The following is a 112,809-nucleotide window of genomic DNA, read 5'->3' as shown; positions in this document are numbered from 1 at the left end:
CGAGTACGCGGTCGCCGTCGAGCGCTACCTGACGGCCTCCGGGCTCGGCGCGGCGTCGCTCCGCGTCTACCGGATCGCCCTGCGCACCTGGGCCTGGGCCCTCGCCGACCGCCCCGCACCCACCGGCCCCGAACGGCGCCGCGCCCGCCCGCCCGTCCTGCCGCTCGCCCTGCTCGACCACCCGGACGCCGCCGCCCGCCTCCTGGCCGCCGCCACCCGCCGCGCCGACGGCACCGATCCGCGCACCCTCAACCGCGAGCTGTCCACCCTGCGGGCCGCCGTCGCCTGGTGGCGCGCCCAGGGCTGGATCAGCACCGACCCCACCGTCGGCCTGCGCCCGCACGCCGTCCCCGCCACCGCCCCGGACCCGCTCACCCCCGAACAGCTCCAGGCGCTCTTCGCCCTCCGCGCGCCGCTCCGCGAGCAGGCCCTCTGGCGCCTGCTGCACGAGAGCGGCGCCCCCGTCGAGACCGTCCTCGCCCTCGACGTCGACGGCCTCGACCTCCCCGGCCGCCGCACCCGGCCCCCGGCCCCGCCGCTGCGCTGGCAGGCCGGCACCGCCCGCCTGCTGCCGCTGCTGCTCGCCGGCCGCGCCGCCGGTCCGCTGTTCCTCACCGACCGGCGCGCCCCCGCCGCCACCCCGGTCGCCGACCGCTGCCCCCACACCGGCCGCGCCCGCCTCTCCTACCGGCGCGCCGCCGAACTCTTCACCGCCCGCACCGCTCCGCTGGCGCCCGGCGGCTGGACCCTCCGCCGGCTCCGCCCGGCCGCCCGAACGCGCTCCACCCGAACGCCCTCCGCCTGAACGCCCTCCGTCGGAGCCCTCCGCCTGAACCCTCCGGTGCCGCCGGCCACCCGCGGGCCCGGCCGGAGCGGGCCGGGAAACGCGACGGCCGGCCGCCGCACTCGCGTGCAGCGGCCGGCCGTCCCGGGGTCACGCCTGGGCGAACCCCCGGCGCAGCTCGGCGTCGGTGACGACACCGCTGTGGTGGTCGAGCTCCAGCCGGGCGATGCCCGCCAGGTGCGCGACCTGCCGGTCGCCGAGCAGCCCGGCCGCCGACTCACTGCGCTCGAACGCCCCGACCGCCTCGACCAGGTGGGAGGGAACGCGCGCCGCCCCGGTGTCCAGGTAGGCGTCGCCGTCGCTGGCCGGCGGCACCTTGAGGCCGTTCTCGACACCGTGCCGCACGCCGGCGACCACGGCCGCGAGCGCCGCGTACGGGTTGGCGTCGGCGCCCGGCAGCCGGACCTCCAGGTGGAGGCCGGCACCGTGGCCGACCACCCGGACCGCGCAGGCCCGGTTGTCCCGCCCCCAGTTGAAACGGGTCGGGGCGAACGAGTGGTCGCGGAAGCGGTGGTAGGAGTTCACGTACGGCGCGTAGAGCGGGGCGGTGACCGGCAGCACCTCCAGCAGCCCCGCCACGGCCTGCCCGCCCAGCTCAGACAGCCCGGCGCCGCCCGGCCCCGTCCCCCGCAGCACCGGCCCGTCCGCCCCGTACAGGGAGACGTGCAGGTGCATCCCGCTGCCGACGCCGGTGGCCGGGGAGGCCATGAACGTCGGCGCCAGGCCGTGCCGGTCGGCGACCGCCCGGACGGCGTGCTTGAACAGCACGTGCTGCAGGCAGGCGAGCCGCGGGTCACCGTACGGGAAGGTCACCTCGACCTGCCCGGGGGCGCCCTCCAGCTTCACGGCCTCCACGGGCAGTCCGGCGCCCGCCAGGGCCTGGCGCAGGCTCCGGGTGAAGGCGGCGACCTCCCGGGGCTGGTCGAGGGCGTAGTCCCGGTTGTCCCACGTCACCGGGCGCAGCCCGCGGAAGTCCCGCCCGGCGGCGTCCCGGACGCTCCCCCCGTAGAGGACGAACTCCGTCTCCACGCCGACCTGCACGCTCAGCCCGTGCCCGGCCAGCAGGGCCAGCTGGTCCTCCAGCAGCGTGTCCGGCGCCACCGGCAGCGGGCCGCCGTCGGCCACCGGGCGGCAGTGCACCAGCGCCGTTCCGGGCAGCCACGGCAGCAGCCGCGCGGCCGAGAGGTCCGCCGCCAGGGCCACGTCGGAGAACCCGGCGCCCCACGAGCCGAGCGCACCGGTCCCCTCCGCGGACATGCCCAGGTCCGTGTCGAACACGTACCCGCACATCTCCGGCGTGAGCTTCCCGGACCCGAGCCGCTCCAGCAGCACGCCGGCGTCGAACTCCTTGCCCTTGAGCCGGCCCTGCCAGTCCACCGCCGCCAGCAGCACGGTGTCGACGCCGCCGCGCACCAGTGCCCGCAGCGGCCCAGTGGCGGGGGTCTCGCCCGGAACCGCCGCGGAGGAGGCGGCCGCCCGTCGACGGCGGGCGGCCGGTCCGGCAGGCATCAGATCACGCTCCCGGTCAGCTCGGTCAGCTCGGCGCTCTGCTGCACCGGCGGGTTGTAGGACCGGCCGGCCTTCAGCCACCACAGGCCCGCGCCCAGCAGCGCCACCAGCAGCGCGACGGGGGCGTAGTTGAACGTGTCCGAGGTGACCGGGTGCGCCTGCGGGAGGCAGAACAGCACGGTGACCACGGCCACCCAGCAGACCGCCACGATCCCGATCGGCCGACTCCACCGGCCCAGGGTCCACGGCCCGGCCTGGAACGCCTTGCCCTTGCGCAGCCGCAGGTAGATCGGGATGGCGTAGGCCGGGGTCATCCCCAGCACGTTGATCGCCGTCACCGCCCCGTACGCCACCGGGCTGTACAGCGAGGGCAGGGCCAGCACCAGCGCCGCGCCGACCGCCAGCCAGACGCCGGCCACCGGGGTGCCGGTGCGCGGCGAGACCCGGCTCCAGAGGGCCGAGCCCGGCAGTGCCCCGTCCCGCGAGAACGCGAAGACCATCCGGCTGGCCGCCGCGGTCTCGGCGTTGCCGCAGAAGAGCTGCGCGACGATCACCACGGCGAGCAGGGCCTTGGCGCCGTTCGGGCCCAGGGCGTCGAGGAAGATCTGCGCCGGCGGCACCCCGGTGGCCGAGCCGATGGTGCCGGCGTAGTCCTGGATCGCGAACAGCATGCCGGCCAGCAGGACGAATCCGGCCACCCAACTGACCCAGATCGCCCGGACGATGCCGCGCGCGGCCGCGACCGACGCCCGGGTGGTCTCCTCCGACATGTGCGCCGAGGCGTCGTAGCCGGAGAAGGTGTACTGCGCCAGCAGCAGGCCCAGGCAGGAGACGTAGATCGGGTTGGTCCAGCCGGTGTTGTTCACGAAGTGCGTGAACACCCAGGTGGTGTCCTGGTGCTGGGACGGCACGATCATCAGCGCGCCGACGATCACCACGACGCCGCCCAGGTGCCACCAGACCGAGATGCTGTTGAGCACCGACACCAGTCGCACGCCGCGCAGGTTCAGCCCGGCGTGGACCACCAGGATCACCATGAAGATCAGGAACAGCTTGCCCGGGGTCGGCTCGAAGCCCCACTGGAGGTTGGCCAGCGCGCCGACGAACGACGCGGCCCCGTAGTCGATCCCGGCTATGCCGCCGACCAGGCCGAGCAGGTTCAGCCAGCCGGTGGCCCAGCCCCAGCGCGGCCCGCCGAGGCGGTGGGCCATGAAGTAGAGCGCGCCGCTGGTCGGGTAGGCGCTGGTGACCTCGGCGAGCGCCATGCCCACCAGGATCACCATCAGCCCGACCCCGGCCCAGCCCCACAGCATGACGGCCGGACCGCCGGTGTTCAGGCCGAAGCCGAACAGGGTCATGCAGCCGCTGAGGATCGAGATCACCGAGAAGCTGATCGCGAAGTTCCCGAACTCACCCATTCTGCGGTTGAGTTTCGGTTCGTAGCCGAGGCGACGGAGCTGGGTGTCGTCGCTGTTGGGAGTTGCGTGGGCGGGCGGCATCGCCGGACCTCCGGGGGGACGGATTCATGCGGACGGGGAAGCGGCAGCACGAGCGGGGTCAGTTCTGGGCGCTCGAACTGCCCACGTAGGCCTGGTGCCTGGCGGTGAGCAGGAGGCTCTCCGCGAGTTCCGGGGAGTCGGCGACGTGGACCCACGGCGCCTGGGACGCGAACGACCCCAGCGCGCCGAAGACCTCGACGGCCTCCCTCATCCGGACACCGGCCCACAGCGCGTGGGCGAGATGGCTCAGGTCGACGACCGGCCACTGGTCGGGCTGTTCCGTCGCGGCCCAGCTCTCGAACGCGGCCATGGCACGGTCGCGGTGAGGCTCCCTCAGCCACTGGCGGCGCGCGATGTCCCTGCGCCGGTCGGTGCGGTACTGCTCGACGGACAGGTACAGCGGCAGGACGAACAGCGGTGAGCCGTACGGCGCGTTCGGCATCACGAAGTTGACGAAGTCGGTCGCCGACCAGCGGCGCACGGTCAGCCAGTACCGCAGCATCCGGACGTGCGCCTCGCGGTTGAACGGATCGCGCCGGTTCGCCTCGAAGAACAGGCCCCAGGGGCCGGGGGGGAGCATCATGTCCGGCCCCGGGTCGCGGTGTTCGGCCCGCCGCTGCTCCGGGTCCAGGGCGGCCAGGGTGAGCAGACAGAGCCAGGGCACCGGGTCGGCGGGGTGCTCCTCCACCGCCCGCCAGCTCGACCGCCGTGCCTTCTGCTCCAGTTCCACGGCGTCCCGGCGGCCGGCGGCATGGGCGGCCACCGCCCGCTCGACCTCCACCCGGAGCCGCAGGATCGCGAGGTCGGGGCTCCCGGGCTCCTCGTCCGCCCAGTGCTCCAGCGCGTCGGAGCGGGGCGCCACCACGCCCAGCACCTGGGTCCTCGCCGATCTCCGGCTCCAGTCGCGTCCGGTCGTGTCCAGCAGGGACCGGGTGGAAAGCCACCGTCCGACGCAGAGGTCGTCCACCGCCGCCCTCAACTCGGCATCGTGGCCGGCGGGGTGATACACGAGCCGCGCCGGCTCCCGGCCGGGCATCGCGTCCATCTGCCGTTCCTTCCTCGGGGCTCGATCCGTACGCGGGCAGCCTCACCACCCCGGTCAGCACGGGGAGACCGCTGCCGGGGAAGGGGCCGGCACCGCGCACGTCCTTCTCAGCGCGGGCCTGACGCGACGTCAGGATAGTCATGGAACACGCACGTTAGGTGACCGGGCCGTGACAAAATCGGTGGCGAACAGGTCTCACACGATCCCCACTGCGCCGATCCGGCACCGTGCACCCCGGGGCCGGCAGGCCGCCCCTCGCGCACCTCCGGCCCCCTGAACTGTGCTTCTCGGGGAATCGTCCGGTTTCCCGGGAACCCCTCGGGGCCGCACCGGGGACCCGTCCGCCCCGGACGACGGGCGCGGGGCGGGGAGAAAAAAAATCGGGCGCACGAACCGGGGGCGGGCCGGTCGGCCGGCCCCCCGGCCCGATGCGAACGGCCCCGGGCGGATCGCCCGGGGCCGTCGGCGGAGCCCCCTCGGTCCGGAGCCGTGGCCCGGCCGGGGTGGCGCGCTGAGCCCCCTGTCGGGTTCGAACCGACGACCCCCGCTTTACAAGAGCGGTGCTCTGGCCAGCTGAGCTAAGGAGGCACGGTGACCGTCCGCGACATGGCCACGGCGGCACCGGGGGCAGTCTACCGGGCGCGAACGGGCCGGTGGGGGGATATCCGGAGGTTGGGCGGCAGCGGGGCCCCGCGGGGCGGGCGTGATGGAACCGATGCCGAAATCCGGTCGGCCGGGGGCTGACAAGCGGCGGAAGCGCAGGTAGCGTCGCCGGGAGCCGGTTCCGGCAGTGGTTCAGACCACTGCCGGAGGGACCGGCGGACGCAGCACCCCGAAACCTTTACTCGGATCGTCCGGCACGTTCCTGCCGGTGAAGGAGAGCACAGCCATGGCTTCTGTGACGTACGACCAGGCGACCCGCGTCTACCCCGGGGCGGACAAGCCCTCCGTGGACGCGCTGGACCTGGAGATCGCGGACGGTGAGTTCCTCGTCCTGGTCGGCCCCTCCGGCTGCGGCAAGTCGACCAGCCTCCGCATGCTGGCCGGCCTGGAGGACGTCAACAGCGGCGCCATCCGGATCGGCGACCGCGACGTGACCCACCTGCCGCCGAAGGACCGGGACATCGCGATGGTGTTCCAGAACTACGCGCTGTACCCGCACATGACCGTCGCGGAGAACATGGGCTTCGCGCTCAAGATCGCCGGCGTCAACAAGACCGAGATCCGCACCAAGGTCGAAGAGGCCGCGAAGATCCTCGACCTCACCGAGTACCTGGACCGCAAGCCGAAGGCGCTCTCCGGCGGTCAGCGCCAGCGTGTCGCGATGGGCCGCGCGATCGTCCGCGAGCCGCAGGTCTTCCTGATGGACGAGCCGCTGTCCAACCTGGACGCCAAGCTCCGCGTCTCGACCCGCACCCAGATCGCCGGTCTGCAGCGCCGCCTGGGCATCACCACGGTGTACGTCACCCACGACCAGACCGAGGCGCTCACCATGGGCGACCGGGTCGCGGTGCTCAAGGGCGGCGTGCTGCAGCAGGTCGACACCCCGCGCAACATGTACGACCGGCCGGCCAACCTCTTCGTCGCCGGCTTCATCGGCTCCCCGGCGATGAACCTGGTCGAGGTGCCGCTGGTCGACGGCGGCGTGAAGTTCGGCGGCTCGGTCGTCAACATCTCCCGCGAGGACCTGTCCGGCGCCGCCACCGACAAGACCGTGACCGTCGGCATCCGCCCGGAGCACTTCGAGATCGTCCCCTCGGGCGGCATCGAGGGCGTCGCCGTCACCGTCAACGTGGTCGAGGAGCTCGGCTCGGACGGCTTCGTGTACGGCACCACCCAGATCGGCGGCGTGGACAAGGACCTGGTCGTCCGCGTGCACGGCCGCCAGATCCCGGCCCGCGGCGAGACCATCCACGTCGTGCCGATCGCCAACGAGACCCACGTGTTCTCCACCAGCAGCGGCGCCCGCCTCTCCAGCTGAGGCAGGCCCCGGGCCTGCCCGCCCGGCCGCGCCCCGCAGCACCGCGCCGAGCCCCGTCGGACCGTCACCGGTCCGGCGGGGCTCCGCCGCGTCCCGCCACCCCAACGGGTGGCAACGTCAACACGATGCAGGGACGAACCGGGACACCCTGTCACCCGATGGTGTAACGGAGGGCGATGCGGCGCCCACCCACCGCTACGCTCCTGAGCGTGAAGCAGCTAGTTCGCCGAATCGGCCAGACCGTCGCCCTCGCCCTGCCCGTCGTCCTGGTGACCACCGGCACCCTCGCCGTGACCCGGGTGCCGTGGGCCCCGCCGACCGCGCTGGACCAGCAGGTCGTGGCGGCGTCCAGCGGGGACGGCGCCGGGATCGGCCGGACGGCGACCACCGGCCGGGCACCCGACGGGCTCGCCCCGCAGGACGCGCTGCGCGTCGCGCTGCTGGACGAGCTGCGGGCGCACAACCCGGGCAGCGCGCTGGACCTGCTGGAGCGCTCCATGCGCGAGCAGCCCGCGCTGACGCCGTACTGCACCTCGCTCGCCACCGAACTGGGCAAGGCCGCGGTGCGCAAGTACCAGGGCGACGTCCAGCGGGCCCGCTCCTTCGCCCGCGCGGTCTGCGACGGCTCCTTCGCCTCCGGCGCCTCCGCCTGACCGGCGCCTCCGCCCGACCGCAGCGCGTCCCCCGGCGGCCGGCCGCGTCCCCGCCCCCGGGAAAGGGCGCCGTGGGGCCCGCGGGCCCGGCCCCACGCCTATTGTTCAGCCATGACCGCTGACTCCGGCCCCACCGCCGCCCAAGCAGCCCACCAGCCCCCGCCCGGACCGGTGCCCGTCACCCAGGCCGTCATCCTGGCCGGGGGCCAGGGTTCGCGGCTGCGCCCCTACACGGACGACCGCCCCAAGCCGCTGGTCGAGATCCCCGGCACCGGCATCCCGATCCTCGGCCACCAGCTGGCCTGGCTCGCCTCCGAGGGGGTCACCGACGCGGTCGTCTCCTGCGGCCACCTGGCCGACGTGCTGGAGGAGTGGCTCGACAAGGCCGACCTGCCGCTGAAGGTCCGCACGGTGATCGAGGCCGAACCGCTCGGCCGCGGCGGCGGCCTCAAGTACGCCGCCAAGGCGCTGCCCCGCCCCGACGAGCCCTGGTACGCCACCAACGGCGACATCTGGACCCGGTTCAGCCTGCGCGACATGGCCGCCTTCCACCACGAGCGGGACGCCGTCGCGACGCTCGCACTGGCCCGCCCGAGGATCCCGTGGGGCGCGGTCGAGACCGACCAGTTCGGCAACGTGCTCGACTTCATCGAGGCCCCGCCCTCGCCGTTCCTCATCAACGCCGGGCTCTACGTCTTCAGCCCGGAGTTCGCCGAGCTGCTGCCGGACGTCGGCGACCACGAGCGGACCACCTTCCCGCAGCTGGCCCGCGGCAAGCGGCTGGCCGGCTACCAGCTGCCGCAGGGCGTCTACTGGCGGGCCATCGACACCGCCAAGGACCTCACCGAGGCCGCCAAGGAGCTGGCCGCCGGAGCCGGCCGCGCCCCGCAGTAGCCCCCGCGGCGCCACCCGCGCCCGCGCCCCGAGCGCGCGGACACCGCATCACGGCGACCGGCCGGGTGCTCCCCCACGGAGCACCCGGCCGGTCGTCGTGGCGGCCGGACCGTCAGGTGGCCGTCGGCACCCCCGGACGGGAGTTCCGCGCACCGCCGCCGGACAGCTCGGACAGCGGCCCGCTGCCGAGCACACCACCCAGCAGGCCCGAGCCCGAACCCGAGCCGGCGCCCGTACCCGAGCCCGAGCCGGTCGGGGCGCTGCCGGCGCCGCTGCTCGGGCTCGGCTTCGGCGCCGCCCCCGAGCCGCTGCCCGACGCCGGCGTGCTGCGCTGTGCGGGCGCCGAACCGGCCGGCGCCGGGGCGGCGGGCGGTGCCGAGGCGGCCGGCGCGGTCGGGCTGGCCGCACCGCTCTCCGGCTTGGCCGACTTCGCCTTGCCGCTGGGCGTGGCCGTCGCCGCCTTCGGCGAGGCCGGGGCGCTGGACGGCGGGGCCGACGGCGCCGGGGCGGACGGCGAGGCGGGACGGGACGCGGCGGGCGAGGGCGGCGTGGACGCACCCTTCCCGCCGGGCGTGACGGACGGCCCGCCGCTCGGCCAGACCGGGGTGCCGTAGTCGGTGGCCGGCCGGGACGGCGCCGGCGCCGGACGGGCACCGGTACGGACCGCCGCACCCAGCATCGAGCCGACCAGCAGGGTCAGGCCGACCACCACCGCGGTGACCACCGCGCCGCGCCGCAGCACCCGGCGGCGGAGCGCCGCGGGGGCCTCGGTCCCGTACCGCCGCCAGGCCTCCAGGTTGAGCCGCCCGTCCAGCGAACCGAACGGCGCCCCGGCGATCAGCAGCGGGCTCCAGGCCGCCAGGAAGATCAGGTCGGGGGTGTCGTAGACCGGGACGGCCCGCCAGCTGACCGTGAACAGCAGCGCGGCGGAGAGCAGCATCGCCGCGCCGGCCGCGAGCCGCTGCCAGAGGCCGAGGACGGTCAGCACGCCGACCACGATCTCGGTGAACGACACCACCAGGCCGGAGCCGACCGGGTGCGCCATGGCGAAGGCCAGCAGCGGCTCGGCGACCTTCCACGGGTGCAGCGAGCCGAGCCAGCGCATCATCGAGCCGCGTTCGCCGCCGTCGAAGTACACCGGGTCGCAGAGCTTGCTGAACCCGGCGTAGACGGAGAGCGCGCCGAGCACCGCGCGCAGCGGCAGCAGCACCAGGCCGAGGTCGACCCGGCGGCCGGGGTACCAGGGCTGCCTGCCCTCCGCACCGGCGGCGGAGACCTCGGGCAGCTCGCCGCTGGGCGTCCAGCCCTGGGGCGCGCCGACCGGGCCGACGCCCGCCTCGGTGGCGCTGCCGGCCCCCTCCCGCGGCTGGCGCGGGACGGTCCGGGAGCCGCCGTACGGCGGGATCAGCCGGGTGTCGTCGTCGGCCGGGGAACCGCCCCGTCCGCCGACCCCGGCCGGCGCCGGGACGCCGCCCAGCCGGACGGCCTCCAGCAGCTGGGTGGCCGCGACGTCGCCCGGCCGTGCCTCGCCGGTCCAGGTGACCGGGGTGACCCGGCCCTTGCGGCGCGGCCCGCCGGCGCCGCCGGTGAGCGCCGACACGGCGGAGGCGGGCACGACGACCTGCGGGGTGACCAGCGGACGGCGGATCAGCCCCTGGGTGGCGTAGGGGTCGCCGAACGCGGCGCCGGTGGACAGCAGTCCGGCCGGGGCCTCGATCAGTGGCGCCACCGGGGTGCCGAGATTGAGCCGGAAGCTCGCCTGGGTGCTGCTGAGGCGCGCCGGGTCGGACGGCACCTTGACGGTGGTGAAGCCGGGGCCGGCCTCTATCCCGGTGCTGCCGCCGCCCAGGAGGGGGCGCCGAGGTGTTCTGGTGTCCACACCCGTCTAACCGGGTGACGCCCGGTTAGGACACTCTCCCGGGTGGATATCGGGAGTCCCCTTGAAGTGATCATGAGAAAAGCGATCGGGCCCGGTCGGGCCCGATCGCTTTCACTCGTCTTGCGGACGGAGGGCGGGGAATTCCGGAGAACGCCGGCGCCGGAGGCCCCGTCCCTGCTCGGTCTCCGGTCAGCCGACCTTGGACCGCAGCCGCGCCGCCTCGTACAGCACGACGCTCGCCGCGACACCGGCGTTCAGCGACTCGGTGAGGCCCGACATCGGGATCCGCACCAGCAGGTCGCAGGTCTCCGAGACCAGCCGGGAGAGGCCCTTGCCCTCGCTGCCCGCGACGATCACGACGGGGCCGGTCAGCGCCTCCAGGTCGCCGATCTCGGCCTCGCCGTCGGCGGCCAGGCCGACCACCAGCAGGCCCGCCTTCTGGTACGCCTCCAGCGCCCGGGTCAGGTTGGTGGCACGGGCGACGGGCAGCCGGGCGGCCGCGCCCGAGGAGGTCTTCCAGGCACCGGCGGTCATACCGGCCGCCCGGCGCTCGGGGATGACCACGCCGTGCGCGCCGAAGGCGGCGGCGGAGCGGACCACGGCGCCCAGGTTGCGGGAGTCGGTGACCCCGTCCAGGGCCACGATCAGCGCGTCCTGGCCGGCGTCCGCGGCCTCGCCCAGCAGGTCGTCGGGGTGCGCGTACTCGTACGGCGGGACCTGGAGGACCAGGCCCTGGTGGTTCAGGCCGCCGGTCATCTGGTCCAGCTGCGGGCGCGGGGCCTCCATCAGCGGGATGCCGCGGTCGTTGGCGGCCTGGAAGGCGTCGCGGACCCGGTCGTCGGTGTCGATGAACTGCATGACGTACAGCGCGGTGGCCGGCACGCCGCCCTGCAGGGCCTCGGCCACCGAGTTGCGGCCGACCACCAGCTCCGCGGCACCGGCGCCGCCACGGCCGCCGCGACCGCCGCCGCCGGCGCGGCGCATGCCGGCCCGGGCCTTGGCGTCACGCTCGCGCTTGACCGCGGCGTTGGCGGCCCGCTGCTTGGGGTGACCCTTGCGCTCCTCGCCCCGCGGGGTCGGGCCCTTGCCCTGGAGCGCCTTCCGGCTGTGGCCGCCGGTACCGACACTCGCGCCCTTCTTCGACCCGGGGTTGCGGCGGTTCCTGCGCTGGCTGTTGCCGGCCATGGCTGTACTTCCTGTCTGTCTGTCCGGCATGGCCGGCCGCCTCCGGTGGAAGCCGGTGGCGGCCGACGGCATGCGCTCCGTCATGCGGGAGGGCCGCACCGGTCCGGTACGGCCCCACCTCACCCCTCGGTCGCCCGGGGGTTACTGGCTGTTGATCGTCCAGCGCGGGCCGGACGGGGTGTCCTCGATGGCCAGTCCGGCCTGGCCGAGCTGGTCGCGGATGGCGTCCGCGGTGGCGAAGTCCTTGCGGGCCCGGGCCGCCTGCCGCTGCTCCAGGACCAGGTGGACCAGCGAGTCGACGACGCCGTGCAGGTCCTCCCCCCGCTCCGCCCCGGCCCACTGCGGGTCGAGCGGGTCGAGTCCCAGTACTCCGAGCATCGCACGGACCTCGGCCAATCGCGCCACCGCGTTCTCCTTGTCGTCCGCGGTGAGGGCGCTGTTGCCCTGGCGGACGGCGGTGTGCACGATGGCCAGCGCCTGGGGCACGCCCAGGTCGTCGTCCATCGCCTCGGCGAAGGCCGGCGGCACCTCGGGCGCCGCGTCGACCTTGCCGCAGCGCTCGACGGTCCGCTGGATGAAGCCCTCGATGCGGCCGAACCCGGCCTCGGCCTCGCGCAGCGACTCGTCGCTGTACTCGATCATCGAGCGGTAGTGCGGGGCGGCCAGGTAGTAGCGGAGCACGATCGGCCGCCAGCGCTGGACCATCTCGGAGACCAGCACCGAGTTGCCGAGCGACTTGCTCATCTTCTCGCCGCGCATGGTGACCCACGCGTTGTGCACCCAGAAGTTGGCGAAGTCGTCGCCGAACGCCTTGGACTGGGCGATCTCGTTCTCGTGGTGCGGGAAGATCAGGTCGAGCCCGCCGCCGTGGATGTCGAAGGCCCGGCCCAGGTACTTGTGGGCCATCGCCGAGCACTCCAGGTGCCAGCCCGGGCGGCCGCGGCCCCACGGGGTGTCCCAGCTGGGCTCGCCGGGCCTGGCCGACTTCCACATGGCGAAGTCGCGCTGGTCCCGCTTGCCGGTCTCGCCCTCCCCCTCGGGCTGCAGCAGGTTCTCCAGCTTCTGGTTGGAGAGCGCGAGGTACCCGGGGTAGGACTTCACGTCGAAGTAGACGTTGCCCTCGGCCACGTAGGCGTGTCCGCGGGCGATGAGCCCCTGCATCATCTCGATCATCTCGGGGACGTGCCCGGTGGCCCGCGGCTCGACGGTCGGCGGCAGGCAGCCCAGCGCGGTGTAACCGTCGTTGAAGGCCCGCTCGTTGGCGTAGGCGATCTGCCACCAGGGCGTGCCGAGCTCGCGCTCCTTGGCGATCACCTTGTCGTCGATGTCGGTGACGTTGCGGGCGAACGTCACCTGGTAGCCGCGGTAGGCGAACCACCGCTGCATGATGTCGAAGTTGAGGCCGGACCGGATGTGCCCGATGTGTGGCGCCGACTGGACGGTAGCGCCGCACAGGTAGATCGAGACACAACCCGGTACAAGCGGGACGAAGTCGCGTACCTGGCGGGTGCTGGTGTCGTACAGGCGAATGCTCACAGCGTCAAGCGTAGTGGGCAGCGGGGGGTGCCCCGCGACATTCCGGAATGTCAATACCGCGGCAGAGCCGTTTCCACTCCGTGACGTAGAGGAGGCACCCCTTCCGCTCCGGGCCGGTCAGATCGAGCCGACCACCTTGCGCGGGCTCAGCCGGACGACCACCCGCACGTCGTCCGGGCCGTCGTACGTGTACTTCTGCTCGCCGCGGTACTTCAGCGCCAGCTCGTCGATCAGGTCCTGGCCGCCCTCGCGGGTCAGCGTGACGTCGCCGCGCACCTCCAGGTAGGTGTACGGGCTCTCCGGCGGGTTGACCACCAGGGAGACGCGCGGGTCCTTCACCAGATTGAGGTGCTTGCGGCGCCCCTCGACGGTGGAGAACAGGATGTCGTCGCCGTCCCGCTTCACCCAGACCACGGAGGACTGCGGGCTGCCGTCCGGCTGGACGGTGGAGATCACGGCGAAGCTCTTGCCGTCGATCAGGGACTTGGCCTGGTCGGAGAGGTGTGCGGCCATCGGGACCTCGTTCTTCTCGTCGAGCGGCGGTGGACAGGTCGCCCGGTGGGCGGGGCCGGGCCCGGCTGGGGCCCGCACCGAACGGTAGCGACTCGGGCCCCAGGCAGCAGTCCTGAACACCCGTCACCCGTCACTTATTCCCGGGCAGGCCACCCGATCCGGTGACGCTACCGCCGGGCTCCGCCGCCCGGAAGACCCCCGGCAGAGCCTCCGGAGGGACCGGGCGGCAGGCCGCCGGAAACGTCAACGGCGCTCGTACACCAGGGCGGTGGCGATCGCGGCCAGCCCCTCGGCCCGGCCGGTGAGGCCGAGCCCGTCGGTGGTCGTGCCGGAGACCGAGACCGGCGCACCGACCGCCGCGGCGAGCGCGGCCTGCGCCTCCTCACGGCGCTTGCCGATCTTCGGCCGAATACCGACCACCTGGATCGCGACGTTGCCGATCTCGAAACCGGCCGCGCGGACCAGCCGCGCCGCCTCGCCGAGCAGCGTCACCCCGGACGCCCCGGCCCACTCCGGCCGGTCGGTGCCGAAGTGCGCGCCCAGGTCGCCGATCCCGGCGGCGGAGAACAGCGCGTCGCACGCGGCGTGCGCGGCCACGTCGGCGTCCGAGTGCCCGGCCAGGCCGTACTCGGAGTCCGGCCACTCCAGGCCGGCGACCCGGAGCGGGCGGCCGGCCTCGAAGGCGTGCACGTCGGTGCCGATGCCGACCCGGGGGATCACCGGGACGGCGCCGGCGGTCGGCTCAGTAGGCATCGGAGGCCCTCCTGCGGGCGAGTACGGCCTCGGCGAGCACGAGGTCCAGCGGACGGGTCACCTTGAACGCCTCCTCGTGGCCGGGCACCACCACGACCCGGCCGCCGAACCGCTCGACCAGGCCGGCGTCGTCGGTGACCGGCGGCAGCGCGCCCCCGGCCTCCTCGGTCAGCGCCTTGGCGTGCACCTCGGCCAGCGTCTCCCGGCGGAAGCCCTGCGGGGTCTGCACGGCGCGCAGGGTGGACCGGTCGGGCGTGTCGAGCACCGGCTCGGGCCCGCCCTGGACGGGCTCGACCCGCTTGACGGTGTCGGCCAGCGGAACCGCCGGAACGACCGCCTCGGCCCCGGCCCGGACGGCGGCCGCGACCGCGTCGACGACCTCGACCGGGACGAGCGGCCGGGCCGCGTCGTGCACCAGGACGATCCCGACCTCGGCCGGGATGGCGGCCAGGCCCAGCCGGACGGACTCCTGGCGGGTCTCCCCGCCGGCCACCACCCGGATGTCCTTGCCCTCCAGCCCGTGGCCGTCGAGCAGGGCGACCACCTCGGCCACCCCGTCGGCGGGTGCGGCGACCACGACCAGGCCGACCGCGCGGCTGCGGGTCAGCGCCCGGACGGCGTGCACCAGGAGCGGCACGCCGCCCAGGTCACGCAGGGCCTTGGGGGCACCGGGCCCCAGCCGCTCGCCGCGTCCGGCGGCGGGCACCACTGCTGCTGCGACTGCTGCTGTGGCGTTCAGGTTTCACTCCTTCGGAGAAGTGGGTATGGCCATGGCGTGCACGACGGGCGCGGACCCCTTCCGAAGCACCACCGTCCTCCGCCCGCGGACTCAGCAGAAACGGTCATGCAGACCCGGGGCCGACCGGGCCGACCGGGTGCGGGGGCGTCGTCCGGACACGCCTCAGCGCCCGAAGTGCCACTGCACCACCCACCGGCCATCGGTCCGGTGAGCGGCGCGCCGGCATCGGGCGCTGTGAGCGTTGTGGAGCGGACGGCCGCTACGAGGCGAGCACCTCGTCGAGCAGCGTCTCCGCCTTGTCCTCATTGGTGTTCTCCGCCAGCGCGAGCTCGCTGACGAGGATCTGGCGCGCCTTGGCGAGCATGCGCTTCTCTCCGGCCGAGAGACCGCGCTCACGCTCGCGGCGCCAGAGGTCGCGCACAACCTCGGCGACCTTGATAACGTCACCCGAGGCGAGCTTCTCCAGGTTCGCCTTGTAGCGACGGGACCAGTTGGTCGGCTCTTCGGTGTACGGTGCGCGAAGCACCTCGAAGACCCGGTCCAGACCCTCCTGGCCGACCACATCGCGAACGCCGACGAACTCCGCGTTCTCGGCGGGCACGCGGAGCGTCAGGTCTCCCTGCTGCACCTTGAGCACCAGGTAGGTCTTGTCCACACCTTTGATCTGGCGAATTTCGATGGCCTCGATCAGCGCAGCCCCGTGATGGGGGTAGACCACCGTGTCGCCAACCTTGAACGTCATGTGACAGGACCCCTTCCGTGGCTTTCCAGAATAACACGCTTTTCAGCGCACCCGAAGGGCGTTTTCGCAGGTCAGGGCCGGTCTCGGGGCTTGACAAGCACCCCCATGACGTGCTGCGACCGGTGTTCGACGCGGGCTTCCCGCAGGTCGGAGGCGGTTCCGGTGCCCACCGAAACCTGCCGCAACACTCCCGAAACCGTGATTGGATCTTGAGTTTTCACCGTTTATCGGGCCGTTTCCCGATCGTGATCCGATCTTGGTCGGTTGTTGACCTGAACACGCGGACGTGGGGCCGTACGGACGCCCCTCGACCTTCCGGGGCGCGACACGGGGACCACCCCGTGAGGACGGCATAAGCGAGGTCGATAATCTGAGACCTGATCCACCGACCGAGACCTGATCCACCGACACGTGACCTAGGGAGAAGCCGCCGCCGTGAGCCGCAGCCTTCGACGCGGCAGCATCGCCGCAATCGCCGCCCTCGCCATCGCCTCGCTGTCCTCCTGTGCCGCCGGCAACACGCCGGAGACCCTGGAGATCAAGCCCGACAACGCGTCGGCGACCCTGGGCACCGACATCCGCCTGAACAACATCGTCGTGGTCACCGGGGAGGAGTCCTCCGGTGAGCACACCGGCCCCGCCAACGTGACGGTGAACATCAGCAACACGGGAGCCGAGCCGGTCGAGCTGCAGTCCATCACCGTCGGGAACGGTGCCACCGCCACCTTCGCCGACGACAAGGGCGCCCCGCTGACCGGCGTCATCGTCCCGGCCGGCGGCGCGGTGCTGCTCGGCGGCCAGGGCAACCCGTCCGCCAAGCTGGCCTCCACCACCCTCAGCGTGGGCGGCTTCGTGAACACCTCGTTCGCGTTCCGGAACCACGAGAAGGTCGAGACCGAGGCCGCGGTCTACCCGAACAAGGGCATCTACAAGGGCTTCGGCCCGGCCGCCGCCCCCGGGGCCGCGCCCTCCAAGGCCGCCACCCCGGCCGCCGGCGCCTCGGCCACGCCGTCCGCCGCCGCCCACTGAGGCGCGGCACCCGGCGGTAGCCCCGGCAGGAACGGGGAACGCCCCTCCGGCTGATGCCGGAGGGGCGTTCCCCGTGTCCCCGCTCGTCCTGCTCGCTCCGCCGGCCCGCGTCCGCCCGAACGCCGGCCGCGCGCTTCACGGTGCGGCGTCCGGTACGGGCTGCGGTGCGAGCTGCGGTGCGGGCCGTGCTGCGGACCGCGTGCGGGTCGCGCGCGGGTCGCGGACTCGGGCCGCGGTGCGGTTTACGGCTCGAACTTGTAGCCCAGGCCACGGACCGTGACCAGGTAGCGCGGCGCCCCCGGGTCCGGCTCGATCTTCGCCCGGAGCCGCTTGACGTGGACGTCCAGCGTCTTGGTGTCGCCGACGTAGTCCGCGCCCCAGACCCGGTCGATCAGCTGCATCCGGGTGAGCACCCGGCCGGCGTTGCGGAGCAGCATCTCCAGCAGGTCGAACTCCTTGAGCGGCAGGTCGACCTTGGCGCCGTCCACCGTCACCACGTGGCGGTCGACGTCCATCCGGACCGGTCCCGCCTCCAGCGCGCCGGGGCCGCCGCCGTCGCCCGGGCCCTCGCTCTCGCCGCGGCGGCGCAGCACTGCGCGGATCCGGGCGACCAGCTCACGGGTGGAGTAGGGCTTGGTGACGTAGTCGTCCGCACCTATCTCCAGGCCGACGACCTTGTCGATCTCGCTGTCCTTGGCGGTGACCATGATCACCGGCACGTTGGAGCGCACCCGGAGCTGGCGGCAGACCTCGGTACCGGGCAGCCCCGGCAGCATCAGGTCGAGCAGGACGAGGTCGGCGCCGTTCCGTTCGAACTGCTCCAGCGCGTCGGGGCCGGTGGCGGCGATGGCCACCTCGAAGCCCTCCTTGCGAAGCATGTACGAGAGGGCGTCGCTGAACGACTCCTCGTCCTCGACCACCAGTACTCGGGTCACGATCAGGCCTCCGGGGCAAGCTGGGGGGTTGTTTCTGACAGGGGTTCCGCGGACGTCCCCGCACGGGGACGCTGTTCCACGGGTGCCTGCCCGGCGGGCAGGCGGAGGGTGAAGGTGGAGCCCTGGCCCTCGACGCTCCACACCGAGACGGTGCCGCCGTGCGAGGCGGCCACGTGCTTGACGATGGAGAGGCCGAGGCCGGTGCCGCCGGTCTGCCGGGAGCGCGCGGGGTCGACCCGGTAGAACCGTTCGAAGACCCGCTCGCGGTCCTTCTCCGAGATGCCGATGCCCTGGTCGGTCACCGAGATCTCGATCAGTTCCCCGTCGGCCTCGCCGAGGGCGGCCGCGCTGGAGATCCGGCGGGTGGCGATCGCGACCCTGGTCCGGGGCGGACTGTAGTTGACGGCGTTCTCGACCAGGTTGCCGAGCGCCGCGGCGAGCTGGCCGCGGTTGCCGTGCAGGTAGAGGCCGGCGATGCCGCCGGCCGCGATCAGGATCTGCTTGGCGGCGGCCTGCTGGCGGCAGCGGTCGATCGCCTCGGCGATCAGCTCGTCCACCGCGACCGGCTCCGGGTCGACCATCAGCCGGTCGTCCTGGACCCGGGACAGGTCGATGATCTCCTGGACCAGGCTGGCCAGCCTGGTGGCCTCGATCTGCATCCGGCCGGCGAAGCGCTGCACCGCCTCCGGGTCGTCGGACGCGTCCGCGACCGCCTCGGAGAGCAGCGAGAGCGCGCCGACCGGGGTCTTGAGCTCGTGGCTGACGTTGGCGACGAAGTCGCGGCGGACGGCCTCGACGCGGCGCCGGTCGGTCTGGTCCTCGACCAGCACCAGGACCAGCCGGGAGCCCAGCGGGGCGACCCGGACCGAGACCGCGAGCGGTTCGGCGGCGCGGGCCGCGCCCGGGCGGGGCAGCTCCAGCTCGACCTGGCGGATCTCGCCGTCCCGGCGGGTGGCGCGGGCCAGCGAGAGCAGCTGGTCCACGGCGACCGCGCCACCGCGCACCAGGCCCATCGCGTACGCCGCCGAGCTGGCCTTGACCACCTCGTCGCCCTCGCCGAGCACGATCGCGCAGGAGCGCAGCACGGAGAGGACGGTGTCGACCCCCGGGGGCAGCGGGGGTTCCTGGGCGGGGCTCAGCCCCTGGTTCCGGTTGGTGCCGCCGTACTTGCCCCTGGCCTGCTCGCGCTCGCTCCAACGGAATGCGATCGAGGCCGTGAGGCCGACGCCGAGCCCGGCTATGGCGCAGGCAGCGGCGGCGGCCACGTTCACGTCCATGCCGCCAGCCTAAGCGCACGGTGCGGGCGCTCCCCAAGGGTCGGATCAAGGGATCGGCCGCACGTTGCCGAGAATTCACCTTCAGGTAGCTGCCGGTTCACCGGGCGGGTCGTGCGTGGTCGCCCGGACGGCCCAGAGTTGGCCGGGCAGCCCGTGTGGGGAGGGTGACGGAGCCGAACGGTCGTCCGTCACCCGAGGTGCGCGCGTACGATTCGCGCCACCAGCAGCGGTCACCCGTGCGCCGTACGGCGGTCGTACCGGATGACCGGTCGGCACCGCCACCGACACAGCTACTGAGGAGAGAGCATGCGCGACGCGTACCACGAGGAACTCGACTCGATCGGCGACAGCCTGGTCGAGATGGCCAGGTTGGTCGGTTCGGCCCTCGGCCGGGCCACCACCGCGCTCCTCGACGCGGACCTGGAACTGGCGGAGAGCGTGATCGCCGCCGACGAGAAGGTCAACGACCTGCACCACGAGCTGGAGAACCGGGCGATCGACCTGCTCGCCCGCCAGCAGCCGGTCGCCACCGACCTGCGGATCGTCGTCACCTCGCTGCGGATGAGCGCCGACCTGGAGCGCTGCGGCGACCTCGCCCGGCACGTCGCCAAGGTCGCGCGGCTGCGCTACCCGGCGTCGGCGGTACCGAGCGACCTGCACTCGACGGTGCTGGAGATGGGCCAGCTCGCCCAGCGGCTGGTGGCCAAGGCCGGCCTGGTGATCGCCACCAAGAACGTCGACAAGGCCCTGGAGCTGGAGCAGGACGACGACGCGATCGACGCGCTGCACCGCGAGCTTTTCGCGCACCTGATCGACGAGCGCTGGCACCACGGGATCGAGACCGCGGTGGACGTCACCCTGGTCGGCCGCTACTACGAGCGGTTCGCCGACCACGCGGTCTCGGTGGCCAAGCGCGTCGTCTACCTGGTGACCGGTGAGCACGTGGACGAGTTCGTCGCCGCCTCGGAGGCGGCCGCCGGGCTGGAGTGATCCGACCCCGGACGCCCCCGCCCCGGTCGCGCTCACCCCGGCGGGTGAGTAAACCCGGAGCAGGGGTGGTGGGGAAGCACGCACGCGTGGACTCCCCACCACTGCGCGCCCGTTGACGCTCCCTCCGGTCGGCGGTTTCACTCGATGCCGTAGGCACCGAAGTGTGCCCGTCAGAAGGAGGGGTAGCGCGATGAAGGCAAACCCGACCCGACCGGCACCCGCACCCGACAGCGTCGAAGCGCCCGCACCGCGGCTGCTGCCCGTCCTCGCGGCCGGCTGCGGCTGCAGTGCGGGGTGCGGCTGTGGCTGCCAGTCCGGCGGACCCTGCCAGTGCGGCGGGGTCGACGGCGGCTGCTGCGGCCACTGAGGCGCACCCACCGCTGCGGAGCTCCGGGGTGCACGGCTGCCGTGGGAGACGGCCGTGCACCCCGGCCTCCTCACCGCCGGGGCGCCGGCGGGACCTGTCGACCGTCCGGGGAGGTCCGCGCCCCCCGGGCGGTCAGAACTTCACGTCGGTGCAGGAGTAGAACGCGTTCCCGGTGTCCGCGATCTCCCAGACCGCGACGACCACGTGGTGGCCGGTCCGGCCGCTCGGCAGGGTCGCGGTGTGGCTGACCGTGCCCGGCACCTGGGCGCCGTTGTACGGGACGGTCAGGAACGGCGTCAGGTCCAGGTTGGCCCGGGTGACCTTCTGCGTCGCGTCGTAGCCCGCCTTGGTCAGGTAGTACTTGAAGTCGGTCGTCGCGTGCCGGGCGGTGAACTTCCAGGTGAAGGTCCGCTGCTGCCCCGCCGACACGGCCGTGGCCGGCCAGCCGCCGCCGCGCGGGTCGTCCAGCTCGGCGAACCGGCTGTTGCCGCCGGCGCAGATGGCACCGTCGGCCGGGCCTCTGGTCGGGAACCCCTTCGTCCCCTCGACGCTCTGCGGCTCCCACTGGATCTCGCCGCAGTTCTTGACCGTGCCCGCCCCGCAGAGCGCGGCGCGGCTGGGCGGGGTGGTGATGTAGCCGTGCGACTGCGCCGGCAGCGCGACCGCGACCGGTACCGCCAGTGCGGCGATCACGGCTCCGACGACATGACGTGTGCGCATGGTGCTCCTCCGTGGGGGTGGATGGAGAGTGCGCCGGGCGCAGACGCGCGCGCGTGGGGGTGCGGCTGCCTACGGGTGAGCCCTTGGCATGCCTGCGCCGGGCCGGTGCTCACACGGTAGGAGCAGCCACTAGGGTCGTCAATGGTCTGAACCACTTTCGGAACACCCAACAACCAGCTGTGACAGGGGAGTTGGATGAGCCCTGCGCTCCTACGCCCATCGCCGAACGGGCGGAGCCGGAACGACGAGGGCCCCGCCCCCGAGTCCGGGGAGCGGGGCCCTCTGGGGCCGTTTCGGCAAGTGGCTTACTTCTTGCCCTGGGTTTGGACTGTCGATTTGCCGGGCCTGATCAAGGGGCTCTGACCTGGGGCTGAGCCGTCGATAGTCGTCATCGTTGGCCGCCCTTGATCGGCACCGGACGGCCCACAGACGGCCCGGGCCGGCAACTACCTGCGGTGCACCTGAGAAGCACGCTTGCCACCCAAGAGCAGCACAGCAATAGCAGCAACGTCGACGAGCGCTTGATGTAGATGCCCCGCCGGCACCGCGAGTACCACGACAACAACGATGACGGCGACAGCCCAGGGCGCGGGATCGACAGTTGACAGGGGACGCGGGGCAGGAGTCAGACTCATAGGGATACCTCCACGGTGTCAGCAGCCCGCGCCCATTGCTCTTGGCTTGGACCCCCTGAGCAACGTGCGCGGGCTTCTTCCTCGAAGCCCCATGATGCTCAGTCAGCGCCCCGCCAACGCAAACCGCCCAACGTCCTGACAGGGCACCCCTTCGGCCAGCGGATTCACCTCGGCCGGAGTCATGCACCACGCCACCGAATACGCACCTGACCTGGAGCGATACCGCCCTACCACATATCCGAAAGCAACCCACCCTGACAAGACAAAGAGTACCGTGAAAAATGCATCGAGAACGTCGGAATGCCCTATTTTGAAGTTAAATATCCGGTGGTGCAACTCACACAAAAACTACGACTCGTGCTTCATTTCGGTTGACCTTCCGTGACCTACGACCCGCTCAAAGAGTGCGCCCGACTGCCGGTGGGACAAATCCACGGTCCGCACCAGGACGAAGCCCTGCCCCAGGTAGTACCGGTGCAACCCAGGGTTCGTCTTCCACGCATCGAGCCGAAGGCTGGACTTGCCCGCAGCCGCCGCACGGGCCGCCGCCCAGCGCAGCATCTGCGCGCCTACGGCCTGGCCGGCCACCGCGCGAGCAATGGCCATCCGGTGCACGTACAGCGCCGCCCCCGGCTCGTCGTCGGCCTGCCAGAACTCCGGATCCGCCTCCTCGTCGACGGTCAGCGTTCCAACCGGCTCGCCGTCGCGGAAGGCGAGGAAGCACTCCCCCCGACTCATCGAGTCAAGCAACCGTTCCCGGCGCGGGGGAAACTGCCACTGGTCGCTCCCGAGCAACGCCAGCCATGCGCCCGCGCCGGTCAGCAGCCCCTCAACCAGGGGAAGTTCGTCCGGCATTGCTGCTCGCATCTCCAGCTCGGTCATTCGGCACCATCCTGCGGCTGCTCCCACTGCCGCTCGTACGAGATGACATGCCGGTCCCCTGGCAGCACAGTCACCGCGACGCGCACCGGTCGGCCGTCGGCCGTGAATCCGGTGCAGACGTGGTACGCCACGGGACTTCCCGGCCCCAGCTCAAGGCGGTGCGCTTCCTCGGGAGTCGGCATCCGCACGTACAGTTCGTCGAGCGCCTGCACCTGGCGGTAGCCCAGCTCGGCGAGCACCTCGTTCGCGCCGCGCGTGATGTCCTCCGGCCGCATGATTTCGGAGTCGCGGACGATGTCCAGCGGGAAGTAGCTGTCGTTCACGTTGAACGGCTCGTCGTCGAGCCAGCGGATACGCCGACGCACCGCAGCTAGCTCTCCGGCCTCCAGATTCAGGCGCTTCGCGATGTCCGGCGCAGGCTCCACGATGGCCACCTCGATGAGCTGGCGCGGCTTCCGCCCCTCCGCCGAGTGCTCCGTGACGAAGGCGTCCATCTCGGCCGAGTAGGGGCGCTTGCGGAATTCGGCCTGCGGTCGGAACACCATGGGCCGGCGCTCCTTCACGAAGTAGCCCCGGGGCCTCATCGGCACGACCAAGCCTTCGTTGACCAGCGCGCCGAGCGCCTGCCGCACAGTGCCTCGCCCGACGCCGAACTGCGCGATCAGGTCGGCCTCGGTCGGCAACTGCGCGCCGGCCGGGAGCGTCCCATCCGCGATCTTCTGCCTCAGCGCGTCGGAGATCTGCTGGTACATGGGCGCTCGCCCAGATCGCATCGCTGACATGCAGACCATGAAACAGCAGCTCACGACGCATTGTCTAGTCAATGCGAACGATGCGCTTGACCTTCGGTCGCCGAGCGTGCCAATCTCTTCACCGGCAGCATTGTTCGGACAATGCAGACCATGCCAGGACTTTGCCATGGAGCGGCGCTCAAACCGCCAAGTCAGCACGCCGCTCCATGCCCCAGTGAAGGGAGTTCCATCATGCACGCTTCGCTCGCCACCCAGCCACTGACCGTCGGCCCGATCCGCTCCCAGGTGGGCGTGTTCGGCGACCCGGACGACAGCGAGAGCGCCCCGCGCGTGGCGGTGCAGATGACCCTGCACCTGTCGTTCGCCGAGATCCTCGGCCGCCTGCTGTTCACTCCGAGCGCGCTGCTGATGCGCGAGGACCTGGAGCCCGGCAACGAGTCCAAGGTCATCGAGTGCCTGTGGTTCGCCATGGCGCAGACCGCCGTGGACGTGGCCGAGGACTACGCCGAGATGGCCATGGACATCTACACCGGCCGCCACGCCTCCGCCCTCCACGACTTCGCGGTGCGCCTCGGCACCGTCATCACCCACATCTTCGGCGTCACCGCCCCCGAACCGGCCGCCCCCCGGATCGCGCCCACCGACTGAACACCCCGACCCGGGCGAGCGCTCACCGGCGCCCACGGGCGCTCACCACCCGCTCACCTGGACCAGTCGGCCGACCGCGTTCCGCCCCTGGTCGGCCGACTCCCCGGCGGCCGACCGGCCCGGTGAACACCCGACCGCTCACCGCCGCTCACGGGACCGTTCCCGGCGTTCCCGCCGACCGTTCCCGCATTCCCGGAAGCACTTCCCGCCCTTTACGGAACTGCATCGGTCGCCCACTGACCAGCAGCAACAACCCGACCGACAGCCGACCCGCTCACGGGCGAACACCCCGACTACAAGCCCAACTCCCGACCCATGAGCGGGGCCGACTTCCGGTCCCTGGAACCGCCGCCCCCGGCCCCCGGGACCGGCGCCCACGTGAGCGGTGGACACGGGCGTCGTGAGCGCCCGTGAGCGTCGGTGAGCATCCGGCCCGACCGCATTCCCGACCCGCCACCCGACTGAGGAGACCCTCATGAACACCCCGCCGATGACTGCCGACCCAGCGCCGCTCACGGACCCGGACCCGACGGACTACCTGACGGTGCCCCAGGTCGCCTACGCCCTGCGACTGTCGCAGGAGACCGTCTGGCGCATGGCCCGCAGCGGGCGCCTGGACGCCTACCGGGTCGGCAACGGCCGGGGCCAGGTCCGCATCCCCCGCGACGCCTTCCGCGCCTACCTGGCCGCCACCGGACTGCCCGCAGGCCTGTCCGCCGTCGCCGCCGCAGCCCCGTCCAGCAGCCGGGAGCGCTCCCCCTGGACCACGCCCCGAAGCTGACCCGCCCCACCGCCCGCTCCGAAGCGGCCGCCGTGTCCAGAAAACTGGACGCCCGGCGCCGGCGGACAAGCAAGAAGAGCACCGGTCGCGCCCGGCGCCAGGTGCTCCTCTTGCTGTTCGGCGAAGCCGCCGAAGGTCGTGCCGCGCAGCGGCTCCTCATCACGCCCTGAGGATCACGCTCACTACAAGAACAGCCCCTCCCTTTTTCCTAAGAAGGGAAGCTCTGCGTCACCGCGTCACCCAGAGCCGAAAAACCGCCTCTGACCTGCGACAACACGGGTGACGCAGACGGCATCCTCTGCGTCACCCCTGCGTCACCGCGTCACCCGCAGACCCAGATCTGCGTCACCACACCCCAACTACAACAGCCCCTCCTCTTTTCCTAAGTAGGAGAACGCTGCGACATGTGCGTCATGCGAGCCGGAAAACAGCCCCTGACCTGCACCAATGACCATGACGCAGACACCAACGGCTGCGTCATCCTGCGACATGTGCGACATGCCATGACGCAGCCCATGACGCACCGATGACGCAGCCCCCGGCCGCTTCGTCATGCAAAAGCCCAGGTCACAGGCCCGCATGTCGAAGATGACGCAATGACGCAGAAATCCGCACCTCGGACAACTCCCGGGCACCGCTCGATCCCCCGTGTCATGCGGTGACGCAGCCGGTGACGCACGGGTGACGCAGGCCCCCGCCGCTACGTCACCCAAAACCCCAGGTCACAGGGCCCGGGTGTCGCAGGTGACGCGGTGACGCAGAAATCCCCACCTGGGACAACACGACGGCCGCCAGAAGCCCCGCCCGCTCCCCCCTCCGCGCCCCGCCGGACCCCGGAACCGGCACCCGGACCCAGCGTCCACCCTCGCTAGACCTAGCAACCCCGCTACCAAGCAAACCAGCCCCTGACCAGCCACCTAGCGATCAAGGGCGCCCCACCGCGACACCCCGAAAGCCGCCCCCAGCACACCCCCCGACACCCCCGCCAGCCGCTAGTGCTAGGCACCGCGCCCGGCACCACCCCGGCCGCCGCCAGCCGCTCTGACACCCCCTGACACCTGACACCCGCTGACACCCAAACCCCTAGGCAAACGCGGTGTCAGACGGCCGCTGACGGCCCCTGACACCTGATCCTGACGCCCGCCGCAACCGCCCCGAGGAGAGGCCCGTGGCCAACCGCAGCACCCCCGCCGACACCCGGCCCGCCGTGACCGCCCTCCCTGCCCGCTTCCTCACTCCCGAGGACATCGCCTCCCTCTTCGGCGTCCCCCTGGAGACCGTCTACCAGTGGCGCCGCAAGCGCACCGGCCCGCCCGCCTTCCGCGTCGGCCGCCACCTCCGCTACCACCCCGACGCCGTCGCCCAATGGGTCACCGACCGGACCCGCGACGCCGCCTGAACCGCCAGGGAGCCGCCAGGGAGGCAGGGAGAACTCCCTCCCCGCCTCCCTGACCACCGAACAGTCCCTGATCAGCAGCGACACCGCCACAGGGAGGCAGGGAAGCGCCCACGCACCCTCCCGAACACCCCGGATCCACCACCCATCACCGCCCCGGACGCCTCCCTCCCTGCCCCACCACACCCACCCCCCGACCTCGAGGAGCGGCCCCATGGCCGGCCACATCCAAGACCGCTGGTACAAGACCGAGACCGGCCCCGACGGCAAGCCCCACCGCGTCCGCACCGACCGCTACGGCACCGGCAAGCGCTACCGCGCCCGCTACATCGGGCCCGACGGCACCGAGAAGAGCAAGAGCTTCCCCGACCGCCAGAAGCGGCTGGCCGAGGACTGGCTGACCCGGATCGAGGCTGACATGTCGCGCGGGCAGTACCTCGACCCGATGGCCGCGAAGACCACGTTCCAGGAGTTCGCCGAACACTGGCTGAGGAGTCAGACCAGCGACCCCAACACGCAGGCGTCGATGCGCTCGCAGCTCCGGCGGCACGCCTTCCCGCGGATCGGGGCCCGGCCGCTCGGGTCGTTCCAGCCGGGGCACATCCGGGAGTTCGTGGCGCAGTTGGAGACGTCGGGCATCTCCGGCTCGTACGCCCGGGTCATCTTCTCCAACGTCCGTGCCGTGCTGAGCGCGGCCGTGGACGACGGTCATCTGCCCAGGAACCCGTGCGCCGCGCAGACGGTCAAGCCGCCGGTCGTCGGGTCGAAGCGGGTCGTCCCGTGGCAGCCGGACCGGGTGTTCGCCGTCCGGGCCGCGATGACCGAGCGGTACCGGGCGACGGTCGACGTGGGCGCCGGCTGCGGGCTTCGGCAGGGCGAGATCCTGGGGCTGGCCATGGACGCGCTGGACTTCGTGGCGGGCACGATGCACGTCACCCAGCAGCTGAAGCTCAGCCTCAGCAAGCCGGTGTTCGCCCCGCCGAAGGGCGGGACGCTGCGGAGCGTGCCGCTCCCGGGCCCGGTGGCGGACGCGCTCCGGGCCCACATCGAGCGCTTCCCTCCGGTGGAGATCACCCTGCCGTGGATGAAGACCGGCGGGCCACCGGTCACCAAGCAACTGATCTTCACAAGCCTGTCGGACTCGATCGTCTGGCGCGGCATGCTCAACGAGGACTACTGGAAGCCCGCGCTGGCCTCCGCCGGGGTGATCCCGCCCCGGGCCAAGGGGGAGTCCCACGCCGCCGCTCGGGAGCACGGCATGCACGCGCTGCGGCACTTCTACGCCTCGGTGCTGCTGGACGCCGGGGAGAGCATCAAGGTCGTCAGCGAGTACCTGGGGCACGCCGATCCGGGGCTGACGCTGCGGGTGTACGCGCACCTGCTGCCGGACAGCCGGGACCGCGCCCGGAAGGCGATCGAAGGGGTCTTCGGGGTTCAAGATCACGAAGGCTGACGGCCCACAGACGGCCCGGAAATGAAGACGGCCCCTCACCAGCGCTGAATGCGCAGGTGGGGGGCCGTTTCGCCAGGTGGGTTACTTCTTGCCCTGGTTCTTGACCGCCTCGATGGCGGCCGCGGCGGCGTCCGCGTCGAGGTAGCGGCCGCCCTTGACGACCGGCTTGAAGTCGGCGTCCAGCTCGTAGACCAGCGGGATGCCGGTCGGGATGTTCAGGCCGGCGATGTCCTCGTCGGAGATGCCGTCGAGGTGCTTGACCAGTGCGCGCAGGCTGTTGCCGTGGGCGGTGACCAGGACGGTCTTGCCGGCGGCGAGGTCCGGGACGATCGCGTCGTACCAGTACGGGAGCATCCGCTCGACGACGTCCTTCAGGCACTCGGTGCGCGGACGCAGCTCGCTCGGGATGTCGGCGTAGCGGGCGTCACCGGCCTGCGAGTACTCGGCGTCGTCGGCCAGCACCGGCGGCGGGGTGTCGTACGAGCGGCGCCAGAGCTGGAACTGCTCCTCGCCGAACTCGGCCAGGGTCTGGGCCTTGTCCTTGCCCTGGAGGGCACCGTAGTGCCGCTCGTTCAGGCGCCAGCTGCGGCTGACCGGGATCCAGTGGCGGTCGGCCTTGTCCAGGGCGATCTGGGAGGTGCGGATCGCGCGGCGCAGCAGCGAGGTGTGCAGCACGTCCGGGAGGTAGCCCTCGGCGGAGAGGAGCTCGCCGCCGCGCGCGGCCTCCTTCTCGCCCTTCTCGTTGAGGTCGACGTCGACCCAACCGGTGAACAGGTTCTTCTGGTTCCACTGGCTCTCGCCGTGACGGAGCAGGATAAGTCGGTACGTCGTGTCAGCCATGGCCTCCAGCTTAGTGGAGCACCGGAAACCCCCTGGTGGGGGCCTCGCCGGATGAGTAATGTGTGCACAGCGTTAGTGACACTTACTTGCGAGCTGAGCGGTCCTGCCCTTCCCGCTCAGCGGACATCCGCCTGCCCGGGAGCCCCCACATGCCCGACCTGTCCTTGTCCGCCCGCGCCGGCAGAGCCGTGACCGAGGCCCTGAGCGGGCTCCCCCGCCAGTTCTGGTGGCTCTGGACGTCCACGCTCATCAACAAGCTCGGCGCGTTCGTCGTCACCTTCCTCGCCCTCTACCTGACCACCGAGCGGGGCTACTCGGCCTCCTACGCGGGGCTCGTCGCCTCGCTCTTCGGCCTCGGCTCGGCCGTCGCGTCGGTCGGCGCCGGGGTGCTCACCGACCGGATCGGGCGGCGGCCGACCCTGGTCGCCGCGCAGCTCGGGACGGCGCTGTTCACGGCCGTGCTCGGCTTCACCGACGGCCAGGTGGCCATCGCGGTGGTCGCCTTCCTGGTCGGCCTCTGCAACAACGCCACCCGGCCCGCCACCTCCGCGATCATCGCGGACATCGTGCCCGCCGAGGACCGCGTCCGCGCCTACGCGCTGAACTACTGGGCGATCAACATCGGCTTCGGCCTCTCGGCCGCCGCCGCCGGCCTGATCGCCACCCACGGCTACCTCACGCTCTTCCTGCTGGACGCGTTCTCCACGCTGGTCTGCGCGGTGGTCATCTTCGTCCGGATACCCGAGACCAGGCCGGACACCCCGGCCGCGAAGCCGGGCACGCCCGCCATCGGCCTCGGCACGGTGTTCCGGGACGGCCGCTTCATGGCGGTGGTCGCGCTCAACCTGCTGCTCGCCCTGGTCGCGCAGCAGGGCTCCACCACGCTCGCCGTGGACATGGGGCGGGCCGGCATCACCGCCACCCAGTACGGGCTGGTGATCGGCCTCAACGGGCTGCTCATCGTGGTGCTCCAGATCCCGCTCACCCGGTGGATGGAGGGGCGCGACCGGACCGCCCTGCTGGTCGCCAGCGCGCTGTTCATCGGCTGGGGCTTCGGGCTGACCGCGCTCGCCGGGTCCTCGGCGTGGTTCTACGCCTTCACCGTGGCGGTCTGGACGATCGGGGAGATCCTGAACGCCCCGACCATGATGGGCCTGGTCGCCGAGCTCTCGCCGACCGAGGCGCGCGGCCGCTACCAGGGCGTCTACTCGCTCTCCTGGTCGCTCGCCTCCTTCCTCGGACCGGCGGTCGGCGGGGTGCTGCTGGAGCGGGCCGGCAGCGCGGTGATGTGGGGTGCCTGCGCGGCCTGCGGGACGGTCGCGGCGGCCGGGTACGTGCTGCTCGGGCGGCGGCCGGGCGCGGCGCTGGCGGCGGTCGTGACCGGGCCTCCGGCGACGACCGCCGCGGCCGGGCCCGCGCCGGTGCCGGCGGCGCCCGGGGCGGCGACGCCCAAGGTGCTCCGGAAGGCGGACGCCGAGCCGGAGCGGGCCTCGACGGGCGGCTGAGCCGGGCCGTCGAGCCGGGCCGCTACTCGGCGCCGGTGCCCTCGGTACCGGCGGACGGCGTCGCGCCGGTGCCGGCCGGGCCGGCGAGGTGGGCGAATGCCACCAGGTTGCGGGTGGACTCCCCCCGCTTGGTGCGCCACTCCCACTCACGGCGGATCGCGGTGGCGAAGCCCAGCTCCAGCAGCGTGTTGAACGGCTCGTCGGCGTTCTCCAGCACGGTGCCGAGCAGCCGGTCCACGGTGTCCGGGGTCAGCGCCTCCAACGGCAGCCGGCCCGCCAGGTAGACGTCCCCGAGCGCGTCGACGGCGTAGGCGACGCCGTACAGCCGGGTGTTCCGCTCCAGCAGCCAGCGGTAGACCGCCTCGTGGTTCTCGTCGGGGCGCCGGACCACGAAGGCGTTCACCGAGAGGGTGTGGTCGCCGACCCGCAGGGCGCAGGTGGTGCTGAGCTTCCGGTTGCCCGGGAGGGTCGCCACCAGCGTGTACGGGTCGGTGGGGGCCGGCTCCCAGGCCACCCCGGCCTCGTCCAGGGCGGCGCGCAGGAGGGTCAGGGCCTCGTCCTTGGTGCGGATTGCCATGGGGGTGACGTTACTCGGCGGTACGGCGCCGGCGCAGCAGCACACCGGCCGGACACCCCCGCCGTTCCCCCTCCCGCGGCGGGCCCGCGCGGGAGGGCCCCCGGGGTCGGGCCCGCCGCGGGAGGGCCCGTGCGGTCGCCGCCGCCGGCGGACCGGCCGCCGGTGTGGACCGCCCGCCGGTGTGGACCGCCCGCCGGTGTGGGGCGGCCGCAGCCGTCAGACCAGCCGCAGCCGGGAGCCGGCGAGCCGCCCGGCCGGGCGGGCCAGGCTGCCGGCGTACACCTCGGCCGTGGTCGCGGCGGCACTGTCCCAGCCGAACCCGGCCGCGTGCCGGGCCGCCGCGTCGCCCTGCCGGGCCACCAGGCCCGGGTCGGTGACGTACGGTTCCAGCGCGCGCGACCAGGCCAGCGGGTCGTGCCCGTGGACCAGGGTGCCCGTCACACCGTCCCGCACCGCGACCGGCAGACCGCCCACCGCGGCCGCCACCACCGGCGTGCCGCAGGCCTGCGCCTCCAGCGCGACCAGCCCGAACGACTCGCTGTACGAGGGCATCACCAGCGCCGTCGCCGCCCGGTACCACTCGGCGAGCAGTGTCTGGCCCACCGGCGGGTGGAACCTCACCACGTCGCCGATGCCCAGCTGCGCGGCGAGCTTGTGCAGGCTCTCCGGCTTGGCCAGGCCGGTGCCGGACGGGCCGCCGACCACCGGCACCACCAGCCGCTCCCGCAGCTCCGGCCGCCGCTCCAGCAGCTCGGCGACCGCGCGCAGCAGCACGTCGGGGGCCTTCAGCGGCTGGATCCGGCCGGCGAAGAGCAGCACGGCGGCGTCCGGCGGCAGGCCGAGCCGGGCCCGGGCCGCACGACGGGCCGCCGCGGCGGCCCGCGCGCTCGACGCGGGCGAGGCGCTCAGGAGGCCGGCGGGGTTCGAGCCCCCCGGGCCGCCCGGGCGGAAGACGTCCAGGTTGACGCCGGGGTGGACCACGGCCAGCTGGTCCGGGCGGGCCGCGTAGAAGCGGGCCAGCTCGGCGGCCTCCTCGGTGGTGTTGGCGATCAGCCGGTCGGCCGCCTCCACCACCTGGGTCTCGCCGATCACCCGGGCGGCCGGCTCGGGGGTGTCCCCCTCGGCCAGCGCGGCGTTCTTCACCTTGGCCATGGTGTGCATGGTGTGCACCAGCGGCACGCCCCAGCGCTGCGCGGCCAGCCAGCCGACCTGGCCGGAGAGCCAGTAGTGCGAGTGCACCAGGTCGTAGTGGCCGGGGCGGTGCCCGGCCTCGGTGCGGAGCACGCCGTGGGTGAAGGCGCACAGCTGGGCCGGCAGGTCCTCCTTCACCAGGCCCTCGTACGGACCGGCCGTGACGTGCCGGACCAGCACCCCGGGGGCCAGCTCGACGGTGGGCGCGTCGTCCGAGCAGATCGCCCGGGTGAAGACCTCGACCTCGATGTCGAGCTCGGCGAGGCGCTTGGCCAGCTCCACGATGTAGACGTTCATGCCGCCCGCGTCCCCGGTGCCGGGCTGGTGCAGCGGTGACGTGTGGACGCTGAGCATGGCTATCCGGCGCGGGCGGCGCTGACGGCCCTGGACGAGCGACTGGAGCCGGCCGCGCGCGGGCGGGGCCGGCTGGGCACGGCGAACCGAACGGACGGGGTGCTGGATCACCTGGCTGAAGCCTCCTCTGTGCTGCCCGTCTCTGCAGCCTGCTTGCCTGCTGCGTGCTGTCGGTGTGCGCGATTCCGCCCACGCCGCACCGCCGCGACACCTGCTGCGCCACGGCGGCGTGCCGCCCCGTCCGGGCACGCGTCACCACCAGTGTGCCAACCACGTGGTCACCGACCGGCATTCCCGTCTCGCTGCATGAGATGGCGGACGGGACGGCGGATCCGCCGGGTACCCCGTGCGCGGGGGCCGCGCGCCCGGGCCGCCCGGGGCCCCCGGAGCCGCGCCGGGCGCCCGGACGGGCCACGTACGCTGTGGGGCATGGCCGCCTCCTTCGACTCCCCGTCCGCGCCCGTCCGCGCGCGGACGGGACGGCCGGTGGGCACCGTGACGCGCGGCACCACCAACACCAACCGGCTGCGGCGGATGGACCGCTGGATCGCGCACGCGCTCGGGCCCGCGCTGCGCTCCGCCGGCCGCCCGCCGGTCGCCGTGGACCTCGGGTACGGCGCGGCGCCCTGGACGGCGGTCGAGCTGTCCGGACGGCTGCGCGCCGTGCGGCCGGACGTCCGGGTGGTCGGGATCGAGATCGAACCGGCCCGGGTGGCCGCCGCCCTGCCGTACGCGGTGCCGCCGCTGCTGACCTTCCGGCGCGGCGGCTTCGAGGTGCCGCTGGACGGGGGCGCACCGGCCCAGCTGATCCGGGCCGCGAACGTGCTGCGCCAGTACGACGAGTCGGCGGTGGCCGGGGTGTGGGAGCGGCTGTGCGCCCGGCTGGCTCCGGACGGGCTGCTGGTCGAGGGCACCTGCGACGAGGTCGGCCGTCGGCACGTGTGGGTGGCGCTCGGCCCGGAGGGGCCCCGGACGGTGACCTTCGCGGCCCGGCTGGGCGGCCTCGGCCAGCCGTCCGACCTGGCCGAACGGCTGCCCAAGGCGCTCATCCACCACAACGTGCCGGGCCGACCGGTGCACGCCTTCCTCCGCGACTTCGACCGCGCCTGGGCGGCGGCCGCGCCGTACGGGGCGTTCGGCGCCCGGCAGCGCTGGGTCGCCGCCTGCGCCTCGCTGGCGGGCGACTGGCCGTTGGTGGACGCGCGGGGGCGGTGGCGGCAGGGCGAGGCCACCCTGCCCTGGGCGGCGCTGGCGCCGTAGCGGCCCCCGTGCCCGGGGTTCCCGCGCCCGGGATGCCCGCACCCGAGGTGCCCGGAAGGGCCCGTCGCGGACGTCCGGAGGGGCCCGCCGCCCGTGTCCGGTCGGGCCGGGTTCCGGGACCGGTCCGCCGACCGCGTCCGGACGCCCCCGAAGGTCCGCCGACGCCCGGGAGCCGGTGAGCGAGTCTGCGGATTCACTCGAACGAGTTATCGAATATCTATGGCGTGTTGACGCCCCGCCACGCCACCATGGGGGCACCCGGGCAGGGCCTCACTCCTGCCCCGCCAGACCGAGTTCCCGCCCCACACCCGCGAACACCTCGTACATCCCGCTCCCGAACAGCACGAACCGCACCTCCTCCAGTCCACCGCCGAACCCCGGCTCCGCCGTCACCTCCGCGACGGTTCCGAGCGCGATCCTGGCCGCATCCGCCGGCGGCCACCCGTACACCCCGGCCGACACCGCCGGGAAGGCCACCGTGCGCGCGCCCAGCTCCGCCGCCACCCGGAGCGACTCGCGGTAGCAGGAGGCCAGTAGCTCCGCCCGCTCGTCGTACTCGTCCTCAAGATGAACCGGCCCCACGGTGTGCACCACCCAGCGCGCCGACAGGTCGCCGGCCGTGGTCGCCACCGCCTGTCCGGTGGGCAGGCCCCGGCCGTACCGCGAGGCCCGCAGTCCGCGGCACTCCTCCAGGATCCGCGGGCCGCCCTTGCGGTGGATCGCACCGTCCACGCCACCGCCGCCCAGCAGAGAGGAGTTGGCGGCGTTCACCACCACGTCCACCTGCTGCGCCGTGATGTCACCCTCGACCAGGGTGATCCGCACCACCATGCCGTCCCCTTCCTCCGGCCCGTCCGCACGCCCGTCGGCACGGGCCTCCGCCGATGTCCCCGCTCCCATCCAACACACCGCCACCGGCGTGGCGATAGCCACAACGGCGCCGGTCGGCCAGAGAAATCCCCGGAGATCACGTTATGGTCGCGAGAAGTTCCCCGCCGCGGGGTGCCAAGCGGGCACTGCGGACGGACGCCGGCCGTTACGCATTCGGGGAAGAGGAGGATCAACCGATGCCCGCAACGGGAGACGGGCGGGCGCCTGGTGCCGCGGACCTGCCCGGTGCCGTGGACAGCACCCACGCCAGGTGTGCCCGCGACCGATCCGCCCAGGCCCACGCCGAGCAACCGGCCGCACCCCGCACGGCGACCGCGCCGATACCTCACCCCCGGTCGGACACCGGCGCCTCCAACGCGAGGGCCGGAGCCGCCACCGGAGCCCCCACCGCCGCGGCCGACGGCAGGAGCGCCGGGAGGCCCACCGCCCCGGTCCGCTCCCCCTCCGCACCGGCCACCGCCCCGCTCAAGCTGCTGGTCATCGAGGACGACGCCTCCGACGCCCAACTGCTCAAGGCGGCGGTCGCCGACAGCGGCGCCCCCATCGAGATCCACTGGGCCCGCGGCCTGGACCAGGCCGCCGACATGCTCGCCCCCACCCCGTCCGGCACCCGGCGCGGCCGGTCCCGCGGCAACGACTTCAGCTGCGTCCTGCTCGACCTCGACGCCCCCGCCGACCTGCCCCACCCCTCGGACCCGTCCGACGGCCTGGAGGGCCTGCACGAGCTGCTCCGCCGGGCGCCGCACACCGCCGTCGTGGTGCTCACCGACGCCGCCGGCGCCGAACTGGGCGCGGCGGCCGTGGCCGCAGGCGCCCAGGACTTCCTGATCAAGAACGAGACCGACGGCCCGCTGCTGGCCCGGGCCCTGCGGTACGCGGTCGAACGCAAGCGCGCCGACGAGTCGCAGCGCCGCCTGGTCGAGGCCGAACTGCGCGGCCAGGAGAACGCCCGTCTGCAGCGCCACCTGCTGCCCACCCCGCTGCTGGACGGCGCCGACCTCTCCTTCACCCGGCGCTACCGCCCCGGTCGCCGCCGCGCGCTGCTCGGCGGCGACTTCTACGACGCCGTGCGCACCGACGACGGCACCGTCCACGTGGTGATCGGCGACGTCTGCGGCCACGGCCCCGACGAGGCCGCCCTCGGGGTGGCGCTCCGGATAGCGTGGCGCACCCTGGTCTTCGCCGGCCTCACCGGCGAGGCCCTGCTCAGCACCCTCCAGCACGTGCTGGAGCACGAGCGCCGGAGCGACGAGATCTTCGCGACGCTCTGCATGCTGGTCATCGAACCGGGCGACCCCGGGACCCCGGGCGGCGCCGAGGGGGCCCGGCTCTACCTCGCCGGCCACCCCGCGCCGCTGCTGCTCGGCGCGGACCACGCACCCGTCACCCTGCCGTCCGAGCACGCCGGCCCCGCTCTCGGCCTCCTCCCCTGCGACGACGGCCAGGCGGTCTGGCCGTCGCACCGGTTCGAACTCCGCCCCGGCTGGCGGCTGATGCTGTACACGGACGGACTGATCGAGGGCCGGGTCGGCGCCGGGTCCCGCCGCCTCGGCCAGGACGGGCTGGCGGACCTGGTCGGCGACCACCAGTCCGCCGGACTGACCAGGGGGCGGCTGGTCGACAGCGCGATCGCCGAGGTCGAGGAGCTGAACGGCGGTGCGCTGACGGACGACGTCGCGGTGCTGCTGCTGGAGCGCAACCCCGTGCAGCTGATCCTGGGCTGAGGCCGCCCCGGGCCGTCCAGACCGTCCCGGCCGTCCCGTCCTGCACGGACGGAACGGTCAGGACGGCGGTCGGCAGGGCGGCGGTCGGCAGGACGGCGGTCGGCAGGACGGCGGTCGGCCGGACTGCCGCGGGAAGGTGACGGGCGGCTGCGGGCAGCGGGCGGGCAGCGAAGAGCCCCGGCCCCCGCAGGACGGACCTGCGGAGACCGGGGCTCGGAGTTCCCTCCGCCGCCTGCCCCTACCAGGGCCCGTACGGCCCCATGTTGCGCCGGTCACCCCGGCCGCCCCGGTCGGTCAGCGCCCGGATCGCCGGGCGGACGTCCACCACGTAGACGATCGCCGCGACCAGGCCCGCCAGGGTGAGGAAGCTGGTCAGGAAGTCCGCCCCGAAGAGCAGGTCCAGCCCGAACGCGATACCGAGGACCGCCAGCCAGAACCCCTTGGTCTTCTTGTCCGCCGCCCGGTAGGCGTCCTCCGGCCGGGTGACCGCGTCGATCAGCGCGTAGAGCTTGTAGCCCAGGATGGCAACGGCCAGCCACCAGAACGGATTCAGGTAGTCCAAGACCAGGATCTGGCCCACTCCGGCCATCACGGCCTCCTCTGCGTCTCGACTGCGGCCCCCTGCCGCCCATCCTGGCACGGTGAGCCGCCCGCCAGGGTGTCAACGTCCCGGCGGCGCCGGTGGTGCCCCGGTCCGCCCCGCGGCGCTCGGCCCGGCTCCCGCGTGGCTCCCACCGGACGTCTGCCCGGCTCCTACTCGGCGGACTTGCGGGTGCGGCCGCCCTTCCTGGGGGCGGGCGCGTCCTCCTCGACCAGCTCCGCCTCGATCGGCTCGGCACCCGCCGGCTCGGGCTCGACCGCGTCACCGTCGGCGTCGACCCGGCCCCGGTCGACCACGACCTTGCCGCGCTCGGCCAGCTCGTCGTACGTCTCCTTGGCCTTCACCGCCAACTCGACCGCACGGCCGACCTGCTGGAGCGCGAAGCTCTGCGCCTTCTCCTGCAGCACCTTGAGGTCGGTCGGCAGGGTGGTGACCGACTCGGCGACCTTCGCCTGCGCCTCGACCAGCCTGGCCTGGGCCTCGGCCAGCCGGGCGGCGGCCTTCTCCTGGGTGCCCTTGCGGTCCGCCGCGAGCGCCTCCACCTTGCCCGGGACCTCGCGCAGCTTCTCGTAGGCGATGTCCCCGGCGCCCGCGAGGGCGTAGAGCGGGGTCGGGTCGGTCAGGGTCTTCTTGATGTCGTCCGTGATCGGCATGGCCGGTCCTCCCGTGGTGTTTAGGGTGCCTTGCCCTCGTCCTCGTCCGTGCGCTCGCCCGCGCCGGGCTTCCCGTCGGTGGCGTTCTCCTTGAGGAAGGCGTCGTAGACCGCGAGCAGCGCCTGCTTCTGCTGCTCGTTGATCAGTGGATCGGCGAGGATCGAGGCCCGCAGTTCCAGGCCCTCACCGCGCCGCTCCTCCAGGATCCCGGCCTGGACGTAGAGCGTCTCCGCCGAGATCCGCAGCGCCTTGGCGATCTGCTGCAGGATCTCCGCGCTCGGCTTGCGCAACCCTCGCTCGATCTGGCTGAGGTACGGATTGGACACGCCGGCGGCCTCCGCCAACTGCCGCAGCGAGTACTGCGCGTTCCGACGCTGCTCGCGGATGTACTCGCCCAGCGAGCCGACGTTCAGTGAGGCCATGCGACCACCCTGCCCCACGCTGCTTGCAAATGCAAGCAGGCCGCTAGCGCCAGCAAACGCCCGGCCGGCGGCAGCGGTCCTTAGGTCAGGACCGGGCGGTTGGCCGAGGTGTACTCATCCGCGACGTTGAACACGCAGGCACAGCTGGGACACTCCGCATCGCCGAACAGGTGGGCGATCCCCTCGGAGAGCGCGTCTTCCCCGTCGCGGGCGGCGATCCCGTGCATCCACCGGCCGACGCCGGAGAGAGCCGCCGGGGACACCGGCCGCAGGTCACGTCGGTTCACGTCTCCCAGGTGCCAGTCCCGGACCGTCGAGTAACGCCCGTGGTCACCGATGGCGATCGTCACCTCCACGGCACAGTGGGGGCAGTCCACGCGGTAGAAGTCGTCCGTGAAGTCCCCCAGGACGGCCGCCCAGTGGAACTGCCCCTCGGTTGCGAGCAGTGCGCGGAAGGCTGCGAGGTGGTCGGCCGGCCGCGACCGCAGGTGCCTGTCCAGCAGCTCCCGGAACTCCGAGACCGCGTCCGCGCAGTCTGCGAGCAGATCGTCGCAGCCGTGGTGTCCCGCCGCGCGTTCGAGGATCTCGCCGGCCAGACGACGCGCCGACGCGCTGCCGGACGCGAGGCGCACGAGGCGCGGCAGCGCCACGAAGCCGGCGGGCGACACCAAGTCGTGTTCGAGGACCAGCCGGTACCCCAGCTCCTTCCACGCATCGGCGTCGTCCCCGCCCTCCACGCGCTCCAGGAGCTCGGGGACGCGATCGGTGTCGAAGCGACAGTCGTACACCTCTGCCCAGTTCGCCACCCAGGCATTGAATCGCACCGCCGAACGCGGGACCCAGGGCCCTCGGGTGTCGGATCGGGCGGGACGACGACCGATGCCGCGTCCCACCCCCTGGGCGCGGAGGTCGGGTCGGGGCGGGTCGGCGGGTCGGGCGGGTCGGCGGCTCAGGCCGGGAGGCGGACGGGCATCAGGATCGAGAACGTCCCGGGGTGGCCGGGGGTGCGGATGGCGAGCGGGGCGACGGGGCCGCCGAGTTCGAGGACGAGCTGCCCGGGCGCGTCGGCCGGGAGGGCCTCCAGCAGGAAGTCGCGGTTGACCGCCACCCGGACGGCCTCGGGGGCGGGGTCGGCGTCGGGGGCGGCGACGGTCAGCCGGCCGTCGGCGTCGAGGGTGAGGACGGTGACCTCGCAGTCGGCGCCGTGCGGGCCGGACGGCAGGCTGCCGGTGGCGGCGGACCGGACGGCGTCGCGGAGTTCGGCCGCGGACAGGCCCACCCGGCGGACGGGGTCGAGCCGGACCAGCGCGCGGTAGTCGGGGTAGTCGTGATCGAGGGCCGCGCCCTCGACGCGGTGGCCGCCGGTCTCGACCCGGACGACCCCGGCGCCGAGGGTCAGCTCCGCCCGCTCGGCGCCCGAGCCGAGCAGTGCCCGGACGGCGTCGGCCAGGGCGGTCGGCACGATGGCGGCGACTGACGCGGTGGCGGCGACGGACGCGGTGGCGCCGGGACCGTCGGAGCCACCGGAGCCGTCGGAGCCGCCGGCCACCGGGTCGGCGGTCACGGGCAGTTCGGCGAGCGCCATCCGGTAGCGGTCGGTGGCGACCAGCCGCAGCAGGCCGCCGTCCAGGTCGAACAGCACACCCGACAGGACCGGCAGCTCGGGGTCGCTGCCGACGGCGAAGCGGACGGCGTCCAGGGCGTCGGCCAACTCCCGGGCGGGGACGGCGAAGCGGTGCTCGGTGGCGGTGGTGGTCACGGGGCTCTCCCTCTGGTCGATCAGCCTGCGGATCAGGGAGAGCTCGCGGCGGGCATCGGCGAGGCCGTCCTCCAGCCGGCGCAGGTGCGCGTCGACGACCCGGTGGGCGGTGCCGGTGCCGGGGGCCGCGCCGAGCACGGCGCGGATGTCGGCCAGCGGCAGGCCCACCCGCCGGAGCCGGGCCAGCAGCCGGGCGTCGGCGAGCTGCCCCGGCGCGTACCAGCGGTAGCCGGTCTGCGGATCGACCCAGGCGGGGGCGAGCACGTCGGCGCCGTCGTAGAAGCGCAGCGCGCTCACGCTCAGGCCGCTGTCGCGGGCCAGCTCACCGATGCTGCGCAGGTCGCTCTCCATACCGGGGACTCTGGGGGCTCGACCAGGTCGAGGGTCAAGGCGCGGGGGCGGGCCGCGCGGCCGGGCCCGCTCGGAAGCCGGGCGCCGGAGGTCCGACGATACCGATGCGGCGGTTCGCGGACGACCTCGGAAGCGCGGCACGACGAGGACAGAATCTGACCTACTCGGCCGATACCTTCGGTACTACCGAAGCGGGAACACCCCATCGACGAGAGGCCTGCCGACCGTGCCCACCCTGGTGAACGCCGAGACCGACGAGCGCAACGCCCTCCTCTCCTTCATCGCCGCCCAGCGCGGCGGCCTGCGCCGGGCCGTCCTCGGTCTGACCGAGGAGCAGGCGGCCGCGCGGCCGAGCGCCAGCGCGCTCTCGCTGGCCGAGCTGGTCAAGCACGCGGCGATCTGCGAGCGCGAATGGGTCGTCGGCATCCTGCTGGGCCGCCCGGAGGGCCGGCACGACCACCAGGAGAGCTCCTTCGCGCTGGCCGAGGGCGAGACCCTGGCGGGCTGGCTGAAGCAGTACGAGGAGGTCGCGGCGGAGACCGAGCGGATCATCGGGGAGCTGCCGGACCTGGAGGTCGACGCGCCGCTGCCGGAGGCTCCGTGGTTCCCGGCCGGCTCGCGGCGCACCGCACGCTGGGTGCTGCTGCACCTGATCGAGGAGGCGGCCCGGCACGCCGGGCACGCCGACATCATCCGCGAGTCGCTGGACGGGCGGACCGCGTTCGAGCTGGTCGACGAGGAGCTGACGCAGGCCGGCTGACGGGCCGCGCCCCGGCCACGACGGCACCCCCCCCCACCGCAACGGCGCCCCGCGACGGCCCCGGCCCGGACATTCCGGGCCGGGGCCGTCGCCTCATTGGTTGAACTTTGAACGAAGTGGGTCTATGGTGGAGCCATCAAGTTGAAGCCTAAACAAATGGCTTCGAACCCGAGGAGGAGCCATGGGCCTGTTCAACCGCACCAAGACCACCGCCGCGACCGCCGTCATCGACACTCCGGCAGGCCCCGACCTCGGCCACCTCACCGGCGACTGGACGATCGACACCACCCACAGCGAGATCGGCTTCTCGGTCCGTCATGCGATGGTCACCAACGTCAAGGGCCGCTTCACCGAGTACGACGGCAGGCTCCACCTGGACGGCACCACCCCGACCGAGTCCAGCGCCGAACTGGTGATCAAGGTCGCGAGCATCGACACCAACCAGGCCCAGCGCGACGAGCACCTCCGCACCGGCGACTTCTTCGCCGCCGAGACCTACCCCGAGATGCGCTTCCGCAGCACCTCCGCCGAGCAGGTGCGCGGCGACTCCTACCGGATGACCGGCGAGCTGACGATCAAGGACACCACCCGCCCGATCGTCCTGGACCTCGACTTCACCGGCAGTGCCACCGACGCCTACGGCGCGGTGCGGGTCGGCTTCGAGGGCTCGGCCGTCCTCGACCGCACCGACTGGGGCCTGACCTACAACGCCGCGCTGGAGACCGGCGGCGTGCTGATCGGCGAGAAGGTCAAGCTCAGCTTCGACATCTCCGCCGTGCAGGCGGCCTGACCCGGCCGACCCCGACCACGGGCCCTGCGCCCCCGCGGACCGCGGGCGCGCCCGCCGGCTCCCCCGGCCGACCGCGCGCCCGCACCCACCTCGCCCCTGCCGACCCCCGAGCGGCAGGGGCGAGGTGGTATCCGTCCACAACATCCGTCGTTCGCACGGTGATTCCTGCCGCGCACCCGGTTCGCACACGGATCTGACGGCCGCCCCCGCACCTCGCCGGGCGGCGGCTCATCGCACCGCCCGGGACTCCCTTCGACGCACCGCCCGGGACTCCCTTCGACGCGCCGCCCGGGTCGCCCGGACCGTCCGGACTCGCCCCAACCCGCCCTGCCCGCCCGGCCAACCCGCCCGGCGCATCGCTCAGGGCGCGAGCAGCGCGGCGTCCGGCGCCGGCAGCCAACTGTCCGCCGGTCGGCGCAACCACCCCTCGCGCGCACCGAGTTCGGCGGCCGCCGCCCGCAGCGCCGCGAGCCCGGGGTGGCGCAGGTCCGGGCGGTGCACCAGGCTCACCAGGCTGAGCGGCACCGGCTCGACCAGCGGCACGTTCACCGCCCCCGGGATCAGCGGGCCGCCGACGGTGGTCAGCATCGGGTCGCCGTGCCGGGTGAGGTAGCGGCCGGTCTCGTCCACCCCGACCGGTGGGACGTACGGCGCGGCCGGGGTCAGCCCGTGCTCACGCAGCAGCCGGACCCCGAGATCGGCCCACTCGGTGGTGGCGGGGTTGCCGGCGCACACGTCGACCGGGTGGCCGGCCAGGTCGGCCAGCCGCAGCACCGGCCGGTCCGCGAGCGGGTGCGCAACCGTCATCATCACCGATATCCGGTCCAACCGGACCGGCACCTGGGCGAGTTGGGCCCGCACGCCGGCCGGGAGACCGGCGAAGCGGCCGAACGAGACGTCCAGCCGGTGGGCGAGCAGCTCGGCCGCGGCCGCCGCGAGACCCCCGTGGAAGCGGGCCAGGAGTTCGCCCTCCGGCCAGGCGGCACGGGCCCGTTCGAGCACCCGGTCGCCGGTGAGGTCCGGTCCGGTGACGTCGCTGTTGAGGTCGAGCAGCAGCGGGCGGTGGGCGGCGCCGGTGAGGATCTCGTCGTGCAGGGCCAGCAACCGGCGGGCCTGGGGCAGCAGTCCGAGCCCGGCCGGGGTGAGTTCGACGCTGCGCGTGGTCCGGGTGAACAGCGCGTCGCCGAGCAGTCGCTCCAGCGCGCGCACGTCCCGGCTGAGCGCCTGCTGGGCCACGTGCAGGCGCTCGGCGGCACGGCCGAAGTGCAGCGTCTCGGCGGTCGCGACGAAGCCTCGGAGGAGGCGGGGGTGCAGGTCACGGGACATGGCGGCAGGCTAGCAACGAGGTCGGGGCCGGTCCGATTGACAGCGTTCTGTTGTCAGTGCGGCGCAACAGGTGTTGGACCGCGGCCGACCGGCGGATCGAGACTGAGGGCCTTCCCCCCCTCTCTCTCCTCGGAGTCCCATGCTCGCCTCGTACCGACGGCTGTTCGGCCGGCCCGGCGCCACCGCCTTCACCCTCGCCGGGCTGCTCGGCCGGGTCTCGATGTCGATGACCGGTGTCTCGCTGGTGGTGCTGCTCGCCGAACGGCGCGGCTCGTACGCACTGGCGGGCACCGTCGCGGCGGCCGGGCTCGCCGCGGGAGCGGTCGGCATGCCACTCATCGGACGCCTCGTCGACCGGTACGGGCAGGCGCGGGTGACCGTGCCCGCGGCCCTGTACAACGCCCTGCCGTTCACCGGTCTGCTGCTCTGCGTCCGGTTCGAGGCGCCCGACTGGACGCTGTACGCCTGCTGGGCGGCCTGCGCGGCCGCACCCAACCTGGGCGGCATGGCGCGGGCCCGCTGGGCGCACCTCTACCGGGACGACCCGGAGGCCCGGCACCTGGCCAACTCCTTCGAGCAGTCGCTGGACGAGCTCTGCTTCATGGCCGGGCCCGTGCTCGGCATGCTGCTCTGCACCACGGTGGCCCCGGAAGCCGGGATGCTCGGCGCCGGGGTGCTCGGCACCGGCGGCGCCCTGCTCTTCGCGGCCCAGCGGCGCACCGAGCCGCCGCTCGCGGAGCGGTCGGCGGGCGAGCGGCACGGATCACCGCTGCGGGTGCCCGGGCTGCGGGTGCTGGTGCTGACCTTCCTCGCCACCGGGGTGCTATTCGGCTCGCTGGAGCTGACCACCGTCGCGTACGCCGACGCGCTCGGCCGGCGGCCGGTGGCCGGCGGGCTGCTAGCGCTGGTGGCAGGCGGGTCCTGCGTGGCCGGGCTGGTGTTCGGGATGCTCCGGCCGCGCCGCGCGCCGGGTGTCCGCTTCCTGCGGGGCGTCACGGCGATGGCCGGGCTGCTGCTCCTGCCGCTGGCCGCCGGACTGGGCGGGGCCGGGCTCGCGCTGCTCGGGGTGGCGCTGTTCGTCGCCGGGACGGGGACCGCTCCGACCATGGTCACCGGCATGACGCTGGTCCAGGAGCTGCTGCCGCCACGGCAGTTGAACGAGGGGATGGCGGTCGCGGTGTCCGGGATCGTGATCGGGATCTCGACCGGGTCCTCGCTGGCCGGCGTGGTCGCCGAGCACGCCGGCCCCGCGGCCGGTTACTGGCTGCCGGCCGGTGCCGCCGCGCTCGCCCTGCTGATCGCCGTGGCCGGCCGGCGGCACCTGGGCGCGGGGGCGGCGGCGGAACCCCCTGCGGGAACGGTCGCGCGGACGGCGTCGGGGACGGCCGTGGAAGCCGCCTCGGGAACGGTCGTGGAGACCGTTTCGGGAACGGTCACCGGAAGGACGGCCACCACGGCCCCGGAAACTCCCGCGCGGACTGTCAGTGGGGCGCACTAGCGTTCGACGCATGACGACGGAGACGGCCGTTCCGGCCCTTCGGTACCTCCGTGGTGACGCCACGGCGCCCCAGGGCCGGGGAGTGAAGGTGATCGCACACGTCTGCAACGACCTCGGCGGGTGGGGGAAGGGGTTCGTGCTGGCGCTGTCGCGCAGGTGGCCGGAGCCGGAGCGGGCGTTCCGCCGCTGGCACCGGGAGCGGGCGGGGAACGACTTCGGCCTGGGCGCGGTGCAGTTGGTCCAGGTCGAGCCGTACCTCTGGGTGGCGAACATGGTCGGGCAGCGCGGCATCCGGACGGCCGGTTCGACCGGGCCGCCGCCGGTGCGGTACGAGGCGATCGACACCGCGCTGGCCTCGCTCGGCGGGCACGCGGCCGGGCTGGGCGCGTCCGTCCACATGCCGAGGATCGGATGCGGACTGGCCGGCGGCCGGTGGGAGCCGGTGGAACCGCTGGTGACTTCCCGCCTGGTGGACCGGGGGGTGGCGGTGACGGTCTACGACCGCGACTGACCGGCGGTGACCTCCCCCGCCCGGCGCTCCTCGGCCGGCCAGGTGTACTCGCGCTCGGGCAGTCGGAAGCCGCCGGGGAAGACTCCCTCGCCGGCCGCCGTGAGCCGGCCGCCGGCGCGCTCGTAGAACGCGATCGCCCGGGTGTTGGCGCTCAGCACCTCCAGGTAGAGGTCGGCGTCGGGGTGGTGGGCGGCGACGTGGGCGAGTGCGGCGTCCAGCAGTTCGCGGCCGATGCCGCCCCCGGTGAGGCCCGGACGGACGTGCAGGTTGTCGAGCAGCACCCGGCCGTCGGGCTGGGGGACGAGGTAGGCGAACCCGACGACGGTGCCCGCCCGTTCGGCGACCAGCAGCTCGGGGGTGACCTCCGGCGCGCCGTAGTCCACGGTCAGCCGCAGGGCCCAGATCTCGTGCCGCTGGGCGGCCAGCCCGTCGCCGAGGGCCTGCGCGGGGACGATGCCGGCGTAGGCGGTCCGCCAGCTGTCGGCGTGCAGCCCGGCCACGGCCTCGGCGTCCCCCGCGATGCCCCGCCGGATAGTAGTGATCATGTGACGAGCTTGCCACACCTCCGGAGTTGAACATGTTCAACCCCGACCGCTAGAGTCGCCCCGTGCTTTTGAACGCGTTCGAAAGGCATCAGGGCGGCGCGGCGGCACCGGACGCGGAGGGGACGTCCGGTGCCGTCCGCACCGGCACCGGACGGGACCGGCCGATCGGGCTAGGCTCGGGCGCGTGGACGACGTGGCAGCGACGAACGGTACGAACGGGACCAGCGGCAGCAGCGGGACGGACAGCGCCGACGGCGCCGGACCGAACCCCGCGGCGCCGCCGGCCGAGGCACGCGGCAGCCGCGCCCAGCCCAAGACCGACAAGAGCGAGCAGACCCGGGCCCTGATCCTGGAAACGGCCATGCGGCTGTTCCAGGAACGCGGTTACGAGAAGACGACCATGCGGGCGATCGCCACCGAGGCGGGCGTCTCGGTCGGCAACGCGTACTACTACTTCTCGGCGAAGGAATTCCTGATCCAGGGGTTCTACGACCGGATGACGTACGACCACGCGGCGGACGCCAGGAACCGCATGGCCCACACGCGGGAGTTCTCGGAGCGGCTGGAGATCGCGCTCGTCTCGTGGCTCGACACGGCCGCCCCGTACCACGAGTTCGCGGCACAGTTCTTCCGCACCGCCGCCGACCCGACCAGCTCGCTGAGCCCGTTCTCCAACGAGTCCCACCCGGCCCGGGCCACCGCCGTGGCGCTGTTCCGCGAAGTGCTGGAGGGCTCCGACCTGGCCCCCAAGCTGGACACCGAGCTGGTGGAACTGCTGCCCGACGTCCTGTGGCTGCACCTGATGGTCGTGGTCCTGTACTGGGTCTTCGACCGGACCGAGGACACCGAGCGGACCCGGGAGTTCGTCCGGCGCTCGACGCCCATGGCCGCGCGCGTCATCAACCTCTCGCGCTACCGGGTGTTCCGCCCGATCGTCCGCGACGCCAAGGGCCTGATCCAGGACTTCATCCTGCCCACCATCGGCAAGACGGCGGTCAAGTAACCCCGGCGGGCCCGCCACGGGCCCGGGGATCGGCCCGGTCCGCGCGAGGCGGGCCGGCCGGTCCGGTCCGGTCCCCATCCGATCCGGTCCGACGGATCAGAAGCCGTCGATGTTCCAGGCCAGCAGCGGCGTGCGGAGCAACAGGTCGGCGTCGGCCACGGCGCCCCGGCGCAGCTCGGTGACCAGGCCGGCCGCGGCCAGCCGGGGCACGGTCTCGCCGCTCAGGTAGATCGATCCCAGCACCGAGGCGTCCAGTGCCAGATCGGCCTCGTCCGTGGTCCGGGTGCAGCGGCCGGTGCCGTCCGCGGCGGCCTCGATCGCCCAGCGCCCGGCCGCGTGGCCCTCACGGTCCTCGACCTCCAGCACCAGCCGGCCCGGCACGCCGTACGTCCGGGCGTTGAAGGCCGCCTCGACGTCCAGCACCCGCAGCCACATGAAGTCCGCGTTGTCCGCGTACGGGGTCGCCGCGCGCGGGTCGTTCAGCAGGAGCGGCAGCGGGTCGTCCGGGCCGATGTTCTCCACCACGACCTTGCGCACCCAGTCGACCGAGAGGACGAGCCGCCACAGCTCGGCGGCGGCGCCCCGGTCGAGGGCGATGAGGTCGAGCACGGTGAGGGTGCAGTCGGGGTAGGAGCCGTCCCAGTTGTCGTCGACCTTGTAGACGGCCAGGCCGGTGACGGTGCCCTCGGCGTCCCGGTGGACGGCCGCGAAGGGCTCCTTCCAGTCGAAGCCCGGCACCTCGATCTCGCCGGTGTAGCGCTGCCACATCACCTCGTCGCGGGCGATCGCGCCGGGCTGGGTGAGCCGCCAGCGGTCGTGCAGTTCCGGGCCGAGCTTTCGGAGCTCCGCCATGGTGGCGAAGTCGATCCGGCCGCCGGGCACGGTGGGCAGGCCGGCCCGCAGGCCGCCCGCGCGGTGCAGGTCGATGTTCCAGCCGTGGCCGCGGGTGGCCGGGCCGAAGCCGAAGCGGCCGTAGATGTTGTACTCGGCGGCGATCAGGACGGCGACCGCCGCACCGCGCTCACGGGCGGCCGCGAGGTCCCGGGTCATCATGCCGCGGAGCAGGCCGCGCCGGCGGTGGGTGGCGGTCACGGTGACGGCGGTCAGCGCGTTCGCCGTGACGACCGCGCCACCGGGGACGGTCAGCTCGGTGTCGAAGCTGCGGAAGGTGGCGACGAACCTGCCCTGGTCCACGGCCGTGAGCATCCGGCCCGGCTCCCACTGCCGGCGCCGGTAGTCGGCCGCGCTGCCGACGTGGGAGCGCAGGAAGCCGACGGCGAGCGCCCGGTCCCACGCCTCGATCTCGTCCTCGGCGATCGCCCGGATCTCGATCCCGCCGGTGGTGTCGGTCTGCTCCGTCGGTCGGCCGCTGCCCGGATCACGGGTCGTGCCGCGTGCTTCGTTGCCCATTCGCCCACCGTACGGCGGGATTTCGGCAGCGGCATCCGATTTATTCCCCGTGCGACGGGGGCCTCGGAGGGCGGGTGGCCGGCATCGGGAGGGCGGGTGGCCGGGCTCGGGGAGCGGGTGGCCAGGCTGCTGCTCGGGGGCCGGACGTCCCTGTGGAACCACGCCGCCCGCGGCACGGCCGTGGCGGCTGCCGGTGGAAGCGGGGCCGGCGGGATCCGCCGCGCACCGGGCACCGGGCACCGGGCACCGGGTCAGCAGGTGGCGGCCCCGACCTCCCGCGCGGCGGCGAGGTAGGCGAGAACCAGCGGCCGTTCGTCGTCGCGGCGGGCGGCCACCGCCAGTCGGGACGGCGAGACGCCCCGGACCGGCACGGCGACCACCCCGTCCCGGACGACCAGCGGGGCGTTGCCGGTGGCCAGCAGCGCCACCCCCTGGCCGCCGGCGACCGCCTCGTGGGTCTCCTCGGCGCTGGCCACCACCCCGCCGATCCGCGGCCGGCGGCCGTCCCGGGCGTCCAGGGCGAGCCAGTGGTCCCGCAGCGGGCCGGCCTCCGGGGGGAGGGCGAGGAAGGGCTCGTCCAGCAGGTCGGCGAAGTCCACCGTTCCCCCGGGGTCGGACGTGGCCCGCGCCACCAGCGGGTGTCCGTCCGGGAGCGCGACCAGCCGGGGCTCGCGGGCCACCACCGCGTACCGGTAGCGGTCGTCGTCCGGCAGCGGCAGCCAGACGAAGGCGACGTCGCTCGATCCGTCCGCCAACCCGGCACTCGGATCAGCCCAGTTGACCTGGCGCAGGACGGGCCTCGCGTCCGGATGCCGGGAGACGAGGCGGGTCCGCAGGGCGGGCAGCAGCCCGCGGCCCGGGCTGGTGGACATGCCGATCACCAGGGTGCACCGCTCGGCGGTCCTCGCCTCCTCCACCGCCGCCTCCGCGGCCTGCCAGGCGGCCAGCACCGCGCGGGCGTGCGGTAACAGGGCCTCCCCCACCGCGGTCAACCGCACTGTCCTCCGGTCCCGTTCGAACAGGACCGCGCCCAGTTGCTTCTCCAGCATCCGGATCTGCTTGCTCAGGGCGGGTTGGGAGACGAACAGCCGCTCGGCGGCCCGGGTGAAGCTCAATTCCTCGGCGACCGAGGCGAAGTAGGCGAGGTCGCGCCCGTGGACGTTCATAACTCATGGCTATCACAACCGGACTTGGACGCCGCCCCGGTACCTGGCGAAGGATGGGACCTGTCGACGGGGCGGCCCCGCACGGCAGTTGACGAGGGAGACGAAGATGAGCGAGAACGCCAAGGTCTGGCTGGTCACCGGCGCGAGCAGCGGATTCGGGCGGGCCGTCACGGAGGCCGCGCTCGCCGCCGGCGACACGGTGATCGGCACGGCCCGGCGGACCGAGGCGCTGGACGACCTGGTCGCCGCGCACCCGGACCGCGTGGAGGCGATCAGCCTGGACGTCACCGACGGCGAGCGGATCGACGCGGTGGCCGCCGACGTCCTGGCCCGCTACGGCAGGGTGGACGTGCTGGTGAACAACGCCGGCCGGACCCAGGTCGGGGCGTTCGAGGAGACCACCGACCGGGAGCTGCGCGACCTGTTCGAGCTGCACGTGTTCGGCCCGGCGCGGCTGACCCGGGCGCTGCTGCCGCAGATGCGGGAGCGGGGCAGCGGGTCGGTCGTGAACATCAGCAGCTTCGGCGGGCAGCTGTCCTTCGCGGGGTTCTCCGCGTACAGCGCGACCAAGGCGGCGCTGGAGCAGCTGTCGGAGGGCTTGGCCGACGAGGTGGCGCCGTTCGGCATCAAGGTGCTGATCGTGGAGCCCGGCTCGTTCCGCACCAACCTGTTCGGCAAGGGCGCGGCGTACTTCTCCGAGGAGAACCCCGCGTACGCGGAGAAGGTCGGCGCGACCCGGCAGCTGGTGCAGGGCGGCGACGGCGGCCAGCCCGGCGACCCGGCGAAGGCCGCGGCGGCGATCCTGCTGGCCCTGGACTCCGGGAGGACCCCGCTCCGCCTCGCCCTCGGCGGCGACGCCGTCGACTTCCTGACCGCGCACCTGGACTCCGTGCGGGCCGAGCTCACCGAGTGGGAGGAGGTCTCCCGGGGGACGGACTTCGACACGGAGTGACGCGACCGGCCGGGGTGACGACCGGCCGGAGCGGCGGCTCGGGGACGGCGGCTCAAGGGCGGCGGCTCAGGGGCGGGCGTAGAAGTCGGGGGTGCCCATGATCCAGAGGCTGGCCTGCTTGATCCGCGTGCCCGGGCGGGGGGCTTCGATCATCTGGTCGTTGCCGATGTAGAGGCCGACGTGGTGGATGTCGGCAGCGCGGCCGCTGGAGCTCCAGAAGACCAGGTCGCCCGGGCGGAGCTGACGGTAGGTGATCGGCGTGGACTGCGCGTACTGGTCGGCGGCGAAGTGGTTGAGCGGTTTGCCGCCCTGGCGCCAGGCCATCATGGTCAGCCCCGAGCAGTCGTAGCCGGCCGGGCCCTCGCCGCCCCACACGTAGGGCAGGCCGATCCTGGACCGGGCGAAGGCCACCGCGGCGGCCGCGCCCTCGGCGGACCAGGACCGGGCGGGCGGCGGCGCGAGGGGCCCGGCGGCGGGGGCCTTCGCAGCCGCCGCGGCCTTCTCGGCGGCTGCCTTGTCGGCGGCGCTCCGCTCCGCCGCGGCCCGCTCGGCGGCGGCCCGTTCCGCCGCCGCCCGCTCGGCCGCCGCCTGCTCCGCCGCCGCCCGCTCGGCCGCCGCCTGCTCCGCCGCCGCCCGCTCGGCCGCCGCCCGCTCCGCCGCCGCCCGCTCGGCCGCCGCCCGCTCGGCCGCCTCGCGTTCGGCCGCGGCCTTCTCGGCGGCCGCACGGGCCGCGGCCTCGGCCTCCCGGGCGGCGATCTCCTCCAGCGCCTCGCGCCGCTGCCGCTCCAGTTCGACGGTGGTGTGGCGGGCGGCGGCCAGGTCGGCGAGCAGCTGCTCCCGGCGCCGACCGACCGCGACGACCTGCTCCTGCTGGGCCGTCAGCCGCGCCTCGGCACGCTCCCGGGCCGCGCCGACCTCGGTGGCGGCCCGGGCGGCGGCCTCGGTCGCGGCCCGCGCGGCGGCGGACGCCCGGCTCGCGGCGGCGGCGGTCGAGACGGCGGTGTCCAGGATCTGCCGGGTGCGGTCGCTGGCGACGCCGACCACGGCCGCCCGGTCCCCGGCCTCGCGCGGTCCGCGGGCGCCGAGCAGGGCGTTGATGGCGGAGAGTTCGGCACTGGTGCCCTGCCGGTACGTTTCGGCGGCCAGCTGGGCGGCGCACTCGGCGGCCTCGGCCCGGTCGGCCTCGGCGGCCGCGGCCCGGTCACCGGCTGCGGACTCCTCGGCGCGGGCCCGGGTGAGGGCCAGCTGTGCGCCGTTGTAGGCCTCCACGGCCTGCTCGGCGGTCCGGCCGGCCTGGTCCAGTTCGGCCCTGGCCGCGGTGAGGCCGGCCTCGATGGCGGCGACCGAGCCGGCCCGGCGCTCGGCCTCGGCCCGGGACTCGTCGATCTCCTCGGCGGACGGGTAGGCCTCCTCCCCCGGGCCGGGGGCGGGCGCGGGGGCGGCCGCGCCCGGTTCGGCGGGAGCACCCGAGCCGGGTCCGGCGGGGGCCGGCCCCGGTTCGGTGGGGGCGGCGGTGGCGGCGGGGATCAGCCCGAGCACGGCGGAGAGGGCAATCAGGAGGGTCGGCAGGAGCCTGCGCGCCACGGGTCACCCCTTCGAACGGTCACGAGGGAGGGCCGGCCGGCCGCGCCCGACCTCGGCGACGCCGGTGCCGGTGCCGGGTCGGCGCCGGGTCGGCGCCGGGTCGGCGAAGGCAGGAGGCCCGACCGGTGCCCCGGCCCCGACGCCCGACCGGTGACGGCCCGACGAGGGCCCGACGACGGCCCGGTGGCCCGACCCGGTGGCCCGACGACCCGGAGGCCTGGTGGCCCCGCTCACCGGCAGCCCGGCGAAACATCCCATTGCGTGACAAGACGGTCACTGACCGCCATGTTCTCAAGCCGGGCGGCTTTCACACCTCACGCCCGCACCCGCCAGCCGGGTGACTATCAGATGATCCGACTGACACTCAGCCCCAACCCCCGAGAAATACGCCGAACCTCCCCCGGCGCAAGGTACACGAACTACCGGCGGATCCGCGGCGTGCGGGTCCGCAGTCGGCGCTGTCGGTCGGGCCTGGGCTCCAGCCCGGTCGGACGGACCGCGTACGTCCGGCTGCGGCCGGCCCGGACGGTCCGCCGGCGCTGCCGCGCACTGCCCTCCCGGCCCGGCGGGTCCGCCGGAGCGCCGTACCCGCCCGGACCGAACCCGCGGGTGCCGTGGCCCCCCGTGCCCGGCTCCGCCGCGCCCGCCGCCGAGCGGCGGTCGGCCAGCCGCGCGGACCGGCGGGCCAGCGCCCGGGCGGTGTGCGCGTCGAGGTGGGCGCTGGCCCGGGCGGCCATCCGCTCGGCCACCCGGTGGGCGGCGGGGTGGTTGGCCGGAACCTTGTCGGGGGCGCCCGCGATCAGGTCGAAAAGCCAGGTACGGGCGATGTCCGCACGCCGGTGCAGTCGGCGCTCACGCCGGAGCGCACGTGCCCGCCGACGGGGGCGCTTGGTGTAGCGCCAGCGCGCCCATGGGCTGCTCGGCCGGCCCAGCCGGATCGCGCCGATCCAGGAGAGGCCGGGCACCATGATGCCGAGCAGACCCGTCCACACCTTGCCCTTGAGCAGCGTGACGATCGAGGCCAGCGCGTTGATCGAGATCACGGTGACCAGCCCCCACCTGGTCTCCTCGCTGGGCACCACACCGAGCGGCACGTACCCGATGAGCAGCAGGCCGGTGAAGAGGATCCCGAAGATCACCGCGTCCACCGACTTGCGGCCCTGCTCGCTCCAGTAGACGTCGTCCAGGTGCAGGATCAGTGCGAACTCGTCCAGCACCAGGCCGCAGCCGATGCCGAAGAGCAGGCCGAAGACGTCGATCCACGGGTGCCCGCCGTAGGTGGCGAACACCCCGATGCCGCCGACCAGGAGGAAGCCCAGGCCGAAGACCATGTGGTGGATGTGGAGCCCGCCGGGGGTCACGTTGCCGGGCCACCAGCGCACCTGGGCCCTGATCATCCGCACGCTGAACCGGATGAAGACGAAGGAGGTGATGAACCCGACCAGCAGCAGGAGCAGCGGTTGCTTGTGCGCGGCGAGGATGTGCTCGCGGTAGCCGTCCAGCAGTGTGGTCATGCGTCTTACCTTCGTTCCTGGTACTGCGTCCTGCCTGACGCGACATGGCCCGGGGGCCAACGGTGTCCGAACCCGTGCTCCGGGCCGGCCCGGCACCACCGCAACGAGCGTCAGAAGCCCCGGGTGCGCTTGGCCGCCCGCCGGGGGACGACCGGGGCGAGCGACGGCCGCTCGACACCGACCGGCAGCTTCATGAAGAGACGGGCGATCTCGCCCCCCAGGTTCACCCCGATCGCGAGCGCCAGGGCGATCGCGGCGGCCCGGGTGACCTGCACCAGGCCCGCGCTCGCGTGGCTCTGGGTGAACGAGAGCATGCCGAGGTAGAGCGCCGAACCCGGCATCAGCGGCCCGATCGCGGCGGTCACGTACGGCAGCGCGGAGCCGTTGCGGTAGCGGGCCATCAGCTGGCCGAAGAGGCCGACCAGGCCGGCCGCCACCCCGGTCGCGACGATCGGCGAGACGTCGGCGTTGTAGACCAGCACGCCGTAGCTGGCCCAGCCGACGCCGCTGTTCAGGGTGACCAGGGCGAGCGAGCGGCGGTCGGTCTGCAGCAGCATCGCGAAGGCCAGGGTCAGCACCAGCGCGGCGATCATCTGCACCGGCGGGTAGTTGACCCCGACCAGCGACTCGTCCGGCCGGAGCTTGGCGTCGAAGCCGACCCCGAGGTAGAGGATCAGCATCACGCCGATGACGATGCCCGCCACCAGGTAGATGACCTCCAGCAGCCGGGCCGCGGCGGTGATGTAGAAGCCGGTCAGACCGTCCTGGACGGCGGCGACCAGCGCCCGCCCGGGCAGCAGGGCGAACAGCCCGCCGGTGATCACCACGGAGCCCCGCAGGCCCAGGTCGTTGAAGGAGAGGATGATGCCCGAGGCGGCCGCCGGCATCGCGGCCAGCACGAACTGGTAGAACTCCGGCAGCCCGCGGCGGGCGATCAGCGAGGCCAGCCGGTCGCCGAGCACGGCGGCGACGAAGGCGCTGGCGAACACCAGCCAGGCCTTGTCGTCGATCCGCCCGCCGACCAGGAAGGTCGCCGCGCCGGCCAGCAGTCCGGTGTTCAGCGCGAGCAGCCAGGCCGGGTACGGGTGCCGGTTGCGGCGGATCAGCGCGAGCCGGCGGTACGCGTCGTTGACGCTCACCTTCTCCGCGGTGATGTCGGCGACCAGCTCGTACACCGCGTTGAGCCGGGTGTAGTCGGAGGTGCGGCGGCGGACCACGCGGTCGGCGGTGATCGGCGGTTCGACCAGCGAGGGCTGGTGCGAGATGCCGATCAGGGTGAAGGTGACCTGCGGCTCGCAGCGGTCCAGCCGGTAGGCGTGCGCGATGCCGAGCATGGCCGCCTCGACGTCCTCGGCGGCCTCGCCGCTGGCGAGCAGCAGCTCGCCGATACGGAGCGTCAGGTCGAGGATGCGCGGGACGTTGCGGCCGGCGGAGGGGTGCAGCTCGCGTGCGGTCCGCTCGAAGGACGGGCGCTCGGACATCGGGGTGCGCAGCAGGGTGCGCATCCGGTCCGGCCAGGGCGCCTCGCCGGGCGCTCCGGGCATGAGTGCGGGGACGGCGATGCCGGTGGGCGGGGTGTAGCCGGCGGCGCGCCACTCCTCGGGGGTGAGGGTGTCCTCGGCGCCCGGGCGGCGGCGGTACACCGGGGACGGCGGCTGCTCCTCGGGAGCGGGCCCCGGTTCGGGCTCCGGCTCGGGCGCGAGCAGACCCTTGGTCTCGGGGGCCGGCAGGACGAGCGGGACCGTCACGGTGGGTTCGGCGACGGGGGCGGGGTGCCCGAGCAGGCCTTCGGTGGGCGGTGCGTCGGAGGGGTGGACCGGCCCTGCCCCGGGTGCCGGGCGGGTCTGCCGCTGGGGCCGGCCCCCTCGGCCTCCCCTGGCCTTCTTGCCGCCGCCCGACCGGCCCCGCTTAGGCACTTCCGCTCCTTGCCGCCCCTGGCGGGCGCCGGGCCGTCCCGGGCCGCCGTTCGATCTCGGGATACACCTTGCCTGATCGAACTGCCGGACGCACATGTACGCGACGGCGGGCGCGGCCCAGCGCGGGTGCCTCCCCGGCGGGGTCGCCGTGCGGCGCGGGGCCTACCCGGCGCGGTGCCGGCCGCCGGACGACACCGGCGGGACGTGCGTGGCGGACCCACCGGACCCACCGGACCCACCGGACTCGACGGGCCCACCGGACTCGACGGGCCCACCGGACTCGACGGCGGCTCCCGCCGGCCGGGCGGACCGGGCGGACGCCCCGGACCGGCGGGCGCGGAGCAGTTCGACGGCCACCGGGATCACCGAGAGCAGCACGATGCCGACCAGGATCGCCTCGATGTTCTCCCGGACGAACGGGATCTGCCCGAGGAAGTACCCGAGCACGGTGACGCCGCCGCCCCAGAGCACGCCGCCGATGACGTTGAAGAGGACGAAGGTGCGGTAGTTCATCCTGCTCACCCCGGCGATGATCGGGGTGAAGGTGCGGACGATCGGCACGAAGCGGGCGAGCACGATCGCCTTGGGTCCGTGCCGGTCGAAGAAGGCGGCCGCCTTCTCCACGTTCTCCTGCTTGAACAGCCGGGAGTCGGGGCGCCGGAACAGGCTCGGTCCGACCTTCCGCCCGAACAGGTAGCCGACCTGGTCCCCGATCACGGCGGCGAGCACGATCAGGGCGCAGACCAGCCAGAGCGGCTGGTGCAGGTAGGTGCCGTCGGCCACCAGCAGGCCGGTGGTGAAGAGCAGCGAGTCGCCGGGGAGGAAGAAGCCGATAAGCAGGCCGGACTCGGCGAAGACGATGGCCAGGATGCCGACCAGGTTGAACGTGGAGATCAGGTAGGTCGGATCGAGCCAGGACGGGCCGAGGGCGAGGCTGGTCACGGGGCGGACTCCTGAAAGGTCGACTCTTGGCAATGAAACAGTAAAGCATTCACCAAGAACTCCCCGAACCGGCAGGTCCGCCCCGTGGCCCGCGAGGGCTCCGGAGGAGCGCCTACAGCCCGTACCGCTCGATCACCTCCCGGTGCCGGTCGGTGTCGGCGCCCGCCTCCCCGGCCAGCTCCAGCCAGGACAGCGGATGGGGCCAGGAGGCGGTGAGGCGGTGGAGCAGCGCGTCGGCGTCGGCCGCACGCGCCGCCGGCGGCACCGCGAGGGCGGCGTAGATCCCGGGCAGCTCGGCGTCCTCGTCGGCCGGGTCGGTGACGAGGTAGTGGTCGCCGCTGTAGGCCCAGACCGCGTAGCCCTCGCCCCGCAGGCGCTCGCGCAGCTCGGCCCAGGCCTCGTCGCCCGGCCAGGCGCCGTCCACCCAGTAGGTGGTGTAGCCGGCCGGGTCGAGCAGGGTGAGCAGCTCGAACACCGGGCGCCAGCTCCGCCGCTCCTCCTCCGGGGCGGAGTCGGCGGGCGGCCCCTCCAGCAGCGCGGGGGCGAAGACCACCACGTCGCCGTGGTTGAGCGGCACCTCGTCGCCGAGCACCGGGAGGATCCGGGCGGTGGCCGGGCCGGTGCGGACGGCGGGCAGGTCGGCGGTGGAGCCGTCCCGCCGGGTGGCCCGGACGGTGACGAGCTGCCACTCCTCGTCCACCGGGCCCTCGGGCTCGTCGAACCCGATGTCGAGCAGGGCGCCCGTGGAGCGGACCACCGCCCAGTCCCGGTTGGCGGTGGCAGCGGTGATCAGGTGCCAGAGGTCGGCCGGCCCGACCGCCCGGTGCCGCTCGTCCTCGGACGTCGCGTCGGCGGGCAGCGCGTGGACCAGGAGGTCCTGGTAGTAGCGCTGCGCGGCGGCGTGGTCGCCCAGCTCGGTGGCCGCGCCGGCGGCCAGCCGGCGGGTGTTGATCCGGTCCGGCTGCACGGCCAGGATCGCCTCGCACTGCTCGACCACCTCGGCCCAGCGGCCCTCGGCGGCGGCCCAGCGGGCCCGGACCCAGTGGCCGTCGGCCGGGCTGGTCTCGGCCAGCCGGTCGGCGAGCCGGCGCACCCCGTCGGCGTCGCCCGCTTCGATCAGGGCGGCGCCCAGCGCGGCGGGCAGCTCCTCCCCGGCCGGGTCGGCGTCCAGCTGCCGCCAGAGCAGGTCGGCGGCGGCCCGGGGGTGGCCGAGGCCGCCGAGCACCCTGGCCAGCAGGAGCGCCAGCGGGGTGGCGCCGGCCCGCTCGCCCCGGTACCGGTCCAGGGCGACGGAGAGCAGGTCGGCACCGGCCTCGTAGGGCACCTCGGCCTCGGTCAGGTACCCGGCCAGCTCCTCCGGCGGAACCGGCAGGTCCGGGCGGGGCAGCGCCTCGGCGGCCGCGCGGAGCTCCGCGACCCGCTCGGCGACGCCGTCCCGCTTGCGCAGCCGGTCCAGCTTGCGCTCACCGGTGGCGGCCAGGGTGAGCGCGACCGTCCGGGCGCCGCGGGCCAGGGCCAGCCGCCCGGCGGCGAGCAGCAGGTCCACGCAGGGGCGGTGCGAGCCGGTGCCGTCGAGGTAGCCGACCCAGCCGGCCAGCACGGCGCCCAGCGCGGCGTCGTTCTCCCGGGCGCCGGCGGCGACCAGCAGCTCGACGGTGGTGGTCCAGGCCGGCCGGAGGTCCGCGTGCCGCTCGGCGTCCTCCTGGTCGGGCAGGAGGGCGGTCGCCTCGTCGGTGCGGCCGAGCGAGGCGAGGGCCCGGGCCCGCAGCAGGTCGCCCCAGCGGCGGTCGCTCTCGTCGATCTCCCGGCCGCGGGCGCGCTCGGCCTGTTCGGCGGTGTCGAGCAGGGTGAGCACCTCCTCGTGCCGGCCGAGCAGGTGCAGGCTGCCGGCCCGGGAGTGCTGGAAGTGGAGGGACAGCTGCTGGCCGCCCGCCAGCATCCGGCCCGCCGCGGCGTCCAGGTAGGTGAGCGCCTCGGCCGGGCGGCCGTCGTCCTCCAGGGCGTCCGAGTACTCCCGGGAGAGGCAGTCGAAGCAGGCCCGGGCCGGTTCGATCCGCTCCAGCGTCTCGCTCAGCACGGCGAGCCGCTCGGGCACGTAGCCGGGGCCGTCGACCCGGGCGTGGCAGATCGCGAAGTCCTGGACCACGCAGACGGACTGCGGGCAGTCGGCGGTCTGCTCGCGGTGCGCGAACTCCAGCAGGTCGACCGCCTCGGGGAGCGCCTGCTCGCCCTGGTGGCGCTTGTTCAGCAGGTTCTGCATCCGCCAGTGCCGCAGGTAGACCTCGACCCAGGGCAGGTCGAGGCTGCGGGCGGCGGCGACCGCCTCGGGGTAGACGGCGTCGAGCTGCTCGTTGCGGCCCTCGTTGGCGTGGCCGGGGAGTTCGTAGATGGCGTCGGCCAGCCGGCGGTGGCCGGCCTCGGTCAGCTGACGGTGGGTGTCGTGGACCCAGGCCCAGATGTCGGTGCTCATACCGCTTCCGTCTCCCCCTGCGGGTCGTGCGCTGTACTGGTGGGCAGTGTGGCAGGCGCCACTGACAAGTCGTTCGCCGACGGTGCTTCCGCCGTCGGGGCGGCGTCGGGCACCGCGGCGTCGGGTACCGCGGCGGGCGCGGCGGCGGCCGGCGGCCGTCCCGCCGGCGCCCCGGTGTGAAGGGCCACCGGTCACCCCTCCCCGGCGAGGCCGCCGGGGGTGTCCGGGACGGCGGGCAGACCGGGCGGGACGGCCGCGGTCAGCGCGGAGACGGCGGTGCCGATCCCGCCGAGCGCGGCGGTGAGGTCCCCGGCCGTGCCGCCGGCGGCCCCGCCGGCCGAGGCGGCGGCCATGATCACCTTGAGCGAGCGGAGCAGCCCCGCGGCCGTGGCGCTGCCGGTGTGGCCGGCCCGGTAGGCGGCCAGGAGGTCCCGGACGGCCGGGCAGGCCAGGTTGAGGTAGAGCCGGGCCTTGACCTCGCCGTCGGTGCGGGCGGTGAACGCCCGGGCCAGCCGGAGCGCCGCGGACGGGATCCGGGCGTCCGCCTGGTCGTCCTCGATCCGGGCCTTGAGCTCGGCCTCCCGGTCCGGCACCAGCACGAGCGGCAGTCCGGCCGGGTCGAACCGGGCCGGGACGAGCTGCTCGCCCGGATCGGTGAGGGCGGCGGCCAGCCAGGCGCTCTCGTCGGCCGGCAGCGGGCGCTCCGGGTCGCGGAACAGCTCGCGGTTGCCGCTCTCGCTGCCGAGCTCGACCAGCCGGCAGTCCCGCAGCGCGGCGTAGCGGCGCAGGAACGGCAGCACCGCGTACCGGTCGCCCCGTGCGATCGGCACCTGCATGGCCCGGTAGAGCATCTCCTCGAAGCCGCCGCCGGAACCGAGCGCGACGTGCACCGCGCCCCCGCCGGCCGCCCGCAGCGCGCCGGCGGTGAGGTCCCCCTGGGAGGTGGGCACCGGGACGTCGTCGGCGAGCAGGGTGAACAGCCGGTCGTCGCAGAGCGCGGCGCCGAGCAGGTCCTGGCCGTGCCGGGCGAGGATCCGGCGCCAGACGGCGGGCCGCAGCCGGGCGGTCTCGTAGAGCCCGTCCACCACCGCGTCGGCGAGCGCCCGCTGGAGGGCGCGGTAGTGGTCGTCGCGCTGGAGGTCCTCGCGGCTGGCGGTCGGGGTGAGCCGGCTGGACTCGACCACGCCGCCGATGAACCCGGCCCAGCTGGGCAGCAGGTCGCGGGCGTCCTCGGCGAGCAGCATGCCGCGCAGGTAGACGGCGAGGTCGCGGTTGTCGCTGCTGCCGTAGGTGCCGCCGTCCTGCACCCAGAGCAGGCCGACCGCGTCCGTGCCGGCCCCGGCCGGGCCGTCCTCGGCGGGGCGGACCGGGAAGGCGGTGAGCGGTTCGAAGCGGCGGCCGAAGGCGGTGGCGAAGCGCATCCGGGCGGCGTACGCGTCACCGCCGGCGGGCCGGTCGCCGGCCGCGGCGCGGTCACCGGAACTCCCGCCGTCACCGGCCGGTCCGGCCTCGCCGGCGGGCTGCCGCCAGGGGACCGGGACGCTGTTCACCGGCTGCTCGTCGTCGCCGACGTGGACCGGGACGGGCAGCAGCACGCAGTACCGGCCGAGCACCTCGCGGAGCACGGACTCGTCGGCGAGGTGGGCGTGTTCGGTCTTCAGCGCGAGCTCGACCAGGGTGCCGGGGAGCGGCCGGGCGGGCACCGGCTCGACGCTGTACTGCTCGCCGCCCCGGCTGCGGTAGCGGTGGCCGAGCCACGGCTCCCGGTGCGAGGTGGTGGTGACGGTAACCTCCTCGGCCACCGAGAAGGCGGAGAGGAAGCCGAGTCCGAAGGCGCCGATCAGCTCCTGGCTGCCGGTGAGTTCGCGCAGCATCCGGGTGTAGCCGGTGCCGACCGTGGCCAGGTAGGCGTGGATCTCCGGCTCGGTGAGCCCGGCCCCGGTGTCCTCGATGCCGACGGTGCGGCGGCCGGCGTCGGCACGCACCCGGATCAGCGAGCGGTGGGCGCCGTCCGGGTCCTCCAGCCTGCGCCGGGTGTGCGAGTCGTGGGCGTTCTGGACGAGTTCGCGCAGGGCGACCAGCGGGGTGGAGTAGAGGTGGGTGGCGAGGACGTTCACCAGTCCGCCGAGATCGACCTCGGTCGTACGCAGATCCTCGGCGGGGGCATGGTCGGGCGGGAGACCTTCAGACATGGGTCCCCAGTGTGCCAGTGCGACTATCCGGCGACCATTTCTTTCCTGTGACAGGGATTCGGTCAACCTGGAGTTGACAGCCGGGCGGCGCCGGAACACTCCGATACGACTCCAACTCCCGGCCATACCAAGGCTTTTGACAGCTCACCCACAAGTGGGGGCCGCTTCGGCGGGAACCGCGCAAAAGCCCTTCCGATGACACCATCGGGCGAATTGCCACCCATTCGGTGGAGTTCGTCCGCGGCGCTGGTGAATGCTGGTCGTGCGACGTCAGGCAACGGCGCTTCGGGGCGGCCACTCCGGAACGCGCCACCATTCGCACTCCACCCCCAGGAGACCACCGTGTCCCGTATCCGCGCAGCCGCCGCCGTCACCGCCCTCGGGGCCTTCCTCCTCGCCGGCATCGGCACCGCCCACGCCGACAACGGCGCCGGCGCGGACCACCACTCCAACAGCAGCGTGGTGAGCAACACCGGCTCCAACAACATCATCGGCAACGTCCACGGCAACGTGGTCACCACCCAGCAGACGGCCACCGGCTCCGGTGCCAGCAACCAGAACAACGGGCTCGCCGTGGCCGGCAACTCCGGCAACGTCGGCGCGCTGCAGGGCAACGGCAACCTCGCCGCCCTGATCGCCCCGCACTTCGGCGGCTGAGCGGCGCTCCGCCCCTGAGCGCACCCGCCGATCCCCGGCCGGGTGCCCGTCCCGCCGACGCGGGGCGGGCACCCGGCCGCGGCCGTCGCGGCTCGGGCCCCCCGGAACCGCCCCGGCCGCGGCCCCGATCAGGGGCCGACCCCCAGGACGGCCCGGCCGAGCCTCAGCAGGCAGTCGCCGAGATCCGGACGGGCACCGTGCGGGCTGTTCCGCACCCCGTCGTTGACCAGCGAGAACAGTGCGTGCACCCGGATCCGCGCGGCCACCGCGTCCTCCTCCGGGCGGACCAGGCAGAGCAGGTCGACCCAGGTCCGCAGGAAGTCCCGCCGGAAGTCCACGGCCGCCCGCCGGTCCGGCGGCGCCAGCCGCTCGGTCTCGCTCAGCACCACACCCAGGTAGTCGCCGTTCTCCAGGGCGAACCCCACGTACGCGGCCAGCCCCGCCGCCAGCGCCGCCTCCGGACCGCCCGGCGCCGCCGCGACCGCACCCCCGACCTCGTGCCAGAGCCGCTCCCGGCTGCGCACCAGCGCCGCCGCCAGCAACTGCGCCTTGCTGTCGAAGTGCCGGTACACGCTGGGGCCGGAGATGCCCACGGCGGCGCCGAGCCGGTCGGTGCTGACGTTGTCGAACCCGCGCCGGTGGAACAGCCGGACGGCCGCCTCCAGCAGCTCCTCCCGACGCGGCTGCGGCCTCGGCCCGGCGGCGGCCCGGGCCGGCCGGGCATCCGCCGGCCCGCGATCGGGCACGGTTCCGTCCAGCCGGACCGCCAGCACCGCCGCGAGCAGCTCACGGAGCAGCCGCTCGGCCCGGCGCGGCTGCGGGGCGGCCGACAGGTAGGACAGCCCGGCCCCGGCCGACAGCGCCGACCAGCAGATCAACTCGGCGTCACCTGCCGTGAGTTCCGGCCGCTCGGCACGGAGCACGGCGGCCATCAGCGCCACGTCGGCCCGGAGTTCACGGCGGAGCGCCGCCCGCCGGTCCGGCGGCAGCAGCCGGGCGTCCCGCTGCACCAGCGTGCCCAGCGGCCGGTGCCCGACCGCGACGGCGGCCAGCGCGGCGGCGAGGGCGGCCGTCGACTCCGCGGCGCGCACCGCGTCGGCCAGCGCGTCGAGGCCCACCCGGACGGTGCGGTCGAGCAGTTCGGGCTTGCCGCGGAAGTGCCGGTAGAGCGCGGGTGCGGTGATGCCGACCCCGGCGGCGACCTCGGTCATCGAGACCCGGTGGTAGCCGTCGCGGTGGAAGCGCTCGGCGGCCACGGCCAGGATCTGCGCCCGCCTGGCCCGTGCGGGTGGTCGTCGCACCACCATGACGCCTGGTCCTCCCCTCACCGCGCCCCGGTTCGCGTCCCGGTTCGCGTCCCGGTTCGCGTCCCGGCGGGCCGCCGCGGTCCACCGGCCCGACGCACTGCCCCGACGTACTGACCCCGCCGCCGGGACGTACCGCCCCGGGGTCGCCGTCCGACCTCGACCGGCGAGGCTAGCAGGGATTCACTTCGCCGCCGTACGAAGCCCGCGCCGGCGGCTCCGGCAGCGGGACGGACGCCGGTCCTCCGGCCCCGCTCCGACCCTGGACAGTCGAAGCTACCCGGGATTAACTTGTGGGGCGATCACCCGGCCGGCCGACCACCGGCGTCCGGCCCACCGCGTCCGGCCCACCGAAGGGAGCGCCGTCGTGCGCCGCACCGTGTTCACCGAGGACCACGAGGCCTTCCGGGAGACCATCCGGGACTTCATCGCCAACGAGGTCGTCCCCGTCTACGAGAGCTGGGAGACCGAGGGACACCCGCCGCGCGACTTCTACCGCAAGCTCGGCGACCTCGGCGTCTACGGCATCGAGGTGCCCGAGGAGTACGGCGGCGCGGGCGAGAGCGGCTTCAAGTACCAGGCGGTGATCGCCGAGGAGACCGCCCGGGCGGGCGTGAGCTTCGGCTCCTCCGGCGTGCACACCGGCCTGGTCCTCCCCTACCTGCTGGAGTACGCGACCGAGGAGCAGAAGGGCCGCTGGCTGCCCGGCTTCGTCTCCGGCGACATCATGACCGCCATCGCGATGACCGAACCGGGCGCCGGTTCCGACCTCGCCGGGATCACCACCACCGCCCGGCTCTCCGAGGACGGCACCCACTACGTCCTCAACGGCGCCAAGACCTTCATCACCGGCGGCGTCCTCGCCGACCTCGTCCTGGTGGTCTGCCGCACCTCGCCGTACGACCCGGAGAACCGCCGGGCCGGCCTCTCCATCCTCTGCGTCGACACCACCTCCCCCGGCTACAGCGTCGGCCGCAAGCTGCAGAAGATCGGCCTGCGCACCTCGGACACCGCCGAGCTCGCGTTCGGCGACGTCAAGGTGCCGGTGGAGAACCTGCTCGGCGAGGAGGGGCGGGCGTTCGCCTACCTGACCCACAACCTGGTCCAGGAGCGGCTGGCGATCGCGGTCGGCGCGTACGCGGCCGCCGCCGCGGCGGTGCGCTTCGCCGTGCAGTACGTCAAGGACCGGAAGGTGTTCGGCAAGGCGGTCGCCGAGTTCCAGAACACCAAGTTCACGCTGGCCGACTGCGAGGCGCAGGTGGTCGCGCAGCAGTCGATGGTCGACCGTGCGCTGGAGCTTTACCAGAACGGCGAGCTGACCGTCGCGGACGCGGCGGCGGCCAAGCTGTTCTGCACCGAGTCGGCGTCCGGCGTGATCGACAAGTGCCTTCAGCTGCACGGCGGTTACGGGTACATCCTGGAGTACCCGATCGCGCGGCTCTACACCGACAACCGGGTCTTCCGGATCTACGGCGGCACCAGCGAGGTCATGCGCAGCATCGTCGCCAAGTCGCTCGGGCTGTAGCCGGGCCGGGCCCTGTCCCCGGCCCGGCGTCCGCGCGGGGACGGCCGGTCCAGGGGGTCGTCGGCCCGAGGGTCGTCGACCCGGGGGGCACGGGTGACCCGGGGGTCACGGGTGGGCCGGGCACCGCCCCCCCCGGCCGCTCCGCCGCACGGGTGAACGCGGGCGGGGGCCGTCCGGGCTCACCGGGCCCGGACGGCCCGCCGGGTGCGCCGGACCCGCCCCGCTCAGTTGGGCGAGTGGTGCTCGGTGCGCCACGCCTCCCAGCCGGCCGCCGAGGCCACCTTGGCCTCGCGCAGCGCCCGTTGGGCCAGCGCGGTCGGCGGGGTTTCGAGGCCCCGTACCCAGGTGCGGCCGGCCGTGGCCAGCGCCGCACACACCATCACCGCTCCGGCTGCCCCGAGCAGCGCGCCGATGCCCGTGAGCACCGCGCCGCCGGCCAGCAGCGAGCGGTTGACCTGGAATCCGCTGAGAAAACGCTCGTTGGTCGCCATGGCTCCACCATGGGTGCAGCCGGCCGCCTCCGCACGCCGAGTGGTCCCGTCCGGTGACGGGCGGGCGCGGCGCCCGGACCCGCGCGGCGCTCCGGGTGCGGGTGCGCGGCGCGTCCGCGACGCTGGGCCGGAGGAGACGGCCCCGGCCGGATCCCCGGCACGCCCGCCGGACCCCGGCACGCCCGCCGCAGGAGGACGCGTGATGGTCGATCTCGAACAACTCGTCGCGGAGCACGCGGCGAAGGCCGCCGAGAGCCCGCACGGCCGCAGCGCCCACCTGGTGCTGCACGACGGCGTCCTGCGGCAGACCGTGATCGCGCTGACCGCCGGCACCTCGCTGGACGAACACAACGCGCCGACCGCCGCCAGCCTCCAGGTGCTCCGCGGCCGCGTCTCACTGACCATCACCGGGCGGCGGGTGGAGCTGTCGGCGGGCCAGCTGCACCCGGTGCCGCAGGAACGGCACGGCCTGCTGGCCCACGTCGACTCGGTGGTGCTGCTGACGGCGGTCACCGTCTGAGCGCCGGGCCGGCCGTCAGCCGGTCGCCTGGCCGGCCGCCCCGAACGCAGGGCCGTCCGTCAGCCGGCGGGTCCGGGCCGGTCCGCGGCGGGGCCGTGCCAGTCCGCCCCCGCGCCGCCCTTCAGCACCGAGCCGCCGACCAGTTCCAGTCCGCGCAGGAAGTCCCGGCCGCTGGGCGCGAGGTCGGGAGTGGCCAGCCACTGCCCGGCCATGCCCACCAGCAGGGCCTGGTAGAAGATGCCGCGGGACATCTCGTCCTCGGTGTCCGGCACCTCGGCCAGCCCCTGGAACAGCGCGGCCAGTCCGAGCCGCCCGCTCCGCTGCGCCTCGGTGAGCGCGGTCCGCAGCTCCGGCACCCGGTCCACCTGCACCATCGCCTCGAACTGCGCCGCCCAGAGGCCGCGGTGCTCGGCGATGGTCTCCTTCACGCCGTCCCAGACGGCGACGAACCGCTCCTCCGGGTCACCCGAGACCTTGTCGGCCTGCGCCACCACGGCGGCCACCCGGGCGCCCCACTCCTCCGTCGCCTCGACCAGCGCCGCGTTGAGCAGCGCCTCCTTGGAGCCGAAGTGGTAGCCGATGGCCGCCAGGCTGACGCCGGAGGCGGTGGCGATGTCCCGGGCGGTGCTGCGCCCGTAGCCCTTCTCGTACAGGCAGCGCTTGGCGCCGGCCATCAGGTCCTCGCGATTTCCCATGCTCCGAATGCTACGTCGCTCCTGGACGAATGTCTTGCACGAATGTCTGGCTCGAATGTCTCACACGGGTGATTAAGACGTACGTACTAGACAAGCGTCTGACGCATCCGTACTGTCATCCCCATGACCGCAACCACCGGCCGCGCAGGCCGCCGCGAATGGATCGGACTCGTCGTCCTCCTGCTCCCGACCCTCGTCCTCACCATGGACATGGGCGTGCTCTTCTTCGCCGTCCCCTACATCTCCACCACGCTGGCGCCGAGCGGCACCGAGCAGCTGTGGATCATGGACATGTACTCGTTCCTGCTCGCCGGGCTGCTCATCACGATGGGCGCGCTGGGCGACCGGATCGGCCGCCGCCGGCTGCTGATGATCGGCGCCACGGGCTTCATCGGCGCTTCGCTGCTCGCCGCCTACGCGGACGGCGCCGGCCAGTTGATCGCCGCCCGCGCCCTGCTCGGCGTCGCCGGCGCCACGGTGATGCCGTCGACCCTCGCGCTGATCCGGAACATGTTCCACGACCCCAAGCAGCGCCAGATCGCCCTCGGGGCCTGGGGCGGCATCCTCACCACCGGCGCCACCCTCGGCCCGGTCGCCGGCGGCCTGCTGCTGGACCACTTCTGGTGGGGCTCGGCCTTCCTGCTCGCCGTCCCGGTGATGGCCCTCGTCCTGCTCGCCGCCCCCGCCCTGCTGCCCGAGTACCGCTCCCCTCAGCGCGGCCGCTTCGACCTGTCGGGCGCGGTCCTCTCGCTCGCCGCCGTCCTCCCGCTGGTCTACGGCGTCAAGACCCTCGCGGTGGACGGCTGGAGCCTGCTCCCCGCCCTCGCCGTCCCCGCCGGCCTGCTCCTCACCGGCGCCTTCTACTGGCGCCAGCGCACCGCCGCCCACCCGCTGCTCGACCTGAGCCTCTTCCGGATCCGCGCCTTCAGCGGGGCCATCAGCGTCAACACCGTCGCGATGTTCGCGATGATGGGCTTCACCCTCTTCACCTCGCAGTACCTGCAGCTGGTCAAGGGCATGAGCCCGCTGACCGCCTCGCTCTGGTCGCTCGTCCCCAGCGTGGGCGTGGGTGCGGCCGTCGGCGTGAGCTCGGCGCTCGCCGGGAAGGTCCGCCCGGCGGTCCTGATGGCCGGCGGCTTCCTGGTCGGCGCGGCCGGCTTCGGGATGATGACGCAGGTCGGCGCGGACTCACCGCTCGCACTCGTCCTCACCGCGGCGGGCGTGCTGGCCGCCGGCACCGTCGGCACCATGACCCTCACCGCCGAGATGGTGGTCTCCGCCGCACCCGTCGAGCAGGCCGGGGCCGCCTCCGCCACCTCCGAGACCGCGGTCGAGCTCGGCAGCTCGCTCGGCATCGCACTGCTCGGCGCGGCCGGCGCCGCCGTCTACCGCTCCCGGCTGGACGGCGCCCTCCCCGACGGCCTGGACGGCGCGGCCGCCCACACCGCGCAGGACACCCTGGGCGGCGCGGTCACCGTCGCCGCCCACCTCCCCGGCCGGATCGGCAGCGACCTCCTCGACACCGCCCGCGCCGCCTTCACCGACGGCCTGCACGTCGCCGCCGTGGTCGGCCTGGTCTTCGCGGTCGGCGCCGCCCTGCTCGCCTACCGACTGATGCGTCACCTCCCGGCCCGCACCGCCGCCTGAGCCCGCCGCAGGCCCCGATCCCCGCACGCGCGTCATCAGGAGCCCCCGCCCGGTCACCCGGGACGGGGGCTCTCGCCTTCCCCGCGCCCGTCACCGCCACCGTCACCGTCACCGCCGCCACCACCACCACCACCACCACGGTTGGCTCCGGCTCCGGTACGCCGGTTATCCGGGTGCACCGGACCGAACGGACGTGCCAGGCTGCCCGCATGTCGGACGAGGTGAACCACGGTCGGGTGCGGGCGAGTTACGACGTCGTCGCGGAGGAGTACCGGGAGCGGATCGGAGACGAGCTCGCGTACAAGGTGGTGGACCGGGCACTGCTGGGAGCGGTGGTCGAGGAGGCCGCGGGCGGCGCGGTGGCGGACCTGGGGTGCGGCCCCGGGCACGTGGCCGGATGGCTGGCCGGGCAAGGGGTGACGGCGGTGGGGGTGGACCTCTCGCCGGCCATGGTGACGGTCGCGCGGCGGGACCACCCGGAGGTGGAGTTCCGGGTCGGGGACCTGTTGCGGCTGCCGGCCGCCGACGGCGAGTTCGCCGCCGGGGTGGCGCTCTACTCCGTGATCCACCTGGAGGCGGACGAGCTGCGGCCCGCCTTCGAGGAGATGCGGCGGGTGCTGCGGCCGTCCGGCGTGCTGCTGGTCGCGTTCCACCTGGGCAGCGAGGTGCGGCGGCTGGACGAGTGGTGGGGGCACCCGGTCGACGTGGACTTCCACTTCCTGGAGCTGGAGGCGGTCGCCGGGCTGCTGCAGGAGGCCGGCTTCACGGTGACGGCCCGGCTGGAACGCGGTCCCTACCCGCAGGAGGCGGAGACCCGCCGGGGCTACCTGCTGGCCCGCCGCGACTGACCGGCCGCCGGGGCCGACCGGGCCGGGACCGGGACCGGGACCGGCCGTCGCCCGAGCTGCGACGGAGCGGGCCCCGTCCTAGGGTCGGCGGGGAGCGCCCGCCACGGTCCCGCACGGTCCGGAACCGGCCAAAGTACGGCGCCGAACGGAGGCCCGATGCCGCAGCCGGAGGAGCCGCCGGCCCGACCTGCGGACGAGCCCGACAGCCCGGACAGGCCGGACGGGCCCAGCGGGCCGGCCGTCCCGGACGCCCCGGACGCCCCGGACGACGAGGGCGACGAGGGCGACGGAACCGCGGGCACCCCGGAGACCGACTACCGGTTCACGCTGGCCAACGAGCGGACCTTCCTGGCCTGGATCCGCACCGCGCTCGCCCTGCTGGCCGGCGGCATCGCCGTCGACCAGCTCACCCCCGGCATCGCGCCCGCGCAACTGCGGATCGCGCTGTCCGTGGTCTGCGCGCTCGGCGGGGCGGTGCTCGGGGTGACCGCGTACCGGAGGTGGACGAAGGTCGAGACGGCGATGCGGACCGGGGCCCCGCTGCCCAGGACGCCGACGCTGTTCGTACTCTCGGTCGGGGTGGCCCTGGTCGCCGCGGTGTTCTGCGGGCTGATCATCGGCTACTCGGGCTGACGACGGCCGGGCCCGCCCGTCCGGCCCCGACGACTGCCCCTCGGCCGTTCCTGCAACATCTGGTTTTTGACCAGCGTTTCCCGGCCGGTGTATACGTTCGCCGCTACGGACAGGCATACTGGCCAGGTCGGGCGCTTTGCCCAACTGTGACGTACGCCTCTAGACAAGAAGGGACCGGTGGCCAGGGATGCTGCGGAACGGTCTTGAGCCCTGGCACGTGCTCGTGGTGCTGGCTGTCGTAATCCTGCTGTTCGGATCGAAGAAGCTGCCGGAGATGGCCCGCGGCCTCGGCAAGTCGATGCGGATCCTCAAGGCGGAGACGAAGGCGATGCGCGAGGACGACACCCCCGCCACCGCCGCCGACGCCGCCCCGGGCACCGCGCAGAGCACCGCGCAGAGCACCGCCGCCCCGGCCCAGCCGGCGGCCCAGCCCGCGCAGCCGGCCGCCGAGCAGGCGCGCCCCGCCGTCACGCCGACCAACGTGACCAAGGCGACCGAGCAGCCCCGGTCCACCACCACCGCCTGAGACCGGCCCCGCACGGGGCCGTCCGAGCGCCGTCCGAAGCCCCCGCCACCACGGCGGGGGCTTCGTCGTGTCCGGGGCTCCCCCGACCGCGTCGTCCGCCGGACCCGGGCGCCCAGGCCCCCAGGGAAGGCCACCCGGGGCCGACCAGGCCGACCGCCCGGGGCGACCGGGCCCCCGGGCCGGCCGGGCCACCCCCGGCCGGCCAGCGACGCCGGGCGCCGGGCGCCGGAGCCCCCTCCGCCTCCGGCCTGAGTGGCCGTCCCGACTGGCCGTCCCACTTGATCCGTTATCTCCTGATATGTACCAACCGGAGGAACGGAGTTGAGGCATGCCGACGAACGAGCCGGCCGACCGCCCCGGCGACCAGCCCGACCAGCCGCCGCCCGCCCGACAGCCCGTCGGCCCGCCCACCCCGCCCCCCGGTGACCGGCCCTCCGACGAGCTGGCCGAGCTACGCGCCCGCCTCAGCGCCGTCGAGGACCACGACGCACGGCTGACGGCCCAGCTGAAGGCCCAGGCCGCCCACCGGCACCACCGCGTCCGTTCCTCCTTCGCCGTCCTCCTGGTGCTGCTGGCCTGCGTCCTGACGCCGCTGAGCCTGGCCGCCGCCTGGACCAAGTCCCAGATCACCGACACCGACCGGTACGTCGCCACGATGGCGCCGCTCGCCCAGGACCCGGCGATCCAGGCGGCGGTGACCAACCGGGCCACCACCGAGATCATGAAGCACATCCCGATCGAGTCCCTGCTGGAGTCGGTCGCCCCCGACGACCGCCCCCGGCTGGACGCGCTGATCGGCCCCCTCAGCCAGGCGCTCACCAGCGGGCTCACCGGTTTCGTCCACGACCGGGTCGAGCAACTGGTGCAGAGCGACGCCTTCGCCACCGTCTGGACCGAGGTCAACCGGAACGCGCACGCGGCCATCGAGAAGATGCTGACCGGGCACGGCGGCGGGGCCATCGAGATCAAGAACGACACCGTGGTGCTCGACCTCGCGCCGCTGATCGACCGGGCGAAGACCCGTCTGATCGCCGACGGCCTGTCGGTCGCCTCCAAGATCCCCGAGGTGCACACCGACTTCACCCTGGTCCAGTCGGACGCCATCCCCAAGGTCCGGACCGCCTTCCGACTGCTGGACCTGGCCGGGTTCTGGCTGCCGGTGCTGACCGTGGCCTGCGCGGTCGGCGGCGTGCTGCTGGCCGTCCGGCGCCGCCGGGCCGCCGTCACCGCCGCGCTGCTCGTGGCCGGCGGCGCGCTGGTGCTGGGGATCGGGCTCACCGTCTTCCGGGCCGTCTACCTCGACAAGCTGCCGGCCGGCGTCGACCAGGCGGCCGCCGGGGCGGTGTACGACACGCTGGTGCGGTACCTGCGCTCGGCCGTCCGGGTGGTGATCGCGCTGGGCCTGCTGGTCGCCCTGGGCGCCTGGCTCAGCGGCGCCGGCCGGTGGGCCGTCGCCGCCCGGGGCATGTGGGGGTCCGGGCTGGGCGCCGTCCGGCACAGCGCCGAGCGGGCCGGGCTGCGGTTCGGGCCGGTCGGCCGGTTCGTGCACCGGTGGAAGGCGTGGCTCGGCTGGGCCGCGGTGGCCGGCGCGGTGCTGGCGTTCGTCCTCTGGAGCTACCCGACCGCCCTGGTGACGCTCTGCCTGGCGCTCGGACTGCTGGCGGTGCTGGCGGTGCTGGAGTTCCTGGACGAGCCGGGCGGCGGCGCGGGGCACCCGGCCTGAACGGCCGCGGCCGGAGGCAGGCCGCCGGGGCCCGCCCGCCCCGGCGGCCTGCCCCGGCCTGAAGGAGGAGGGGCGGGATCGGCCTGAGGGACGATCAGTCCGGCCCCCCGCCGTCCTACGCTCGACAACGTGTGGGGAACGCGAGGGATCGGGATCAGACTGCTGCGGCCCGCGCTGGTGCTGTCCGGACTCGGCTACCTGCTGCTGGCGGACGGACCGGGCGGCCCGGGCCGGCTGGGCGCCGCCGACTGGGCGGTGGGCGCGGGCGCGCTGGTGCTGGCGGCCGTGGGCGGGCGGTGGCCGTTCGCCGTGGCGCTCGGCCAGTGCGCGCTGGCGGTGCCGCTGGTCGCGCACACCGTCCAGGTCGAGGTGAAGGTCGGTACCGCGGCGGCCTTCTTCGACCTCGCCGTCCGACGCTGGGGCCCGCAGGTCCGGTGGGCGGTCGCGGCCCTGCTCGCCGTCCAGCTCGCGCACGCCTCCACGGGCCTGCCCGGCAGCCTGGCGGGTGCGCTCTACCGGGCGGCGGTGGTCGGCGGCGTCCCGGTACTGCTGGCCGGCTACATCCGCTCCGCCCAGCAGGCCACCCGGACGGCCCAGGCCCGGGCCCGCGAGGCCGAACGGAACCGGGACCTCGCCGAGTGGGGCGCCCGGATGGGCGAACGCGCCGCCATCGCGCGCGAACTGCACGACATGGTGGCCCACCACCTGGCCTCGACGGTGCTGCGGGTCGGGGTCGCCCGACACGTCCTGCCGACCGCCGACCCCCGGCTGACCGCCGTCCTGGACGACGTGCACGCCTCCGCCACCACCGCGCTGGCCGACCTGCGGCGGCTGCTCACCGCGCTGCGCGAGCCCGACGCCGTCCAGCTGGCCCCGCTGCTCGCCGACACCGCCGACCTGCCGGCCACCGTGCACGGCGTCGTCGAACGGTCCCGGCAGGCCGGGCTGCGGATCGACGCGGACATCGGCGGGCGACTCGCGGAGCTGGACGCGCTCGGCGGCCTGACGGTGCTGCGGCTGGTGCAGGAGGGCCTGGCGAACGTCACCAAGCACGCCGGACCCGCCGCCCGGGTACGGCTGCGGGCCACCACGGAGGACGCCCGGGTACGGCTGGAGCTGGAGAACGAACTGCCGGACGGCACGGCGGAAGAGGAGCGGACGGACATGGACGGCGGGCACGGACTGCTCGGGATGCGCGAACGGGTGGCCCTGGTGGGCGGGACGATCGAAGCCGGCCCGGTGCCGGGCGGCTGGCGGCTGGCCGCCTCCTGGCCCTTCCCCCAGGGCCCCCGGCCGGCGGCGCCGACGGCACCCGTGCCGTCGCCCGCGTCGCCCCCTCGGGTGCTCGGCGGTGCCGCATGACCGTCACCCCGATCGCCGGCGGCCCGGTCGGCGGAGCCCCGACCGGCGGAGCCACGGCCGGCAGCACCCCGCCCGTCAGCGTCCTGATCGTCGACGACCAGCAACTCGTCCGGGCCGGCGTCCGGATGCTCTGCGAGTCCGCCCCCGACCTCACCGTGGCCGGGGAGGCCGCCGACGGCGCCCGAGCCGTCGACCTGGCCCTGCGGCTCCGCCCGGACGTGGTGCTGATGGACCTGCACATGCCCGGCACCGACGGCATCACCGCCACCCGCGAACTCCACCGCCTGCTGCCCGCCACCCGGACCGTCGTCCTCACCACCTTCGACGACGACGACCGCCTCTACCCGGCGCTCGCCGCGGGTGCCTGCGGCTTCCTCGCCAAGGACGTCGAACCGGCCGGCGTCCTGGACGCCGTCCGGCGGGCCGCGGCCGGGGAGAGCCCGTACAGCCCCGAGGTGCTCCGCAGGGTGGTGGCCCGGGCCGCCTCGGACTGGACCGGCGAGGACGGCCGGCGGCAGCCGGTGGCCAGGTTCACCGGGCGCGAGCACGAAGTGCTGCGGCACATCGCGGACGGACTGTCGAACATCGAGATCGCCGAACGGATGCACCTCGGGGTGACCACGGTGAAGACGCACGTGTCCAACCTGATGGCCAAGACCGGCAGCCCGAACCGGGTCCGGCTGGCGGTCCTGGCGATCCGGCACGGCCTGGCGGGCTGAACCCGGCCCGCGCCCCGGACGGAGCAACCCGGCGCGCGGCCACCGGGCGGCGTGCCACAGGCTGGCGGGGATGTCCGCCGACCAGCAGCCGCCACCGCAGCCGCCCCGGGAACTGCCCGGGGACGCGTCCGGGGAACCGCCCGAGCTGCCGCCCCGGGACCGCGTCGACCTGCGGGCCTGGGGCCTGCTGCTGGGCTCGTTCACACTGCTGATGCTCGGCTACTTCAACCTGCCGCTGCGCACCCTCGGCGACGACCGCCCGGTGCTCAGCTGGCTGGTCTTCGCGGCCGCGCTCGTCCTGCTCTCCGCCCTCCTGCTCGCCCGGATCGCCGACATGCTGCGCGGCACCGGCCACCACCCGGGCGTCTGGCTGGTGTTCCTGATCTGCCTCGCGATGACCGTCTTCGCCGGCAGCTACTACGTCCTCGCCGCCCATCCCGGCGAGTTCGACGGCCTGGAGACCCGCCTCGACGCGCTCTACTTCACGATCGTCACCATGGCGACGGTCGGGTACGGGGACATCACCGCGGAGGGCCAGGGGCCGCGCCTGGTGGTGATCCTGCAGATCGTCTACAACTTCGTCTTCCTGGCCGCCGCCGCCGGGGTGCTGAGCCGACAGGTCCGCACCGGCGTCGAACAGCGGGTGCGGCGGCACGGCCCGGGCTGACCCCCGCCCGGGCCCGGGCTCACCGGCTCGTGTCGATGACGCAGAACCTGTTGCCGTCGGGGTCCGCCAGCACCACGAAGTCCGGGTCCTCCGGGTAGAGGTCCCAGTCGACCCGCTGCGCGCCGAGCCCCACCAGCCGCTCGACCTCGGCCGCCTGGTCCGCCGCGTCGACGGCGTACAGGTCCAGGTGGACCCGGGGGTGCTCCTGGACGGGCGACCCGCTGCGTCCGAGCGCCACCTGGACCCCGACCCCGCCGGGCGGCGGGCCCAGCACCACCCAGCGGTCCCCGACCTCCTCGCCGTCCCGCGGCACGTACCCCAGGGCGCCGCCCCAGAACGCCGCCGCCCGCCGTACGTCCGCCACTCCGAGCACCACCGAACCGATCTTCAGCATGCGCGTGATTTTGCCAAACGGTCGACCACCCGGGGGCCGTACCCGGCTAGCGTCGGGGCATCCACCGAAACGAAGCGCGAGCTTCCAGCGGAAAGAGGCATGCCATGAACCCGGTCGACCTGTTCAGCACGGCCGACGCACTCCCGCAGGCCTGGGATTCGCGCGCACTGGGCGACGTGGGGACGGCCCGCGTCAAGGTGCTGCGGATGGACGGGACGCCGGTCCCGGAGGAGGCGCACGAGGGCGCCGAGGCACTGCTGGTCCTCGACGGCCTGCTGGAGCTGACCGTGGAGGGCACGGACCTGTCCGTGCGGGCGGGCGAGCTGTACCTGGTACCGGCGGGTGCCCGCCACACCGTCCGGGAGGGCAGCCGGGGCACGCTCCTCATCGTGGAGCCGGCGGAGGACGACGGCGGGCCCGCCGGGGTGCAGGACCGGCCTCACGTCCGCCCGGCCCAGGCCCGTCCGGCCGAGGGTCCGGTCCTCCTCCGCGTCAGCCGCTAGTCCTCCTCCGTGTCCGCCGCGGCGTTGAGGGAGGTGATCAGGGAGGACAGCCGGGAGTTCCAGTTCTGGTAGGTCTGGCCGTCGATGGCGTGCTTGCGGGCGAGGTCGCGGACGGTCTTCTGCGCGCCCTTCAACTCGCGGACGGCGGCGTCGGTCTGGCCCTCGTTGAGACGGGCGGTCGCGTCGTCCAGCGTGTGGAGCAGGTCGACCTGGCGGCCGCGGTCCTTCTCCACCTGGGTCTGGGCGATGCTCTGGCGCAGCGCGTTGATCTGGACCAGCGGGGCCGGGTCGTGCGGCGCGGGAGTGGTGGGGCGGGCGCTGGTGGGCGTGGCCGTGGGCGTCGCGGTCGGGGTCGGCGTCGCCGTCGGGGAGGACGCGCTCGGCGTCGGCGTGGCGGTGGCGGACGCGCTGGTGGTGGGCTTGGCGGCCGCGGCCGGGGCGCCCGGGTCGTCGAAGGCCGTGAGCCCGATCATCGCGGCGCCGGCGATGCCCACCAGGCCGAGGGCGCCGAAGACCAGCGGCTTGCGCCGGTCCTCCCGGACGGGCTCGGGCATCGGCCGGGGCGCCGGTACGGGCGCCATCACCGAGGTCGCGGCGGGCGGGCGGGGCTGCGGCGGCAGGAGGGTGGTGTGCTGCTGGTCGGCGCCCGGGAAAGCCGGCGGCAGGGGCACCGCCGCGAGGAGTTCGGTGGTCGGGTCGGCGACCACCAGGCCCGGTATGCAGGACAGCAGTTCGGCGCGCGCGGCGGCGGCGTCGGCCGGGCGGTCGGCCGGGTTCTTGGCGAGCAGGCGCAGCACGGCGGCGTCCAGTGCGGGCGGCAGGCCGGGGCGCCGGGCCGAGGGCGGCAGCGGCAGTTCGCCGACGTGCCGGTAGGCGATCGCGACCGGGGTCTCGGCGGTGAACGGCGGTGCGCCGGTGAGCATTTCGGTCAGCACGCAGCCGACCGCGTACAGGTCGGTGCGGCCGTCCAGCGGGCCGGCGGTGGCCTGTTCCGGCGAGAGGTAGGCGGCGGTGCCGAGCACGGACGCGGTCTGGGTGAGGTTGTGGGAGGACCCGGCCCGGGCGATGCCGAAGTCGACGACCTTCACCCCGCCGTCGTCCGTGATCATGATGTTGCCGGGCTTGATGTCCCGGTGCACCAGGCCCGCGCCGTGGGCGACCGCCAGGCCCTCGCAGACCGCGGCCGCGATCCCGACCGCCTGCTCGACCGGCAGCCCGGGCCGCTGGGCCAGCAGTGCGGCCAGCGAGCGGCCCTGCACCAGCTCCATGACGATGTACGGCGAGCCCTGGTCGACGCCCGAGTCGAAGACCATGACGATCCTCGGGTGGACCAGCATGGCGGCGTGCTGCGCCTCGCGGCCGAACCGCTCGGCGAACCGCGGGTCGTCGGCGAGGCCCCCGTTGAGCACCTTGACGGCCACCTGGCGGCCCAGCACGTGGTCCACCCCGCGCCAGACGGTGGCCATGCCGCCGACGCCGAGTACCTCGACGAGTTCGTAACGCCCGTTCAGCGCCCGTCCGATCACCTGGAACTCCCCTCACGTGCCCTGTCCGGGGCCCCGGACCGCCTCGTGCACGTGTGCACGATAGCCCCCGGTGGTGGCTCGCCCGGGCGGCGGCAGCGGCGGGAGGAGTCCGTGGGCACCGGGGCGGCGGTGGTCCCGGCGGGCCGCCGCAAGGGGGAGACGGCCGGGGAACCGGGCAGCGGATCCCCGGCCGCCGGCTCGTGGTCGTACCAGGTGACGGTCACGGTCGGGTCCAGGTGTGGAGCGGTGGAGCGGTGGAGCGGGTCGTGCGCGGGGGTGCCGGCCCGCCCTGGCTGCGGGCTGGGCGGGCCGGCGGGTTCCGGCCCGGCCGGGCCGGCGGCGCGTCCGGGATGTGCGCCTGCCGGTCCGGCCGGGGCCGGCCGGGTGGACGGTGGGCACGGGGGAGCCGACCGGCCACCCGGAGTCTTCGGGTGGAACTGGGTACTGCGGTGGTGCCGGGTGGTGCCGGGTACTGCGGTGGAACCGGGTCGTGCGGGTCGTGCCGGGTGGGACGGTCCGGATGGGCGGCGAGCCCGGGGGGATTCGCTCACCGCCCACCCGGAGTTCTGGGTCACCTCCGGGGCGAGGCGTTGTCGGGCCAGCCGTCGCGGTCGGGTGTCGGTCGGGGGGAGGCCGACGCGCCGGGTGGCGCGGTCACCGTCACGGTCGCGGACGGGCCGCTCGGTCCGTCCGCGGTCGGTGGGACCGGCGCGGTCACGGACGGGGTGGCCGCACTCGTGCTCGTCCTGCCGTCGTCCGTCCCACCGCTGCCGCTGCCGGCGCCGCGGCCGTCTCCGGAACCGCCCGAGGTGGCCGAGGTGCCCGAGGTGCCGGAAACGCTCGAACCGGCGGATCCGCCGGAACCACCCGAGCTGCCCGAGCTGCCCGAGTCACCGGATCCGTCGCGCCGGTCGCGGTCACCGAGGTCGTCCCCGGACCCCTTGCCGGATCCGCTCCCGCCCGGCCGCGGCCGGGCCGAGGAGCCGGCCCGGCGGTCGTCGTCCGACTTGCGGAGCACGTCAGCGCAGTAGCCCTCCACCTTCTCCGGGCCACCGGCCGCCGCGACCAGGGCGCCGAACTGCGGCTCCTTGACCAGCAGGCGCGGCCGCTCCCCCTTGCCGGCCCGTTCCGTGAACGCCTTGCAGAGGGCGGCCGACACCCCGGCCCCGGACAGGCCCCGGCCCTCCCCGAAGGGCGGGGCCGTCAGGCCCGGCTCCTGCGGGCGGTCGGCCCCGGTGGGCGGGCCGGAGGCGGCAGGGCCGTCGGCCGGACCGCCGGACGGGCTGCCGGACGACCCGGTGGACGCCCCTCCGGAGGGGGCCGCGGACGCGCCGCCGGACGGAGCGGCGGACGGCGCGGCCGTCGACGCACCGGTCGGTGCTCCGGGCCGCACCGCCGGAGCGGACGAGGGGCTCGACGCGACCGGTACGACCGGACTGCGGTGCGGCTCGTCCGAACCGCCGCCCAGCGCGGACGGCAGGTTGCCCGTCCCGGCCGCGACCGCGACCCCGCCGAGCGCCGTGGCGCCGAGCACGACGGCGACGGCCTTCGTACTGAAGGCCCTCGTCAGCGCGGCGGTCGCCATCGTTCGTCTCCGGACGGGTGCGGGTACGGCAGGTGCGGCGGGTACTGCTGGGACAGGTGCGAGACGGGCCTCCCGGAACGCGGCCAGGGCCGCTTCCTCCCCGGCCAGTTCGCCCTGCTCCGCCGGAGCCGCCGCGGCGGCCAGTACCCGGGCGACCCGCCCCGCGTGCCCGGCCTCGGGCGGCCGGGGCCCGGGGTGCACGGTGCTGCCGTCCGGTCCGGTGAGCGAGGCGCCCTGCCCGGCCGACGGGCCTCCCACGGCACCGGCGAGCAGCTGCTCGGCGGTGTCACGGTCGATCCGACGGGGTCGGTTGGTGCTCATCTCATGTCCTTCAGCGTCGCGGCCCGGCGTTCTGTCACACCCTGCGGAGAATTTTTTTCGACCGGCTTCCCGACGCCCTCCCGGACGGGCCTGCCGACGGCCCCGCCCGCCCGCGCGGTGGGGATCCCCGGCCCGGCCGCGCCCGGCGCGAAGGGCTGCTCCAGCAGCTTGGCGAGCCGGCGCAGCCCCCGGTGCGCGGCCATCCGGACGCTGCCCGACCGCTTGCCCAGCACCTGGGCGGCGCTCTCGGCGTCCAGTTCCATCACCACCCGGAGCAGCACGGCCTCGGCCTGGTCCCGGGGCAGCCGGGAGATCAGCGCCAGCGCGTCCGAGGTGCCGACCGCGGTGAGCGCCGCGCCCGCGGTGTCGTCCCCCGCGGCCAGCTCGGCCAGGTACTCGAACGGCAGGTCGGCGACCGGCCTGCGGCGCCGGGCCCGCAGGTGGTCCAGCGCCCGGTTGCGCGCGATGGTGGCGGCCCAGCCCCGGAAGCCGTCCCCGTCCCCGGTGAAGGAGCGCAGGTCACGGGCGATCTGCAGCCAGGCCTCGGAGGCGATGTCCTCGGCGTCCTGAACGCCCTCGGGCCGGCCGCCGACCAGCACCCTCAGGTAGCGGAGCAGGCCCGGTTGAACGCTCCGGAACAGCAGCCGGTAGGCCTCCTCGTCCCCGTCCTGCGCGGCCCGCACGGCTGCGGTCAGGTCGACGGGGGCGGTGGCCGCGCCTGCGGGCGGGCCGAGCGGCGGGCCTGACGTCGTCACCGGTACGGACCGGCCGACGGGGCTGTCGGTGCCCGCTCCGGGGCGTTCTGCACTCTGCACCCGCCACATCATGCGCCATCCGGGCCAACAGCCCGCCCCGACGAAGTCGGACCGTTACGCGCGGCCACGAACGGGCGGTCCCGGGTGCCCCGACCGGTCCCCGGTGGCGGCCGGGGACACCGATGCGGCCGGACCAAGGGCGACCCGCCTTCGGGTCGAAGGTCCTGCCGCCTGCTGGCCTTCGCCCGCTGCCCCGGAGGCGCCTTCCTGCCTACGTTGTAGGTGGACGATCCATCCGGGTGCGCCGTCTCGCCGCGACCGCCGCCGTCCGCTCCCGGCTCGCCGCGCCGCCCTCTGCCCGCCGCAGTCCGCCGCCCGGCCGCGGGCGCGGTCACGGCCCCCGCCGGCCCGTCTCCACCCGCCACCCGCCACCCGCCACGACCGTTCAGGACCCGCCATGACGACCGCCCACGATCTCTACGAGCGCGGCCTGCGCGACCACCTCGCACCCGCCCTCCGCCTCCTGGGCCTCACCGGACGGCGCCGGACCTTCCACCTCCCCGACGAGACCCACTGGGCACTGCTCGGCCTGGTCGAGCACCACACCGAGGACCGGGTCCGCTACACCTTCGACCTCAGCCTGGTCCGCCGGAACGACTGGGCCGAGGCCGCCTTCCCCGGCCCGCGCCCGGACCCGCGCGCCGTCTACGGCATCGAGTCCTGGCGGGCCCGGATCGGCGAACTGCTGCCGGTCGGCGAGGACGTCTGGTGGGAGGTGCTGCCCGGACCGCGCTGGCGGGTGGCGCTGGACGACTCGGTCGCCGCCGTCCGCCACTACGGCCTGCCCGAACTGCGGCGCCGGGCCGAGCGCGACCGGGGCGGCGGGAGCGGCGGGACCTACCTCTCCCCCACCGAACTCGAAGAGGTCAACGCGACGCTGTCGGCGGTCGCGGTGGCCCGGATCCAGCGCGCCGAGCTGGTGGACAAGGCACTCGTCCTCACCGGCGCCTGGACCAGGGCCGACGCGACCGCGCGGACCGTCCTGCGCGGAGTCGCCCGGGGCTTCCTCTCGGCGGAGGACGAGCGCTTCCGCACCGTCCGCTGCCTGGACTCGCTCGGACGCCCGCTCTGGGACTTCGACGACTCCGGCCACGACACCGACCGGGGCCCCGGCCCCGACACCGGCCGCCCGGAACGGTGAGCCCCGACCCGGTGAGCCCCGACCCGGCGAGCCCCGACCCGGCGAGCCGCCGCCCGGCCGATGGAGAAGCTCGTCCGCGCCGAGGCCGCCGTCCGGCCCCCCGCGCGACCAGGCCCCCCGCCACTCCTCCCGTCGATCGGCACTCATCTGACGTTCCATCAGCTATACGATCGCCTGAACATCGATCATCGGACCATCGGAGGAACCATCCGGATCCCCCGGGAGTCCATATAACGAGGGGGTAACGGACCTCCGATCAGGAAACGGGGAGCCAATGAGCCGGGCACACGCGCAGACCACCACCGAGGACCGCACCCTGGTCTGGGACGGCTGCCTCAACGTCCGTGACCTGGGCGGACTCCGCACCGCCACCGGCGCGCACACCACCCGCCGCTCGATCGCCCGGGCCGACAACCTGGACCGGCTCACCGCCGAAGGATGGGACGCCCTCCTCGACCACGGCGTCCGCACCGTCGTCGACCTGCGCAACATCGAGGAGTACAAGCCGCTCCTCCCCCTCCCGGACGACATCGAGCTGATCCGCGTACCGCTGGACGAACTCGCCGGCCCCGCCTGGTGGAAGGCCTACGGACACCTCGACGGCACCCCCCTGGCGCTCCGCCCCTACCTGGACCACTGTCCGCACGCCGCAGCCGAGTTGATCACAACGATCGCCGGCGCCCGCCCCGGCGGCCTGGTCGTGCACTGCGGCGCCGGCCGCGACCGGACCGGCCTGGCCGCCCTGCTGCTGCTCGCCCTGGCCGGCGTCGAGCCCACCGAGATCGTCGCCGACTACCTGCTGAGCGCGCCCAACGTCCGCCCGCTGTACGGCATGCTCGGCCTGCCGGACCAGTACCGCCGGATCGACGCGGTCCTCACCGAGGCCGGCACCACCGCCGAGGAAGCCCTCCACGCCGCCCTCGACGGCTTCGAGCCGACCGGCTACCTGCTGGCCGCCGGCGTCGACCCGGCCGACCTCGCGGCGACCAGGACCCGCCTGGTCACTGCCTGACGTCACGTCACATCGACTGCTCCTACCAGAGCTTGTCGATCCCTCCCGGGTACAGGGCGATCCGGGCCCCGGTGAAATGCGCGCGGTGCCGCCGGGCGGAGCCGGTCAGGAACGCGGCCATGGTCAGCTTGTCGAACCCGTCCTGGTCGCTCGGGAACGGCTGCTCGACCGTCCCGCCGATCAGCACCGCACCCGGCAGCAGCTCCCAGCCCGCGCTCTCGTAGAAGCCCCGGAGCTCCCGGTCGCAGGTGAAGAGCCCGAGGTCCGCGCCGCCCTCCCCGATCGCGGCGCGGGCCGCCGACACCAGTCGGCGCCCGTGGCCGCGGCCGCGCCGCGCGCGGTCGGTGACCACCGCGCTCAGCCCGCTCGCCGCATAGGTCCGCCCGGCGTGGGCCAGCGACTTGGAGAGCACGTCGAGCGCGGCCACCACCCGGTCGCCGTCCAGCAGGAGCATCGAGAGCGGGCGCAGCGCCGGGTCGTGCACCGGATCGGCCGACGGCCCGGGCGGGCCCGGCCAGACCTGCTCCTGCAACTCGGCCACCTGGAGCTTGAGTTCCGGAGGCACCTCGGCCTCCGGAAGGGTGAGTATCCGCATCGCCGCTCCTCCGACCGACCGGCCCGGCCGCCGACCTGGCAGACTCCGGGCGTGATTCTCCGCACCGCGACCCCTCAGGACCTGCCCGCCGTCATCGCCCTCCTCACCGACGAGACCGGCGTGACCGATCCTGCCGACGTCCGGGTCGACGAAGCCTACGCCCGCGCCTTCGCGGACGTGGACGCCGACGCCCGCAACGAGATGCTGGTCCTCGACGGGGGTGGCGGCCCGGTGATCGGCTACCTCCAGCTGACCTACATCCCGGGCCTCGGCCGGGGCGGCGCGGAACGCGCGCTGATCGAGGGCGTCCGGGTCCGCGCCGACCGCCGGGGCGAGGGCCTCGGGCGCGAGCTGCTGACCCGGGCGGTCGAGCGGGCCCGCGCACGCGGCTGCACGCTCGTCCAGCTGACCAGCGACAAGCGCCGCACCGAGGCCCACCGGTTCTACGCCTCGCTCGGCTTCGAGCGCAGCCACGACGGGTTCAAGCTGGCACTCTGACGGAGGGTCGGCAGCGCGCGCCCGCCCTCGCCCGCACCGGCCCCGGCCCGTCCCCGACGCACGCCGGCCCGCTCCGCCACGACCCACGCCGCCCCGCACCGGCCTACTCCGACCCGATCCGACCCGCTCCCGATAATCGTTCGCGGCCGACCGTCGGCGCGCACGATACTTCCCGTCATGGTGCACTTCTCCGACTTCGACACCCGCAACTACCCGACCGTGGACGTCAGGACCGGCTACGCCCAGTGGGTGGCCACGTACGAGCAGACCGTCGAGGACGCGATGGACCTCGCCGTGCTCGACCGGCTCACCGTGCCCACCTGGCCGGAGGTCGGCCGCGCGGCCGACCTCGGCTGCGGCACCGGCCGGACGGGCGCCTGGCTGCGCGGCCGGGCCGCCGAGGGCCTGGTGCTCGACGGGGTGGACCTCACCCCCGAGATGCTCGCCGCGGCCGAGGCGCGGGGCGCCCACGACAGCCTGACCGAGGGCGACGTCGCCTCCACCGGGCTGGCCTCCGGAGCGTACGACCTGGTCATCTCCTCGCTGATCGACGAGCACCTCGCCGACCTCGGCCCGTACTACCGCGAGGCCCGGCGACTGGCCCGCCCGGGCGGGCGCTTCGTCCTGGTCGGCCTGCACCCGTACTTCATCATGGCGGCCGGCATGCCGACCCACTTCACCGGTGAGGGCGGCGCCGACATCGCCATCACCACCCACATCCACCTGGTCTCGGACCACCTGACCGCCGGACTGGCGGCCGGCTGGACGCTGGTCGAGATGGCGGAGGCGGTCGTGGACGACGAGTGGATCGCACTCAAGCCGAAGTGGGAGAAGTACCGCAGCCACCCCGTGTCGGCGGCGTACGTGTGGGAGAACCGGGGCTGAACCCCGGCCCGGGGCAGGCGGAACGGGCGCGCGGACGGAGCCGGACGCAACCCGGCTCCGGGCCCGTCGGGGTCGGTCGGAGGACACAACTCCCCGGATCGTCAACCGATGGTTGACGATCCGGGGTCGACAACCTACGGTTGACGACATGGAGAATCCGATCGTTCCCAAGACCACTCCGCTGCGTCTCGACGACCTGATCGACGCGATCAAGAAGATCCACACCGACGCGCTCGACCAGCTCGCCGACGCGGTCATCGCCGGCGACCACCTCGGCGAACTGGCCGACCACCTCATCGGCCACTTCGTCGACCAGGCCCGCCGCTCCGGCGCCTCCTGGACCGACATCGGCCGCAGCATGGGCGTCAGCAAGCAGGCCGCCCAGAAGCGGTTCGTCCCCAAGGACCCGGCCACGCCGAACGACCTCGACCCGAGCCAGGGCTTCGGCCGGTTCACCGACCGGGCCCGCAACGTCGTGATGTCCTCCCAGGAGGAGGCCCGCCGGGCCGGCAACGCCGAGATCGGCGCCGAACACCTGCTGCTGGGCCTGCTCGCCGAGCCGGACGGCCTGGCCGTCCGGGCGCTGGCCGCCCAGGGCGTGACCCCCGAGGCCGTCCGGACCGCCGTGACGGCGGTGCTCCCGGCCGCGGCCGCCGAGGTGCCGGCGCTCATCCCGTACGACGCCCAGGGCAAGAAGGCGCTGGAGCTGACCTTCCGCGAGGCGCTGAAGCTCGGCCACAACTACGTCGGAACCGAGCACATCCTGCTCGCGCTGCTGGAGCTGGAGAACGGCGCCGGCGTGCTCGACGACCTCGGCGTGGAGAAGGCGGAGACCGAGACCTTCATCGCCGACCTCCTCGCCGCGTTCATCGCGACGAACGCCGACACCCAGGAGTGACCGGACCGTTCCGGGGCCCCGGGACGGGCGGGGCCCCGGAACTCCCGGCGAGCGGGTTCGGAACGGGTTCAGAACCCCGACACGTGGGTGGTGACGATCCGCACCCGACCGTCGGCCGCCGCCTCCATCGCCGCCCGGAGCCGCAACGACCGCGCCGGACCCAGCAGTTCGAGCGCCTCCGCGTCATCGACCCAGCGGTGGTCGTCCAGTTCGCCGGCCGGGACGGTCACGGGGGTGCCGTCCGGGACGGTGCCGAAGTCGAACAGGAAGTGCTGGGCCGGGTGGTCGAGTTCGTCCGACGGGTGGGTCCAGGAGATGGCCAGCAGGTCGCCGGCCCGGCCGACGATCCCGGTCTCCTCCTCCAGCTCCCGGGCCGCGCACTCGGCCGGCCCCTCACCGAGGTCGATCGTCCCGCCCGGGAACTGCCAGTACTCCCGGTAACCGGCCTTGACGATCAGGAGCCGCCCGGACTCGTCCCGCAGCACGCACCCCGCCGCCGCGTAGATCCGGGGCAGCGAGGCCAACCACTCTTCACGGGACTTCAACGGCTCGGCCGCCACGGCGGACCTCCTCCGGCTCAGGGGACGACTGCGCCCCACTCTGCCATCCCGGTCCGCCGCGGGCAGCCGAAGTCCCCGCGGGCCGGCCCGCCGTCCGCGGGGTCAGTCCCGGCCCGCGAGGTGCTCCACCAGGCGGTCGAAGCTGGAGTTGAGACCGGCCTCGGCCTCCGGGCCGAGGTACATCTCCGGGACGTCCAGCTGCTGCATGACCACCTCGGTGCGGCCCCCGCCCAGGTCGACGAAGGTGAGCCGGCCCGTCATCCCGATGCCGTCCTCGACGAACTCCAGCAGCTCGCCCTCCCGGATCGCCGTGATGGTGCCCCGCACCGGGTAGCGGTCGCCCGTCGCGTCCATCACCATCGTGCTGTCGAAACGCCCGCCGACCTTCGGCTCGATGGTCACGGTGTCCAGCGGCACGTGGGTGCCGACCGGGCCCCAGAAGCGGACGAACTGCTCGGGCTCGACGTACGCGCGGAAGACGTCCGCCGGGGCCGCGGGCAGCTCGCGGGTGATGGTCAGCTCGCCCAGGATCCCGCTCTTGTTCTCGCTCATGTCGTCCGTCCCTCTGGTGTGTTCCGCCGCGTTCGCGGCCCGGTGTCGCGCTTTCAGAGGGGTAGACCGGAGCGCCACCCGAAACTCATCGCTCCCCGGCGGACTTCTTTCGGGAATCTTCGAGAATCCTCGGGAATCTTTCCGGTCGGCCGATGAGCCGGGCCCACCGCACCGGTCTCACCTACGTGAACACTCGACCGAAGACCGAACCGGACACCCGGGGCCCGGTGACCTGTGACCTCGGCGCCCTGGCCGCCCCCGACCTCGCCGTCGTCGACGCCCTCGCCCGGCTGCGGCTCGCCGCCGCCCGGCACGGCGTGGGCCTGGTCCTGCGGAACACGAGCGGCCCCCTGCGGGAACTGCTCGCGTTCAGCGGACTGGCCGCCGTCCTCCCCGCGGAGGACGGCGCAGGGGAGGGCGCCGGCCCCGTGGACGTCGCCGCCCCGCCCGATGCCCCCGCCGACCTACCGCCCGCCCTCCGGGCCGGTCCGCTGCCCCTCCTCCAGCCGGGGCGGCAGGCCGAACAGCGGGAAGAGCGTGTCGGTGTCGAGGAAGTTGGTGAGCCCCGCGATCCGGCCCTCTGAGACCTCCAGCACGATCAGGGCCCACGGCTCGTGGCCGCCCGCCGGGCTCGGCCGGTACTGCCCGAAGGCCGGGCTGCCGTTGGCCTCCACCGGCACCAGCCGGGACCCCCGGCAGCCGTGGCCCGGGCCGAGCATCCACTCGCGGATGTCCGCGTGCCCGGTCAGCCACAGCGCGAACGGCGGCATGTTGAGCGTGACGTCCTCGTGCAGCAGGGCGGCCAGCCCGTCCATGTCGTAGGCCTCGAAGGCGCTGACGTAGCGGGACAGCAGCGCGCGGTGGTCCTCGTCCAGCGCGGAGGCCGGGCGGGCCGCGGCGGTGTCGGCGGCGAGGGTGGCGCGCGCCCGCTGGAGCGCGCTGTTGACCGAGGCGACGGTGACGCCGAGCAGCTCGGCCACCTCGGTGGCCCTCCAGCCGAGCACCTCGCGCAGGATCAGCACCGCCCGCTGCCGGGGCGCCAACCGCTGGAGCACGGAGACGAAGGCGAGCCGCACCGACTCCCGCTGGGCGGCCACCTCGGCCGGGTCACCCGTCTCGGGCAGCACCCGGCCGTCCGGCGCCGGGCCGATCCAGGTGACCTCGGGCAGCTGCGCGTCGGTCGCGGTGGCCACCGTGGACGGGCCGGCCAGGTCCATCGGACGGGCGCGGCCGTTGCGGCCGTTCAGCGCGTCGAGGCAGACGTTGGTGGCGATCCGGTACAGCCAGGAGCGCAGCGCCGCGCGGCCCTCGAAGCCCCGGTACCCGCGCCAGGCCCGGACCATCGTCTCCTGCACCGCGTCCTCGGCCTCGAAGACCGAGCCGAGCATGCGGTAGCAGTACCCGGTCAACTCGGTCCGGTACCGCTCCAGCTGGAGCTCGACCGGCTCCTCCGTCATCAGGTCGGCCATCGTCCTGCCCCCGTCCCGCCCCGTTCCCGCCCTGTCCGTGATCGGCACGAACGTACCGCAGGCCACCGACAGCACCGCCCCCGCTCCGACCGCCGTTCCGCCTGCCGACGTTCCCGGACGGTTCTCGTCCCGGCTCGTCGTGCGGGGCCGCCGCCCTGAGCGGACGTCGAGGGGGCGGAAGCCGCGGTGCGGCTCCCGCCCCCTCCGACGGAACGGCGCCCGACCGGTGGGCGGCCGGCGTGCCCGGCGCGGCGCCCGGTACGCGATCAGTGCGCGCCCGGTGCGCGATCAGTGCGCGGAGTGCTTCTCGGCCCCGCGGTGGCGGTGGCCCTTGAGCTCGGCGTGCATCGCGGGCGCGGAGTGCATGGACCCCACGGGGGCGTCCCGGCCGCCGTGCCGGAAGGCCCCGTCACCCCCGTACGCGCCGGCGGCGCCCGCCGAGGCGCCGGTGCTCGGCCTCGGTGGGAGTGTCGTCGGGCTCGTCGCCATGCCGCGGCGCTCCAGCAGCTCCTGGGTGCCCCTGCGGAGCTTGTGGGTACTGCCCGGCGTTCGCTTGGTCATCGTCGGCCTCCCTTCGGCGGTGGCCGGCCCGACGGATGTCGGCCGGAGGGACCGCACGGGCGTTATGTCCCGATTTTCACCGGGTTACACCTGCCGCGCCCGCCATCGCTCCGAGGCGGCCCGCCGACGGCACCGGCCCCGCCGCCGGACCGGGCGGCCAACCGGACGGCGAACCAGGTGGTAAAACGGGCGGCCGACCGGCGACTCAGCCCATCACCTCGTGGACGAAGCACCAGCGCCAGTCCTCGCCCGGCTCGTACGAGCGGATCACCGGATGGGAGCTGTTGTGGAAGTGCGAGGTGGCGTGCCGCTGCGGCGAGAAGTCACAGCAGCCGATGTGGCCGCAGTCCAGGCAGACCCGCAGGTGCACCCAGTCCCGGCGCCCCTCGGCCAGGCAGTCGGCGCAGCCGTCCGTGGGCGGGAGGGGCGCGATGTCCCGGGGTGCGGCGGCGAGGTCTTCGCAGGCACTCATGGACGCAGAGTAGTGAGGCCCACCCCGCCCCGCGCCCCAAGACACGCTCCGCTCCGTACACGCCCGGCCCCGCACCACCTCGCGCCGTCCGGCCGCTGCCACCGTCCGGCCTCGCCCCGCCCTGCCCGGCCGCCGCCCCGCCGGCCGCCACCCTGCCGCCACCCGACCCGGAAATATGCAGACCGGTCTACAGAGCAAGAATATGCCGACCGGTCTACATACCCGTGAATCTACCGATCGGTCTACATAGTCCAGCCGCCACGGCCCCGCACCGGGCACCCGCGCCCGCCGCCCGATCCCAGCGTGGGAGCATGCCAACCGTGGCGGACGTGACGGGGAGAACGAACAGCGACACCGGTGGCAGCCCCACCGTCGAGGCGTCCGGCCCTGCGCCGACGAGCGTCGGCGGGGGCCCACCCGGCCGTCCCGGCATAGCCCGCACCGGCCGGGTCCGGCAGCCCGTGGCACTGATCCGCCTCCTCGTCGGCCTCGGCGCGATCACCCTCACCCTCCTGCTCGCCGACTACGCCCGCGCCACCACCGGTGGCATCGCCGCCGACGTCTCCCAGGCCGCCGAGCTGGTGCCGCGCCCGCTGGCCGGCTTCGCCGCCGGACTCACCACCGCCGCCTTACTCCTCGTCCCCGCGTACTCGGCCGCCCGCCGGCTGCTCGGCGTGGTACCGGACCGCCGGCACGTCCTCCAGCACCTCGCCGACGGCCTGCTGGCCGCCGTCCTCGCGTACGGCGTCTCGCTCGCCCTCGACCTCTGGATCGACGGCACCGCGCCCTTCTCCCTGGTCTCCGCGCTGACCCAGCCCCTGCCCGGCAGCACCCTCGCCCGCACCGAGCCGGTCTACGGCTACCTCGCCCCCGTCCTCGCCTTCCTCACCGCCTCCGGTGCCCGCGAGCGGCGGGTGCCGCGGGCCCTCCTCACGCTCTCCGGGCTCGCCGGACTGGCCGGCGGGTTCGCCACCCCGACCGCCCTGCTGCTCGGCCTGCTGATCGGCTGGACGGTCGCCCACGGCACCCGCTACGCCGTCGGCACCCCGGACCCCCGGCCCCGGCCCGCGCAGATCCTGCACAGCCTGCGGGAAGCGGGCCTGCGCCCGGTCGCCGCCGCCCCGGTCGGCCCCGACCGCTACCTCGTCCACCAGGAGACCGGCCGACCCGACCTCGACGTCCAGGTGCTCGACCGGCAGGCGGTCACGGCCGCCCTGGTGCAGCGGGCCTGGCGCCGGCTGCGGCTGCGGACCGCCCCGCACCCGAGGGCCCTGCGCTCGCTCCGCACCGGCCTGGAACACGAGGCCCTGGTCTCCTACGCGGCCGTCGCCGCCGGGGTCCGCACCTGTCGGATCGCCGCCACCGCCGAACTCGGCCGGGACACCGCGCTGGTCGCGTACGAGCGCCTGCCCGGCCGCACCCTGGACGACCTCGCCGACGACGAGGTCACCGACGCACTGCTCGCCGACGCCTGGAGCCAGCTCGCGCTGCTCCAGCGGCGCGAGATCTCGCACCGGGCGCTGGTGCCGTCCGCGCTGCTGGTCGACGAGGCGGGATCGGTGCACCTGGTGGACTTCGCGGACGGCGACATCGCGGCGAGCGACCTCGTCCTGCGCAGCGACATCGCCCAGCTGCTCACCACCCTCGCCCTGCGCACCGGCGCCGAGCGGTCGGTCCGGGCCGCGGTGGCGGTGCTCGGCCCCGACGCGGTCGGCGCCGCCCTCCCGCTGCTGCAGCCGATCGCCCTGGCCCGCAGCACCCGGCACGCCCTCAAGCGGTCCGCCGCGGACCCGGCCCCGGACTCGACCCCGGCCCCGACCCCGGCGGCCGTCCCGCCCCAACGCCCCGCACCCGGCGAGCACGCCGCAGCCGGCACCCCCGAAGCACCGGGCGCGCCGGACGCGCCCGACACCGCGGCGGCGGCGCCTCCCGACCTGCTCGACGCCATCCGCGCCGAGGTGCTCCGCACCCGGCCGCAGGCGCCGGTCCGCCCGGTCCGGCTGGAGCGGCTCCGCCCCCGCACCCTGCTCGCCGTCGGCGGCGGAGTGGTGGCCGGCTGGCTGCTGCTGCCCCAGCTCTTCGCCACCGAACAGAACCCGATCGCCGCCGTCATCGACGCCGACCCGCTCTGGCTCGTCCTCGCCCTGCTCGCCGCGGCCTCCAGCCACGTCATGTCGGCGATGGGCTTCGTCGGCTTCGTCCCGGAGCGGCTGGACTTCCGCAACGCGGTGCTCGCGCAGGTCGCCGGCTCGTTCGTGAAGCTGGTCTCCCCCGGCGGGGTGGGCGGCGTCGCCCTGAACATCCGTTTCCTCCAGCGGGCCGGCATCCCGACCGCGCAGGCGCTGTCCAGCGTCGGCGTGGGCCAGCTCCTCGGCCTGGTGCTGCACCTGCTGCAGCTCGGCGCCTTCGTCTACCTGCTGGGCCTGGAGCCCGGCGGATCCGAACTGGACGCCCTGCCGGCCGTGGTCGGCGGCCTCGCGGTGGCTGCCGCCCTGCTGGCGGGGGTGTCCGCCGTACCGCCGGCCCGGCGCTGGCTGACCGCCCGGCTGCGTCCGCTGACCGCCGAGGTGCTGCCCCGGCTGCTGGAACTCCTCCGCAACCCGGGGCGGCTGGCGGTCGGTGTCACCGGTCAGCTGCTGGTCTCGATCTCGCTGGTCGCCTGTCTGTACTGCTGCGCGCGGGCGGTCGGGCGGGAGCCGGCCTTCGCCTCCGTCGCGGTGGTGCTCCTGATCGGCAACGCGGCCGGCAGCGCGGCGCCGACCCCGGGCGGGGCCGGCGTCGTGGACAGTGCGCTGGTGACGCTGCTGGAGCACACCGCGTCGATGGAGGAGGGCGGGGCGCTGGCCGCCGTCGCGCTCTACCGGCTGCTCACCCTCGTCCTTCCGGTGCTGCCGGGCTGGGCCGCGTTCACCTGGCTGCAGCGCCGCCGGGCCCTGTGACCCGGCGGGCCGCCGCACCGCACCGGCCGGAGGACCACCAGGTCCGCTCCGCCCGGTGCGACAGCCGTCCGGTGCGGCGACCGGCGGTGCGGGAGCCGGTGCTCGCCTACTCCCGGTACTCGTCCTCGTCGAGCTGGACGACCCGGCTCTGTTCGGCCACGTCCGCGACGTCCGTGGCCGGGTCCGCCCCGAGCGCTCGGCGCTCGGCCAGCTCGTCGTACTCGTCGTCCTCCTCCGCCTCGTCGTCCGGTTCCACGGCTTCGTCGACCTCGTCCAGGTAGTCCTCGTGGTTCTGCGGCATGGCGTCCGTCCTCGCTGCTCGGAGGCTCCCTCGGGCACGGTGGGGGTACTGGAAGTATCCGCCGTGGACCGTCCCGGCGCGACGCGCCGCACACCGCGCGGCGTGTTGTCGGGCGCCGCCCGGTCCACCGGATTGACCCGCTGGAACAGCCGTCGAATGCACCATGTACGGGGTTCACCCGCTGCCTAGGGTCGTAGCCATGACGACGAACGAGAACGCCGCCCGGCCGGCCGCCCGCCTCGACTACGCCCGGACCGCCCCCAAGGTCTTCCGCGCGATGATCGCCCTGGACGCCGCCGCCCGCGAGGGCCTCGACCCGGCCCTGGTCGAGCTGGTGCAGGTCCGTTCCTCCCAGCTCAACGGCTGCGCCTACTGCCTGGACATGCACGTCAAGGACGCCCGGAAGGCCGGCGAGAGCGACGAGCGGATCTACCTGCTGCCGGTCTGGCACGAGGCCCCGGTCGGCGTCTACAGCGACCGCGAGTGCGCCGCCCTGGCGCTCGCCGAGGAGATCACCCGCATCAGCGGCGGCGTCTCCGACGAGGTGTACGGGCGGGCCGCCGCCCTCTTCGACGAGAAGGAGCTCGCCCAGCTGATCTCGCTCTGCTACACGATCAACGCCTGGAACCGGATCAACGTGGCCACCCGCAAGACCCCGGGTGCCGTCCGGTGACCCGGGCCGGGCCCCGCCCTCCCGGCTGAGGCGAACGGGCCGCAGGCCACCGGGGGTACGATCGGTGCCGTACCAGCAGGGCTTACCCACACCTCCCGGTGGCCCCGAGGCCCATACGAACGACGGGGAAATCATGTCCGGCTCGCACTACTTCACCGGTGCACCCGAGGTCGCCAGCGAGCGCCGTCCGATCACGGTCACCCTGCCGGACCTCACCCTGGAACTGACCACCGACGCGGGCGTCTTCTCCCGCACCCGGCTGGACCCGGGCACCCGGATCCTGCTGGAGCACGCGCCCCCGCCCCGGGTGCGCGGCCCGATCCTGGACGTCGGCTGCGGCTACGGCCCGATCGCGCTGACCTGGGCGAGCCGGCGCAAGCGGCTGCCGGTCTGGGCGGTGGACGTCAACACCCGCGCGCTGGAGCTGGTCCGGCTGAACGCCGAGGCGCTGCAGCTGGGCAACGTGCAGGCCGCGCTGCCCGAGGAGGTCCCCGCCGACCAGCGGTTCGCGGCGATCTACTCCAACCCGCCGATCCGGATCGGCAAGGCCGCCCTGCGCCGACTGCTGGAGCAGTGGCTCGGCCGGCTGACCCCGGACGGCTCGGCGTTCCTGGTGGTCCAGAAGCACCTGGGCTCGGACTCGCTGCAGAAGTGGCTGAACGACCAGGGTTACCCGACCACCCGCGTCACGTCGGTGAACGGGTTCCGGATTCTTGAAGCGCGGCCCCGCCCCACGGCGGGCGAGGGCCCCGAGAGTGGACGAGGTACGACGTCGTGAAGCAGCTCCGCGGGACCGAACTGAAGCGGCTGCACCGTCAGTGGCGGCGTGGCAACGAGTTCCGGCTCGCGATGATCCTGGAGAACCTGCAGTCGCCGTTCAACGTCGGCTCGATCGTCCGGACCGCCGCCGCGATGGGCGCGGAGAAGCTCTACCTCACCGGCGACACCCCGTCGGTGCGCTCGTCGGGTGCGCAGAAGGCCGCGATGGGCACCGACAAGTACCTGAAGGTCGAGCACTTCCCGACGGTCGCCGAGGCGGTGGCCGCCGCGAAGGGCGACGGCTTCAAGGTGGTCGGCCTGGAGCTGGCCGACGAGGCGGTGCCGATGTTCGCCGCCACCCTGACCCCGGCGGTCGCCTTCGTCCTCGGCCACGAGGACCGCGGCATCACGCCGGACGCGCTGGCCCTCTGCGACCAGGTCGTGTTCGTGCCGCAGCTGGGCCGCGTCGGCTCGCTGAACGTCTCCGCCGCGGCGACGGTGGCCTGCTACGAGGCGCGCCGCCAGGGGTACGCGATCACCGGTGCCCCGGACGGCTCCGACGCGGGCGGCCCGGACGCGGGCGACCTCGACGACGACTGACCGCAGCGACGGCGGACCTCGACGGCAGCCGGCCTCGGCCTCGGCTGGCCTGCCCCGGTGGGAGGAGGGGGGCGTCCCCTCCTCCCACCGGCGGTACGGGTCAGACCTCGACGAGCACCTTGCCCCGGTTGCCCTCCCGGTCCAGGTAGAGGCTCCGGTACGCCTGCGGGATCTCGTCGAACCCCTTGTGCACGGTCTGGTGGTAGCGGATCTCCCCGCCCCGGACCAGCCCGCCCAGCTCCCGGTGCATCTGCGCCAGGAGCGGCTCGGTGAACCACTCCTGGGCGAAGATCCCGCGGATCGTGGTGCGCGGGAACATGATGTACGGCAGCAGCCTGGGTCCGGTGAGATCGCCGTTCACCGTGGTCGCCCACTGCCAGCAGACGGCCACCTGGCTGTCCACGTTGAGCATGGTGAACACCGCGTCGGTCACGGTGCCGCCCAGGTTGTCGAAGTACCGGTCGACCCCGTCGGGGGCGGCGAGCTGCAGCGCCTGACGGACCTTCTCGGCGTCGTCGGCCTGGTCGTAGAGGACCACCTCGTCGAAGCCGAGCCCCCGCAGGTACTCGGCCTTGCCCGGCGAGGCGGTGGTGCCGACCAGCCGGCCGGCGCCGGCCCGCCTGGCCAACTGGCCGACCAGGGTGCCGATCGAGCCGGAGGCCCCGCTGATCACCACCGTGTCGCCGGGCCGGACGGTCATGAACCGGGTGAGCGTGCCCCAGGCCGTCATGCCCGGCGCGCCCATGATGCCGAGGGCGGTGGAGACCGGCAGCCGCTCGTCGTACCAGTCCGGATCGAGGCGGCGGTAGGCCGGGAAGACCATCGGGAAGATGCCGGTCTTCCACAGCTCCTCGGCTCCGTTGTGCACGACGTGGCTGCGCCAGCCGCCGAAGCCCTGCACCAGGTCGCCGACCCGGAACGCCGCCTCCGGCCCGGCCTCGATCACCTCCATGATCGAGTCGGCGCCCATGTGGTGGCCGATCGGCGTCTCCAGGGCGAGCCCGTTCTGGTACGGGTCGACCGAGACGTACCGCGTCCGGAAGAGCATCTCGTCCGGACGGAGGTCGATCTCGACGTCCTCGACGACCTTCCGGTAGATCCGGTTGACGTCCGGCACCCCGTCCAGGTGCTCCCGGACGACCCACTTCTCGATCCTCATGCCAGGGCTCCCGTCTCCATGGTCTCGGTGTCCTCCGCGCCGTCGCGCTGCTCCCCGGCGGCCGGGCCCGGCGGCCGGGCCCGGCGGGGCGGCCCGCCCACCGGGATGATCCGGTGCGTCGGCAGCGGCGCGCTCCGGTCGATCTCGGCGGTGAACTCCAGTCCGTCGTCCCGGCAGATGAACTGCATGACGTGCCGGCCGGCGGCGGCCGCGCGGATCAGGCCGCCGATGGTCGCCCAGACCCCGGAGAGGTAGAAGTCCGAGAGGCCGGGCAGCACCGGACCGCTCTTCTTGATCTCCTCCTCGACCGTCTCCGCACCCTCCACGAACGGGTTCCAGCCCGGGAAGGTGCCGTCGTAGACGCCGGTGTAGCGGACCTGGGTGAGCGGGGTCGAGACGTCGGCGACGGCCACCGCGTCCTTGAAGCCGGGGAACCGCTCGTCCAGGAAGGCGGCGATGCCGTTGCGGACCCGCCGCTTGGCCGCCATGTACTCCCGTCCGTGCTTGACCGGCAGGGTGTGCAGCTCCTCGCCGCGCCGCACCCGGGAGGTCTGCTCCGGTCCCTCGTGCAGCGCCCGCCAGGGGGCGATGTCCGAGAAGTACGTCGCGAACACCACCGTCGACTCGCTCGGCGCCAGCTCCGGGTAGTGCCGGGTGCGGAACTGCACGTTCATCGAGTGGCAGCGGATCCCGGTCAGCGCGCTCGCCTCCTGCTCCGTCAGCAGGTAGGTGGTGCACGGGTCGCCCTGCGGGAAGGGCCGGCGCAGTCCCAGGAAGAGGGACACGTAGCCGGGCGACAGCTGGCCGGGCTCGTCGATCAGCGAGGTGTACAGCCGCCGGTAGGTGTCGTTGAGGTACCGGCCCTTGAGCAGCTTCATCACCGTGGTGTGGCCGTCGGCTGCGGAGACCACGATGTCGGCGCGGAACTCCCGGCCGTCGCTGAGCCGCACGCCGACCGCGCGGTCCCGCTCGACCAGGATCTCCTCGACCTTGGCGTTGTAGGTGATCTCGCCGCCGAGCTTGCGGTACCGCTCCTCGATCGACCGGGCCAGCGCGAGCGAACCGCCCTCGGGCACCCCGGCGGCCTGGTTGGCGTGCGAGGCCAGCTGGAAGTAGAACGGCAGCACCGGGAAGGCCGGGTGCTTCTCGTAGAGGATGAAGTTGAACGCCTCGCGCAGCAGCGGGTCGCGGAACCGCAGGGCGAAGTCGGTCATCAGCACCGTGATCGACTTGCGGATGGTGTTGAAGTACGGGAGGAACGAGGCCAGCATCCGCCACCGCTCCAGCCGGCCCATCAGCCCGACCGGCTTGAGGAACGGGTAGACCGCGAGCGCCTTCCGGAAGGTCCGGATGCCGGCGCAGAACTCCCGGATCGGCGCGGCGTCGGCCGGCGAGAGGGCGAGCAGGTGCGCCTCCAGCCGGTCCGGGTCGGAGTAGAAGTGGACCGCCCGGCCGTCCCGGCCCCGGACGATGTTGAAGACGTCGAAGTGGCGCATCTCCTTGCCCTGGAGCGCGCCCAGTTCGAGCCAGATCTGGTACATCTCGTTGCCCGGGCCGTTGCCGAGCAGCCAGCTGATGCACCAGTCGAAGGTGAAGTCGCTGCGGTCCCACCCGGTGCACGAGCCGCCGGGGATCTCGTGCATCTCGAAGATCTGCGTCCGGTAGCCGTTCATCCGGGCGTAGCACCCGGTGGAGAGGCCGCCGAGGCCGCCGCCGACGATGATCATCGTCTCTCGGCGGCGCCCGGCGACCGGTTCCCGTGTCGTCATTCCAGCCTTCCTCGTCCGTACCGTGGAGTGCGTTGCCGTTGTCGGGGGGTGCTCACCAGGCGATCGGGAGCGCCTGCAGGCCGTTCACCATCGCGTCCTCCTTCCAGCGCAGTTCGCGCTCGGGGACGGCCAGCCGCAGGCCGGGGAGCCGGCTCAGCACCCGCTCGATCGCCACCTGGAGCTCCAGCCGGGCCAGGTGGGCGCCGATGCAGTAGTGCACGCCGTGGCCGAAGCCGATGTGCGGGTTGCCCGGGCGGTCCAGGACCAGACGCTCCGGATCCTCGAACACCTCCGGGTCGCGGTTGGCGGCGGCGGTGGCGATCATCACCGCATCGCCGGCCCGGACGGTGACCCCGCCCAGGTCGACGTCGGCGGTGGCGTACCGGGGCAGGCTGAAGCCGGTGAGCAGCGGCACGTACCGCATCAGCTCCTCGACGGCCCTGGGGATCAGTTCGGGACGCTCCCGCAGCCGGAGCAACTCCTCGGGGTTGACGAGCAGTTGGTGGAAGAAGTTGCCGATCTGGTTGGTGGTGGAGACGAAGCCGGCGATCAGCAGGTCGCAGGCGATCGAGAGCAGCTCCTCCTCGCTGATCAGCCGCTGCTCGCGGCAGGCCCGGACGAGTACGGTGAGCAGGTCGTCACCGGGCTCCCGGCCGCGCAGCACCAGCACGCCGGCCATGTAGTCGATGAACGCCCCGCCCTCGGTGGCGAGCACCTCGCCGGGGGTGACGGCGGAGAGCACCGTCTCGGCCCAGCTCCAGAGCATCCGGTGGTCCTCGGCGGGGATGCCGAGCACCTCGCAGATGATGGTGGTCGGCATCGGGATCGCGAAGTCCTCGACCAGGTCGGCGGGTTGCCCGGCGGCGGTCATGCCGTCGATCAGCTCGTCGGCCAGTTCCGCGGCCCGCACCCGCAGCCGCTCGACCCGGCGGGCGCTGAACTCGCGGGCCACCAGGGAACGGAGCCTGGTGTGCTCGGGCGGCTCGGTGGAGAACAGGCCGGCGCCGGTGCGGGCGACCGGACGCATCCGGGGCTGGTCCTGGCCCATCGCGGCGGCGAGGCTGAACCGCGGGTCGGCGAGCACCGCCCGGACGTCCTCGTAGCGGGTGGCCAGCCAGGCGCCGTCGCCGTACGGCATCCGGATCCGCACCAGCGGCTGCTCGCGCAACTCGGCGTAGGAGGGGTGGAGTTCGAGCCCGAGCGGCTCGAAGGGGTAGGACAGCGGCTGGTGCTGCCTGAGCATGAGCGGGTCCGTCTCTCGTGCGGGGGTGCCGGGGGTGCCGGGCACCCCCGGGGGCAGGAGGCCCCCCGGGGCGCCGGCGGTGCTGCCGCGCGGCCGGCCCGGGGCGGGCAGGCCGGTGCCGGTACTGGTGCCGGCACCGGTGTCGGTGCCGGTGTCGGTGCCGGTCTCAGGACACATGGGCGTCGGCTCCGGTGAGGATCGACCGGGCGAGCCCGGCGTTGTGGGCGATGAACTCGCGGTCGAGCATCTCGGCGTGGGTGCCGAAGCCCTTGAAGACCGCCGTCCGGGTGGCCGAACTGCCGTGCCACGCACCGTGCCGGCCGGCCTCGTAGAGGGACACCTTCTCGTCGTCGGAGATCACGCTGAGCGCGGCGGTGACCACCCCGAGGTTGGGCGTCCGGCTGCAGAACCGCAGGTAGTCCCGGGCCTGTTCGCGGGTCTCCTCGGCCACCACGTCCGAGCCGGTGTGCCGCTGGAGGTGCTCGGCCAGCTCGCGCTCGAAGGCCTGGACGTGCTCGTCGGCGAGGTCGAAGGACTCCGGGATCCGGTGCGAGTCCATGATCACCACGTTGGGCACCGCCCGCCCGCGCCGCTCCAGCTCCTTGGCCACCTCGAAGGCGAGGTTGCCGCCGAGCGAGTAGCCGAGCAGGGCGCACGGCCCGTCCGGCTGGAGCGCCTCGACCAGGTCCGCGTACCGGTCGACCTTGTCGTCCCCGGCCACGTAGTTGAAGGCGACCATCCGGTACTCCGGCAGGTGCGCCGCGAACTGCCGGTAGACCAGCCCGTGGCCGCCCGCGGGCGGGAAGCAGAACAGGGTCTGCTGCTGCTCCTGGTTGAACCAGAGGTACGGCTGGGCGCCCTCGATCCGGCCGGTGACGATGGCCTCGACGGTCTTCGCCATCCCGTGCAGTGTGGTGACCCTGAAGAGCCGGCCGACCGGGATGCTGATGTTGAACTCGGTCTGCAGGCCGTGGATCAGCTCGATCAGCCGGATCGAGGATCCGCCGGACTCGAAGAAGTCGTGCTGCAGCCCGGGCTCCTCGACGCCCAGCAGCGCCCGCCAGTGCTCGGCCATCCTGATCTCGTAGAGGGTGGCCGGCGGTTCGGCGGCCCGGTCCGCGGCGTCCGCCCGCGGGGCGGGCAGCGCGGCGACGTCCACCTTGCCGTTGGTGGTGAGCGGCAGCGTGCACAGCTCGGTGAAATGGGTCGGGATCATGAAGGTCGGCAGGTAGCCGGCCAGGTGGCGGCGGAGTCCGCGGCGGTCGAGCGTCCGCCCAGGCGCCGGCACGCAGTACGCGCAGAGCACGTGCTCGCCGCCGTGGTCGGGCCGGACGGTGACCACCGCCCGCTCCAGCTCGGGCCATTCGGCGAGCTGGGTCTCGATCTCCCCCAGCTCGATCCGGTGGCCGCGCACCTTGATCTGCGAGTCGACCCGGCCGAGCAGGTGCACCCCGCCGTCGGCGTCCCAGCGTGCGAGGTCCCCGGTGCGGTAGAGCCGGACCGGCTCGGTGCCGTCGGCGCCGCCGAGCGGCAGGACGGCGAACCGGCGGGCGGTCTGCTCCTCGTCGCCGACGTAGCCGAGCGCCACCCCGGAGCCGCCGATCCACAGCTCCCCGGTGACGCCTGGCGGGACCGGCCGGCCCTGCCCGTCGAGGAGGTAGAACGCGCTGTTCGGGAACGGCCGCCCGATCGGGACCATCCGGCTGGGCTCCAGCCCGTCCGCCGGCCCCTCGAAGTAGGCGCTGTCGATGGTGGCCTCGGTGAGGCCGTAGGAGTTGACCAGCCTGGTCTCCGGGCCGCAGAGGGCCCGCAGCCGCTCGAACTCCTCGACCTTCCAGACGTCCGAGCCGACCACCAGCAGCCGCATGAACTCCAGGTCCAGGCCGGTCCGTTCGCAGTGTGCGACGACCGTCCGGACCACCGCGGGGACGAACTCGGCGGCGTCCACCCGCTCGGCCCGCATCACCTCGTGGAGCCGGGCGGTGTTGAACAGCAGCTCCCGGCCGACCAGCACCAGGGTGCCGCCCGAGCACAGCGCGCGGACCACGTCCCCGGTGAAGACGTCGAAGGAGGGCCCGGCCATCTGGAGGTGGACCCTGGCGTCGGTCTCCAGCCGGTACTCGGTGCGCCACGCCTGGTAGGCCGAGGCCAGGTTGCCGTGGCCGACCCGGACGGCCTTGGGCCGGCCGGTGGAGCCGGAGGTGTAGATCACGTACGCCGGGTCGTCGGGGGACACCGTCACCTCGGGGAGCGGCGTCGCACCGGTGGACCCGTCGTCCTCCTCGTCCAGTTCGGCCGTGGTCACCAGCCGGCCGGGCAGCCCGCCGAGCCGCTCACCGGTCTCCGGGCGGTCGTCGCCGACCACCAGCCCGGCACCGGCGCGCTCGACCATGTACGCCAGCCGGTCGGCCGGGTGGCCCGGGTCGAGCGGCAGGTACGCGGCACCGGTGCGGAGCACCGCGAGCAGGGCGACGATCAACTCCGGCGACTTCTCCAGGGCGAGCGCCACCACCGTGCCCGGACCGGCACCCAGCGCGCGCAGCCGGGCGGCCGCCCGCCGGGAGCGTTCGGCCAGCTCGCCGTAGCTCAGCCGCACGGTCGGGCCGGACTCGGCCGGTACCGCCACCGCGAGCGCAGCCGGGTCCGCCGCCGCCGCGCGCAGGATCAGCTCGTGCACCGGCTCCTCGTGGGCCACCCGGCGTTCGGCGCCGCTCCACCGGCGGAGCACCAGGGCGCGCTCCTCCCGGCCGAGCAGCTCCAGCCCGGTGGCCGCCCGCCCGGGACCGGCCGCGGTCAGCCCCTCCAGCAGGTTGACGTAGTGGCCGGCCAGCCGGGTCATCGTCTCCGGGAGGAAGAGGTCGGTGTTGTACTTGAGGACGCAGTGGAAGCGGCGCTCCGCCTCGTCCTCGTAGGCGGACAGGGTGAGGTCGAACTGACCCTCCTCCTCCGGGAGTTCGATGTACTCCAGGTGATAGCCGTACTTCTCGGTGGCCACCTTGTGGTGGAGCAGGATGAACATCGCCTGGAAGACCGCGGAGCGGCTCGGGTCGTGCTGCAGGCCGAGCTTCTCCACCAGCAGCACGAACGGGTACTCCTGGTGGTCCAGCCCGCCCAGCACCGTGGTCCGCACCCGGTCCAGCAGCTCGGCCACGGTCGGCTCACCGGCCAGCGAGACGTGCAGCGGCAGCGGGTTGACGAAGTAGCCGTAGACACCGGCGAACTCCTCGTCGGTGCGGCCGGTCACCGGGCTGCCGACGATGACGTCGTCCTGGCCCGAGTAGGCGTGCAGCAGCAGGTAGTAGGCGCTGAGCAACACCATGAAGACGGTGACGTTGTGCTCGCGGGCCAACGCGTGGACGCGCGCGCTGAGCTCCTCGTCGAGGACGAAGAACTCCGAGGCGCCGTTGTGGGTCTGCACCGCCGGGCGGGGCTTGTCGGTGGGCAGGCTGAGGATCGGCACCTCGGCCGGCAGATGCGAGCGCCAGTAGTCGAGCATCCTCGGCGCCTCGCGACCCGCCAGGAACGCGTTCTGCCGGTTGAGGAAGTCCAGGTAGCGCGCGGTGACCGGCGGCAGCTCGGGCGCCCTGCCCTGCCGCAGCCCCTCGTAGACGGCGAGCAGTTCCTCGATGAAGGTGAAGGTGGAGATCGCGTCCGAGATGATGTGGTGGACGGCCTTCATGATCACCCAGCGGTCCGGCCCGCGCCGGAACAGCCGGAACCGCACCAGCGGATCGCGCTCCAGGTCGTACGGCTTGCGGTACTCGCGGACGATCAGCGCGTGGATCTCGTCCCAGGCCAGGTGCTCGACGTCGAAGACCCCGAAGTCCGGCTCCACGGCGGCCGAGATCCGCTGTTCGGTGCGGCCGCCGTCGAGCACGAAGTTGGCCCGCAGGCTGGGGTGCCGCTCGATCATGGCCCGGAAGGCCGCGGCCATGAGCTCGGGCTCCAGCTCCACCCGGACCTCCACCGCGCCGCCGATGTTGTAGGCGAAGCCGTCGGGGTTGAGCTGCTTGAGGAACCAGAGCGCCTTCTGGTTCTGCGTCAGCGGGTACGCGGCCTCGTCCTCGTGGCGCTCGATCCCGACCGGGCCGGCGCCGGCCGGGTCCTCGTCGAGCAGCTCGGCCAGCGACTCGTGCAGCCGGGCCACCAGCTCGCCCACCGGCGCGTTGCTCAGCAGCGCCACCACCGGGAGGGTGGTGCCGAGTTCGGTGTTGAGCCGGGCCCGGAGCTCCATCGCGAGCAGTGAGTCCAGGCCGAGGGCGCCGAGGCCGGTGGCGGGCTCGATCTGCTCGACCGGCGCCCGGAGCACCGTGGCGGCCAGCAGGGTGAACCGCTCGGTGAGCAGGGCCAGCCGCTCCGCCTCGCCGGCCGCCCGCAGCGTGTCCAGCAGTCCGGCCCGCTCGGCCGCCGGTACGGCCTCCCGGGCGGTCGCGGCCAGGTCGGCGACCAGCGGCGGCGGGGCCGGGTACCAGGAGAGGAAGACCGGCCAGTCGACGACGGTGGCGACCAGCAGCTGGGCCCGGTCCTGGCCCAGCACCCGCTCCAGGACGGCCATCCCGGTCTCCGGGGCCAGCGAGCTCATGCCGCGGCTGTTCCGGTAGTGGTCGATCAGGCCGAGCTCCTCGATCATGCCGGTGGCCCAGGGGCCCCAGTCGAGGCTCAGCGCGGGCAGGCCGAGGGAGCGGCGGTGGTGGGCCAGGGCGTCCAGGAAGGCGTTGCCGGCGGCGTAGTTGGTCTGGCCGGCGGTGGTCAGCAGCGAGGCGATGGAGGCGAAGAGCACGAAGTGGTCGAGCGGTTCGCCGGCCAGCTGCCGGTGCAGGGCGAAGGCACCGAGGACCTTGGGCGCGTGGACGGCGTCGAAGGTCCCGCGGTCCAGCTCGCCCACCAGGGTGTCCCGGACCTGCCCGGCCAGGTGGAAGACCCCGCGGATCGGCGGCCGGTCCAGCCGGCGGTACTCGGCCAGCCAGGCGGCCAGCGCGGATTCGTCGGTGACGTCCAGCGGTGCCGGGACCGGCTCCGCGCCGAGTGCCTCCAGCTCGCGCAGGAAGGCCGTGCGCCGGCCGTCCGGGCTCGCCGGGTCGAGGTCGCGCCACTGCTCGCGCGGCGGCAGCGGGCTGCGGCCGACCAGGATCAGCCGGCGGGCTCCGCGCCGGACCAGGGTGCGGCAGAGCAGCCGGCCGAGCGCACCGAACGCGCCGGTCACCAGGTAGGCGGCGTCCGGGCGGAGGCCGGGCGGGAGCGGCCGGCTCAGCCCTTCGGCCGGGCGGAGCCGGCTGGTCAGCCGCCGGCCCGGCCGGAGCGCGATCTCGTCCTCGTCGGCGAGTCCGAACTCGCGCAGCAGCGCTGCCGCCTCGGCATCGGCGGTGGCGACGGAGGGGGTGGAAGCGGAGGGGGTGGAGGACGCGGCGGCAGCGGTGGCGGCCGTCGGCCCGAGGTCGACCAGCTTGCCCGGGTGGCCGGGCAGCTCCTGGTGGCGCAGCACCCGGCCGATCCCCCAGGCGGGCGCGCCGAGCGGCTCGACCGGCTCACCGGGAACGGTGGCCTGCGCGGAGCGGGTGACGATGTGCAGCCTGCTGTCCGGGAGTTCGGCGGACAGCAGGGCGGCGAGCGTGACCAGGCTGTACGCGCCGGCAGCGGTGTGCCCGGCCACCGCTGCCCGGTCGGCGGTGGCCAGCTCCGGCCGGTCGAGGTTCCAGAGGTGGACGACGGCAGCCGGGTCGGGTGCGCCGCCGGCCCTACGGTCGGCCAGCAGCCGGGCGAGGTCGGCCGCGGAGCCGGGCTCGACGGTGGCCGGGCGGCCGTCCGCCGGGGGCCGGTAGCCGGCGCCGGGGAGGACCAGTTGGCAGCTGCCCCCGCGCGCGGCGATCCGTCCGGCCAGTGCCTCGGCGACACCCTGCCGGTCGGCGAACAGCAGCCAGTGGTCGGGGTGTTCGGCCAGCAGGTCGGGGGCGTCGGCGGCCTCCGGCAGCTCCGTCCAGGCCGGTTCGGCGAGCCAGCCGTCGATGGTGGCCAGGCCGACGGCGGTGGCCGCCTGCTCGACGTCGGCGGCGCGGAACCCGGTGACCCCGCCGAGTGACGCGCCGCGCTCGTCGTGCACCGCGATGTCGCCGACCAGCTCCGGTCCGGCGTCCCGGGTGACGGTCGCGTGCACCCAGAGCGGGCGGTCGCCGACCGCGTCCAGCCGGACCTCCTCGATGGCGACCGGCAGCCGGATGCCGGTCGCGGCACCGGTGCCGGCCCCCGTGCCCGGACCGGTGCCGTCGGGTGGCTCCGCCAGCAGCTGGGGGGTCAGCAGGGTCTGGAAGAAGGCGTCCATCACCACCGGGTGCACCTGGTGGTTCGCCCCCTGCCCGGCGACCGCCGCGGTCGGCCGGACCCGCGCCAGTGCCTCGCCGGGGCCGATCCAGACCTCCTCGATGCCCTGGAACGCCGGACCGTAGTGGTAGCCGAGCGCGGCCAGCGCGGTGTAGCAGTCGGGCCCGGTCAGGTGCCGGACCGCGCGGCCGCGGATCGCCCCGACGTCCAGCGGCCGCGCCGGGCGGTTGCGCTGGCCGGGCCGGACGGTGCCGACGGCGTGCACGGTGCGCTCGGGACCGCCCTCCGCCGTGCCGGCCGCCCCTCCGGGGGCCGCGGTCCCGCCGGGGGCCGCGCCACCGGTCGCGATGGTGAAGCCGCCGTGCTCGGCCGAGAGGGTCAGCCGGACGGCGCAGCTCTCCTCGTCGGGGAGGAAGAGCGCCTTGCGCAGCTCGATGCCGGCCAGTGCGGCATCGGTGCCGCCGGTCAGCGCGCGGACCGCCTGGACGGCCATCTCCAGGTACCCGGCGGCGGGGAAGAGCACGCTGCCCTGGATCCGGTGGTCCTCCAGGTAGGGCAGCGCCTCGGCGTCCAGCCGGGCCTCCCAGGCCGGCTCGGCACCGGCCAGCCGGCGGCCGAGCAGGGGGTGGTCCAGCCGGCCCTGCCGGACCGCCTCGACCGACCGGGGCTCGACCCAGTGCCGGTCCCGCCGGAACGGGTAGCGCGGCAGCGGCACCGTCCGGCCGGCGGGCTGGAGCACCGACCAGTCGACCTCCACGCCGAGGTTGTGCAGGGCGGCCAGCGAGGCGGTGAAGGTGCCCTGCTCGTCCTCCTGGCGGCGGATCGAGGGCAGGGTGCGGACCTCGGGGCGGTCGGCGTCCCCCGCGCGGGCCTCCACGGTCTCCTGGATCGAGCGGCCGAGCACCGGGTGCGGGCCGATCTCCAGGAACAGGCTGTACCCGTCGTCCGACAGCCGCTCGACGGCCTGCTGGAAGCGGACGCTGTCACGGACGTTCCGCCACCAGTAGCCGGCGTCCAGCTCGGTGCCGCGCGCGGTGCCCTCGCGCCCGGTGAGGTAGAGCGGCACCTGGGCCGGGCGGGCCTTGAGGTCGGCGAGCGACTCCAGCAGCTCGTCCTTGATCAGCTCCATCCGGGCGCTGTGGTAGGGCACTTCGACGGTCAGCGGGCGGGCGAAGACCTGCTCGGCGGTGAGCGCGGCGGCCAGTTCGGCCAGCACCGTCGCGTCCCCCGCGAGGGTCAGCGAGGCGGGGCTGTTGATCGCGGCCACCGAGACCGCGTCGCCGTACGGGCGGAGCCGGCGGACCGCCTCGGCCTCGGTGAGCGCGACGGCCAGCATGCCGCCCGTCCCCGCCAGCTTCTGCTGGAGCCGGCTGCGGTGGACCACGACCTTGACGGCGTCGGCCAGGTCGTAGACGCCGGCCTCGTGGAAGGCGGCGACCTCACCGGTGGAGTGGCCGACGACGGCGTCCGGGCGGACGCCGCGGCTGCGCCAGAGCGCGGCCAGGCCGACCTGGACGGCGAAGTTGGCGGGCTGCGCGAGCCAGGTCTCGGACATCCGGGAGTGTGCCTCGTCGGCGGCCAGCTCGTCGGTCAGGGACCAGCCGGTGAGCTCCGCCAGGTGCTCGGCGCAGCGCTCGACGGCCTCCCGGTAGACCGGTTCGGCGGCGAAGAGCTGCCGGCCCATCGCCCACCACTGCGGGCCCATGCCGGTGAAGACCCAGGCCAGCCGGCGGTGCCGGGGCTCGCGGCGGTGCCCGGTGAGCACCCGCGGGTGGGGCTCGCCCCGCAGGTGGGCGCCGAACGCCTCGTCCAGCGAGGCGCGGGCGGCGTGCTCGCGGGAGTCGTAGACCACCGAGAGCCGGGCGTCGTGGTGCTGGCGGCGGTGGGCCAGGGTGTGGCCGAGGTCGGCCGGGCGGGCCGGGGTGCCGCCGCGGACGCCGGCCAGCTCGGCCTGCACGCCGGCGGCCAGCTCGGGCAGCGCGGCGGCCTCCCGGGCGGTGAGCGGCAGCACGGTCCAGACGGGCTCCCCGCCCGGCCCGTCCGCCGGCTCCGCGCGGTCCGGCTCCGGCGGCACCGCCGGGGCGGACCGGCGGTCCGCCGCGCCCGCCGCACCCGGTGCCGTGCCCGGCGCCGGCTCCGGTGCGGGGTACGGCACCGGGGCGGCCTCCAGCAGGACGTGGGCGTTGGTGCCGCCGAAGCCGAAGGAGTTGACCCCGGCCCGGGCCGGCCCCTCGTGCGCGGGCCAGGGAGTGGGCTCGGTGGGGATCTCGTACGGCAGGGCGGCCGGGTCGATCGCCGGGTTGAGCTGCTCCAGGTTGATGTGCGGCGGGATGAGCCGGTGCTTGAGCGCCAGGGCGGACTTGATCAGCCCGGCCAGGCCGGAGGCCGACTCGGTGTGCCCGATGTTGGTCTTCACCGAGCCGACGTAGCACCGGTCTCCCGGGCGGCGGCCGACGGCCAGGGCCCGGGCCAGCGCGTTCGCCTCGATCGGGTCGCCGACCGGGGTGGAGGTGCCGTGCGCCTCGACGTACTGGAGGCTGCCCGGGACGATGCCGGCCTCGGTGCAGACCCGCTCGATCAGCGCGACCTGCGCGTCCGGGTTGGGCACGGTGATGCCGTTGGTGCGGCCGTCCTGGTTGACGCCGCTGCCGATGATGACGGCGTGCACCGGATCGCCGTCGCGGACGGCGTCGGAGAGCCGTTTGAGCGCGACCACGGCGACGCCCTCGGCCCGGACGTAGCCGTCGGCCGCCGCGTCGAAGGTGCGGGAGCGGCCCTGCGGGGAGAGGAACCCGCCCTTGGTCTCGGCGATCGTGTACTGCGGCGCGATGTGCAGCAGGGTGCCGCCGGCCAGCGCGAGATCGGTCTCGCCGCGCAGCAGGCTCTGCGCGGCGAGGTGGACGGCGACCAGGGAGGAGGAGCAGGCGGTGTCGAGGGAGACGCTGGGGCCGCGGAAGTCGAAGCAGTGCGAGATGCGGTTCGACACCATCGTCATCATGGTGCCGGTGGCCGTGTGCGCGGCCAGCGTCTCGAAGGAGAGGTCCGAGAACTGGACGATCTTGTAGTCCAGGGTGAACGCGCCGACGTAGACGCCGACCTCACGGCCCGCCAGCTCGGCCGGCTTCTGCCCGCCGTCCTCCAGCGCCTCCCAGGCCACCTCCAGCAGCTTCCGCTGCTGCGGGTCCATGTGGTCGGCCTCGCGGCCGCTGATGCCGAAGAACGCCGGGTCGAACTCGTCGAAACCGTCGATGTAGCCGCCCCTGCCGCCGACCAGCCGGCCCGGCTTGGCCTTGTCCCGGCTGCCCAGGGTCGCCACGTCGTACCGGCTGCGCGGGGTCGGCGTGATGCAGTCCTTGCCGTCGACCAGGTTCTGCCAGAACGACCGGTGGTCGCAGGCCCCGCCGGGCAGCCGGCAGCCGATCCCGATGATCGCGATCTTCTCCCGGTCCCCGTCGGCCGGGGAGGCCTCCGGGTCGGCCTGCGGGCGGGTGGCGGGGGCGGCGGGCCCGGCGGGGTTCGCGGAGTCGGCGGGGCCCCCGGCGGCGGTGTTGTCGGTGTCGGCGGTATCAGGGAAGTCGGAGGATGCGGCGAAGCATGAATCCGTCATGGTCGAGTCCTTGAGTCGCTGCGTTCGCGCGCGGCACGGGCGTGGGAGGGCCGCACGGGCATGGGGACAGCGGCCGCGGCCCGGTTCCGGACAGGCCGGAAGCCGGGACGGCCGGAGAGGCGGGCGGAAAGGGCGAGAAGGGGAAGGGTGGGAAAGGCGGGCCGGAGAGCCGTGGTCGGCGCGGACGATCGGACGGTCGGACGGGTCGGACGGGATTGCGGGGCCGGCCGGCGGCCCCGTCAGACCGGTCCGGTCGAGTTGGCCGAACCGGCCGAACCGGCCGATCCGCCCGGGGAGTCGTCGGCTCGCACCGGTCTGCGCCAGGCCTGGAGGTGGCTGGCGATCACTTCCCCGGTGCCGGGGAAGTCGGTCGGGTCCTGCAGCCCCACCGCGGTCGGCCGCCGGCCGGGCCGCCAGGTGAAACTGCCGAAGGCGTGGTCCCAGACGGAGAGGTCGGAGCCGTAGTGGCCGGCCTCTGCCAGGTCGACGCTGTGGTGCAGCCGGTGCTGTTCGGGTCCGGCGAGGACGTGGTTGAGCGGGCCGATCCGGACGTCGATGTTGGCGTGCACGAAGTAGCCCTGGGCGACCACGAACAAGCCCACCACGAACACCGTCTCCTCGGAGAACCCGGCCAGCGCCAGGGACACCTGGACCGCCCCCTGGGTGAGCACCACGTCCAGCAGGTGGTTGACCCCGTTGTTGGCGACGTTCACCTTGTCGGGCACGTGGTGCACGCCGTGCAGCCGCCAGAGCCGGGGGCTGGTGTGGCACCACCGGTGGACCAGGTAGTTGGCCAGCGAGCCGAGCAGCAGCGCCACCGGGATCTCCACCCAGAGCGACAGGGCCGGATGCGGCGGCGCCAGCCGGCCGACGACGGCCGTCACGGGCACCTGGGACAGGGCTCCGCCGATCATCGTCAGCACGAAGTAGACGCCGTACCAGCCCCACTCGCGCACGCTGGGGCTCCATTCCGGTTCGTACGGAATCAACCACTCAAGCAGCGTCAGATAGGCGATGGTGCCGACCAGGAAGAGCTGGCTCACCCGGCCGAGATCCCAGCGCAGGCGCAGCGCCGCGACCGCTATCGACACCAGCACTACCAGCAGTGACGGGTATGCGACGTGGCGCAGCACGGTTCGAAGCTGCCCGCCCATGACGACCCCCTTCGCAGTCCGCCGTCGAACGATCACCGAAAGTGTTCGTTCAGATACTAAGGGCGCCCGGAAGGTGGTGCGAGGGATTTTTGAAAAGAATCACAGGGCGTTAAATTTGTCCGATGATAAGCAAACAAACTATCCGCCAGAAAAGGAGAGGAATCAGCCAAGCATCCCCGTTCATTCGATTAGCGGATGATCATTCCAACGCGTTTCACGCTGCGGACCACCGGCGCCGTCTCCAGCGCCCCGACCCCCTCCAGGCCGCCCAGCCGCTCGGTCAGGTAGGTGTAGAACGCCTCGACGTCCCGGCAGACCAGCCCGGCCACGAGGTTGCTCGGGCCGGTCGTCGCGGCCACGAACCCCACCTCCGGGTGCTCCGCCATCGCGCGGCCGACCGCCGCCAGCTTCCCCGGCGCCACGGTCAGCCAGCAGAACGCCTCGATCCCGAAGCCGAGCAGCCTGGTCTCCACGTCCACGTCGAAGAAGAGCAGCCCGGACCCGGTGAGCACGGCCAGCCGCCGGCGCACCGTCGCCTCCGAAGCCCCGGTCCGGGCCGCCAGTTCGGCCAGCGGCACCCGTCCGTCCGCCGCGAGCGCCGTCAGCAGGGCCCGGTCCAGCTCGTCCGGCACCACCGGACCTGCCGGCACCGGCGAGCCCGTCGACATCCGCGAACCCCCCGCGCCCGCCGGCCCCCCGCGCAGCCGGCCCACCTGCTCCGCGTCCAGCGCCGAGGTCCGCCCGCTCCACGCGACCGTCCCGCCGACGAACGTCCGCAGCAGGTAGTGCGCGCTGACGGAGAGCACCCGGGGCGTCCGGGGCAGCTTCCCGAGCAGCAGCTCCTCCCGGTCCGGCCGGGCCTGCGAGCGGGTGTTGCAGACGATCTCACCGCCCGACAGCAGGCTGACCCAGGACGTGTCCGGCCGCCGGGCCAGGGCCTCCGCGATCGCCGACGCCGCGTCCGGCACGCACCGGATCCGGGTCATCCAGTCGACCTCGCCGAGCAGCCGGGCGCTGGTCCGCCCGATCACCCGCACCACCCCGGCGGTCCGCAGCCGCTGGTAGCGGCGGGCGACCGTCTGGTCGGAGACCCCGAGCACCTCGGCGATCCGCCGGAACGGCGCCCGGCCGTCCACCTGCAGGGCGTGCAGCAGCGCCCGGTCCAGCTCGTCCAGCGTCACGGTTTCCACCACCGTGATGGTAGGAGATGTCGAGATCCGTCGGAACAGCCTCTTCGAGCGGCGCGGGAACGGGCTCCTGGCCGAGAGTGACGGTGCGTCGGGCCGTCCGGGCCGGCGCGGTGGACGAAGGAGTACGGGGATGCGGAAGTGGTGGCCGCTGGTCGCGGTCAGCCTCGGGGTGTTCATGCTGCTGACCGACATCAGCATCGTGATCGTGGCGCTGCCGGACATCGGCGCCGGGCTGGACATGGACTTCGACGGCCTGCAGTGGGTGATGGACGGCTACGCGCTGGCCCTGGCCGCCCTGTTGCTGGGCCTCGGCGCGGTCGCCGACCGGGCCGGCCGGCGGCGGGTGTACACGGTCGGCCTGGCGGTCTTCGCGGTCGCCTCGCTCGCCTGCGGGCTCGCCCCGAACGGCGGGGTGCTGGTCGCGGCGCGGATCGTCCAGGCCGGTGGCGGGGCCGCGATGTTCGCCACCGCGATGGCCCTGCTCAACCTCGCCTACCAGGGCCGCGACCGGGCGGTGGCGTTCGGCGTCTGGGGCGCCGTCAGCGGAGCCGCGGCGGCCACTGGGCCGGTCGCCGGCGGCCTGCTCACCGAGTTCCTGGGCTGGCGGTCCGTCTTCCTGGTCAACCTGCCGATCGCGGTCGCCACGGTCGTCCTCACCCGCAGGACGCTGCCGGAGTCCCGGAACCCGGCCGCGCACCGGATCGACCTGCCCGGCGCCGCCGCCTTCACCGTCGCGGCCGGCTCGGCCGTCCTGGCGCTGATCCGCGGCGGTGCGGACGGCTGGACGTCGCCGGCCGTCCTCGGCGCGGCCGGGCTGGCCGCCGCGGCGCTCGCCGCCTTCCTGCTGATCGAGCGCCGCAGCCCGCACCCGCTGCTGGACCTCGCGCTGTTCCGCAGCCCGGTCTTCACCGGGGTGATGCTCTGCGGCCTGGTCTACTCGGGCGCCGCGTTCTCCTACCTCCCGTACACCTCGCTCTGGCTGCAGTCGGTGCTCGGCCAGGGGCCGATGGCCGCCGGCCTCACCCTGCTGCCGATGAGCGTCGTCGCCTTCGCGGTCTCCGCCCTCGCCGGCCGCCGGCTCGCCGTCCTCCCCTCGGCACTGCCGCTCGCCGGCGGACTGGCCGTGATCGGTGCCGGCGCCCTCCTCCAGTGCACCCTCGACGCCTCCTCCACCTGGACGGCCCTGCTCCCCGGCCTCGCCCTGACCGGCCTCGGTGTGGGTGCGGTCAGCCCGGTCCTGGCGGCCGGGGCGATGGCCGCCGTCCCGCCGGAGCGCGGCGGCATGGCGGGCGGCGCGCTCAACACCTTCCGTCAGCTGGGCCAGGCGCTCGGGATCGCGGTCTTCGGCCTCGTCCTGCACCAGGGGCTGCGGGCCTCGCTGGCCGACCACCCCGCCACCGCGGCCGTCCCGGATCCGGACGCCGCCGCCCGCTCCCTGAGCGCCGGACAGCCGGTGGCCGGTCTCCCCTCCGACCTGGTCCGCACCGCGTTCGCCTCCGCCCTCGACCGCACCATGCTGGTCGCCGCCCTCACCGCGCTGGCGGGCGCCGCACTCGTCGCGGCGCTCCTCCGGGGCCGGCCGGCCCCGGTCCGGCCGGCGGCGGGCCGGAAGGCGGACGACCGGCAGGAGGACGACCTGAAGGCGGACGACCGGCAGCCGGCCGGTGCGGCCCGGGCCACGGACAGGGCCGCCGACCGGGCCACGGACAGGCACCGGACGGCCTGAGGCCGCGCCGCCGGACGGCCCCCGGATCATGACCGGGGGCCGTCCGCGGGCCGCTCCTCAGGACGCGCCGCCACCTCGATCGCGCGCTCCGCCTCCTCGCTCCGGGGCCGTCCGGCACGGGCCGTGGTCCGCCTGGCCGGCTCAGCTGTGGGGTGGATGACGGGTCCTCCGGTGTCCGGCGCCGCCGGCTACGCGGCGCGGTGGTGCCGGCCCGGCCCCCGGGGCGGGTCCGGGAGGCGGGCGTCGGGCGACCGGGGCGACCGGACTGTCGGCCGGGCCGAGCGCGGTGACGCCGTCGCCGTGCCGGTACAGGTAGCGGTACCGGTCCGGGTACAGGCAGAGGCCGGCCGAGGCGCCGTCCTCGATCAGCGCCAGCGGTTGCGGCAGCCGGGCGAGCAGCGGGAGCAGGGTCGCGCACCGGCCCGGCTCGTTGGTCTGCGTCCGGCGCGCCAGCATGGCGGCGCGCACCCGGGGCCAGTGCTCGGCGGTCCACCCGCGGAAGGCTCCGGCGTCGTCGACCGGGCCGCCCAGGAAGCGCACCGCGCCGAGCAGCAGGTTGGGCCGGCGCTTGGCGGGCGGGAGTCCGTCGATCAGCGCCAGCAGGCCGGGGTCGTCGGCGACGGCCGCCGAAAGCCGCTCGTAGGAGGGGGAGTTGCCCCGCGCCTCCCCCGTCGCGAACTGCTGGTACCGCTCTGCCGTGTCCACTCCCCGCCACCCCTTCCGGAAGATCCGGTCGCAGCATGCGAAGGCGCGCCCGGGCCCGCTACGGGGCCTTCCGGCCACCCCGCACGGGGCCACCCGGGCCGGCCGGAGGCCCGCCGTCGGACAGCCCCGCCACCGCCGCGCCCACCGACCCGTCCACCGGCCCGCCCAGCGCCGCGCCCACCGACCCGTCCACCGGCCCGCCCAGCGCGTGGTGCAGCCGGAGGGCCGGCGGTGCGGCGCGGGACCGCTCCGCAGCGGCCAGCGCGACGGCGGCGGCGTACCGCGGGCCGGCCGGCAGGTCGGTGACGGTCCATCCGCCCGGGTGGCGGTCGCGGTCGCCGCCCAGGTAGTCGGCGGAGGGCGGCCGGCCGAGGCCGATGCCGAGGCCCTTCAGGTAGGCCTCCTTGCGGGTCCACAGCCGGGCGAAGGCGCCCGGCCGGTCCGCCGGCGGCGCGGCCGCCAGCTCGGCCCGTTCGGCCGGGTGCAGCACGGTCGACAGCACCTCGGCGGACTCGGCGGCCGGGACCGGCTCCACGTCGACGCCGACCGGGACGGCGGCGAGGCCGATGAGCACCATGCCGCCGCCGTGCGAGAGCGAGAAGTGGGGCGCTCCGGAGCCGGCGAGCCGGGGGCGCCCGTGCGGTTCGGCGCAGCCGGGACACGGTGCCCGTTCGAAGAGCAGGGCCTCCGGCGGGACTTCCAGGTGCCGGCCGAGGACGCGGCGCAGCGCGACGTGGGCGGCGAGGTAGCAGGTCCGGTCCGCGTCCCGGACGAACCGCTCGGAGCGCCGCAGCTCCTGCTCGTCGAGGCAGCGCAGGTCCGACGGGCCCACCGGGAGGGAGGCGGAGTCGAGCAGCCAGAGCTCGGCCGCGGGGGCCGACTGCGTCACCGGGCGCCGGTCCGGCGCCGGCGCCTCGGACGGCTCCTCCATCCGTACCTCTCCCGCATCATCCGCCCCGTCCTCCGTCCTGCCGTCCGCCGCGCCCCGCCCGCCCCGAGGGCCGCGCGGGCTGTGGTCCGCGGACGGGCGGGGGCATCGCTGCCCGCCCGCGGACCACAGGTCGGTGCGTCACCCCGCGGAGAGCGCCTCACGGAAGGGTCCGGGGCGCCCGACCGGCGGGGCGACGGCTTCGGTGACCCCCTGCTGCCCGAGCACGTCGCAGACCGACGCCAGCAGGGCGGTGTCACAGTAGATGTGCAGCTCGGTGATCTTCGCCCACT

At 74.3% G+C, this 112,809-nt stretch carries 99 protein-coding genes and 1 tRNA gene (2 of these 100 cut by a window edge); 42 read left to right on the top strand and 58 right to left on the bottom strand.

From position 1 onward, the window contains the following. Nucleotides 1-805 carry the 3' portion of a hypothetical protein gene (locus AC067J_RS04760; RefSeq protein ID WP_478296533.1) on the top strand. Its footprint begins 20 nt before the window's first position, so only the last 805 of its 825 coding nucleotides appear in the window; its start codon lies beyond the left edge, outside the window; the stop codon is at nt 803-805. Nucleotides 806-934: 129 nt separating this feature from the next. Here AC067J_RS04760 and AC067J_RS04755 read toward each other — a convergent pair whose 3' ends face one another. From AC067J_RS04755 to AC067J_RS04740, 4 genes are all read right to left on the bottom strand, one after another. Continuing rightward, nucleotides 935-2,353 carry a glutamine synthetase family protein gene (locus AC067J_RS04755; protein ID WP_478296532.1) on the bottom strand — a complete coding sequence of 473 codons (1,419 nt, stop codon included), beginning with the start codon at nt 2,351-2,353 and terminating at the stop codon, nt 935-937. After that, nucleotides 2,353-3,852 carry an amino acid permease gene (locus AC067J_RS04750; protein ID WP_478296531.1) on the bottom strand — a complete coding sequence of 500 codons (1,500 nt, stop codon included), beginning with the start codon at nt 3,850-3,852 and terminating at the stop codon, nt 2,353-2,355. Before AC067J_RS04750 ends, AC067J_RS04755 begins: the two co-directional genes overlap by 1 nt. Before the next feature lie 58 nt (nt 3,853-3,910). Beyond that, nucleotides 3,911-4,897, bottom strand: a complete 987-nt coding sequence (locus AC067J_RS04745) for a hypothetical protein (protein ID WP_478296530.1) — start codon at nt 4,895-4,897, stop codon at nt 3,911-3,913. Nucleotides 4,898-5,411: 514 nt separating this feature from the next. After that, nucleotides 5,412-5,485 (bottom strand) — tRNA-Thr (locus AC067J_RS04740). A 301-nt stretch (nt 5,486-5,786) separates the two neighbouring features. Here AC067J_RS04740 and AC067J_RS04735 point away from each other — a divergent pair. The 3 genes from AC067J_RS04735 to AC067J_RS04725 all read left to right on the top strand — a co-directional run bounded on the left by AC067J_RS04735 (nt 5,787) and on the right by AC067J_RS04725 (nt 8,425). Then, nucleotides 5,787-6,878, top strand: coding sequence for an ABC transporter ATP-binding protein (locus AC067J_RS04735; RefSeq protein ID WP_478296529.1), 1,092 nt, complete (start codon nt 5,787-5,789; stop codon nt 6,876-6,878). A 209-nt stretch (nt 6,879-7,087) separates the two neighbouring features. Beyond that, a complete protein-coding gene (locus AC067J_RS04730) occupies nt 7,088-7,531 on the top strand; it encodes a hypothetical protein (RefSeq protein ID WP_478296528.1) in 444 nt (147 codons plus the stop codon). Between the two features lie 111 nt (nt 7,532-7,642). Continuing rightward, the gene (locus AC067J_RS04725) at nt 7,643-8,425 is read left to right on the top strand and encodes a nucleotidyltransferase family protein (protein WP_478296527.1); all 783 of its coding nucleotides are present in this window, start codon (nt 7,643-7,645) and stop codon (nt 8,423-8,425) included. A 112-nt stretch (nt 8,426-8,537) separates the two neighbouring features. Here AC067J_RS04725 and AC067J_RS04720 read toward each other — a convergent pair whose 3' ends face one another. The 7 genes from AC067J_RS04720 to AC067J_RS04690 all read right to left on the bottom strand — a co-directional run bounded on the left by AC067J_RS04720 (nt 8,538) and on the right by AC067J_RS04690 (nt 15,772). Continuing rightward, on the bottom strand, nt 8,538-10,304 hold the full coding sequence (locus tag AC067J_RS04720; protein ID WP_478296526.1) for a DoxX family membrane protein: 1,767 nt from the start codon (nt 10,302-10,304) through the stop codon (nt 8,538-8,540). Nucleotides 10,305-10,493: 189 nt separating this feature from the next. Next, complete coding sequence (rlmB, locus tag AC067J_RS04715; RefSeq protein ID WP_478296525.1) at nt 10,494-11,489, bottom strand: 23S rRNA (guanosine(2251)-2'-O)-methyltransferase RlmB; 996 nt, start codon at nt 11,487-11,489, stop codon at nt 10,494-10,496. A gap of 141 nt (nt 11,490-11,630) precedes the next feature. After that, nucleotides 11,631-13,025: a cysteine--tRNA ligase gene (gene cysS, locus AC067J_RS04710; protein WP_478296524.1), complete on the bottom strand. Its 1,395-nt coding sequence runs from the start codon at nt 13,023-13,025 to the stop codon at nt 11,631-11,633. 117 nt (nt 13,026-13,142) lie between these two features. Continuing rightward, nucleotides 13,143-13,538: a PPOX class F420-dependent oxidoreductase gene (locus tag AC067J_RS04705; RefSeq protein ID WP_478296523.1), complete on the bottom strand. Its 396-nt coding sequence runs from the start codon at nt 13,536-13,538 to the stop codon at nt 13,143-13,145. A 243-nt stretch (nt 13,539-13,781) separates the two neighbouring features. After that, nucleotides 13,782-14,291 (bottom strand): 2-C-methyl-D-erythritol 2,4-cyclodiphosphate synthase, encoded by a 510-nt coding sequence (ispF, locus tag AC067J_RS04700; RefSeq protein ID WP_478296522.1) that lies wholly within the window; start codon nt 14,289-14,291, stop codon nt 13,782-13,784. After that, nucleotides 14,281-15,030, bottom strand: a complete 750-nt coding sequence (gene ispD, locus AC067J_RS04695; protein ID WP_478296932.1) for a 2-C-methyl-D-erythritol 4-phosphate cytidylyltransferase — start codon at nt 15,028-15,030, stop codon at nt 14,281-14,283. Before ispD ends, ispF begins: the two co-directional genes overlap by 11 nt. A gap of 259 nt (nt 15,031-15,289) precedes the next feature. After that, a complete protein-coding gene (locus tag AC067J_RS04690) occupies nt 15,290-15,772 on the bottom strand; it encodes a CarD family transcriptional regulator (RefSeq protein ID WP_030244332.1) in 483 nt (160 codons plus the stop codon). Nucleotides 15,773-16,207: 435 nt separating this feature from the next. Here AC067J_RS04690 and AC067J_RS04685 point away from each other — a divergent pair, with 435 nt between their 5' ends. Beyond that, nucleotides 16,208-16,801 (top strand): DUF461 domain-containing protein, encoded by a 594-nt coding sequence (locus tag AC067J_RS04685; protein ID WP_478296521.1) that lies wholly within the window; start codon nt 16,208-16,210, stop codon nt 16,799-16,801. Nucleotides 16,802-17,043: 242 nt separating this feature from the next. On the opposite strand, the gene phoP is transcribed toward AC067J_RS04685, so the two are convergent. Both phoP and phoR read right to left on the bottom strand, forming a co-directional pair. Beyond that, nucleotides 17,044-17,736, bottom strand: coding sequence for a two-component system response regulator PhoP (gene phoP, locus AC067J_RS04680; protein WP_327678296.1), 693 nt, complete (start codon nt 17,734-17,736; stop codon nt 17,044-17,046). A 2-nt stretch (nt 17,737-17,738) separates the two neighbouring features. After that, entirely contained in the window at nt 17,739-19,013 is a 1,275-nt protein-coding gene (gene phoR, locus AC067J_RS04675) for a two-component system sensor histidine kinase PhoR (RefSeq protein ID WP_478296520.1), read from the bottom strand. A 306-nt stretch (nt 19,014-19,319) separates the two neighbouring features. On the opposite strand from phoR, the gene phoU reads away from it, so the two are divergent. Then, complete coding sequence (phoU, locus tag AC067J_RS04670) at nt 19,320-20,003, top strand: phosphate signaling complex protein PhoU (RefSeq protein ID WP_478296519.1); 684 nt, start codon at nt 19,320-19,322, stop codon at nt 20,001-20,003. Nucleotides 20,004-20,502: 499 nt separating this feature from the next. On the opposite strand, the gene AC067J_RS04665 is transcribed toward phoU, so the two are convergent. The 3 genes from AC067J_RS04665 to AC067J_RS04655 form a co-directional block, all read right to left on the bottom strand. Then, nucleotides 20,503-21,090: a lytic polysaccharide monooxygenase gene (locus AC067J_RS04665; RefSeq protein ID WP_478296518.1), complete on the bottom strand. Its 588-nt coding sequence runs from the start codon at nt 21,088-21,090 to the stop codon at nt 20,503-20,505. A gap of 983 nt (nt 21,091-22,073) precedes the next feature. Next, nucleotides 22,074-22,607, bottom strand: a complete 534-nt coding sequence (locus AC067J_RS04660) for a GNAT family N-acetyltransferase (protein ID WP_478296517.1) — start codon at nt 22,605-22,607, stop codon at nt 22,074-22,076. Further along, complete coding sequence (locus tag AC067J_RS04655) at nt 22,604-23,359, bottom strand: GntR family transcriptional regulator (protein WP_478296516.1); 756 nt, start codon at nt 23,357-23,359, stop codon at nt 22,604-22,606. Before AC067J_RS04655 ends, AC067J_RS04660 begins: the two co-directional genes overlap by 4 nt. 231 nt (nt 23,360-23,590) lie before the next feature. On the opposite strand from AC067J_RS04655, the gene AC067J_RS04650 reads away from it, so the two are divergent. From AC067J_RS04650 to AC067J_RS04635, 4 genes are all read left to right on the top strand, one after another. After that, complete coding sequence (locus AC067J_RS04650) at nt 23,591-24,007, top strand: hypothetical protein (RefSeq protein WP_478296515.1); 417 nt, start codon at nt 23,591-23,593, stop codon at nt 24,005-24,007. Nucleotides 24,008-24,482: 475 nt separating this feature from the next. Next, entirely contained in the window at nt 24,483-24,788 is a 306-nt protein-coding gene (locus AC067J_RS04645) for a helix-turn-helix domain-containing protein (RefSeq protein WP_478296514.1), read from the top strand. 1,168 nt (nt 24,789-25,956) lie between these two features. Beyond that, nucleotides 25,957-26,187: a helix-turn-helix domain-containing protein gene (locus AC067J_RS04640; protein WP_478296513.1), complete on the top strand. Its 231-nt coding sequence runs from the start codon at nt 25,957-25,959 to the stop codon at nt 26,185-26,187. 211 nt (nt 26,188-26,398) lie between these two features. Further along, a complete protein-coding gene (locus AC067J_RS04635) occupies nt 26,399-27,637 on the top strand; it encodes a tyrosine-type recombinase/integrase (RefSeq protein ID WP_478296512.1) in 1,239 nt (412 codons plus the stop codon). 81 nt (nt 27,638-27,718) lie between these two features. Here AC067J_RS04635 and AC067J_RS04630 read toward each other — a convergent pair whose 3' ends face one another. After that, complete coding sequence (locus tag AC067J_RS04630; RefSeq protein ID WP_478296511.1) at nt 27,719-28,477, bottom strand: phosphoglyceromutase; 759 nt, start codon at nt 28,475-28,477, stop codon at nt 27,719-27,721. Nucleotides 28,478-28,626: 149 nt separating this feature from the next. Between AC067J_RS04630 and AC067J_RS04625 the strand changes: the two genes are divergently transcribed. Further along, the gene (locus tag AC067J_RS04625) at nt 28,627-29,982 is read left to right on the top strand and encodes an MDR family MFS transporter (RefSeq protein WP_478296510.1); all 1,356 of its coding nucleotides are present in this window, start codon (nt 28,627-28,629) and stop codon (nt 29,980-29,982) included. A 22-nt stretch (nt 29,983-30,004) separates the two neighbouring features. Here AC067J_RS04625 and AC067J_RS04620 read toward each other — a convergent pair whose 3' ends face one another. Then, on the bottom strand, nt 30,005-30,559 hold the full coding sequence (locus AC067J_RS04620) for a type III secretion system chaperone family protein (RefSeq protein ID WP_478296509.1): 555 nt from the start codon (nt 30,557-30,559) through the stop codon (nt 30,005-30,007). Between the two features lie 216 nt (nt 30,560-30,775). Further along, nucleotides 30,776-32,104, bottom strand: coding sequence for a glycosyltransferase (locus tag AC067J_RS04615; RefSeq protein ID WP_478296931.1), 1,329 nt, complete (start codon nt 32,102-32,104; stop codon nt 30,776-30,778). Between the two features lie 429 nt (nt 32,105-32,533). Between AC067J_RS04615 and AC067J_RS04610 the strand changes: the two genes are divergently transcribed. Then, nucleotides 32,534-33,364: a class I SAM-dependent methyltransferase gene (locus AC067J_RS04610; protein ID WP_478296508.1), complete on the top strand. Its 831-nt coding sequence runs from the start codon at nt 32,534-32,536 to the stop codon at nt 33,362-33,364. Nucleotides 33,365-33,634: 270 nt separating this feature from the next. On the opposite strand, the gene AC067J_RS04605 is transcribed toward AC067J_RS04610, so the two are convergent. Further along, on the bottom strand, nt 33,635-34,192 hold the full coding sequence (locus tag AC067J_RS04605) for an O-acetyl-ADP-ribose deacetylase (RefSeq protein WP_478296930.1): 558 nt from the start codon (nt 34,190-34,192) through the stop codon (nt 33,635-33,637). A 239-nt stretch (nt 34,193-34,431) separates the two neighbouring features. Between AC067J_RS04605 and AC067J_RS04600 the strand changes: the two genes are divergently transcribed. Further along, nucleotides 34,432-35,979 (top strand): PP2C family protein-serine/threonine phosphatase, encoded by a 1,548-nt coding sequence (locus AC067J_RS04600; protein WP_478296507.1) that lies wholly within the window; start codon nt 34,432-34,434, stop codon nt 35,977-35,979. 238 nt (nt 35,980-36,217) lie between these two features. On the opposite strand, the gene AC067J_RS04595 is transcribed toward AC067J_RS04600, so the two are convergent. The 5 genes from AC067J_RS04595 to AC067J_RS04575 all read right to left on the bottom strand — a co-directional run bounded on the left by AC067J_RS04595 (nt 36,218) and on the right by AC067J_RS04575 (nt 39,765). Beyond that, on the bottom strand, nt 36,218-36,568 hold the full coding sequence (locus tag AC067J_RS04595; protein ID WP_478296506.1) for a DUF2516 family protein: 351 nt from the start codon (nt 36,566-36,568) through the stop codon (nt 36,218-36,220). Nucleotides 36,569-36,732: 164 nt separating this feature from the next. Continuing rightward, the gene (locus AC067J_RS04590) at nt 36,733-37,233 is read right to left on the bottom strand and encodes a hypothetical protein (RefSeq protein WP_478296505.1); all 501 of its coding nucleotides are present in this window, start codon (nt 37,231-37,233) and stop codon (nt 36,733-36,735) included. Nucleotides 37,234-37,253: 20 nt separating this feature from the next. After that, nucleotides 37,254-37,655: a helix-turn-helix domain-containing protein gene (locus tag AC067J_RS04585; protein WP_478296504.1), complete on the bottom strand. Its 402-nt coding sequence runs from the start codon at nt 37,653-37,655 to the stop codon at nt 37,254-37,256. 80 nt (nt 37,656-37,735) lie between these two features. Further along, complete coding sequence (locus AC067J_RS04580; protein WP_478296503.1) at nt 37,736-38,461, bottom strand: hypothetical protein; 726 nt, start codon at nt 38,459-38,461, stop codon at nt 37,736-37,738. 143 nt (nt 38,462-38,604) lie between these two features. Beyond that, on the bottom strand, nt 38,605-39,765 hold the full coding sequence (locus AC067J_RS04575; RefSeq protein ID WP_478296502.1) for a DNA polymerase III subunit beta family protein: 1,161 nt from the start codon (nt 39,763-39,765) through the stop codon (nt 38,605-38,607). Nucleotides 39,766-39,991: 226 nt separating this feature from the next. Between AC067J_RS04575 and AC067J_RS04570 the strand changes: the two genes are divergently transcribed. Together AC067J_RS04570 and AC067J_RS04565 are read left to right on the top strand one after the other, a co-directional pair. Beyond that, nucleotides 39,992-40,525, top strand: coding sequence for a DinB family protein (locus AC067J_RS04570; protein ID WP_478296501.1), 534 nt, complete (start codon nt 39,992-39,994; stop codon nt 40,523-40,525). Between the two features lie 181 nt (nt 40,526-40,706). Continuing rightward, nucleotides 40,707-41,315 carry a YceI family protein gene (locus AC067J_RS04565; RefSeq protein WP_478296500.1) on the top strand — a complete coding sequence of 203 codons (609 nt, stop codon included), beginning with the start codon at nt 40,707-40,709 and terminating at the stop codon, nt 41,313-41,315. A gap of 360 nt (nt 41,316-41,675) precedes the next feature. Here the strand turns inward: AC067J_RS04565 and AC067J_RS04560 are convergent, their stop codons facing one another. Beyond that, nucleotides 41,676-42,641, bottom strand: a complete 966-nt coding sequence (locus AC067J_RS04560; RefSeq protein WP_478296499.1) for a LysR family transcriptional regulator — start codon at nt 42,639-42,641, stop codon at nt 41,676-41,678. A 139-nt stretch (nt 42,642-42,780) separates the two neighbouring features. On the opposite strand from AC067J_RS04560, the gene AC067J_RS04555 reads away from it, so the two are divergent. Both AC067J_RS04555 and AC067J_RS04550 read left to right on the top strand, forming a co-directional pair. Beyond that, nucleotides 42,781-44,139 (top strand): MFS transporter, encoded by a 1,359-nt coding sequence (locus AC067J_RS04555; RefSeq protein ID WP_478296498.1) that lies wholly within the window; start codon nt 42,781-42,783, stop codon nt 44,137-44,139. Between the two features lie 10 nt (nt 44,140-44,149). Beyond that, nucleotides 44,150-44,650, top strand: coding sequence for a macro domain-containing protein (locus AC067J_RS04550; RefSeq protein ID WP_478296497.1), 501 nt, complete (start codon nt 44,150-44,152; stop codon nt 44,648-44,650). On the opposite strand, the gene AC067J_RS04545 is transcribed toward AC067J_RS04550, so the two are convergent. Beyond that, nucleotides 44,635-45,195 carry an N-acetyltransferase family protein gene (locus AC067J_RS04545; RefSeq protein ID WP_478296496.1) on the bottom strand — a complete coding sequence of 187 codons (561 nt, stop codon included), beginning with the start codon at nt 45,193-45,195 and terminating at the stop codon, nt 44,635-44,637. The two genes, AC067J_RS04550 and AC067J_RS04545, sit on opposite strands and share 16 nt — an antisense overlap. 184 nt (nt 45,196-45,379) lie before the next feature. Between AC067J_RS04545 and AC067J_RS04540 the strand changes: the two genes are divergently transcribed. Further along, nucleotides 45,380-46,198: a TetR/AcrR family transcriptional regulator gene (locus AC067J_RS04540; protein WP_478296495.1), complete on the top strand. Its 819-nt coding sequence runs from the start codon at nt 45,380-45,382 to the stop codon at nt 46,196-46,198. Between the two features lie 96 nt (nt 46,199-46,294). Here AC067J_RS04540 and AC067J_RS04535 read toward each other — a convergent pair whose 3' ends face one another. Next, a complete protein-coding gene (locus AC067J_RS04535) occupies nt 46,295-47,608 on the bottom strand; it encodes a GNAT family N-acetyltransferase (RefSeq protein WP_478296494.1) in 1,314 nt (437 codons plus the stop codon). Nucleotides 47,609-47,859: 251 nt separating this feature from the next. Beyond that, a complete protein-coding gene (locus tag AC067J_RS04530) occupies nt 47,860-48,774 on the bottom strand; it encodes a LysR family transcriptional regulator (RefSeq protein WP_478296493.1) in 915 nt (304 codons plus the stop codon). A gap of 106 nt (nt 48,775-48,880) precedes the next feature. Here AC067J_RS04530 and AC067J_RS04525 point away from each other — a divergent pair, with 106 nt between their 5' ends. Beyond that, nucleotides 48,881-49,726: an oxidoreductase gene (locus AC067J_RS04525; RefSeq protein WP_478296492.1), complete on the top strand. Its 846-nt coding sequence runs from the start codon at nt 48,881-48,883 to the stop codon at nt 49,724-49,726. Between the two features lie 66 nt (nt 49,727-49,792). Here the strand turns inward: AC067J_RS04525 and AC067J_RS04520 are convergent, their stop codons facing one another. From AC067J_RS04520 to AC067J_RS04495, 6 genes are all read right to left on the bottom strand, one after another. Beyond that, complete coding sequence (locus AC067J_RS04520; protein ID WP_478296491.1) at nt 49,793-51,310, bottom strand: C40 family peptidase; 1,518 nt, start codon at nt 51,308-51,310, stop codon at nt 49,793-49,795. A 419-nt stretch (nt 51,311-51,729) separates the two neighbouring features. Then, nucleotides 51,730-52,824, bottom strand: coding sequence for a hypothetical protein (locus tag AC067J_RS04515; RefSeq protein WP_478296490.1), 1,095 nt, complete (start codon nt 52,822-52,824; stop codon nt 51,730-51,732). A 110-nt stretch (nt 52,825-52,934) separates the two neighbouring features. Then, nucleotides 52,935-54,836: a threonine/serine exporter family protein gene (locus tag AC067J_RS04510; RefSeq protein WP_478296489.1), complete on the bottom strand. Its 1,902-nt coding sequence runs from the start codon at nt 54,834-54,836 to the stop codon at nt 52,935-52,937. 66 nt (nt 54,837-54,902) lie between these two features. After that, nucleotides 54,903-55,682 (bottom strand): DedA family protein, encoded by a 780-nt coding sequence (locus AC067J_RS04505; protein WP_478296488.1) that lies wholly within the window; start codon nt 55,680-55,682, stop codon nt 54,903-54,905. A 112-nt stretch (nt 55,683-55,794) separates the two neighbouring features. Beyond that, entirely contained in the window at nt 55,795-58,152 is a 2,358-nt protein-coding gene (locus tag AC067J_RS04500) for a hypothetical protein (protein WP_478296487.1), read from the bottom strand. A gap of 191 nt (nt 58,153-58,343) precedes the next feature. Beyond that, nucleotides 58,344-60,344: an ATP-binding protein gene (locus AC067J_RS04495; RefSeq protein WP_478296486.1), complete on the bottom strand. Its 2,001-nt coding sequence runs from the start codon at nt 60,342-60,344 to the stop codon at nt 58,344-58,346. 342 nt (nt 60,345-60,686) lie between these two features. On the opposite strand from AC067J_RS04495, the gene AC067J_RS04490 reads away from it, so the two are divergent. After that, the gene (locus AC067J_RS04490) at nt 60,687-61,001 is read left to right on the top strand and encodes a hypothetical protein (RefSeq protein WP_327678349.1); all 315 of its coding nucleotides are present in this window, start codon (nt 60,687-60,689) and stop codon (nt 60,999-61,001) included. Between the two features lie 128 nt (nt 61,002-61,129). On the opposite strand, the gene AC067J_RS04485 is transcribed toward AC067J_RS04490, so the two are convergent. Beyond that, entirely contained in the window at nt 61,130-62,308 is a 1,179-nt protein-coding gene (locus tag AC067J_RS04485; protein ID WP_478296485.1) for a TetR/AcrR family transcriptional regulator, read from the bottom strand. 364 nt (nt 62,309-62,672) lie between these two features. On the opposite strand from AC067J_RS04485, the gene AC067J_RS04480 reads away from it, so the two are divergent. Beyond that, nucleotides 62,673-63,830 carry an acyl-CoA dehydrogenase family protein gene (locus AC067J_RS04480; RefSeq protein WP_478296484.1) on the top strand — a complete coding sequence of 386 codons (1,158 nt, stop codon included), beginning with the start codon at nt 62,673-62,675 and terminating at the stop codon, nt 63,828-63,830. 224 nt (nt 63,831-64,054) lie between these two features. Here the strand turns inward: AC067J_RS04480 and AC067J_RS04475 are convergent, their stop codons facing one another. After that, nucleotides 64,055-64,321: a hypothetical protein gene (locus AC067J_RS04475; protein ID WP_478296483.1), complete on the bottom strand. Its 267-nt coding sequence runs from the start codon at nt 64,319-64,321 to the stop codon at nt 64,055-64,057. Between the two features lie 202 nt (nt 64,322-64,523). On the opposite strand from AC067J_RS04475, the gene AC067J_RS04470 reads away from it, so the two are divergent. Then, nucleotides 64,524-64,841, top strand: coding sequence for a cupin domain-containing protein (locus AC067J_RS04470; protein WP_478296482.1), 318 nt, complete (start codon nt 64,524-64,526; stop codon nt 64,839-64,841). A 59-nt stretch (nt 64,842-64,900) separates the two neighbouring features. On the opposite strand, the gene AC067J_RS04465 is transcribed toward AC067J_RS04470, so the two are convergent. After that, nucleotides 64,901-65,536, bottom strand: a complete 636-nt coding sequence (locus AC067J_RS04465) for a TetR/AcrR family transcriptional regulator (RefSeq protein WP_478296481.1) — start codon at nt 65,534-65,536, stop codon at nt 64,901-64,903. A 123-nt stretch (nt 65,537-65,659) separates the two neighbouring features. Here AC067J_RS04465 and AC067J_RS04460 point away from each other — a divergent pair, with 123 nt between their 5' ends. The 8 genes from AC067J_RS04460 to AC067J_RS04425 all read left to right on the top strand — a co-directional run bounded on the left by AC067J_RS04460 (nt 65,660) and on the right by AC067J_RS04425 (nt 73,661). Further along, nucleotides 65,660-67,183, top strand: coding sequence for an MFS transporter (locus tag AC067J_RS04460; RefSeq protein ID WP_478296480.1), 1,524 nt, complete (start codon nt 65,660-65,662; stop codon nt 67,181-67,183). 209 nt (nt 67,184-67,392) lie between these two features. Beyond that, nucleotides 67,393-68,031: a class I SAM-dependent methyltransferase gene (locus tag AC067J_RS04455; RefSeq protein ID WP_478296479.1), complete on the top strand. Its 639-nt coding sequence runs from the start codon at nt 67,393-67,395 to the stop codon at nt 68,029-68,031. A gap of 156 nt (nt 68,032-68,187) precedes the next feature. Beyond that, entirely contained in the window at nt 68,188-68,664 is a 477-nt protein-coding gene (locus AC067J_RS04450) for a YidH family protein (protein WP_478296478.1), read from the top strand. Nucleotides 68,665-68,851: 187 nt separating this feature from the next. Next, entirely contained in the window at nt 68,852-69,190 is a 339-nt protein-coding gene (gene tatA, locus AC067J_RS04445) for a Sec-independent protein translocase subunit TatA (RefSeq protein WP_478296477.1), read from the top strand. A 328-nt stretch (nt 69,191-69,518) separates the two neighbouring features. Further along, complete coding sequence (locus AC067J_RS04440; RefSeq protein WP_478296476.1) at nt 69,519-70,913, top strand: hypothetical protein; 1,395 nt, start codon at nt 69,519-69,521, stop codon at nt 70,911-70,913. 129 nt (nt 70,914-71,042) lie between these two features. Then, on the top strand, nt 71,043-72,275 hold the full coding sequence (locus AC067J_RS04435; RefSeq protein ID WP_478296475.1) for a sensor histidine kinase: 1,233 nt from the start codon (nt 71,043-71,045) through the stop codon (nt 72,273-72,275). Further along, on the top strand, nt 72,272-72,994 hold the full coding sequence (locus tag AC067J_RS04430) for a response regulator (protein WP_478296474.1): 723 nt from the start codon (nt 72,272-72,274) through the stop codon (nt 72,992-72,994). Before AC067J_RS04435 ends, AC067J_RS04430 begins: the two co-directional genes overlap by 4 nt. Nucleotides 72,995-73,064: 70 nt before the next feature. Next, nucleotides 73,065-73,661 (top strand): potassium channel family protein, encoded by a 597-nt coding sequence (locus tag AC067J_RS04425; RefSeq protein WP_478296473.1) that lies wholly within the window; start codon nt 73,065-73,067, stop codon nt 73,659-73,661. A 19-nt stretch (nt 73,662-73,680) separates the two neighbouring features. Here the strand turns inward: AC067J_RS04425 and AC067J_RS04420 are convergent, their stop codons facing one another. Next, complete coding sequence (locus tag AC067J_RS04420) at nt 73,681-74,055, bottom strand: VOC family protein (protein ID WP_478296472.1); 375 nt, start codon at nt 74,053-74,055, stop codon at nt 73,681-73,683. Between the two features lie 104 nt (nt 74,056-74,159). On the opposite strand from AC067J_RS04420, the gene AC067J_RS04415 reads away from it, so the two are divergent. Then, nucleotides 74,160-74,558: a cupin domain-containing protein gene (locus AC067J_RS04415; RefSeq protein WP_478296471.1), complete on the top strand. Its 399-nt coding sequence runs from the start codon at nt 74,160-74,162 to the stop codon at nt 74,556-74,558. On the opposite strand, the gene AC067J_RS04410 is transcribed toward AC067J_RS04415, so the two are convergent. The 3 genes from AC067J_RS04410 to AC067J_RS04400 all read right to left on the bottom strand — a co-directional run bounded on the left by AC067J_RS04410 (nt 74,555) and on the right by AC067J_RS04400 (nt 78,814). Continuing rightward, complete coding sequence (locus tag AC067J_RS04410; protein ID WP_478296470.1) at nt 74,555-76,084, bottom strand: protein kinase domain-containing protein; 1,530 nt, start codon at nt 76,082-76,084, stop codon at nt 74,555-74,557. The two genes, AC067J_RS04415 and AC067J_RS04410, sit on opposite strands and share 4 nt — an antisense overlap. Before the next feature lie 571 nt (nt 76,085-76,655). After that, nucleotides 76,656-77,990: a hypothetical protein gene (locus tag AC067J_RS04405; protein ID WP_478296469.1), complete on the bottom strand. Its 1,335-nt coding sequence runs from the start codon at nt 77,988-77,990 to the stop codon at nt 76,656-76,658. Next, nucleotides 77,987-78,814: an RNA polymerase sigma factor gene (locus AC067J_RS04400; protein ID WP_478296929.1), complete on the bottom strand. Its 828-nt coding sequence runs from the start codon at nt 78,812-78,814 to the stop codon at nt 77,987-77,989. The genes AC067J_RS04405 and AC067J_RS04400 overlap by 4 nt, the downstream gene beginning before the upstream one ends. 388 nt (nt 78,815-79,202) lie before the next feature. Here AC067J_RS04400 and AC067J_RS04395 point away from each other — a divergent pair, with 388 nt between their 5' ends. Both AC067J_RS04395 and AC067J_RS04390 read left to right on the top strand, forming a co-directional pair. Further along, nucleotides 79,203-79,946 carry a hypothetical protein gene (locus tag AC067J_RS04395; RefSeq protein ID WP_478296468.1) on the top strand — a complete coding sequence of 248 codons (744 nt, stop codon included), beginning with the start codon at nt 79,203-79,205 and terminating at the stop codon, nt 79,944-79,946. Between the two features lie 274 nt (nt 79,947-80,220). Next, entirely contained in the window at nt 80,221-80,958 is a 738-nt protein-coding gene (locus AC067J_RS04390; protein ID WP_478296467.1) for a tyrosine-protein phosphatase, read from the top strand. Between the two features lie 22 nt (nt 80,959-80,980). On the opposite strand, the gene AC067J_RS04385 is transcribed toward AC067J_RS04390, so the two are convergent. After that, nucleotides 80,981-81,553, bottom strand: coding sequence for a GNAT family N-acetyltransferase (locus AC067J_RS04385; RefSeq protein WP_478296466.1), 573 nt, complete (start codon nt 81,551-81,553; stop codon nt 80,981-80,983). Nucleotides 81,554-81,604: 51 nt separating this feature from the next. Between AC067J_RS04385 and AC067J_RS04380 the strand changes: the two genes are divergently transcribed. The 3 genes from AC067J_RS04380 to AC067J_RS04370 all read left to right on the top strand — a co-directional run bounded on the left by AC067J_RS04380 (nt 81,605) and on the right by AC067J_RS04370 (nt 83,834). Next, entirely contained in the window at nt 81,605-82,051 is a 447-nt protein-coding gene (locus tag AC067J_RS04380; protein WP_478296465.1) for an N-acetyltransferase family protein, read from the top strand. A gap of 177 nt (nt 82,052-82,228) precedes the next feature. Further along, nucleotides 82,229-82,936: a class I SAM-dependent DNA methyltransferase gene (locus AC067J_RS04375; RefSeq protein WP_478296464.1), complete on the top strand. Its 708-nt coding sequence runs from the start codon at nt 82,229-82,231 to the stop codon at nt 82,934-82,936. Between the two features lie 148 nt (nt 82,937-83,084). After that, the gene (locus AC067J_RS04370) at nt 83,085-83,834 is read left to right on the top strand and encodes a Clp protease N-terminal domain-containing protein (protein ID WP_478296463.1); all 750 of its coding nucleotides are present in this window, start codon (nt 83,085-83,087) and stop codon (nt 83,832-83,834) included. A 68-nt stretch (nt 83,835-83,902) separates the two neighbouring features. Here the strand turns inward: AC067J_RS04370 and AC067J_RS04365 are convergent, their stop codons facing one another. Next, nucleotides 83,903-84,394 carry an NUDIX domain-containing protein gene (locus AC067J_RS04365; RefSeq protein ID WP_478296462.1) on the bottom strand — a complete coding sequence of 164 codons (492 nt, stop codon included), beginning with the start codon at nt 84,392-84,394 and terminating at the stop codon, nt 83,903-83,905. Between the two features lie 102 nt (nt 84,395-84,496). After that, nucleotides 84,497-84,946, bottom strand: coding sequence for an SRPBCC family protein (locus AC067J_RS04360; protein WP_478296461.1), 450 nt, complete (start codon nt 84,944-84,946; stop codon nt 84,497-84,499). A 152-nt stretch (nt 84,947-85,098) separates the two neighbouring features. Here AC067J_RS04360 and AC067J_RS04355 point away from each other — a divergent pair, with 152 nt between their 5' ends. After that, the gene (locus AC067J_RS04355) at nt 85,099-85,530 is read left to right on the top strand and encodes an STAS domain-containing protein (RefSeq protein ID WP_478296460.1); all 432 of its coding nucleotides are present in this window, start codon (nt 85,099-85,101) and stop codon (nt 85,528-85,530) included. Here AC067J_RS04355 and AC067J_RS04350 read toward each other — a convergent pair. The 3 genes from AC067J_RS04350 to AC067J_RS04340 form a co-directional block, all read right to left on the bottom strand. Then, the gene (locus AC067J_RS04350; RefSeq protein WP_478296459.1) at nt 85,411-86,403 is read right to left on the bottom strand and encodes a sigma-70 family RNA polymerase sigma factor; all 993 of its coding nucleotides are present in this window, start codon (nt 86,401-86,403) and stop codon (nt 85,411-85,413) included. The two genes, AC067J_RS04355 and AC067J_RS04350, sit on opposite strands and share 120 nt — an antisense overlap. Nucleotides 86,404-86,703: 300 nt before the next feature. Next, nucleotides 86,704-86,976, bottom strand: coding sequence for a hypothetical protein (locus tag AC067J_RS04345; protein WP_478296458.1), 273 nt, complete (start codon nt 86,974-86,976; stop codon nt 86,704-86,706). A gap of 205 nt (nt 86,977-87,181) precedes the next feature. Beyond that, nucleotides 87,182-87,448 carry a UBP-type zinc finger domain-containing protein gene (locus AC067J_RS04340; RefSeq protein WP_478296457.1) on the bottom strand — a complete coding sequence of 89 codons (267 nt, stop codon included), beginning with the start codon at nt 87,446-87,448 and terminating at the stop codon, nt 87,182-87,184. A gap of 329 nt (nt 87,449-87,777) precedes the next feature. Between AC067J_RS04340 and AC067J_RS04335 the strand changes: the two genes are divergently transcribed. Beyond that, nucleotides 87,778-90,387, top strand: coding sequence for a lysylphosphatidylglycerol synthase domain-containing protein (locus AC067J_RS04335; protein WP_478296456.1), 2,610 nt, complete (start codon nt 87,778-87,780; stop codon nt 90,385-90,387). Between the two features lie 106 nt (nt 90,388-90,493). Here the strand turns inward: AC067J_RS04335 and AC067J_RS04330 are convergent, their stop codons facing one another. Continuing rightward, nucleotides 90,494-90,688 (bottom strand): hypothetical protein, encoded by a 195-nt coding sequence (locus AC067J_RS04330; protein ID WP_478296455.1) that lies wholly within the window; start codon nt 90,686-90,688, stop codon nt 90,494-90,496. A 199-nt stretch (nt 90,689-90,887) separates the two neighbouring features. Between AC067J_RS04330 and AC067J_RS04325 the strand changes: the two genes are divergently transcribed. The 3 genes from AC067J_RS04325 to AC067J_RS04315 all read left to right on the top strand — a co-directional run bounded on the left by AC067J_RS04325 (nt 90,888) and on the right by AC067J_RS04315 (nt 92,720). Then, the gene (locus AC067J_RS04325; RefSeq protein WP_478296454.1) at nt 90,888-91,361 is read left to right on the top strand and encodes a carboxymuconolactone decarboxylase family protein; all 474 of its coding nucleotides are present in this window, start codon (nt 90,888-90,890) and stop codon (nt 91,359-91,361) included. A 133-nt stretch (nt 91,362-91,494) separates the two neighbouring features. Then, entirely contained in the window at nt 91,495-92,139 is a 645-nt protein-coding gene (locus AC067J_RS04320; protein ID WP_478296453.1) for a class I SAM-dependent methyltransferase, read from the top strand. Further along, nucleotides 92,136-92,720, top strand: coding sequence for a TrmH family RNA methyltransferase (locus AC067J_RS04315; RefSeq protein WP_478296452.1), 585 nt, complete (start codon nt 92,136-92,138; stop codon nt 92,718-92,720). Before AC067J_RS04320 ends, AC067J_RS04315 begins: the two co-directional genes overlap by 4 nt. Before the next feature lie 100 nt (nt 92,721-92,820). Here AC067J_RS04315 and AC067J_RS04310 read toward each other — a convergent pair whose 3' ends face one another. The 6 genes from AC067J_RS04310 to AC067J_RS04285 form a co-directional block, all read right to left on the bottom strand. Next, entirely contained in the window at nt 92,821-93,879 is a 1,059-nt protein-coding gene (locus AC067J_RS04310) for an MDR family NADP-dependent oxidoreductase (RefSeq protein ID WP_478296451.1), read from the bottom strand. Next, nucleotides 93,876-95,648: a phytoene desaturase family protein gene (locus AC067J_RS04305; RefSeq protein ID WP_478296450.1), complete on the bottom strand. Its 1,773-nt coding sequence runs from the start codon at nt 95,646-95,648 to the stop codon at nt 93,876-93,878. The genes AC067J_RS04310 and AC067J_RS04305 overlap by 4 nt, the downstream gene beginning before the upstream one ends. A 52-nt stretch (nt 95,649-95,700) precedes the next feature. After that, nucleotides 95,701-97,068 carry a cytochrome P450 gene (locus AC067J_RS04300; protein WP_478296449.1) on the bottom strand — a complete coding sequence of 456 codons (1,368 nt, stop codon included), beginning with the start codon at nt 97,066-97,068 and terminating at the stop codon, nt 95,701-95,703. Then, nucleotides 97,058-106,813: a non-ribosomal peptide synthetase/type I polyketide synthase gene (locus AC067J_RS04295; protein WP_478296448.1), complete on the bottom strand. Its 9,756-nt coding sequence runs from the start codon at nt 106,811-106,813 to the stop codon at nt 97,058-97,060. Before AC067J_RS04295 ends, AC067J_RS04300 begins: the two co-directional genes overlap by 11 nt. Nucleotides 106,814-107,052: 239 nt before the next feature. After that, nucleotides 107,053-107,967, bottom strand: coding sequence for a sterol desaturase family protein (locus AC067J_RS04290; RefSeq protein WP_478296447.1), 915 nt, complete (start codon nt 107,965-107,967; stop codon nt 107,053-107,055). A gap of 188 nt (nt 107,968-108,155) precedes the next feature. Continuing rightward, on the bottom strand, nt 108,156-109,157 hold the full coding sequence (locus AC067J_RS04285) for an Lrp/AsnC family transcriptional regulator (RefSeq protein ID WP_478296446.1): 1,002 nt from the start codon (nt 109,155-109,157) through the stop codon (nt 108,156-108,158). 130 nt (nt 109,158-109,287) lie between these two features. Between AC067J_RS04285 and AC067J_RS04280 the strand changes: the two genes are divergently transcribed. Continuing rightward, complete coding sequence (locus tag AC067J_RS04280) at nt 109,288-110,883, top strand: MFS transporter (RefSeq protein ID WP_478296445.1); 1,596 nt, start codon at nt 109,288-109,290, stop codon at nt 110,881-110,883. A gap of 141 nt (nt 110,884-111,024) precedes the next feature. Here AC067J_RS04280 and AC067J_RS04275 read toward each other — a convergent pair whose 3' ends face one another. From AC067J_RS04275 to AC067J_RS04265, 3 genes are all read right to left on the bottom strand, one after another. Beyond that, entirely contained in the window at nt 111,025-111,588 is a 564-nt protein-coding gene (locus AC067J_RS04275) for a DUF2332 family protein (RefSeq protein ID WP_478296444.1), read from the bottom strand. A gap of 58 nt (nt 111,589-111,646) precedes the next feature. After that, a complete protein-coding gene (locus tag AC067J_RS04270) occupies nt 111,647-112,519 on the bottom strand; it encodes a 4'-phosphopantetheinyl transferase family protein (protein WP_478296443.1) in 873 nt (290 codons plus the stop codon). A gap of 138 nt (nt 112,520-112,657) precedes the next feature. Next, nucleotides 112,658-112,809, bottom strand: partial view of a nuclear transport factor 2 family protein gene (locus AC067J_RS04265; protein WP_478296442.1) — the end only. It continues 334 nt past the right edge of the window; the window shows 152 of its 486 coding nt (coding positions 335-486); its start codon lies off the right edge, out of view; it ends in the stop codon at nt 112,658-112,660.

Source organism: Kitasatospora sp. NPDC042419 (assembly GCF_056437345.1).
This window is presented reverse-complemented; position numbering and strand designations above follow the sequence as displayed.

Bases quoted from the DNA above. Each gene is read 5' to 3' on its own strand.
- AC067J_RS04660 (WP_478296517.1), bottom strand. From the start codon at position 22,607: ATGACCGAGCTGGAGATGCGAGCAGCAATGCCGGACGAACTTCCCCTG.
- AC067J_RS04735 (WP_478296529.1), top strand. From the start codon at position 5,787: ATGGCTTCTGTGACGTACGACCAGGCGACCCGCGTCTACCCCGGGGCG.
- AC067J_RS04420 (WP_478296472.1), bottom strand. From the start codon at position 74,055: ATGCTGAAGATCGGTTCGGTGGTGCTCGGAGTGGCGGACGTACGGCGG.
- AC067J_RS04295 (WP_478296448.1), bottom strand. From the start codon at position 106,813: ATGACGGATTCATGCTTCGCCGCATCCTCCGACTTCCCTGATACCGCC.
- AC067J_RS04615 (WP_478296931.1), bottom strand. From the start codon at position 32,104: ATGCTCAGCGTCCACACGTCACCGCTGCACCAGCCCGGCACCGGGGAC.
- AC067J_RS04530 (WP_478296493.1), bottom strand. From the start codon at position 48,774: ATGAACGTCCACGGGCGCGACCTCGCCTACTTCGCCTCGGTCGCCGAG.
- AC067J_RS04475 (WP_478296483.1), bottom strand. From the start codon at position 64,321: ATGGCGACCAACGAGCGTTTTCTCAGCGGATTCCAGGTCAACCGCTCG.
- AC067J_RS04290 (WP_478296447.1), bottom strand. From the start codon at position 107,967: ATGGGCGGGCAGCTTCGAACCGTGCTGCGCCACGTCGCATACCCGTCA.
- AC067J_RS04390 (WP_478296467.1), top strand. From the start codon at position 80,221: ATGAGCCGGGCACACGCGCAGACCACCACCGAGGACCGCACCCTGGTC.
- AC067J_RS04280 (WP_478296445.1), top strand. From the start codon at position 109,288: ATGCGGAAGTGGTGGCCGCTGGTCGCGGTCAGCCTCGGGGTGTTCATG.
- AC067J_RS04325 (WP_478296454.1), top strand. From the start codon at position 90,888: ATGACGACGAACGAGAACGCCGCCCGGCCGGCCGCCCGCCTCGACTAC.
- AC067J_RS04425 (WP_478296473.1), top strand. From the start codon at position 73,065: ATGTCCGCCGACCAGCAGCCGCCACCGCAGCCGCCCCGGGAACTGCCC.
- AC067J_RS04755 (WP_478296532.1), bottom strand. From the start codon at position 2,353: ATGCCTGCCGGACCGGCCGCCCGCCGTCGACGGGCGGCCGCCTCCTCC.
- AC067J_RS04585 (WP_478296504.1), bottom strand. From the start codon at position 37,655: ATGGCCTCACTGAACGTCGGCTCGCTGGGCGAGTACATCCGCGAGCAG.
- phoU (WP_478296519.1), top strand. From the start codon at position 19,320: ATGCGCGACGCGTACCACGAGGAACTCGACTCGATCGGCGACAGCCTG.
- AC067J_RS04370 (WP_478296463.1), top strand. From the start codon at position 83,085: ATGGAGAATCCGATCGTTCCCAAGACCACTCCGCTGCGTCTCGACGAC.
- AC067J_RS04330 (WP_478296455.1), bottom strand. From the start codon at position 90,688: ATGCCGCAGAACCACGAGGACTACCTGGACGAGGTCGACGAAGCCGTG.
- AC067J_RS04270 (WP_478296443.1), bottom strand. From the start codon at position 112,519: ATGGAGGAGCCGTCCGAGGCGCCGGCGCCGGACCGGCGCCCGGTGACG.
- AC067J_RS04430 (WP_478296474.1), top strand. From the start codon at position 72,272: ATGACCGTCACCCCGATCGCCGGCGGCCCGGTCGGCGGAGCCCCGACC.
- AC067J_RS04300 (WP_478296449.1), bottom strand. From the start codon at position 97,068: ATGTGTCCTGAGACCGGCACCGACACCGGCACCGACACCGGTGCCGGC.
- AC067J_RS04645 (WP_478296514.1), top strand. From the start codon at position 24,483: ATGAACACCCCGCCGATGACTGCCGACCCAGCGCCGCTCACGGACCCG.
- AC067J_RS04555 (WP_478296498.1), top strand. From the start codon at position 42,781: ATGCTCGCCTCGTACCGACGGCTGTTCGGCCGGCCCGGCGCCACCGCC.
- AC067J_RS04305 (WP_478296450.1), bottom strand. From the start codon at position 95,648: ATGACGACACGGGAACCGGTCGCCGGGCGCCGCCGAGAGACGATGATC.
- AC067J_RS04725 (WP_478296527.1), top strand. From the start codon at position 7,643: ATGACCGCTGACTCCGGCCCCACCGCCGCCCAAGCAGCCCACCAGCCC.
- AC067J_RS04750 (WP_478296531.1), bottom strand. From the start codon at position 3,852: ATGCCGCCCGCCCACGCAACTCCCAACAGCGACGACACCCAGCTCCGT.
- AC067J_RS04345 (WP_478296458.1), bottom strand. From the start codon at position 86,976: ATGACCAAGCGAACGCCGGGCAGTACCCACAAGCTCCGCAGGGGCACC.
- AC067J_RS04650 (WP_478296515.1), top strand. From the start codon at position 23,591: ATGCACGCTTCGCTCGCCACCCAGCCACTGACCGTCGGCCCGATCCGC.
- rlmB (WP_478296525.1), bottom strand. From the start codon at position 11,489: ATGGCCGGCAACAGCCAGCGCAGGAACCGCCGCAACCCCGGGTCGAAG.
- AC067J_RS04590 (WP_478296505.1), bottom strand. From the start codon at position 37,233: ATGCCGATCACGGACGACATCAAGAAGACCCTGACCGACCCGACCCCG.
- AC067J_RS04690 (WP_030244332.1), bottom strand. From the start codon at position 15,772: ATGACGTTCAAGGTTGGCGACACGGTGGTCTACCCCCATCACGGGGCT.
- AC067J_RS04665 (WP_478296518.1), bottom strand. From the start codon at position 21,090: ATGCGCACACGTCATGTCGTCGGAGCCGTGATCGCCGCACTGGCGGTA.
- AC067J_RS04460 (WP_478296480.1), top strand. From the start codon at position 65,660: ATGACCGCAACCACCGGCCGCGCAGGCCGCCGCGAATGGATCGGACTC.
- AC067J_RS04470 (WP_478296482.1), top strand. From the start codon at position 64,524: ATGGTCGATCTCGAACAACTCGTCGCGGAGCACGCGGCGAAGGCCGCC.
- AC067J_RS04355 (WP_478296460.1), top strand. From the start codon at position 85,099: ATGAGCCGGGCCCACCGCACCGGTCTCACCTACGTGAACACTCGACCG.
- AC067J_RS04500 (WP_478296487.1), bottom strand. From the start codon at position 58,152: ATGAGCACCGACATCTGGGCCTGGGTCCACGACACCCACCGTCAGCTG.
- AC067J_RS04560 (WP_478296499.1), bottom strand. From the start codon at position 42,641: ATGTCCCGTGACCTGCACCCCCGCCTCCTCCGAGGCTTCGTCGCGACC.
- AC067J_RS04535 (WP_478296494.1), bottom strand. From the start codon at position 47,608: ATGGGCAACGAAGCACGCGGCACGACCCGTGATCCGGGCAGCGGCCGA.
- AC067J_RS04465 (WP_478296481.1), bottom strand. From the start codon at position 65,536: ATGGGAAATCGCGAGGACCTGATGGCCGGCGCCAAGCGCTGCCTGTAC.
- AC067J_RS04375 (WP_478296464.1), top strand. From the start codon at position 82,229: ATGGTGCACTTCTCCGACTTCGACACCCGCAACTACCCGACCGTGGAC.
- AC067J_RS04415 (WP_478296471.1), top strand. From the start codon at position 74,160: ATGAACCCGGTCGACCTGTTCAGCACGGCCGACGCACTCCCGCAGGCC.
- AC067J_RS04655 (WP_478296516.1), bottom strand. From the start codon at position 23,359: ATGTACCAGCAGATCTCCGACGCGCTGAGGCAGAAGATCGCGGATGGG.
- AC067J_RS04320 (WP_478296453.1), top strand. From the start codon at position 91,495: ATGTCCGGCTCGCACTACTTCACCGGTGCACCCGAGGTCGCCAGCGAG.
- AC067J_RS04635 (WP_478296512.1), top strand. From the start codon at position 26,399: ATGGCCGGCCACATCCAAGACCGCTGGTACAAGACCGAGACCGGCCCC.
- AC067J_RS04745 (WP_478296530.1), bottom strand. From the start codon at position 4,897: ATGGACGCGATGCCCGGCCGGGAGCCGGCGCGGCTCGTGTATCACCCC.
- AC067J_RS04455 (WP_478296479.1), top strand. From the start codon at position 67,393: ATGTCGGACGAGGTGAACCACGGTCGGGTGCGGGCGAGTTACGACGTC.
- AC067J_RS04595 (WP_478296506.1), bottom strand. From the start codon at position 36,568: ATGGCCGGAGTGGGCCAGATCCTGGTCTTGGACTACCTGAATCCGTTC.
- phoR (WP_478296520.1), bottom strand. From the start codon at position 19,013: ATGGACGTGAACGTGGCCGCCGCCGCTGCCTGCGCCATAGCCGGGCTC.
- AC067J_RS04400 (WP_478296929.1), bottom strand. From the start codon at position 78,814: ATGTGGCGGGTGCAGAGTGCAGAACGCCCCGGAGCGGGCACCGACAGC.
- AC067J_RS04440 (WP_478296476.1), top strand. From the start codon at position 69,519: ATGCCGACGAACGAGCCGGCCGACCGCCCCGGCGACCAGCCCGACCAG.
- AC067J_RS04550 (WP_478296497.1), top strand. From the start codon at position 44,150: ATGACGACGGAGACGGCCGTTCCGGCCCTTCGGTACCTCCGTGGTGAC.
- AC067J_RS04630 (WP_478296511.1), bottom strand. From the start codon at position 28,477: ATGGCTGACACGACGTACCGACTTATCCTGCTCCGTCACGGCGAGAGC.
- AC067J_RS04610 (WP_478296508.1), top strand. From the start codon at position 32,534: ATGGCCGCCTCCTTCGACTCCCCGTCCGCGCCCGTCCGCGCGCGGACG.
- AC067J_RS04565 (WP_478296500.1), top strand. From the start codon at position 40,707: ATGGGCCTGTTCAACCGCACCAAGACCACCGCCGCGACCGCCGTCATC.
- AC067J_RS04395 (WP_478296468.1), top strand. From the start codon at position 79,203: ATGACGACCGCCCACGATCTCTACGAGCGCGGCCTGCGCGACCACCTC.
- tatA (WP_478296477.1), top strand. From the start codon at position 68,852: ATGCTGCGGAACGGTCTTGAGCCCTGGCACGTGCTCGTGGTGCTGGCT.
- AC067J_RS04495 (WP_478296486.1), bottom strand. From the start codon at position 60,344: ATGTCTGAAGGTCTCCCGCCCGACCATGCCCCCGCCGAGGATCTGCGT.
- AC067J_RS04485 (WP_478296485.1), bottom strand. From the start codon at position 62,308: ATGGTGGTGCGACGACCACCCGCACGGGCCAGGCGGGCGCAGATCCTG.
- AC067J_RS04545 (WP_478296496.1), bottom strand. From the start codon at position 45,195: ATGATCACTACTATCCGGCGGGGCATCGCGGGGGACGCCGAGGCCGTG.
- AC067J_RS04340 (WP_478296457.1), bottom strand. From the start codon at position 87,448: ATGAGTGCCTGCGAAGACCTCGCCGCCGCACCCCGGGACATCGCGCCC.
- AC067J_RS04450 (WP_478296478.1), top strand. From the start codon at position 68,188: ATGCCGCAGCCGGAGGAGCCGCCGGCCCGACCTGCGGACGAGCCCGAC.
- AC067J_RS04405 (WP_478296469.1), bottom strand. From the start codon at position 77,990: ATGAGCACCAACCGACCCCGTCGGATCGACCGTGACACCGCCGAGCAG.
- AC067J_RS04620 (WP_478296509.1), bottom strand. From the start codon at position 30,559: ATGGCAATCCGCACCAAGGACGAGGCCCTGACCCTCCTGCGCGCCGCC.
- AC067J_RS04515 (WP_478296490.1), bottom strand. From the start codon at position 52,824: ATGACCACACTGCTGGACGGCTACCGCGAGCACATCCTCGCCGCGCAC.
- AC067J_RS04705 (WP_478296523.1), bottom strand. From the start codon at position 13,538: ATGGCCGCACACCTCTCCGACCAGGCCAAGTCCCTGATCGACGGCAAG.
- AC067J_RS04385 (WP_478296466.1), bottom strand. From the start codon at position 81,553: ATGCGGATACTCACCCTTCCGGAGGCCGAGGTGCCTCCGGAACTCAAG.
- ispF (WP_478296522.1), bottom strand. From the start codon at position 14,291: ATGCCTACTGAGCCGACCGCCGGCGCCGTCCCGGTGATCCCCCGGGTC.
- AC067J_RS04350 (WP_478296459.1), bottom strand. From the start codon at position 86,403: ATGACGGAGGAGCCGGTCGAGCTCCAGCTGGAGCGGTACCGGACCGAG.
- AC067J_RS04575 (WP_478296502.1), bottom strand. From the start codon at position 39,765: ATGGAGAGCGACCTGCGCAGCATCGGTGAGCTGGCCCGCGACAGCGGC.
- AC067J_RS04360 (WP_478296461.1), bottom strand. From the start codon at position 84,946: ATGAGCGAGAACAAGAGCGGGATCCTGGGCGAGCTGACCATCACCCGC.
- AC067J_RS04525 (WP_478296492.1), top strand. From the start codon at position 48,881: ATGAGCGAGAACGCCAAGGTCTGGCTGGTCACCGGCGCGAGCAGCGGA.
- AC067J_RS04625 (WP_478296510.1), top strand. From the start codon at position 28,627: ATGCCCGACCTGTCCTTGTCCGCCCGCGCCGGCAGAGCCGTGACCGAG.
- AC067J_RS04600 (WP_478296507.1), top strand. From the start codon at position 34,432: ATGCCCGCAACGGGAGACGGGCGGGCGCCTGGTGCCGCGGACCTGCCC.
- AC067J_RS04310 (WP_478296451.1), bottom strand. From the start codon at position 93,879: ATGAGGATCGAGAAGTGGGTCGTCCGGGAGCACCTGGACGGGGTGCCG.
- AC067J_RS04510 (WP_478296489.1), bottom strand. From the start codon at position 54,836: ATGTGCGTCCGGCAGTTCGATCAGGCAAGGTGTATCCCGAGATCGAAC.